The organism is Streptomyces sp. NPDC001204, from assembly GCF_053598035.1.
In genome coordinates this window covers 1-107,693 of sequence record NZ_JBSFJL010000034.1, presented here as the reverse complement: position 1 = coordinate 107,693, position 107,693 = coordinate 1, and the positions used below count along the sequence as shown (strand labels likewise).

Below are 107,693 nucleotides of genomic sequence, written 5' to 3'. Positions count from 1 at the left end.
ATCCGCCGCTACATCATCTGGCGAAACAAGCACGCTGCCGACGAACGCCTCCGCAAGGTCGTCAACAGGGCGAACGTTGCCTGATGCGGCACTAGTACACAGCGCTGACCAACACGACCCGACAGGCTGAACCCGAGCAGGATGCGGGCAAGGCTAGGGGGCCGGATGGCCTCGGGCGGTAGCGGACACTGCGTACGATGATCATCGGTTTGTCATTGTTTGCGAAGATCTGGCGGTGACGGGCTGTCTCTTCAAAGCACCTCGCTCATGCGCCCTCTCATCGCCTCGACCGGTGCGATGGCCCGTGGTCCCGCCACATACGGCCATCGCGGCCGCTCGCTACGCCCTGTCTCGATGGCTGGTGTCGCACCACGGGTAGCGGTGGCTGCGGCGGCAGGTGCACAGGGCTACGCGGAAGCGGTCCGAGAAGACGGTGCTTCCGTCCTCGAGCTCCACCTCGACCGGGCCGTCGACCAGGATCGGACCGCGGCGCTGCATCGTGACCCGGCGGGGCGGGTCGGGGCGCAGACCGCCCGCGGAGGTGCTCGGACTGCCGCCCGGGTCGTCAGAGGGGACGTTCGGCACGGATGACCACCAGCTCTTCCATCTCGTCGGCCGCTTCGTCCGCGGACAGCAGACCGCGCTCGCGCAGCCAGCCGCGCCGCGAACGCAATACGGGACCGAAGGCGATCCAGCGGCGGCGCACCACCACGGCCTTCAGTCCGGTCGCGCGCAGCCGGTGCAGGGTGCGGTCGGGGCCGCTCAGCGTGGAGTGCACGATGAGCAGCACGCCCCCGGGCCGCAGCAGCCGGGGTGCGTCCCGGCAGATCCGGTCCAGGACGAGCCGTCCGTCGTGCCCCGCGTCCCAGGCACGGTGCCTGCCGCGCGGCCCGCGTCGGCCGTCGGGGGCCGGAACGTACGGCGGGTTGGCCAGGACCACGTCGAACGACCGTCCGCGCACCGGGCCGAAGAGGTTCCCGTGGTGGATGCTGACCGGAAGCCGGCTGAGCCGGGAGTTGAGCCGGGCGGTCCACACCGCGCGCCAGGAAACGTCCACCGCGGTCACCTCGGCGCCCCGCCGGGCGGCCACCAGCGCCAGCGCGCCGCTCCCGGTGCCCACGTCGAGGACCCGCGCGCCCGGTTCCCACGGTTCGTCGGACAGGGCTTCGACCAGCAGCGCGGTGTCGTCCTGCGGGGCGTAGACGCCCGGAAGCAGCAGTGCGTTCACATGCGGCGGGTACCCCGGCAATCAGGAAATACCAGCCATTTGCACCGTGAGGGGTGTCCGTAGCGACGACCGGCCGACCCGCCAATCGGTGAGCAGCCGTCCGCCGAAGCGGTCCTCCACATGTCCGGTCGCGTCGATGCCGAAAGCCACGTCGGACGCCAGATGCGGTTCCTCGGCCAGCAGCCCGCCGATGACGTCGTGGCGTACAACCTGCTCGTGCACCGCGTCCGCCTCCACGTGCTCGTCGTAGAAGAACCGCGCGGCCGGCCCGGCGCCCGTGCGGCGCATGGCCTCGGCCAGTCGGCGGGAGCCGGGGGAGGAGGTGATCTCGACTGCGGCGAAATGGCCCACCAGGGCGCCCCGCAGCTCGCGGTGCAGGCCGAACAGGGACATCAGGTTCACCGTCGCCAAGGCCTCCGCCGAGGCCGCGTCCAGATAGCGGCCGTACGTCGTGTCCAGGCCCAGGTCCCGCATCAGGTCGGCGAACAGCCGGGCATGCACGCGCTCGGCACGGCCGCCGCCCCACTCGTCGAACTCCACAGCCGCCATCGCCGCCTTGGCCCGGCCCCACAGGCGCGGCAACACCCAGGCGTGCGGGTCGGCTTCCTTGAGGTGATACAGGGAGCGCTGTGCCGCGTACTCGCGCAACTGCCACAGACTGCCCTCGTCCCGCAGGTAGTGGCTGACACCCGTGCCCTCGACCGGCTCGACGAGGAGGTCGGCGAGCGCGTCGTCGAGGCTTTCGTGCCCGGGGGTGTCGGCGCGCAGGGCGGCCAGGAAGCGGTGCTCCAGAGCCGAGCGGACCCCCAGCAGGCCGGGGTCCCACTCGTGCCGGGCGGCGACCTCCGCGAAACCGCGGTAGTGCAGCTCGTAGCAGACGTACAGAGCCAGCTGGAGATCGTCGCCGTACGGCGCCGCGCCGCAGGCATCCTCGGCGCGGGGAAGCGGACCCGTGCCCCGCAGGTACGCCGTCACAGCCGCGGAGACCGGCCCCCGGTCGGGAGGCAGCTCGGGTCCTCCGTGATAGTTGGCCATGGCGCCCGGGTACCCGCGACCTCCGGCGGAGCACCCCCGTCCTTTCCCGCGGACCGCCCCTGTGAGTCCCGACAGCCCCGCTATGGCGGCGCCGTGTCGGGGCACTCTTCGGCTATGGAGGACAGCCGGCTCACCCGCCCCCCGACCCGTGCCTTCGTGCTGGGCGGCGGCGGAGCGCTCGGCGCCTACGAGGTTGGCATGCTCAAGGCGCTCTTCGCCGCCGCCGTGCACCCGGACCTCGTCGTCGGCACCTCGGTTGGCGCGATCAACGGCGCCGCCGTCGCGGCCGAGCCGTCGCGGGCGTCGGTGGCCCAGCTCGCTGACCTGTGGACCGGCCTTGGGCGTGCCGGCGTGTTCTCCGGGTCGCTGCTCGGGCGGCTGGGCACCGCTGTGCGCAGTGGCACTCACCTGTACCACCCGACGCCGCTGCGGGAATTGCTCTCCTCCCACCTTCCGGTGACTCATATCGAGGGTTTGGCCCTGCCGTTCCAGTGCGTCGCGGCGAACATCGAACGGGCTGCCGAGCACTGGTTCGCCGCCGGGCCGCTGGTGGACGCGGTGCTCGCCTCGTGCGCAGTGCCCGGGCTCCTGCCGCCCGTCCGGCTCGATGGCGAGCACTTCGTCGACGGCGGCTTGGTCAACAGCATCCCCGTCGGCCGCGCAGTGGCCCTCGGCGCGACCGAGGTCTACGTCCTGCAAGTCGGCCGTGTCGAGCGAGCCCTTTCCCCGCCGCGGGCTCCCTGGCAGGTGGCGCTGGTGGCGTTCGAGATCGCTCGCAGACACCGGTTCGCCCGCGACATGGCGGACCTGCCGCCCGGCGTTACGGTCCGCGTGCTGCCTTCGGGCTCGGGCCCCGAGGAGGGCACAGCCACTCTGCGGCAGCTGCGGTACCGCAGCTTCGGCCGGACTGCCGAGCGCATCGAGCGTGCCTACGCGGCCACCGCCCGGTACCTCGAGACGGCTCTCAGTGCACCCGACGGCGCGCCATGACCGATGCCGGTGTGCCCCGAATACGCCCGGCGCGGCTGACCGGTGCTGTGGTCACCGGGCTGCGCCGCACGACCACCACCGCGCTGCTGGTCGTCCTCGTCCCCATGGTGGCCGCGCTCCTCGTCGCCGCGGGCGTGTTCTGCGCGCCGGTCTCGCTCGCCACGCGCGGCCCCTGGAGGCCGGTTCGGATCACCGGCTTCGCCCTGGTGTACCTCCTGATGGATTTGGCCGGGCTGGTGGCCGCCGCCGTTCTGTGGGCGCGGCGGCTGCCCGACAGGCGGGACCGCCAGGAGCGGCGCGCCGCGGATGCATTCGCCGTGCTGGAGAGGCTGCTGCGGCTGCTACGACGTGCGGGCGAGCGGGTCTTCTGGCTACGGCTAGAGGTGACGCCCCCGCCGCCAAGCGGGACCGGAAACGCGGCGGCGCCGGTCCTGGTCTTCGTACGGCACGCCGGGGTCGGCGACTCCTTCCTGTTGCTTCAGACATTGCTCAGCCAGGTCGGACTGCGCCCCCATACGGTCCTGAAGCGGGCGCTACGCGCCGATCCCGCTCTCGACGTCCTCATCGGTCGGGTCCCCCACTGCTTCCTTCCGCCGTTCGGCGGCCGGGCCGAGGACGCGATCGGGGGCCTGGCGGCCGGGCTGGGCCCGGGTGACGCACTCGTGATTTTTCCGGAGGGCGGCAACTTCACACCGCGCCGCCGCCGCCACGCGATCGCCTCGCTGCGGCGCCGGGGGTTGCCGCGCCGGGCGTCCCGCGCAGAACAAATGCACCATGTCCTGCCGCCGCAGGACGCCGGTGCCCTCGCCGCGATCGCCGCCGCGCCCACGGCCGACGTGGTCTTCGTCGCCCACACCGGCCTCGACGTCGTCCACTCGGCACGCACCGCTTGGAGCCGCCTGCCGCTACGCGACAGCGTGCGGGTGTACTGGTGGCGCATACCCGCAAGGCGCGTCCCGCCGGGCGACGAGGCCCGCAGCGAGTGGCTGCTCGCCCAGTGGGCCCGCGTCGACCGCTGGATCGCCGATCACGCCACCCCGGACGCGACGCACGCGTGAGGTCCAGACCCGCACTCCCCCGGCCCCGGAATCCACCGACTCCGGCCCCCGCAGGCGTCCTCCACCCCACCCAGTGAAACGGCAACGATCTCGTGGTGTTTGCCCTGGTCCTGCTTCTGGTGGTGGCGCTGTCGATCTTCATGGCCGTGGGTGTGAGGACACGTCCCTGCGGAGATCGTACTGCCCGTGAGTGACTGTGGGGAGCAGCTGACGCCGCGCTGTGGCCGGGCCCGTCGTGGGCGCTCCGCTCGCCCGGCGCCCTCGGATATCCCGTCTCGCAAACCGGCCGTGGGGCAGTGGCGGAACTGTCGCCAACTAACGACGGGTACGCGGCCGCCGCTTCCTGTTCTCGGCCCTCAGAGGGATCCTGCTGACTTATCCGGGATCACGCAGCGGTCGAGGTCAAGTCGGGCGGGCTGGTTCGGGTGCGGTCGAGGGGGTGGCTTTTCCGTGTTCGAGGTGGGTCTCGTGTAGGCCGTGGTAGCGGGCACCTCTGATGCCGATGACCGCGACGGCTTGGTTGATGGGTCCCTCGATGTCGGCTCGGGTGGCGTACTTGGCTCGCCACTGCTCGTCGGCCTGCTGGGCCCGGGCGTAGTCGAGGGCTTCTTGCAGCTCGCAGGGTTGCAGGGACAGGGTCCGGCCCCCGGTTTTGAAGCGCGAGCTGAGGCGGCTATGACGGATGTCAGATCGGTGGGCATGGCGATCGGTCCCTGTAGAGCGTGCTCGCTCTGCCCGGCTGAACGGTCCGGTGAGCTGGTTTTGCGGACTCGCGCTGCCCCGCTCGTGGCGGACCAGCGTAAGCGGCTGCGGCGGGCCGCGTGCATGACCCACGTCATGGCCGCCCCCTGCGCACTGGGGGCCGCACCGAACCTGCGGTCCAGCCCCCAGTGCCCCATCCCACCGCTGCCCGGCGGCGGGTGCGGGAGGGCCGTCAGGACTTGCCGCGGCCAGTGACGAAATCGCGGGCCCGGTCGACCAGGCCGGCGCCCGGTGCGAGGAGCTTATTCGCGGGCGGAGTGTCCGGGGCTGCCGGATGCGGGCGGGTCGGGGCCATGGCTTTGGCTCGCCGGACCTTCTCCCCGAGATCATCGAGCATCTCGGAGGAACACGCCTGACGCAGCAGTGGGAAGAGGTTGTTCTCCTCATCCTCGACGTGGGCGGCGACCTCCTCCATGAGCTGCTGCAGCAGCGCGCTCATCTGGGGGTCATCGGCGTTGATCCTCTCCAACTGCTTGAGGAGTTGTTCGACACGGCCATGATCCGCGATCTCCTTGTCCGCGATCCTGTCGCCGTCCTCGACACGCTCGCGAACTGTCGGGTACAGGTACTGCTCCTCGGCGACGGAGTGCCGCACCAGTTCGATGGTGACCTCGTCCACGAGACTACGTAGTTCCTGCCCTTGGCCGGTCGTGGATTGGATCCTGCCAAAGATCTCTTCGACTTCCCGGTGGTCGGCCATCAGTTCCTCGATCACATTGCCGCCATGGCCCATCGTCCATCCGCCTCTCGCTTGTGCTGTCAGGGTCAGGTCTGTCCCAGCCTGCAGACACTGATCCCCCGTCGGGACACCATGTGGGACCCGGTCCGACACCGCTCACCCGATCGGATCCATCCTGAACATCGCGCATGCCTTCAGTACGTCCTCCGAGGCTGCTGTACGTCGGACAGGCCCTCGGGTTTCCGCGCAGCGGTTCCTCAAAGTCGCTGCGCCGTGAGCCCCAGGGGCCAGGGGCACGCGCCAGCGCGCCGCGGGGGCGGCGGAGCCGAGGTGCGTGGGGCCCGGCCGGGGTCGATGGAGTCCGAGGATGCCGACGAAATCAAAGAGCTTTCTGACGGAGCATCGCCTCCACCGTGTCCCGGGGGCTGCCCAGCTTGCCCGCGACTGTCGGACACAGCGCAGCAGGACGTCGAGTCCGCGCTGCGGGACGTGCTCGCGGACCCGGACGCAGCCAGCCAGCCAGTGGGCCGCTGGCCGCCTGGAGGCCGTCCTCACCACGCCGTGCGGCTTCCCGTCCCGCACTGCACCGGCGGCCGGTGCACCGTCGAAGATGCGCGGCCGGGGCGTCTGCCACGGTTGCTCCGTCATCGGCGCGGGCGGGGGTATGGAATGAGCTCGCCGCGCAGCGCCGCGAGCGGAAGGAGCACCTCGCTCACGCCAGATAGGCAGCCGAGGCGGCCACACACCATCTGCGCGAGAAGCAGCCTGAACAAGCGGACGACGCGTTGCCGCGGGAGGCAGGCAATGCCCGGCAGCAAGCGGCCGCTGCCGAGCAGCAACTGCGGCAGGCCCGCGAGGTCCGCCGAGCCGACCAAGAACAGCAGGAAGCCGAGAAACGGCGCCGGGCGGCCGCTACGGCGCACTTGCTCGGGCCGAGGAAGAAGCACGTGCATCCGCGCAGGAAGTTGACCGTTTGACAGCGGGCCCCAGGTAGTACCAGCGCGCAGCGCGCTGTGCGTAAGGAAGCGCCAGCGTGGTCAGAGGAGCATGTGCCGCCACCAGACCACACGCGTGGGCGGTCCGCGGGTTCCGCGCGAAATATGCCTATACCGCAACCAACCGGGCATATGGACGGTACTCCTCGTCCTGGAAGATCGGAGACCCTGGTGATTGCCCTCGGAGTCATCCTCCTCATCCTCGGTTTCGTTTTCGGCATCTCCATCCTGTGGACCATCGGGATCGTGCTGCTGGTGATCGGTGCCGTCCTGTGGCTCCTCGGAGCACTCGGACACGCCGTCGGCGGACGACGCCACTACTGGTGATCGCCCGTGGTCCTCACCGCAGGTGAGGACCACGGCACTCATCGCGATTGGCTGCCGCCCCGGCGGCGGCACCGTGCGGACCGGCCTGGATCTGTAGAGGGTGAAAGCATGCGACTGCAGACCCGGTTTCGCCGCCATGGCGGGTCCTGGCAGGCCAGCGACGCAGTTCTGGCAATCCCGCTCGGGCTGATCGTCGCCATCCTGATCGCCGATATCCTGACCCCGCCCAACCTCCCACCAGGACCGCTGCTGATTGTGGCACCCACGATGACCGCCTGGCGGGCCTCTCCTTACTGGGGCGGTAGGCGCCATCGCCGTGGCGGCCCAGGTCGGTGCCGGCGTGGCACTCGGCATCCTGGACATGGCGTTCCTTGCGCAGGTTCTTGCCTTGGTAGCGGTCACGGTGCTCGTTACCGGGCTCTGCTACCTGCGAGCCCGGCACATCCAAGAGCTGGCGCAGGGACGGACGGTGTCCGAGGTCGCACAGCGCGCGGTCCTGCGGCCTCTGCCGCACCGTATCGGCCCGCTGCAGGTAGCTTCCGCCTGTCTGGCTGCCGAGGAGAATGCGCTAATCGGCGGGGACCTGTATGCGGCCGTCCGGACGCCTTCCGGTACCCGGCTGATCATCGGCGATGTCATGGGCAAAGGGCTGACCGCTATCGGCGATGCCGCCCTTCTGCTCGGTGCCTTTCGGGAGGCCGCTCACCGGCGCGCAGAGCTGCCCGAACTCATGGCCCACCTGGAGCAGAGCGTGTGCGTGAATCTGGCCCAGCCCGCGGAGGGGGGAGAGGCCGGGGAGGGCTTCATCACTGCGGCAGTGCTTGACGTTCCCGACAAGAACCCCAAGGTTTAGATGGTCACCTGCGGGCATCCGCCCCCTCTGATACGGCACGAGCGGCAGGTCACCGGGCTCCGCGCCGCCCGGCCCGCGCCTCCGCTCGGCCTGTGCGAAATGTTTCAGCCCCGAGTACCTTCGTGGACACCTTCGCCCTCCAGGCGGACGATCTCCTCCTGCTCCACACCGATGGCGTCATCGAGGCCCGCAACTCCCACGGCGCCTGCTACCCACTCACTGAACGGATCGCCAGGTGGCCCCAGAAAAGCCCGCCGGAACTGGTCGACAACTCTGCAGGTGCCGGGCCGGACCGTGATGGTCATGTGCTCAACGGTGACCGTTGCCGCCGCTGTGGTGCTGGCCGTTGCGGGCCGGCTCGCCTGAGACCTGGAGACGCCGAGCAACGGTGGACGCGGGCGACTTCGGCGGGAGCCGCGCACGGCGTCTGTCTGCCACGCGAACAACTCGTGGAGGTGATGGCTTCCATTCGCTCGCAGTCACCGACGATGCGCGGTCCGACCCAGGACGGAATCGGAGCCCGTCCGATCAAGAGTCCCAGAACGACACCCCGGTGATCTTCTGTCCATCGATCTCGGGGCGTCGGACCGGCGCCACCGCGCGAACGACTCGCTCGCCCGGGACCACGTGAAGATCAATCGCTCGGGCCTGATCATCGTCGACGACATCGGGCTCCTGCCCGTCTCCCCGGACGTCGCAGAGGGCTTCCACCTCCCGGTCGGCGCTGCCCGGACGATGGTGATCTCAGGTGAATCAGGCGGAGGCGGAAGAAGAACTCCTTCGCTACTGCGGGCGATCCTGCGCAAGGTGCGGGTGGCCGTGGCCCGGCTGCGAGCAGGGCTCCAAAGGGTCACCAGACGCGTGAGGGGCACGGCTGGGGGAACCCAGCGGGAGATACCTGCCTCCACCCGTGTGGCCGAGAAGGTGCAGGGTGCGATGACCCGCCAGGAGGACCTGCCCGTCCCCGGCTTCAACCGGCTCGATGTCACAGAAATCCGGCAGCGCCTGCGTGACCTGTCCCGGGCGAACTGACGGTGATCGAGGGCTACGAAGTTGTCGTTGGCGTGGGCGATGCCCCTTTTGCAGGAGGGCGCCGCCAGTGTGCCCCACTGTGTGGTGGCGCGTGATCAACCGGCTTAGCGGGCGATCTTGCGGGGCCTTCCGCAGGATGGGTTCAGGTTGCCGGCCTATGCGATGGACGACTGGCGGCACCTCGTGCGTGACAGCCACGCCGCACCCCGAACCAAACGATCACATTGGGAAGGCGGTGGATTCTGGGGGCGTGTGATACCGGGGTCACTCGAACGACGGTTGCCAAGCCATCGACTGGTTGAGTCAGTGGCCGCATCCAAGAGTTGCGCCGTCTGCCGTCGATGGGAAGGATTTCGACCGGACTCGGTGACGGAAGTACATATACCTCCACGTGGGGACGCGCCTTCGCAATGGAGGCGGCCATGCGTTGTGTCTCCAGCAGGTCGTGCGCGTGGATCGCCATGGCCAAAACGGTGGAGGGTGGAGCGGGAAGGTGACAGGAAAGGCCCGGCGCCAGGACGTAGAGCTCATCCGCGCAGATCTCGATCGCATGCTCAAGGGTCGTTCCGTTGGCCACGGCCCCGTCGATGAGATGGAAGCCATCGATCTCCACCGAAGGATAGAAGCCGGGGACGGCAACGCCGGCCAACAGCGCAGGTACTGCAGCGCCACGGGCGAGGAGCACCCCGCGCCGGTCACAGGCGTCCGTGGTCATGATCCTGAGGTCGGCCTCCGAGTCCTCGATACGGCGCAGCGGCAGGACATGCGCCGCCAAGGGCTGGGTCGTAGTACCCCGGTACCACCCGCCCGGCACTCTTCAGTCCTCGGTACCACCGGATCCGGGGCATCGCGGTCCTAACGTTGCGGAGGAGGCGTCAGGCGTGCCGGACGCCGCAGTCGGAAAGAGGGAACGCGAATGATCGACGCACAGCAGCTCACCAAGAGGTACGGGGAGAAAACAGCCGTCGACGGTCTGGACTTCACCGTGAAGCCCGGTACGGTGACCGGCTTCCTCGGGCCCAACGGGGCCGGCAAGTCCACGACGATGCGCATGATCGTCGGGCTGGACGCGCCGACCAGCGGCTCCGTCACGGTGAACGGCAGGCACTACGCCCGCCACCAGGCGCCGCTCCAGGAGGTCGGGGCGCTGCTGGAGGCGAAGTCGATCCACCCGGGTCGCTCGGCCTACAACCACCTCCGGGCGCTCGCGCTGACCCACGGCATTCCGCGCCGCCGGGTCGACGAGGTCATCGAACTCGCCGGTCTCGGCAGCGTCGCCAAGAAGCGGGCCGGCGCCTTCTCACTCGGCATGGGGCAGCGGCTCGGCATCGCCGCCGCGCTGCTGGGCGATCCGCAGACGGTGATGCTGGACGAGCCCGTCAACGGCCTCGACCCCGAGGGCGTCCTGTGGATCCGCAATCTGCTGACGGCGCTCGCAGCCGAGGGCCGCACCGTGTTCGTCTCCTCGCACCTGATGAGCGAGGTCGCGCTGGTCGCGGATCACCTGATCATCGTCGGCCGGGGCCGGCTGCTCGCCGACACGACCGTACGGAACCTGGTCCGCGAGGCCGGCGGCGACACTGTAAAGGTGGCGACACAGGATCCGTCGAAGCTGCGGGACGTGCTGGCCGGGCCCGGCGTGGAGATCACCGGCCGCGTCGGCTCCGAGGAACTCCAGGTCACCGGGATGACCGCCCGCGAGATCGGGCTGAAGGCGGCCGAGCACGGGATCCCCCTGTTCGAGCTGGCAACGAAAGCGGTGTCGCTCGAGGAGGCCTTCATGGAACTGACCAGGGAAGCCGTCGAGTACCACGGCGCCACGACCGGTACCGGCACCACGATCGCCACCGGCACCTCCGGGAGCGCGGCATGAGCACCCTGATGGCACCCTCCGAAACCCCCGAGACCGCCCGGTCCACGCCCGCCCGGCCCACCTATCGGGTGACCGGACCGCGCGTGCTGGCCTCGGAGTGGGCGAAACTCTGGTCCCTGCGCTCCACCTGGATCACCCTCGGCCTGGGCCTGCTCTTCCTCGTTGCCTTCGGCGTCATCGCCGCGAGCCGCTACAAGTCCGGAATCGATTCTGGCCGGCCCATGGACCGCTTCGGCTCCGCGACGGCCGTGAGCCTGTCCCTCTTCGGCACGAACTTCGCACAGTTGGCTCTCGGCGTGCTCGGCGTGCTGGTCGCGGCGGGCGAGTACTCCACCGGCATGATCCGCTCGACCCTGGCCGCGGTGCCACGCAGGCTGCCCGTGCTGTGGTCCAAGGCCGCTGTGTACGGGGTGGTCGCGCTGGTGATCGCCACCGCCGGCTCCTTCGTCGCCTTCCTCGTCGGCAACCAGATCGTGTCCGGCACGCCCGCCGCCATGAGCCTGGGTCAGGCCGGCGTCGTACGCAGCCTGCTGGGTGCCGGGCTCTACCTGGGCCTGGTCGGGGTGCTCGGCACCGCCCTGGGCGCGCTGCTGCGGTCCGTGGCCGGTGGCATCTCGGTCCTGGTGGCGGCCCTCATGCTCGTACCCGGGCTGATCTCCCTGCTGCCCTCCGCGTGGCAGGGCGACATCGACCCCTACCTCCCGAGTCACGCCGGTGAGTCGATCTTCGCCCTGACCCACGACTCGACCACCCTGTCGCCCGTCGCCGGGCTCGTGGTCTTCCTCGGCTGGACGGCACTGGCGCTGGCCGGGGCGGCGTACCGGCTGGTGCGCAGCGACGTCTGAGAACTGGCACCGCATCACCTGGTCTCCTGCGAGGCAACTCCTTCGTTCAAAACGGGGTGAGAGTACCGCCCGCTCGCGGGGAGGAATCGGACCCCTGCGGAGCAGGGCAAGACGAATCGCCCCATCGGGGCGATTCGCCGTCGACCACCCACGGCCCACCGGTCTGGTGATAGGTTTCGGGCGCCCGGTCCGCGAAAACCAAGCTGATCGGGCCTATTGCCGGGCTGGCGGAATGTCAGGTCTGTGGAGCTGGTGCAAGACCGATGACAGGTGCACCAGTCCTCGCCGTTGGTTCGGATCGGCTGCTGTCGATGAAACAGAAAGATCAACCCGTGAGGGTTGAATCCCCCCGCCTCAGTTGGGGTGAAATGTCAAGGTCCGGTGAACTCCATGACCATGATCACCGACGACCTCGGCGCAATGGGGCCGCTGGTCGCCCGGCTCGGCCGGGCTGGCCAGCGGCTGCGGCGCGCCGACCGGGCACGTCCGTGGGTGCTGGATGCCGCGGTGGTGGTCCTGGTGTTCCTGCTGTTCTGTCTGCCGGACCTGCTGCACACGCTGGGCGGCGAGGACGGTGACGCCCCGCGCCGCTTCCGAATGACCTTCACCCGGCTGCCCGTGGTCGGCATGCTGGCTCTGCAGGCGGGCCTGGTGCTGCCACTCCTGTGGCGGCGGTGGGCGCCCGCCGTGGCCTTCGGCGCCATCACGGCCGTGTTCGTCCTCCAGTGGTCCCTGGGTACCGCACTCCGTGCGGACATCGCCCTCTTCGTCGCCCTGTACAGCCTGGCCCTGCATGGGCGGCTGCGGCAACTGCCGTGGGCCTGTGCGGTCATGACGGGGGCGCTGGGTCTGGTCGCGGCGCGGGTGTCGGCGGCAGTGTCGGTCTGGGACGCGCTCTTCTTCCTCCTCAGCACGGCGACCGCGGCCCTCGCGCTCGGTCTGATGATTCGCATCCGGCGGGCTCAGCTGGCCGGGCTGCGGGACCGTGCGGCCCAGCTGGAGATCGAACGCGACCAGCGTGGCAGGCTCGCCGTCGCGGCCGAACGGACACGCGTGGCCCGCGAGATGCACGATATCGTCGGACATAACCTGTCCGTCATCATCACGCTCGCCGACGCCGGCGCCTATGCCACCGACGCCGCTCCGGAGCGGGGCAAAGAAGCCCTGCACCTCATCGGCGACACCGGTCGCCAGGCACTGAGCGAAGTGCGACGCGTGCTCGGCGTCCTGCGCGAGGCGGACGGCCCGCGGGGCGAGCCCGAACTGAGCCCGCAGCCCGGCCTCACCGACATCGACACACTGTGCGAGGGGGTGCGCGCCGCCGGCCTGGAGGTCGTCTATCGCACCGCAGGCGACGTCGACGTCCTCGACAGCGGGGTGCAGCTCACGGTCTACCGCATCGTGCAGGAGGCCCTGACGAACACCCTGAAGCATGCCGGCGCCGGCGCCCGTGCGAACCTGGCGATCGTGGTGGAAGACACCCGGCTGACGATCACCGTCCAGGACTCCGGCCCGCCCGCTCCGGCCAAGCGCGCCGGCACGGCGGAAAAGGAAGGACACGGCCTGATGGGCATGCGAGAACGAGCGGCTCTCTACGGCGGGCACGTCAGCGCGGGTCCCGTCGGCCCGGGATGGAGGGTGCGGGCCGCGCTCGACCTGACTTCCGAGGACGGTGTCACCCGGTGACCTCCGTGCTCGTCGTGGACGACCAGCCGCTGCAGCGGTACGGCTTCCGCATGCTCCTCGACTCGCTGCCCGAGACGGAGGTGGTCGGCGAGGCCGCGCACGGAGCCGAGGCCGTGCGCAAGGCCGCCGAGCTGCGCCCCGACGTCGTCCTCATGGACGTACGGATGCCGGGCATGGACGGTATCGAGGCCACGCGTCGTATCGTCGCCGCCGGCGGCCGTTCCCGGGTGCTTGTCCTGACCACTTTCGACCTCGACGAGTACGTTCATGCGGCCCTGCGCGCCGGAGCCAGCGGCTTCCTGCTCAAGGACGCACGTCCCGAGGAACTCCTCGCGGGCATCCGCGCCGTCGCCGCGGGGGACGCCGTGATCGCGCCCGCTCTCACCCGCCGCCTGCTGCACGAATTCGCCCAACTCGTGCCACCCCGTGCCGACGGCTCCGCCGAGGACCCGAGACTGGCGTCCCTCACCGACCGCGAACGCGAGATCCTCGTGGCCATCGGCAAGGGCTGGACCAACGGCGAGATCGCCGCCCACTTCGTAGTGTCCGAATCAACGGTGAAAACCCATGTCGGCCGCGTCCTGTCCAAGATCGGCGCTCGCGACCGCATCCAGGCGGTGATCTTCACCTACGACCACGGCCTGGCCCGGCCTCACTCGAGTTGAGCCGGCGGTCGGCCCAGGGACAGGCAGCACAGAGCAGCGCTCTGCGAAGAGGTTGACGTCCTCCCCGGTTTGAAGTCCAGGGATTCCGGCCTGGGCCGTCCGACCCTTCCGAGGGCTCCCTGCTTCAACGCGCTGTGCCGGGACTTTCGTCCTGGTCTTACCGGTGCTCCACGAGGCGTTTGGCGTTTCCGCCCGTCCGGCGGCGACGATACGGCGTGCTTCGAAGAGGACGTTGCGGGCTGCGCTGTGGTCACGGTTGTGCACAGCCGCACGCGCCGCACGTGGTGACGGTCAGGGACGTGGGCGCGAGCGGCAGCCGGTGGGACCACTTGACATTGAGACTGCCGACCTTGGCCACGGACACGGTGCCGTTGTCCCAGAGGGAGAAGACATTGATGTTGAGGCGGATCGACTGCCGGATGTCCTTGTTCGACTTGCACAGGGGCGGCCCCGCGGACAGGGCCTCGCTGGGCTGGTTCCTCTGCCTGGAAGAGGCGCCGAATGCCTGGCCGCCGCAGCAACGAGGGCAGGGAGAGCAACTTCCGGCCACCTTGTACGACTGGGACATGCTGTAAGCCAATGAACCGTAACCGATGCCACCTGTGACGACGACTTTTCGAGCGGTACAGCCGCCGCGCAGCCAACCCGACGCTGACCCCATGGCAGAGAGGCAGCGCCCGCACAAGGCCGTCGCCCTCGTCGCGTTTGGCGCGATCGGAGCCCCCCGGGGTGCAGTAACGCACCGTCCCGGAGACCCGGCCTTGCCCACGAGTAATATCCCGAACTAGGGTGAATGCGCTTTCATTCGCTTCAGGGCACTGCCGTGCCTCAACAGACTCGGGGTCCCACGCAGTGAGCACAGCCCCCACGGTGTACGACGTCGCCGAGCGCTCCGGCGTCTCCATCGCCACCGTGTCCCGGGTCTACCGCAACCCCGGCTCGGTCCGCGCGCAGACCCGTGAACGCGTCCTCGCGGTGGCCCGTGAGCTCGGCTACGTACCCAGCGGGAACGCGCGCGGCCTCGCCAGCCGCTCCACCGGCGTCCTCGGTCTGTGCTTCCCCGACTACTCCGACCCGGACGCCGAGTCCGAGGCGGAGGCCAGCGCTGGTGACGAGGCGGACGACAACGCCGCGATGCTCTACTCCGATCAGATCATCCGCGGCATGGAGCGCGCCGCGCGCCGCCACGGGTACGCGCTGCTCATCGCGGCGTCCCTGAAGGGCGGGCCGGAGAGCCTGGTGGCGAAGGTGGCGGGCCGGGTAGACGGTTTCGCCGTGCTCGCCCGCACCGTGCCGACCGAGGAGCTGGAAGTCATATCGCGCCGGCAGCCGGTGGTGATGCTCGCCGGGCCGCGCGAGTCCGAGCTGCTCGACCACCTGGACCACGTCGAGGTCGCCAACGCCCACGGCCAGCGCGAACTGACCCGCCACCTCATCGAAGACCACGGCCTTCGCCGGCTTGCCTACGTCGGCTCCGCCGAGGAGTCGCCGGACGTCGAGGCACGCTTTCGCGGGTACGTCGAGGCGTGCCGGGCCGCGGGGGTGGAGGTGGGCGACGAGCCGGATCTGCGGGCCCGGATGATGACGCAGGCGGAAGGCGCGCGGGCCGCCGACGCACTGCTGGACCGGCGCGGCGAACGTCCCGATGCGCTGCTCTTCGCCAATGACCAGATGGCGGTGGGCGCCCTGCACACGCTGGAACGGCGCGGTGTCCGGGTCCCCGAGGACGTGGCTGTCACCGGCTTCGACGGCATCGCGCTGAGCCGCCTCGTGCGGCCGGCACTGACGACGGTGCGACAGCCTATGCGACGGATGGGCGAGGAGGCGGTGGAACTGCTCGTACGTCGGCTCAACGGCTCGCAAGGCGGGGAGCCGGTGTCGATGATGCTCCCGGTGTCTGTGGTGCGGCGGGCGAGTTGCGGGTGCGAGCGATGCCCCTGACCGGGTTCGAGCGCGGGCGATGACGCCGACCGGGACCAGCCCTGCCGGAGCCCGGAGTCGGCGGGGTCCAGCCCGGGTCCGACAATGACCTGACCCGGCTTCGGCCCTTGTCACGCGGCCACGCGGTGGCGATCGACGTGTCGAGGCTGCCCGAGAAGCCGATGCCGACGCGTTCGCCGGCCGGGAGGGAGGTGAGGTCTGCGGACATAGGAAGGTTATGCAGAATTGCGCCCGGTCACACAAAGGTGATGTGCTCGCATCGGGAAGCGGGGTGGCTACGGGGGCGCAGGGTCGGACTGTTTGCGCGTGAGGCGATCAGCAGGTCCCGTACGCGGAGCGAGGCTCGCGAACTGTCCGGCCACGCCGGTTCACGAGCCGGCGGGGCCTATGCCAACACCCGACCGAAAAACTCCCCCTTGGCCGCCGCCAGTCGATCCGTCGATTCCGCCTTCCCGGGCCATTCGAAATGGCCCGCGTCCAGGACGTGCAGCTCCCGCCCCGCGCTCTGCGACAGCCCGTTGAACACCGCGAACTGCCCTGGCGGCGGCACCGACGGGTCGAACAGCGCCGGGGCCACGAGCACCGGGGCCCGCACCCGGGTCGCTGCCGATGCCGCGTCGAAGTACCGCAGCACCTCCACGATCGCCGGGTGCTCGGCGTGATGGCGCCGCACCGAGGCCCCGCTTCCGACGCAGTCCAGTGTCAGCCGCAGCGGGTGGTTCCCGAACGTCGGCACCGTCAGCTGGCCGGCCGCGAACCGCTCGTCCCACGGCAGCGCCAGCGCTCCGAGGCCGCCTCCGAAGCTCTCTCCCAGGTATCCGAGTCCGGCCCCCGACTCCCGCAGTTCCGGGACCAGTTCCAGCAACGCCGTCGCCGCGCACCACAGATCCGCGACGCAATCCCCGATCACGTACGTCTCGCGCGACGCGATCCCGTGCAGCACGTGCTGGTCCGGCAGTGTTGGGATGCCGGGCACCAGGCCCCGCTCCCCCATCCCTCGCACGCACGGCAGGATCGCCGCCGACCTCGGCAACGGCAGGGGCACGTCGGGCCCGACCCCGCTACGCCCGCCATAGCCGTGGCCGATGACGAAACCGTGCTCCACCGGCCCCGGGGCGGGGAGCACCAGCCAGCCGCCGAGCCGCACGTCGCCCACCGACGTGTACAAGACCTCATGGATCCGCACTCCGTCGCGCTCCTCGACGAGCTGCCCGGCCTCCGGTTCCGGCGCGACCCGTAGGGCCTCGCCGTAGCGAGACCGCCAGAAGGCGTCGAAGTCCGTGGGGGCATTGGGGACCGGGACGCGCAGCAGGCCGTCAAGGGTCCGGCCGTAGGCAGGGTCGAACGGGAAGTCGTGCGGGAAGGAGCGCTGAACCGCGTTGGCAGCCGTCATGGTCGCGACCCTAAGGGGGGACCCGGCCGGCCCCGCCAGGATTCCCGCCCGGGGCCCCACTCGGACGCTCCGTTCCGCTTCCGGCACAGCGGACCGCGCTCCGACGCCGGATCTCGGTTGGTTTCTGTCGCGACCGTCGGCACGGATACGCGGGCGGCCGCGAGCTCTGCCGGTGTATCCGTGCTGTGGCACCACGTTCCCGGATGTCACTCCCGTTACGGGAGTGTGACCACGGCGCCTCTTGTCACATCCGCCGGGGCTGCCACAGAGTGATGTATGCGCTTACAGACAGCGCGTACATCCCGGGAACATCGAGGAGGAGCCGCCCATGAACCGCGTCGCCACCACCGCCGCGACCGCCGTCACCCTGGCGTCCGCGCTGACCCTGACCGCCTGCGGCGGTTCCGGCGGCGGCGACATCGCGGCGAACAAGAAGCAGACGCTGACCGTCTGGGCGATGGGCACCGAGGGCGAGAAGCTCGCCGACGTCGCCAAGGTCTACGAGAAGGCCAACCCGAACATAACGCTCAAGATCACCCCGATCGGCTGGGACGTCGCGCACCAGAAGCTGGTCGCCGCCGCTGCCGCCGGCCGGCTGCCCGACGTGATGCAGATGGGCAGCACCTACATGGCAGAGTTCGCGGACATGGGCGCCCTGGAGCCCGTCGACACCAAGGCCTTCGAGGAGAAGGACTTCTTCCCGGCCGGCTGGCAGCAGGGCACGATCGACGGTGAGACCTACGGCGTGCCGTGGTACGTCGACACCCGCGTGCTCTTCTATCGCACCGACCTCGCCAAGAAGGCCGGCGTCGAGAAGGCCCCGGCCACCATGGCCGAGCTGCAGCAGGCCGCCGAGGCCTACCAGAAGAAGGCCGGAACCAAGTGGGGCCTGTCCATTCAGCCGGGCGGCCTGGACACCGTGCAGAGCTTCTACCAGTTCCTGTACTCGGCCGACGGCGAGATCGTCACCCAGGACGGCAAGCCCGTCATCAACAGCCCAGCCGCCGTCAACGCTCTTGAGAACTACGACAGTTACTTCAAGAAGGGCCTCAGCGAGAAGTCCGTCCGTCCCGGCTACGACGTGACGAAGGACTTCAACAAAGGCTCCGTCCCGATGTTCTTCGGCGGCCCATGGTTCATGGGCCTGCTCGACGACAACTACCCGGACCTCAAGGGTAAGTGGGCCGTCGCGAACGTGCCCACCGACAAGTCCTCCACTTCCATGGCGGGCGGCTCGGCCCTGACGATCTCGGCGGACAGCAAGCACAAGGCCGCTGCCGAGGAGTTCATCCAGTACCTGACCGACGCCAAGGGCCAGACCGACTGGTTCAAGCGCACCAAGGACCTCCCTGCCAACGTCAACGCCTGGAGGTCGGGCGACCTGGCGACCGACCCGAACATGAAGGTGTGGAAGGCCCAGATGGAGTCGGCGAAGGTCTCCCCGGTCCAGCCGAAGTGGACGGAGATCACCTCGAAGGTCGACACGGCCATCGAATCGGTTACCCAGGACAAGTCCTCCGCGAAGGAAGCGCTCGACAAGGCCCAGGGCGAGATCGAGAGCCTCGTGAAGTGACCCTCGCGGGTTCCCTCCTGAAGCAACCCCCCACAAGCCCGCGCACGCGGAGCGAATCGCGCAAGCAATGGTCCGAAGGGCAGAACATGTCCACCACGACACCCACCCCCGCCAGGCCCGGGGCAGCCAACGCCCTGGGGCCCGGCGCCAGTTCCGGCAAGGGGCGCGGCAAGAAGCGCCCCATGGGGAAGCAGAACCTGGCCGGCTGGCTGTTCTCCACCCCCTTCCTCGTGCTGTTCGGCGTCTTCATGCTCTTCCCGATCGTCGCGACGCTCCTGATGAGCTTCACCGACTTCGGCCGGCGCAACGTCACCAGGCCGCTGGAGGCGAAGTTCATCGGCTTCGACAACTACGTCCAGCTCTTCGGCGATGACAAGTTCCTCACGGCCCTCTTCAACACGGCCTACTTCGTCGTCGTCGGGGTCCCCCTGACGATCGGGCTCGGATTGCTCGTGGCGATCCTGCTCAACAACGGCATCGACCGGGCGCGCACCTTCTTCCGCGTCGGCTTCTACGCCCCCGTGGTCACCACGATCGTGGCCGTGGCGATCGTGTGGCGGTTCGTGCTCGACCCTTCGGACGGTCTGATCGCGGGCCTCGGGGCCGAACTCGGCTTCTCCACACCGGACTTCCTCGGCTCCGAGACCTGGGCCATGCCGTCCCTGATCGCGATGGCGGTCTGGCGCAACCTCGGCACGGTGATGGTCCTGATGATCGCCGGTCTGCAGGCCATCCCGACCGAGGTCCGCGAGGCCTCCCGCCTCGACGGGACGAACGCCTGGCAGGAACTGCGCCGCATCACAGTGCCGCTGCTGCGCCCGACCCTGCTGTACGCCACGGTCATCACCACGATCGGCTACCTCAACGTCTTCGAGGAGCCCTTCGTGATGACCCAGGGCGGCCCGTCCGACGCCACGCTGACCGTGTCGCTCGACATGTACCGCGAAGGCTTCAACTTCTTCAACATGGGCTACGCGAGTGCCATGGCGTACGTCCTCTTCGTGGTGATCATGGGCATCACGGTGCTGCAGTTGCGACTGATGAGGGACGCCACGAAATGAGCGCCCAGCACGCCACCGCGCCTGTCCCGGGCCCGTCCTTGAACCGTCGGCGCCGCCAGGGCCGCGGCCCCCGACCGCTGCTCTACGTCGTCGCCTCGCTGGGCCTGCTGGTGATGGCCGCCCCCTTCCTGTGGATGGCGCTCAGCGCCTTCAAGACCAAGAAGGACCTCACGGCCAGCCCGCCGGTGTGGATCCCCTCCGCCTGGACGCTGCAGAACTTCCGGGATCTGCTCGACCAGCTGAACATGCCGCAGTACTTCCTGAACTCGCTGATCGTCGCGGTGCTCGTGACCAGCTGCAACCTGCTGTTCTGCTCGATGCTCGGCTATGCGCTCGCGAAGCTGAACTTCACCGCACGCTCCAAGGTCTTCGGAGTGGTGCTCGCCGCCCTGATGGTGTCGGGCAACCTCATGATCCTTCCGCTGTACGTCCTGATGAACGAGCTGAACCTGCTCGACAGCTACATGGGCCTCGTCCTGCCGTTCGCAGCAGGCGCCTTCGGGGTGTTCCTGATGCGGCAGTTCATGACGACCATCCCGGACGAGCTGCTCGAGGCGGCCCGGATGGACGGCGCCGGCGAGTGGTACATCTTCTGGCGCATCGTGCTTCCGCTGGTCAGGCCGGCGCTGGCGACGCTGACGATCTTCACGTTCCTCGGGTCGTGGAACAACTTCATCTGGCCGCTCATCGCGACCAACGACCCCGACAAGTACACGCTGCCGGTGGCGCTCGCGACCTTCGCCAACGACCCCAACCGCACGGTCGGCGGCGGCAACGGAATGCTGATGGCGGGCTCCCTGCTCGTCGTCCTGCCCGTGCTGCTCGTCTTCGCGCTCCTGCAGCGCCACTTCACCCAGGGCATCGCCACCGCCGGCATGAAGTGAGCCGGCCCCCAGCTCTCGGCCCGCGCACGCTCCTCCCACGGACGTAGAAAGACGGACATCACCATGACGCGCAGCACCACCCCATTCCCCGACGGCTTCCTGTGGGGTGCTTCGACCGCGGCCCACCAGATCGAGGGCAACAACATCAACAGCGACTGGTGGCGCAAGGAGCACGACCCGACGGCGGGGATCCAGGAGCCGAGCCTCGACGCCTGCGACAGCTACCACCGCTGGGAGCAGGACATGGACCTGCTGGCCGAACTCGGCTTCACCGACTACCGCTTCAGCGTCGAGTGGGCACGCATCGAGCCGGCCCGAGGCCACTTCTCCAAGGCCGAGATAGCGCACTACCGGCGGATGGTCGAGGGCGCGATCGCGCGTGGCCTACGGCCGATGGTGACACTGCACCACTTCACCGTCCCCCGCTGGTTCGAGGACTTCGGCGGCTGGACCGCCGACGGCGCCGTACAGCTCTTCGCCCGGTACGTCGAGGAGTGCGCGCCGATCATCGGTGAGGGCGTGCGCCACGTATGCACCATCAACGAGCCGAACATGATCGCCGTGATGGCGGGGCTCGCCAAGCGCGGCGACCAGGGCTTCCCGCCCGCCGGTCTGCCACTCCCCGACAAGGAGACCACCCACGCCGTCATCGCCGCGCACCACGCCGCCGTGAAGGCCGTGCGCGCCATCAACTCCGAAATCCAGGTGGGCTGGACGATCGCCAACCAGGTGTACCAGGCGCTGCCCGACGCCGAGGGCGTCACCGCCGCCTACCGCCACCCGCGAGAGGACGTCTTCATCGAGGCGGCCAGCGGCGACGACTGGATCGGCGTGCAGTCCTACACCCGGACGAAGATCGGGCCCGAGGGTCCCGTCCCGGCGCCGCCCGACGCCGAGCGGACGCTGACGCAGTGGGAGTACTACCCCACCGCCGTCGGACACGCAATCCGGCACACCGCCAAACTCATCGGCCCCGACACGCCCTTGGTCGTCACCGAGAACGGCATCGCCACCAGTGACGAGCAGCGCCGCATCGACTACTACACAGGGGCGCTCGACGCCGTCGCCGCCTGCATCGAAGACGGCATCGACGTCCGCGGCTACCTCGCCTGGAGCGCGCTCGACAACTACGAGTGGGGCACCTACAAGGCGACCTTCGGCCTGATCTCCTTCGACCCCGACACCTTCGAGCGCACACCCAAGCCGGCGGCCCGGTGGCTCGGCGATCTGGGCCGCCAGAAGGTCCTGCCGCGCGTCTGATCCCCCAGCCGGTGGGTGCCGGCGCAGTAGCCGCCGCACTCACCCCACGACCGTCCGGAGCGGCACACGCCCCGCCGCCGCCCCGTGACGTACGGGTCCGCGGGACCTGACCCCCGCGAACCCGGCCCCCGCGGGCCCGCGGCCCCTGATTCCACGGGCCCGCCCAGGTGGGGTCGGCGCATCCCTGATATGCGCCGACCCCGCCCGCACTCCCACGAGCACCACGAAATCCCCTTCCACACCTGCCCTCTCGGGAGAAGGACCTTCATGGATCGCCGTACCTTCCTCACCGCCGTAAGCACCGGCGGCGCCGCCATCGCGCTCGGCGCCGCACCGTCGGCCGATGCCGCTCCAGTCTCCGGCCCGGCCCCGACCGCCGATGCCGTCTCCTCGCGTCGTCGTCTCGCTCCTACCTCTGATACACCGCCGCTGCGGAAGTGGTTCCACTCGACGTACCGCTCGATCGAGGCAATGACGACCGACATCGGCCTGGTCGCCGACAAGATCGACGTCAGCGGATCCGGCAGCCCCGTCCCGTCCGTGCAGACCTCGCCGACGAACATCGGCTGTGGGCTGTGGGCGACGGCCGCCGCGGGCGGGCTCGGCGTAATCTCCCGCAACGCGATGGAGCGCAGCCTGACCCGTACTGTGTCCGCGGTTGAGCGGCTGGAGCGGGCGCACGGGTTCTGGTTCAACTGGTACGACGCGCACGACGGTTCCGTCCTGACGACCTGGCCCGAGAGCGGCGCTCCGGTCCGCCCGTTCCTCTCGTCCGTCGACAACGCCTGGCTCGTCACGGGCCTGCGCATCGCCGCCGACGCCGTCCCGGCCCTGCGTCCGCGTGTCGCGAAGCTGCTCGCCGGCGCCGACTGGTCGTACTACTACACGCCGTACGACGCGGCCGACCCGGTCGCGGGCCCGGGCCAGTTGCGCGGTGGCTTCTGGCCCGACAAGCCGGGCAAGGGTGAGCCCACCGGGCACCACTACGGTGCCCTCAACACCGAACCCCGGATGGCCAGTTACCTCGGCATCGCCGACGGCAGCCTGCCCGCCGACCACTACTGGCACATGTTCCGCACGCTGCTGCCCGGCAGCGGCCAGGAGCAGGAGCCCGAGGGCTCGTACGTCGCCATGGACGGCATCCGAGTCTGGCAGGGCCACTACACGTACCGCGGCCGCAAGCTCGTCCCCACGTGGGGCGGGTCGATGTTCGAGGCGCTGATGGTACCGCTGTTCGTGCCGGAGCCGGAGTGGTCCCCGCGTGCGTGGGGCCTCACGCACGACCGGTATGTGCGCAGCCAGATCGAGCACGGCCTGGACGAGGAGAAGTACGGCTACTGGGGCTTCTCCCCCGCGAGCATCCCGGAGGGCGGCTATCGCGAGTACGGCGTCGATGCCATCGGCATGCAGGAGGACGGCTACAACTCCCTCGGCGTCGTCACCCCGCACGCCTCTTTCCTCGCTCTGCCGCACGCGCGCGAGGAGGCGATCGACAACCTGAAGGCGCTCGACGTGGACTTCGGCGCGTACGACGACACGTACGGCTTCCGTGACTCCGTGAACGTGCGGACCGGGCGGGTCAGCGACTTCGTGCTCGCGCTCGACCAGGGCATGATCGCCGCCGCGCTCGCGCAGCAACTGCGTCCCGGCCTGCTGCAGCGCCCCTTCCGCTCGGGAGGCTTCGCCTCGCGGGTGCGGCCGCTGCTGGCGAAGGAGCGTTTCTCCATCTAGTAGGACTCCGTTAGGTCTGTCTCGATCTTGGTGTCGTGTGGGTCCTGCTGGGGAGGGGATGGTGGCAGGTGGTGCAGATGCCGGTCCAGCACCCGAAGATGTTGGCGGCTACGGCACCGAGTCTCTCGACCCGGCAGCTCCCATTAGGCGGGGACGGCCTCCCGCCCACCGAGGCTCCAGACAGGCCAGGCCGATCTCGTTGAACCGGTGGATCGCATCGCGCACGGTGTCCTCGTCGGCCGCCACCAGTTGGGCGATCACCGGCAGCCGATTCCCGCCGGCCGAGGCCAGCAGCATCATCGCGCGCCGATAGCGCACCGAGTTGGTGCTGCCCCGGCGCACGATCTGCTGCAGCCGCTGCCCCTCCTGGTCGGTCAGTCTGCGCACACGGACAGGCTCGGCCACCGCGCCTCCAGCGGTCGGATCGGACGTCACCGCACATCCAACCGCCACGACGACCAACCCGGCGAACCTAATCCGTAGTCAAGGGCGTCCTGATGGAGCGGCAGCTTCTGGGGATGTTCGAGTAGAGGGCTGCGACGCTTTCGGCGAACCTGGTCTGCTGTGCGGCTTCGCGGGGTGGGCCGCCGGCCCTGTCTATGCTCAGGCCCATGGCACTGGAGTGGGAACAGATCATCGTCGACTCCGCCGACCCCGTCGCTCTCGGGCGCTGGTGGGCCAAGGCTCTCGGCTGGGTTGTGGTCGACGAATCCGAGGAGATCATCGAGATCCGGCCTGAGCCGGACCGGATGCCGGGCCTGCTCTTCGTGCCTGTCCCCGAGGGCAAGACGTCGAAGAACCGGCTCCACCCCGACTTCCGCCCCGACGACCAGGAAGCCGAGGTCGCCCGGCTGCTCTCCCTCGGTGCCCGGCGTGTCGACACCGTGCAGGACGAGCAGCACTGGGTGACCCTCCGCGACCCGGAGGGCAACGAGTTCTGCGTCCTGAGTGAGCGGAAGAGCTGAGCGGAGGCCGGGCAGTTGTCCGGGGCCCCGAAAGTCCTGCTCCGGAGGTGACCTGGGGCTGCTTGCCAGCCGCTCGCGTGTTTTTGGCCGACGCGGTCGAACCTGACGCGGTCTACTTCGGTCCCTGGGTATCGGTGAGGAGGTGCAGGAGCCGGGCGAAGTTGCGGCAGTCGCCGCCGTCGCAGAACCGGATGTCGGGCTTGCTCTCGCCGAACCAAGCACGACAGGCACAGGCCGCTTCTGCGGACGTGGCGGCTGGTCCAGAGGCCGAGTTCGACGCCGGACCGGTAGCGGCCCGCGGTCCTCCCTGGGCAGGCGCCACCACCGCGGCGAGGCCAGCACGGTGACCCAGGCGCGGGCCTTGGGCACCAAGCATGTCCAGGACGCTGCGGTCAGCCGGGGTCGCGCTGCCTGGCCGTAGCCGTCGCTGGTGGGCGGCTCGTCACCGCGGAGCTGGCTGAAGTCGACGTCCAGGTGCGGGTCGTATGCCTCGGGCTGGAGGCCGAGTTCATGGGTGGAGTACTCGCCGAAGCGGCGGATGTGCTCGGTCACGTACGGCGAGACGTGGGCCAGGTCCTCGGGGTCGATCTCCCATCCCTCCTCCTGGAGCTGGCGGACGACCTCGGCGATGTCCAGGGCGTTGTGGAAGGTAACCGCGTTGGTGAGCAGCGCGTTGAACTTCGCGGCCTTCTCCTGCTCGACGGGGTCGTTGTCGGTGATGACGCCGCCGTTGCCGAAGCCAATCCACTGGGAAAGGCCGTTGAACGCCTCGACCTTGTTCGTCGCGGCGGTCACCCGTCGGCGCCGCGGGGCGTCGGAGAGGTAGCGGAGCAGCTGGACGGTGCGGATGACGGGGCCGACCTCACGGAAGGCGGTGTGCGTGGCGTTCTTGCGCGAGCCGGTACCTGCCCGGCGACGAACTCCACCGCCTCGCCCGGCAACTCGAACCGGCCCCGGGGAAACCGGCCGTACTGCGTGTAGAACTTCAGCAACACGGCGAAGCCAAGTCGCGTCGCACCGTGCTTGCCGGACACGAGCCCCTGCTCGTCCTTCAGCAGCGTCCAGTGCTCGACCAGCTCGTCCAGGTCCAACGGGGTACGGGCCACGATCATCGATCGTCCTCGCAGGGCTTCACCCACCGCAGATGTACGGCCCCGGACTCACACACACGGGTGACGTCCCCCGTAAGATCACCGCCGTTTGCGGCTGATGACAGGGTTTTTACCGGCACCCCGTGTTGGTGAGCACACGCTGGGCCTCGGCCGCGGCAGCCCGATTGAGAAGGGCATGCAGCAGCACCGGGATCGCGGCGGGACAGCCGGGAGACTCGGACCACGGTTCTTGACGGGAACCTGCCAAGGTCCGGACAATCGAACCCCACTTTGCGCCCCAACTGGAGGACCGTTGACCCACGGCCCATCTCGCCGCGCCGCGCTGCTGGCGGCAGCCGGCAGCGCGCTCGCGCTGCCCGTCATATGTTCCGGACCCGCGCAAGCCGCCACCCCCCTCCCCGCGGGGAGCCGCGAGCTCGCCATCGTCACGCACCCCCGCCACGCCGGCGCAGTCTATGGCCCCGACGCAGTGCGCAACGCCCACGCCGAGCCGTTGAACGCCACCGTCAGTTGTGCCCTGGGCCGAGGAGGGCGGAGTTGATGGCCACGTTCGTCACCCGCTCCCAGTGGGGCGCCCGGTCACCCAAGAGCATCAGCAGCAACATCACCCCGGCACAGGGCGGCGTGGCCGTCCATCATGTCGACGCCGTGAAGGTGGCCAAGGCCAACCACGCCGACTGCGCCGCCCAGGTGCGGGGCATCCAGAACTTCCACATGGACTCCAACGGCTGGTCGGACGTCGCCTACAGCCACCTCGCTTGTGTCCACGGCTACCTTTTCCAGGGTCGCGGCGAGAACGTCCGTACCGCCGCCCAGGGCACCACGCAGGGCAACGACGACTGGTACGCGGTCTGTGCGCTGACTGGCGGTACCAGCAGCAACTACGACACCATCACGGCCGGGCTGATCGACGCCATCCGCTACGGGATCGACCGCCTGCGGGTGCAGGGCGGCACCGCGCAGGCGATCACCGGCCACCGCGACCACCACGCGACTGACTGTCCGGGCAACCTGTACTCCCGCGTACTCAGCGGCGAGGTCAACCCCGTTGGCGGCCCCTTGCCTTATCCCGGAGTAAGCTTCCGCCAGCCGCCGACCTTCGTGCACGCCAGCGTGGCGACCTGGCAGTATCGGATGAACAGCGCGCACGGCTACTCCCTCACCGTGGACGGCCAGTACGGGCCGGGCTCCGACTCCGCCTGCCGCAGCTTCCAGTCGAGCAGGGGCCTGAGCGTGGACGGCATCGTCGGGCCGGTCACCTGGGGCGCCACGTTTTCCTAGCCGGAACCAGGCGGGTTCGCCGCTTCTGACGACGTACGCCACGCTGGCTGCCGCCGCCCGCCGTACCCACGTCGTCATCACGCATCCGTGCGGGTTCGCGCCGCCCCTGCTGCAGGAGGTCGGGGTGACCGTCTCCAGAAGATCGCGGTGTGGGTGGCTGCCCGGCTGGGCCACGTCCGATCGCCGAGCATCTCCCGCTTCAACGTGGCGAAGAAGGACTGGGCGAGTGCGTTGTCCCAGCGCTGGCCCGTGCGGCCGACCAACAGACGGGCACCGAACCCCTGGACGACGTCGGCGAATTCACAGCTGGTGTATTGGGTAGTACACGAGCCGGGCGTTCGCCGACGCCTGCTGCAGGGCCGGAGTCCTGCAGGCGATGAGTACGGTCGGCGGCAGCGCGGACAACTCGCTCGCCGAATCTTTCAACCCCGCCTGCAAACGAGAGACGCTCCAGGGCCCCAGGGCCTGGGCCGACGAGCGCGAGGCCCGGCTCGACCTGTTCCACCGGCTGCATGGCTACAACACAAGGCGCCGCCACTCCGACCTCGGACACCGCAGTCCAGTTGACCACGAAAGAGCCCTCGACAGACCATCAACTACCCTGGCCTCAGCCGCATACGCCGTGCCCAAGATCCGGGTCAAGTCCCATGTCCACCCCGAGGCTGGCTGGCCGCGACCGGCTGCCGAAGCGTGCTCCGGCTGCCGTTGACGAACGGGTCACGTCCCCTGGTGTCCTACGTTGTTGGTAGGTCGGACAGGCCAGTCGTATGGTCCTGAGATCCCGAGACTCCGGGTATGGCTAGGGAGTGGTTGTCCTCGATGGCTCGATACACCTGGCCGCCCGGAGTCTCACGACGACTCGGCTGCTGATGAAGAGCTGCGAGCCCCTCGGGTGCGTCGCTGAGTAGGACCATGACGGGACCCTCCGGGCTCACCCCGATCTCCCGGGCACCTGGAACTGCTTCCTCCGGGGCCGACCGTCCCAGTATCAGGCTGTCCAGCCACACGGGGGAACTTCACCTGCTCAGGCGCACGGACGCACGCCGATCGCCACGGAGTCGGCTCGTGACGCACTACACCTGACTCACATATATGAATATTTGAGCTGAATGAGAAATCCATCCGCATTTCGTAACAGACGGTGTTTTTCAGTATGTGCGGGTGTCGCAAGGTGGAGGATCAGTGCGTCTCCGGACGAACCGGTCCGGAAAATGGCGGGGCGTCAGCCCCACTCGCACAGACAGGCCTGATCATGATCAACGGGTTGAAAAGGGCTGCGGCCCTGGGCGCAGCGACGGTGGCTCTGGCCGCGGGCGCTGCCGTCGGCACGGTCGGCACCGCATCGGCCGCACCGCAGCACCCACAGCCGCCGGTAGGACAACACCACCAGCAGCCGGCACCGCAGCACCACCAGCCGGCACCGCAGCACCACCAGCCGGCACCTCAGCACCACCAGCCGGCACCTCAGCACCACCAGCCGGCACCTCAGCACCACCAGCCGCCGGTAGTGTCGCACCACCAGCCGCCGGCGTCGCGCCACTGCGTGCAAGCGGCGGGCTACTGGTCACGGCTGTGGCACCCGGGATACCGGGACCGGAACCACCGTGCACACGCCGGCTACTGGACCCGCGTCTGGCACCCCGCCCACCGGGACTGCCGCCGCTAATCCAACATCCGCCGCCACCCTCCGATACGACGGCAAACCGACCGGTCTCCGGCGCGTCCCCTCGAAGACGCGCCGGAGACCGCCGTGTCCCGTACCGGGAGACCAGCCTGTGATCAGCGGGTGGTCAGGGTGAGGTCTTGGATCCAGATCATCGAGGCACGCAAGCAGAGGCCAGGGAGGTAGCTCCCTGGCCGACGGATCTTGTGGGACGTATAGCGCAGGCGTGCACCATGGTCGTATGACCGATCTTTCGGAATCTCAGCTCAGCCAGTCTTTGACTGCCGTCGATTCGGGGGCGTTGCTGGCGCTGGCCAATGACTATCAGGCCCGCATGGTGCACCCACTGGGCAGCCGCGCGGTCGCCGGGCACCTGGTGAAGCCCTATGCGATCGAAGCGCCCGGACGGAGTGTGACGGACGAGGACGTGCAGACCGCGCTGCGGGTCGCCGCCGATTACCTCTCGTCGGCGCATCTGCGGGGTTCTCTTGGGCTCTCCGTGCTGCTCATCCATGCCGGTGGCGACGGCGACTACATCCTGGTGCACACCTGGATCGAGGGCTACATGTCCGACCTCGCCATCTTCACCGGTCCGGTCGGCGATGCCACTCAACTCCGGCCCGGCCGAACGGGCCTCGCCCCGTGCGTGTGGGAGGCGGCGGTCCTTGCGCACGAACGAGATGCCGTCACCCGTCACGTGCTCGACAGCCACGGTTCGGTCGAGGAGCGGCTCGTGGCCTGGAGCGGCGATGTGCTGGAGGGCGAGGTACGGTGACCGGCGCCGGAGTGGCCCGGGTGCGACGCGCACGCGTTGCTGATCTTCCTGGTGTGGCCCAACTGGCAGCCGAGCATGGCGCCCACGAGAGAGCGGCGCCTCCGCCCACGGACTTGGCTCGGCGGCTGGAGATCCTGCTGTTCGGACAAGTCCAGTGGCAGACCCCGCCCTGGAACACGGACGCGATCAGGTTCTACGACCGGTTGGGAGCCCAGAACAAGTCGTGGTCAGTGGGGGTCCGTGTGAGGTCTTTGATCCAGATCATCGAGGCACGCAGGTGGAGGGCGGCGAGGTAGCTGCCTGGGGTCCTGTCGTATCGGGTGGCGACGCCTCGCCGGGCCTTGAGCCTGCTGATCAGGCGCGGACGGTGTTCCTCTCCTTGTAGAGGTCGGCGTCGTGGCTGACGGGCCGACCGCCCCCGGAGCCCTTCTTCTTCCGGTTGGCAGCCCGAGCCCGGTCCCTCTTCTCCGGCATCACCGCCCTGGTGCCACGTCTGCGCAGGTAGGCCCGGTTGCCGCGGGAAAAATGGCCTTGTCCCCCGGCGACCGCGTCCGGTCCGGTGCTGGGCGAGCAACGGTGCTACGGACGCGTATCTTCCCCAGCACGGGGACGAACTGCGGACTGTCCGCGCGCTGACCGACGGCCAGGGGCGCCAGCGGCCGGCAATTACGCTCTGCCGCGAGACGAACCTTGCTGGTCTGCCCGCCCCTGGCGCGTCCCAGGAGGGCGACCTTCAGCCGGAGTTTTCGCCGACGCCGGATGCGTCGCCGCTCCTCCCGCTCGGGATCGATATCGGCGCCCTGCGCGTCTGGTTCTGCAAGGCTGTCCCTTTTGACCTGGCCTTCTCCATCTCGGCTGCAGCCCTCTCCAGTAACCCGAGGACGTCCTCGCCCAGGTGCATCCCGGCAGCGTCGTGATGAGCGGGCGCGATGGTGGGGTCGATGCCGACCAGGGACAGGTCCACCTCACCCCGCATCGCGGCTTCTGCGATCAGGCCGCCCTCCAGCAGGGCCTCGAAGACGGTGGCGTCACACCACTGCCGCAAGCCGTTGTGGACGGTCGACCAGGCACCGAACTCCTGCGGCATCTCCCGCCACTGCCCACCGGTCCTGAACCCCCGACACGACGGACCCGGGTATGAGCTTGATCTTCGTGGCGGCCCGCCCCAAACGGCATTCCGCGGGTGTCACGGAAGCGTGGGAGCGGACTGTCTATGGCGCTGTTCTGCAGGGACAGGCAACCCACGGTGTGCCCGGATGGGGGCTCACCTTGCTGCGGCATAGACGGAAACCGATGACCCGCCGGCGTCGGCTTGGTCAGTCGGCATGGCCGGGAACCCAACAGGGCTTCGGCGTGCGCGGAGAGCCTGCGAGCCAGGATTCGCTCGATTCTGTCGTCAGAACACTTGATTCGAGCGAGGACATCCGTCATTGTGCTTGAAACGACTACATGACTTGCTATTCACGCGAGTGAGGGGGCCCTTCTTGGACGACATCGACCGCGCCATCCTGCGGGAGCTGCAGGTCGACGGTCGCATCCCCTACACCGAGCTGGGGCCGAAGGTGGGACTGTCGCCCTCGGCGGCAAGGCACCGGCTGCAGCGATTGATCGACACCAAGACGGTCCAGATCGTCGGGGTGACCGACCCGATGACCATGGGCCAGCAGACGGTGGCGCTCCTCGGCCTGCGCGTCGAAAGCGATTCCCGCGCGGTGGCCGATGAATTGTCCCGGCATGACGAAGTCGTGTACACGGTCCTGACCTCTGGCCGCTATGACCTGTTCGCCGAGGTCGTACGCAGTCGCCCTGGTGATCTTCTGGACTTCATCAACGACGTCGTACGGGCCATCAAGGGCGTCACATCGGTGGAGACCTTCCCCTACTTCGCGATTCACACCCACCGCTTCTTGTGGGAAGTCGACTAGAGACGTCCGAGCATCCGCGCCGGGCCTGCCCACACCACGCTCCACCCACCAGCCGAGGAATCCCGCATGCCGCACGACGAGTACCGCACCATCGACTTCTTCGCCCAAGGCGCTCTCCCCGCACCCCAGGTGACACTGGCTCAGGCCGAGCGGATCGGCACCCGACACCTTGGCGTCGGCGTGCGTGCGGAGGCGCTGGGAAGCCAGCAGGACGCCAACTTCCTGCTGCACGGCGACGATGGCACGGCCTTGGCCATTCTGAAGATCGCCAACCCTGCCTTCGGCCCTACGGAGATCGAGGCCCAGGACACCGCCGCCGACCTGATCGCTGCGGCTCACCCAGAACTGCGCATCGCCACCGTCCTGCGCCGCCCCGACGGTTCACCGCAGTGCACGACGGTGGACACCGCGAGCGGGCCGGCCATCGCGCGGCTGATGCGATACCTGCCCGGCGGTCCGCTCTCGGGACCACGGCACCTGTCCCCGAACGCGGTGGCGGCCATGGGCACGATCGGCGGAAAGGTCAGCACCGCCCTGCGGGACTTCCACCACCCTGGCCTCAAACGCGTTCTCCAGTGGGACCTGCGGCACGCCGACCGCGTCGTCGCCAAGCTCGCGGAGCACATCGACGAGCCCGACCGGCGCACCGCCGTTCAGGCCGCGACCGCCGACGCCTGGGCGCGGGTCCAGACGCTTGCCGCCGCGCTTCCGTCTCAGGCGGTCCACCTGGACCTCACCGACGACAACCTCATCCGTTCTCCCGACGGCCGCCTGCCCATGCCCGACGGGGTCATCGACTTCGGTGACGTGACCACGAGCTGGGCAGTCGGCGAACTCGCCGTGTCGCTCTCCTCGATGCTCCACCACGACGGGGTCGAGCCCCATCACGTGCTGCCCGCCGTCCGGGCCTTCCACGCCATTCGGCCGCTCTCCCAGGAGGAGGCGGAAGCGTTGTGGCCGCTCGTGGTCCTGCGCGCGGCCGGCCTGGTCGCCAGCGGGCGGCACCAGGCCGCCGTCGACGAGGACAACGCCTACGCCAAGGCCGCGCTCGACCGCGAGTGGCACATATTCGAGCAGGCCACCCGCCTGCCCCTTCCAGTGATGATCCACCTCATCAAGGACGCGCTCGGCCTGGCCGACGTGCCTGCCCGCGCCGATTCACCGGCGCACTTGCTGCTGCGCGGCCTCGCCGCCGACGACATCACTCTCCTCGACCTGTCCACCGGCGCCGACTCCATGGACCACGGAGCCTGGCTCGAAGCCGGCACCGAGGACTGGCTCTCGGCCTCCGCACTCGCGGACGGAGCAGCCGCGGTGGCCACCCCGTACGCGCATCCACGGCTCACTCAGGCCCCGGCACTGTCAGCCGTTTCCGCTCCCACGGTTCCCACCGGCATCGACCTGTGGCTCGGCCGGCCTGCCGTGGCGCAGGCCCCCGCCGCGGGGAAGGTCCTCGCCACGGCACCGGGTCGTGTGGAGATCACCTACGGCCCGCAGGCGCTGACGTTGTCCTTCCCCCGCACGGTTCACCCAGTGGTTTCCACCGGCTCGGCGGTCCAGGCGGGCGAGGACCTCGCCCATCTCCCCACCGGAACCCCACTCCACCTTTCGCTGCGCAACGCCGACAGCCCTTCCGTCCCTCCGTCGGTACGCCCCGAATACGCCGCCGGCTGGCTCGCGCTCACCGCAGACCCCGCCCCGCTCATCGGTCTCCGGGCCGCCGGCCGTGCGCAGGACAGGGACCTGCTCGACCGACGTGACGCCGTGCTCGCGACCGTGCAGGAGCACTACTACGCCGAACCTCCCCGCATCGAGCGTGGCTGGCGCCACCATCTGCTCTCCACCGACGGCCGCTCCTACCTCGACATCGTCAACAACGTCACCCCGCTGGGCCACGCGCACCCCCGCGTCGAGCAGGCGGTCTCCCGGCAGTTGCGACGACTCAACACCAACTCGCGATTCCACTACGCCTCGGTGGTGGAGTTCACCGAACGCCTCGCCGCCCTGCTGCCCGAGCCCCTGGACACGGTGTTCCTGGTCAACTCCGGTTCCGAGGCGGTGGATCTGGGCCTGCGGCTGGCCATCGGCGCCTCCGGACAGCACGACGTCGTCGCACTGCGAGAGGCGTACCACGGCTGGACCTACGCCTCCGACGCGGTCTCCACCTCACTCCAGGACAATCCGAACGCCCTGGCAACCCGGCCGAGTTGGGTCCACACGGTGGACTCGCCCAATTCCTATCGTGGCCTGCACCGCGGGGCAGATGCGGTGTGCTACGGGCCCGAGGCCGCCGCGGTGATCGACGAGCTGGCCGCCTCCGGTCGCCCGGCAGGAGCCTTCCTCAGCGAGACCTTCTACGGCAACGCCGGTGGAGTGGCCCTGCCCGACGGCTACCTCGCCGAGGTGTACGCGGCGGTCCGCCGCCACGGCGGTCTGGCCGTCGCCGATGAGGTCCAGGTCGGCTACGGCCGCCTGGGACACTGGTTCTGGGGCTTCGAGCAGCAGCAGGTCGTCCCTGACGTCGTCTGTGTCGCCAAGGCCATGGGCAACGGGCACCCCCTCGGCGCCGTCATCACGTCCAAGTCGGTTGCGGACCGGTACCGCGACCAGGGTTACTTCTTCTCCTCCACCGGTGGCAGTCCGGTCTCCAGCATCGTGGGCCTCACCGTCCTGGACACCCTGCGCGATGAGGATCTCCAGGGCAATGCGGTGCGCGTCGGCGGCCGTCTGAAGAGCCGGCTTGAGGCACTGGCCGACCGCTACGGCATCATCGGCGCCGTCCACGGCTCGGGCCTCTACCTCGGCCTCGAACTCGTCCGGGACCGCGTCACCTTGGAACCCGCCACGGAAGAGACCGCCGAACTCTGCGACCGCATGCTCGACCTCGGCGTAATCGTCCAGCCCACCGGCGACCACCTCAACATCCTGAAGATCAAGCCGCCGTTGTGCATCGACGCCACCGCGGTGGACTTCTTCGTCGACATGCTGGACCAGGCCCTCGCCCAACTCGGCCACTCCCGCTGACGTCGTACGTCCGGAGGCCGGATCTGACGCTGCCTCCGAGAAGGGTGCCGGTCCGTCGGCGTAGTCGTCGTCTTCGGCAGGCTCGCACCCGCGGCGGCGGGTACGACACCCACCTCGGAAGGCGGCTGACTCCTGCCATTCCCGATCGGCCACGGCCGGCTCGGCCTGGATACCGTCGGGCTCCTCCCGCAGCTCATCCACCCGACGGCGAGCACTCAGCTCGCGCTGTTCCAGCAGCCCGACCACCGACGGCATCCACGACCCCGCAGGCAGCGACGACATGACAAGCCGTCACTCCCACCAGATCGCCAGCCCTATGCCCCGCCAGCGAAAACGCAGTACGTCCGGAAGGACAACTGCTTCCAACACGCACATTGTGATCCGGACGCAGAGCAGGCCCCAACTGCTGCCTTGCCTGATCCGCGTACCCGAGCGAGACGGGGCAGTCGTCCCGGCGGACCCACGGGGTGCTGTGGGCCGGTCACCCGTGCTGGCGCAGGTCGTGGAAGAAGTCCTCGATCACATTGAGCTCTCCGGAGCGGGCCGTCTCGTCGTAGACGTATTTGCCGACAGCGAGGTCGAGTACTCCGAGGCCGAACGGCGAGAAGACCACAGGCCGGCCCGAGGGGGGCGTTACTCGTCCGCTCATGACGTCGGCGAGAGTGCCGTGCAGGAAGCCGCGGTTGCCGATGAGCTGCTCGGCCAGGTGCGGGGAGGTGTCGGCTTTGAGGCAGTGTTCGACGTCGTCGACGATGTTGGTCGAGGCGAGGATGATCTCCGGCGCCAGGTCGCGCAGGGACAGATGCAGAACCAGTGGGTTGTGGTGGAACCAGGCCGGGTCCCTGACATGTGGCTCGGCCGCAACGGTGGCGAACACGACGAGGTCGCTGGAACGGACGAGGTCCTCGGGGCTGCCCTGCGCGGTGATCCGTGCGGCGCTGCCGGTCTGCTGGAGGTAGTCTCGGAACCCCGCTGCGCTGCGGTGGGACAGGTCATGGACACCGATCTCGTCGAAGGACCAGCCCACGGCAGTCAGGAAGGTGTGGATGTAGCGGGCGATCAGGCCCGTACCGAAGAACCCGATGCGGGTGGGGCGTTGCCGGTTGCGGGTGAGGCGGTCGGCGGCCAGCGCTGCGGATGCGGCGGTTCTGGTGGCGCTGATGATGGAGCTTTCCAGACAGGCGAAGGGGTAGCCGGTGTCGTGATCGTTGAGGATCAGGACGGCGGACGCCCTGGGGATGCCGGCCTGGACGTTGTCGGGGAAACTGGAGATCCATTTGAGCCCGTCCACCTGCGCCTGTCCGCCGATCGAGGCGGGCAGCGCGATGATCCGGGAGGTGGGTCGGTCGGGGAAACGCAGGAAGTAGGAGGGAGGATTGACCGACTCCCCTGCGGCGTGCAGCCGGTAGGTGGCCTCGATGAGGTCCACGATCTGCGCTTCCCTGCCCTGCAGGGCGTGCTCGACCTGGGCGCCGGAGATCACTGCGAACGGGGGCACGGTGTGCGGCTGGGACATGACGGGCTCCATAGCCGTGGAACGGACGGTGGTCATCCGGCGCTCATCTCGCCGGTCGGCGGGCATGGGACCGGGCTCAGCGGCTCGGCCATGGCGACAAGCACCTCACGTGGTCCTTGGAATGCCTCCCTGCTGTGAGCGGTGCGCACATTGTCGACGAGCATGAGGTCGCCGGCCCGCCACGGTTCGCGGGCGGTGTGGGCGGCGTAGGTGTCGTTGAGGAGCTGAATGATGTCCGGGCCGATGGTGTCGCCGCCCCCGAAGCGGGTGTTGAACGGCAGCGACTCGGCGCCGTGGACGTCGATGAGGTAATCGCGGATCTCGGGATCGATCGTCCATTCGTTGAGGAAGGCGATCTGGTTGAACCAGCAGCGGCGGCCGGTGACCGGGTGGGCCGTCACGGCGGGGCGGAGCTGGCGGGTGCGCAGGCTGCCGTCGGGTTGCCAGTCGAATTCGATACCGGCTGTGCGGCAGTAGTCCTCGATGGCCCTGCGGTCATCGGTGCCGAAGGCCTCGCCGTAGGAGGCGCCGATCTCGTCGTTGTAGGTGCGGGAGAGCAGCCAGCCTTCTTGTTCGAAGCGGTGGACCAGATCGGTGGGCAGTGCTTCCAGGACGGCGGCGGCGTCGGCGACGGCGGTGGCTCCGCCGGTCGTGGGTGCGGTCAGGCACGCGAACAGCATGAGGCCGGGGGGCTGGAGTGTGTAGCTGAGTTCGTGGTGCATACACATCGGCTGGTTCGGCGGCCATGCGGAGGAGGAGTACACACCCGGTGTGTAGGTACGGCGGGGGGCGAAGGATTCCTTGTCGGTCATCAGGGCCGGGGCCAGGCGGTAGAGGGCGTCGCCGGCCCGCTCCGCGTCGCGCAGATGCAGGCCACGGATGAGGACCGCGCCGTGTTCGGTGACCAGGGTGCGCAGTGCGCGGTGGTGTTCCGCTGCCCAGGCTGGTGCAGCATCGGCGGTGTCCACGTGCAGGATCGGCGGTTTGCCGGGATTCAGCTCCACGTTGGGGAGGGACACCGGTGTCGCGTATGACATGGTGCTGTTCCTTTCGATGCGGTTCAAAGAGAGGTCATTGGTCCGGTTGCGTGGCGTTCGCGTCGGTTGTCGACCAGGGCAGCGAGGTCGTTGAGGACCGGGTGTGCGATGACGTCCTTGGGGGCCACGGCGCGGTCCAGGGCCACGGCGAGTTTCACCGCCGAGAGGGAGGTGCCGCCGCGGTCGAAGAAGTGGTCGCGGCGTCCGATGTGGTCCTGGGGCACGCCGAGGACGTGCCCCCAGGCGGCCGCCAACCGCTGCTCGGTCGGTGTGGCCGGCGCCTCGTGGTCGTGCTCGCTGGTCGCGAGTTGTGCGGCGAGCGCCGTCAGTGCTTTCTTGTCGATCTTGCTGTTGGCGGTCAGCGGCAGGCTCGCGCGCCAGTGGAAGGCCGCCGGGACCATGTAGGTGGGCAGAGACGCGCCCAGCAGGTCGTTGAGGGTCCCGGGGTCGACGGGCTTCACGGCGGAGTAGAAGGCGACCAGATGCTTGCTCTGATCGGCGCGTTCGGCCACCACCACCGCGCCGTCGCGGATACCGGGGAGGCGGAGCAGCGCGTTCTCGATCTCGCCGATCTCGATCCGGAACCCGCGGATCTTGACCTGGGCGTCGCGACGGCCGAGGAACTCCAGTTTCCCCGAAGGATGCCAGCGCCCGTAGTCACCACCGAGATAGAGCCGTGTGCCGGCGCGTTGCGGATCGGCCAGGTAGGCCGCTCGCGTGCGTTCGGGATCGTTGATGTATCCACGGCCGACACAGACCCCGGAGAACGCGATCACGCCCGGGGCGCCCAGCGGCACTGGTGCGAGGTGTTCGTCAACGACGTAGATGCGCACGTTGTTGACCGGGCGGCCGAGCAGGATGCGTTCCGGCGCTCGGTGCATGACGTCGTGGTTGGTGTCGTCCGAGGTCTCGGTGAGCCCGTAGGCGTTGACCAGCGCGATTCGGGGCTGAGCGGTGAACCAGCGCTCGGCGATCTCCTTCTTCAGTGCCTCCCCGGTGACCGACAGGTATCGCAGGTCGGGCAGTGCCCGGGGGCGCTGTTCGAGCTCGGTCAGGACGGCTTCGAGGTAGGAGGGCACGAGCTGCAGGACGGTGGCCCTGCCCTCGGTGACGGTGTCGAGGAATCGGGGGACGTCGAGGATGGCCTCCTGTTCGACCAGCAGGGTTCGCCCACCGGTCAGCAGGGCGCACAGCAACTGCCACAGGGAGATGTCGAAGCACTGTGGCGCGGTCTGGGCGACCACCTGCCCCTCGCCGATCCGGAGGTCGTCGATCTTGGCGTAGAGGTGGTTGAGCAGGCCGGCGTGTTCGCACATCGCGCCTTTCGGCTCACCGGTCGAGCCGGAGGTGAAGTAGATGTATGCCAGTTGGTCGGGCGTGACGTGGATGCCGAGATCGTCGTCCGCGTGGGTTTCTTCGTAGGCCGCCTCGACGAAGAGCCTCTCGATGCCGGGCCGGGACTCGAGTGCCTGGTCGAGGGTGGTGGTGCTGCCCGGTTCGGTCAGCACCAGGGTGCAATCGGCGCGGGAGAGGATGGCAGCGATGCGTTCGGCCGGGAAGTGCGGCTCGATGGGGAGGTAGGCGCCTCCGGATTTGAAGACCGCCAGGACGGCGGCGAGCCAGTCCAAGTTGCGTCCGGTCACCACCGCGACGACATCCTCGCGGGCGAGTCCGCGGCCTGCGAGGGCGCGGGCCAGCAGGTTTGCCCGGGCGTTGAGCTCCGCATAGGTCCACTGCCGGTCGGCGTGAACGGCCGCGATGGCATCCGGGTGCATCCGCACCCGGTCCTCGAACAGTTCATGTACCCTCGCGCTCGGCAACTCCCTTGTCGGTCCGGCCAGTCGGTCGAGCTGGAAGCGCACTTCCTCATCGGACAGCAGGCTCTGGCACGCGTGTTCGGCATCGGGGTCGGCGGTGATCAGCGCAAGCGCGGTCACGTGATAACCGGCGATGCGGGCGGCGCTGTCGGCGTCGAGCCTGTCGGTGCGGTAACGCAGTCGCAGCATGAGTCGGCCGTTGTGGGGCCGGATGCCCACCCGCAGCGTGGTGTCCCCGGCGAGGTCCCCGTCGATTGTGGTGGGATCGAGAACGGTCTCGAACAACGGCCCGATCAGGCCCAGTTCGCGCCTGAGATGGTCGATGTCCGAGGCCGGAACATCCTGGTGCGTCAGCAGTTCAGTGGTCGCCTGGTGGGTGGTGCGCAGCAGTTCCCTCCATGAGGCGGGTGCGGTGGTGAGCCGGCAGGGCAGGAGGTTGCCGCCGTGGGTGACGTAGCCGGTGGTGATCTGCTCCTCAGCTGACAGCGCCGCGAGCACCTTGGCGTGCGTCGCCAGCAGAAGCGAGTCAAGCGGTATCGCCAGTTCGTCGGCCAGCCGGCACAGCCCGGTGACGATGCCTTCGGGGACTTGTGTCTCGTACTGGCTCACGCCGGGCACCGGGTGGAGGGTCCAGCGTGGCACGGGGGTGAATCCGCCGGTTGTCAGTACGTCCCGCCAATACTCCAGACCGTTTCGGGTGGGGTTCGGGTGCGTTGCCATCGGTTCGTCTCCTGTGCTTGTGGCTGGTGTCGCGGTGTCAGTTGCCATGGGCTCGGGCGGCGTGGGCGGCGTCGGCTTCCGGGCGGTCCTCGAGGGGGATTTCGTTGCCCGGCGTGTCCTGGGCCGGGTTGCCCGCCCACTTGGCGTGCGGGGGGATTTCCTCGCCCTTCATGAGGAAGGAGTCAGGGGCAAGCACGGCGCCGTCGCCGATCGTCACGCCGTAGTGGACGAAGGCGCCGACCCCGAGGGTGCAACCGCTGCCGAGGGCGCTGCGGTCGGACTTGAAGGCGCCGTCCTCCTGTGAGTGGCACTGGATCACGGTCCCGGCGTTGAGCGTGCTGTCGTCGCCGATGGTGACGAGGGTGCGCTCCGGGAGGAAGCAGCCGTCGTCGAAGACCCGTTTGCCGATCCGGGCCCCCAGGAGCCGCCAGATGACGTTCTTGAAGGGGGTGCCGTTGAAGACCTGGATGTAGTCGACCGACGCCATCTTCCAAAAGCGTTCGTGGTGCCAGAAGGGGGGCTCATAGATCGAGCAGTACAGCGGCTGCTGCGCTTTGAAGCCGGTGGAGGCCCGTTCGATCAGCGCGAAGTGGACGATGGTGAACGTGAAGGTGAGGACGGTGGCCAGGGCGATCGCCGGTGCACCGAGCGCGGGATAGAGGTTGGCCGCGCCCATGGTGACAAGGGTGATCACGAAGAGGTGGCTCCACCTCGCCAGCAGGTACAGGCCGGCGGTTGCGGCATTGTGCCTGTTCTTGGCGGCCAGGCGGCGGCGCAGCTCATCGCCGGTCCGCAGATGGTTGAACCTGTTGTCCCGCAGCACTGTGCGCGGTATCTCGAAGCTGGGTGAGCCCAGCAGGCCCACGCCTTCACGCACCGGACCATCGGTGGGGACCATGACTTTCGTGGCGAGCAGGCAGTTGTCTCCGGTCTTGCCCTGTGAGGGGTAGGCGACGCGGTTCCCGAGGAAGTTCCGGGGCCCGATCGACGCGCGGGACACGCGGAAGGAAGTGCTGGAGAAGTCGGCGTTCATGAGGGACAGACCGTCGGCGATCATGGTGCCGGTGCCGACAGAGCTCAGGTACGGGTTGTCGTGCTGTACCTCGGTGCCGAAGTTCGACCCGGTCTGCTCGATGCGGGACAGGTCGTATCCGAGGTAGCGCAGGTAGTGGACGATGCCGGAGCTGTCGCCGAAGAGCGTGGCGAAGAACTTCCTGTTGGTCATCAGCGTGATCACCCGCTGGATGCCGTATTGGAGGCCGTACAGCGGATAGACCTTGCCAGGCTTGATGGCCCTGTTGAGGACACGCGGCACGGTGCCCAGGACCAGGAGGCCGCCGAGCGTCGAGCCGCAGAGCACCGCCGAGGAGACGATCAGGGCATCGACGAAGAACGCCGGGCTGGCCATCGGCCGGGGGTTCAGAAGCGGGTGAAGCAGCGGGACGCCGGCCAGCAGGGCGCTCACGGCGCCCGTCGTCAGCGGCAGCCACAGCACCAGCAGACTCAGCAGTTGCAGAACACCGTACGCGGCCCTCTTGCGGGTGGGGCAGTCGGCTGGGCCGACCCTCCCGTAGTCCACGTCGCTCGGCTGCGCCGGCGAGCCGTGCCAGCGTTCGCCGGCCGGCACCACCTGGCCGCGGTGCAGGGAGGAGGCGTGGCCCAGTTGGGCGCCGTCGCCCATCTCGGTTCCGATGTCGAGGACCGTGTGCTCGCTGATGAGCACATTGCTGCCGAGCGTGACGCGGCCGGTCTGGATCAGCCCGCCGTGGGCGCGGTAGCAGGACAGCAGCACGTCCTTGCGGATGACCGTACCGTCACCGATGGTGAGCAGGTCGGCGCAGACCGGGATCGTACGGGTGAGGATCGTGACGCCCCTGCCGATCCGCGCGCCGAGCGCCCTGAGATAGAGCACGTAAAGCGGTGAGCCGATGAACAGCCGCAGGGGACTTGTGCGGATCAGGGTCTTGACGACCCAGAAGCGCAGATACTCCATGCCCCACAGGGGGAACTCGCCTGCTCGCCAGCGGCCGATGAGTGTCCATTTCGCCACGATCGGGAAGGCGCACAGCCCCAGGAAACCCGCGCCGGCGCACAGAACCGATCGCAGGTAGAGGTCGAACAGACCCGAGCCAGCGGAGATCCATGCGTAGCTTGCGGCGGCGGCGAAGGCGGTGAGCAGGGAATAGCCCAGGAAGAACAGGGACTGCAGCATTCCGCAGAAGATGTATCGCACGGTGGCGGCCGGAGCCCTTGCACCGGCAGGCGTCCGCGCGACCGAAGTCTGCGCCGGCGCCGACGCGTCCACGAGCGAATACGGGGACGGGACGGGAGCGGGCGCGGCGTCGGAGAGCGCGACGGCGAGGCTCCGGATGGTGGGATACCGGTAGATGTCCTTCATCGACACCGCCGGCAGGTCCTCCCGCTTCCTCACCCGCGCACAAAACTGCGCCATCACCAGGGAATCTGCGCCCAGGTCATTGAAGAAGTGACTGTGGGGCGGTACCTGCTCCACACCTACGACGCCGGCCAGCACCTCAGCCAGAAGCCTCTCGGTGCCGGTCGCCGAACCGGCCGCCCTGTCGTCCTGGAAGGTCGAGATGTCAGCCGGATCAGCCGCAATTGCGTCCGTCATTTTGTCTAGCACAAGAACTCCTCGAGGACGTTTCCTCAGCGTGTACGGATTCGTGACGCCCGGCCTCTTCAGTAGGCCCGTCCGGAGAGTTCCTGTCCTGTCCCTGAATTTCGGGGCTTGACATCGAAGTCTGGCATTGATAATGAGCCACTTCGCGCTCGCCGCACTGTGGCCCCTTGATCTCTGCACACGTCGCGCTGCTCGCGCCCGCGTTGCACGGCACGCGATCAATCCACGGGTGAATCGCCCGGCAATTGCATCGCACGCCACCGTCCCGTACGGCGCTTTACGGGTGGGGACTGCGGGGCAGGAGACAGGGCGCCAACCGATGGTGATCGGGCTTGGAAAGCGGTCATTGATCCCGGTGGCGCGACAACCGGATCCCGTCGCGCCGTATACGGGCGCACAGGGCGCGTGTCAAGTCCCGAATTTCGGCGGCATGACACGACTGCTCAGATTTGGGCGTACTGGAGGCATTCCGGCGAGTCGCCGCTCGCCGCCGAATTTCTCCCTGTACGACACAGAGACGGATCGGCTACAGGGAGACCTCCTGTAGTCGCGAGGAGACGACATGCCTGTCATATCCGCCCCCCAGGCCTTCAACGAGGACGATCTCTACGTCGACCTCGAGGGAATCTTCGAGTACCCGTTGTTCCTCAAATGCGAGGGATTCAATTTCGCCGGCTCGATCAAGGTCAAGGCCGCCGTCGAAATGGTCGAGAGTGCCGAACGCGACGGACTGCTGACGCCGGACTCGGTTCTGGTCGAGTCGTCCTCGGGCAACCTGGGCGTGGCCCTGAGCGTGGTCGCGGCCAACAAGGGATATCGGTTTCTGTGCGTGACCGACTCCCGCTGCAACCTTGCGACGAGGATGATGATGGAGGCCTTGGGCAGCCAGGTCCACGTCATCACCGAGCCCGACCCCGTCGGCGGGCTCCTCGGCGCGCGCATCGATCACGTCCAGGCGCTGTGCGCCTGCGACGAGCGCTATGTGTGGCTCAACCAGTACGCCAACCCCAGCAACAGCATGGCCCACTACCAACGGACCGCCCCGGCCATCGCCCGGCAGTTCCCGGACCTGGACGTGCTGTTCGTCGGGGCCGGCACCACCGGGACCCTGATGGGCTGCGCGCGCTACTTCCGCACGTGGCACCGGCCGGTACGCGTCGTGGCCGTCGACACCATCGGCTCGGTGACCTTCGGAGGCGTCCCTGGTCGCCGGATGATTCCCGGGTTGGGCACCAGCATCCGCCCCCCGCTGCTGGACGAGTCCTATGTCGACGATGTGGTGCGCGTCGAAGAGGCCGACACCATCCGGGCCTGTCACCGGCTGGCCAGGCGTGGGTTTCTGTTCGGGGGTTCCACCGGGACGGTGGTCAGCGGCGCGATGGCCTGGCTGGCTCGACGGGAGGGACGGGAGTTGACCGCTGTGGCCATCGCCCCGGATCTGGGTGAGCGGTACCTGGAGACCGTCTACCGGACCACCTGGGTGCAGGACCTGTGCGGCGATGACGTCCTCGGCTCCCGGTCCCCGACCACGGCACCTCAGGCAGCCTGACCTCGGCCGAGGACGGCCGCGTGTTCGACGGCTTGCGCTAGCCGCTCTCCTGGGCGTGTCCCGCACTTCACGATCCGGGAGACCGCGGACATCTCCTCGGCCGGAGTCTGCCCGTCCTCGTAGCCGAGCGAGGCGGCGACACCCGCGTTGGGCACCGCCAACGCCGGAAACCCCGACCAGGTCGAGCCTGAACCCGTCCTCGGCGAAGGCTCGGCCAAAGGGCGCTGGCAGCAAGGAGAACACCTGGCCGATGCGGCCCGGACGTGTCAGCCGGTTTTGCAGGTCCTCTCCATCGCGCCGCGCATGATGGTCAGCGGCCCGCGACCGGGAAGAGCATGCAGCTGCTGGTGGCGTGGGCCAGGAGCCGGTCGTCGGAGTCGCGGAGCTCTGCCTGGGCGAGGGCCGTACGGCGGCCGCTGTTGAGGACGGTGCCGATGGCGCGGATCTTTCCGGTGTCGACGGTGATCGGGCGCAGGAATTTCAAGGTCAGGTCGATCGAGGTGTATCCCGTTCCCTGGGGCAGCACGGACTGCACCGCGCAGCCGGCCGCCGAGTCGAGGAGCGTGGCGCAGACGCCGCCGTGGACGCTGCCGATCGGGTTGTAGTGCTCCTCGCCCGGCACCAGGACGAAGACCGCCCGGCCGTGCTCGGCCTCCTCCAGAGTGAAGCCCAGGGTGGCGGCGATCGGCGGGGCGGGCAGGCGCCCGGCCAGGATCTCGCGGAGGAAGTCGAGGCCGCTGTGGTGAGGAACGGCGTCGGCGGAAATGGCAGGGTCTTCCCAGCCGAACGTACGTGACCTGAGCATTCCCGCTCCTGTTGTGTCGGTCGCGCCGGTGATCAGGCACTTCTCCGATGTGTCGGACATGTCGGCAGCTCCTCGGGGGCGTCTGGGTCGGTGTGGCGTGCCGGCCGGCGATCGCTTGGCGGAATCGTCCTGCCTGTTTTTCGGCGGCCGCTGGGTTCAGGAGCTGTCCGGGCTGACGCGGATGAGACCCGGGCCGGCGTCGACGAACGAGCCCCCGATCGGCACGTCGTGGCCGTCGTCGCAGCGGAGCACCGCGTGCACCGGGGCGCCGCAATTCTCGTGGCGTACGACCACGGGGGGCCCTTGTTCGTCGGCGGCCCAGGTGTCGCCCCACTGCCGCAGCGCCGCGAGGACGGGCAGGAAGTCCCGCCCTTTCTCGGTCAGTTGATAGGCGTACCGGGTCCGCTGGCCGGGTTCCTGGTAGGGGGCGCGTTCCAGGAGGCCGGCGGCGGTCAGTTCCTTCAGGCGCGCCGACGCGGCGGGTTCGCCGATGCCCACACGCTTGGCGAAGTCGTCGAACCGGCGTGTGCCGAAGAACGCCTCACGCATGATCAGCAGCGCTGTCCTGTTGCCGGCGATCTCCAGAGTCCTGGCGATTGAGCAGTTGGCCATGGACCAGGCGTCCCGTTCCTCCAGCAGATCCTTCATCTCTCCACCCTCCACCTGACTTGCCTCGCACAAAGTTAGCCTATAGCGTCACGGCTGGCTTCTGCAGCCGTAAGTCAGCTAGGGGTGTGCGCATCCCGAGGGAGGAATCATGGACATCAGCACAACCACCGTCCTGGTCACCGGGGCCAACCGCGGGCTCGGCAGGGCACTTGCCCAGGAACTGGTCGCGCGTGGCGCCACGGTGTACGGGGCGGCCCGCCGACCGGACCAGATCGATCTGCCCGGCGTGAAAGCGATACGGCTCGACGTCACCGACCCCGCCTCCGTCGCCGCGGCTGTCGAGGAGGCCCGTGACATCACGGTGCTGATCAACAACGCGGGCAGTTCCACGGGCGCCGATCTGCTGACCGGCAGCTGGGACGCCGTTCGTCTGGAGATGGAGACCCACTACCTGGGCACCCTCGGCATGATCCGGGCCTTCGCCCCCGTGATCGAGTCCCAGGGCGGAGGAGCCATCCTCAACATCCTGTCCGCGCTGTCGTGGATCAGCTTTCCCACCGTCGGCGCCTACGCCGCCGCCAAGTCTGCGGAGTGGAGCCTGACCAACGCGGTTCGCCAGCAGCTCGCGCCCCGGGGCATCACCGTGTCCGGACTCCACGTCGGCTACATGGACACCGACATGGCCCGCCATGTCGAGGGACCCAAGACCGCCCCGGAGGACGTCGCCCGCGCGGCCGTCGACGGCATTGCCTCCGGGGCGGCTGAGGTCGTCGTCGACGACCTCAGCCGCCAGGTGCAGGCCGATCTCGCCGGTGGCGTCGCCGCCCTGTACCCGCAGCGCGGCTGAGACGAGGACACCGTGACTTCCACTCCTTATCCCGCCCCAGGCCGGCTCAGGCCGGCCGACCGGCACACCGGTGACCGGCCCTCCCCGAACCAGCCCTCCCGGCTCGCCGCCGCCGTCACGCTCATCGCGATGTGCCTGGGCGCCATGACGACCTTTCTGCTGATCACCGCAACGGTGTCGGCGCTGTCGGCCATCCAGGACGACCTGCACGTCTCCCCGACCGGCCTGGTCTGGATACCCTCCGCGTACACCCTGGCCGTGGCCAGCCTGGTGATGTCCGCGGGCACCATCGGCAACCTCTTCGGCCGCAAGCGCACTTTCCTCATCGGCGCCGCGATCATGATCATCGGGTCGCTCACCGTCTACGCCGCGGGTTCAACCGGAGGCGTCATCGCCGGCCAGCTCATCTCCGGCCTCGGCGGCGCTCTCATCCTGCCCAACAGTCTGGCCCTCCTGGGAGCCACCTTCCCCGAACCCCACCGGCGCACCGAAGTCGTCACCATATGGGCGGCCTCCTCCGGCATCGGACTCGCCGTCGGCCCTCTGATCGCGGGCACACTCCTGGACCACTTCCACTGGAACACGGTCTTCCTGTCGACCGCCGTCCTCGCCGTGGTCACCATGGCCGCCGCCGTCTTCGTCGCCGAATCGCGCGGCCCCGAGGGCAAGCTCGACATCCCCGGCCAGGTCCTGGCCGTCCTGGGCATCGCCGCCCTCGTCTACGCCCTCATCGAAGGCGGACACGACGGCTACACCAGCCCGCGGATCCTCGTCGCCTGGGTCATCTCGGCCGCGGCCCTGACCGGTTTCGTCCTCGTCGAGCGCGCGGCCCGCACACCCATGCTGGACATCACCCTGTTCCGGTCGGTGTCCTTCAGCGCCGTCATGTTCGTCGCGGCCGTCTCCCTGTTCGGCTTCACCGGCCTGGCCATCCTGTCGGTGCTCTTCTACGAGCGCGTCCAGCACCTGGCCGCACTGGACGTGGGATGGCGGCTGCTGCCCTTCTTCGGCGTCTACGTCATCGTCAGCTACGCGACCGGACGCGTGATCCGCCGCACCGGCTTCAAGCTCCCACTGACCCTGGGCTTCCTCATCGGAGCCGCCGCCACGGCCGGACTCACCACACTGGACCCGACCACCCCTTACGCCCGGGTGTGGTGGCTCTTCGCGCTCTTCGGGGTCGCAAGCGGGATGGTGGCCGCGCCGAGCACCGCCGCAGCCCTGGTCAGCGTCTCCCATGAACACGCCGGCATGGCCTCCGGAGCCGTCAACGCCTTCCGCCAGATCGGATCCGTCACCGGTACCTCCCTTCTCGGCGCACTCCTCGCCAGCCGCCTTCAGGCCCAACTGCCGGCCCGGCTGGACGCCCACCACGTCCCCCGAGCAGCCTGGCCCGCCGTCGAGCACGCCGTCTCCACCGGCAGCAGCGGCCACCGTGCGGCATCCCCGAACGTGACCGCCGCGGTCGGCGATGCCTTCGCCTCCGGCGTCCACGCCGGCATGACCGTCATCACCGCCGTGTTCCTGTGCGCGGCCCTCGCCTCAGCCCTTCTGATACACAACCGACCGCACCACACCACCGCCACAACGAACTGAACGCAACCCACAAGCCGATCAACTGACCGAACCAAAGGAAGCCGCCATGCCATACCCCGCCGACCAGGTGGAAACCCAAGAAGTCGAGCCACGACTTGCGAAGTACGCATAGCGCGACTTCGGCAAGAGCTCCGTAGAACCCCCGCTCGTCCTGCTCAACCGCTACCGATGAACCAGTGATCACTGGGACCCGGCGACCGCAGCGACGGACCGTACCACCCGGGATACAGGGCAGCCCGGAGTGCGGCTGCGCTGCTACCCGGACGTGCGGCAGACGCTCGGCCCATAGCACCGTGCTGGCCCTTCCTCGTGCTGGGCTGCTGCGGGGCTCCTGTGCTGGTGCTGCTCGCGGCTGGAGGCGTGTCATACCCCCGAGTGTGTGGACCGGTGCCATCGCGTTCGGGCTGGTCAGCGTCCCGATCGCCGTCCTGGGCACAACCGAGGATCACAGCGTTCACTTCCGGCGGACCCCGCCCCCGCCGGCGTCACGCCTCGCGGTACGTCACGGCGTATCGCATATCTCGTAGTCACGCACAGCAGACGGCCCCGGCAACTTGGCCGGCCCACCGCTCGTAGGCCCAGACGGCGAAGACCGCGCGCCGTCCGGTGGCCCGTCCTGTCGCCGGAGGCGGCGGCCTCCGCAAGGCCACCCTGCCGCGTCCCCGCGCTCGTGCGCGAGAGCGCAGCACGGCGCCAGCCCGGAAAGTCAACGGCTTCTGAGGTGCCCCGCCTCGCCCACGCGCTGCGCCGGAGACCCAGCTTGATCATCGGGGCGAGCCGAACGGTGGATCCGGGGCTAAGATCACGCAATCGCCATTGCGGTCGCCGCACGTCGAGCGGCTGGCGAGGGCTTCATCGCCTCCCCGAACCCAGTACTGAAGGTTCGGTCTCCGGGAGGCTCCGAAAAGGGAAGAGGCAGGGGGACTCACCATGGAGGAACCGCGTCGCCACGGCGGGCGGTACGAACTGGGCACGGTACTCGGCCGTGGTGGCATGGCCGAGGTCCATTTCGCCCATGACATCCGCCTTGACCGCTCCGTCGCGGTGAAGACGCTGCGGGCGGACCTCGCCCGCGATCCGTCGTTCCAGGCCCGGTTCCGCAGGGAGGCCCAGTCAGCCGCCTCGCTCAATCATCCCGCGATCTGCGGGGTCCACGACACCGGCGAGGACTTCGTCGACGGCGTCTTGATCCCGTACATCGTCATGGAATACGTGGACGGCTCAACCCTGCGCGATCTGCTGCACAGCGGTCGCCAGTTGCTGCCCGAGCGCGCCATGGAGATGACCGTCGGCATCCTCCAGGCGCTGGAGTACTCGCACCGCAACGGCATCGTCCACCGGGACATCAAGCCCGCCAACGTAATGCTCACCCGCACCGGCCAGGTGAAGGTGATGGACTTCGGCATCGCGCGCGCGATGGGGGACTCCGGCATGACGATGACGCAGACGGCCGCGGTGATCGGCACCGCACAGTACCTCTCGCCGGAGCAGGCGAAGGGCGAGACCGTTGACGCCCGCTCCGACCTGTACTCCACCGGCTGCCTGCTCTACGAACTGTTCACCGTTCGGCCGCCCTTCATCGGCGACTCCCCGGTCGCCGTCGCCTACCAGCACGTACGCGAGGCTCCGCAACCGCCGAGCGCCTTCCGCCCTGAGATCCCTCCCGAGGTGGACGCGATCGTCCTGAAGGCGCTGGCCAAGGACCCTGGCCACCGCTACCAGTCCGCCGACGAGATGCGCGCGGACATCGAGGCGTACCTCGACGGCCGGCCGGTTGCCGCAACGGCCGCGCTCGGCGTCGTCGGATACAGGTACGGCGGCTACACGGACAGCGCACCGACCACCGCCCTGCCGACGCCGCAGCAGCCCCCGCAAGTGTCCAGCTACAGCGACGACGGCGGCCGCCCGGGCAGCGCCGGCTTCGACGCCGGGTACGCCGATCCGGCCCCCGCCGAAGGCCGACGTCTGTCGCTGGGCGCGCTCATCGGCATCGGCGTGGCCGGCCTCGCTCTGATCGGCATTGTCGTGACCACCGCGCTCAGCGTCGGCGGCGACGACCAGCAGCCGGCCGCCGACGACTCCGCCACCTCGGGCAGCGGCCAGTCCGGGACGGACACCGCGCAGGCCCAAGCGAAGTCGCTCGACGCGCTGCTGCAGTCGAGCAACAGCAGCCGCACTGCGGTGATCGACGCGGTCGCCTCCATCAAGCAGTGCAGCAATCTGGCTGGTTCGGCGACCGCCCTGCGCACCGCGGCGAGCCAGCGCGACGACCTGGTCACCAAGCTCTCCCAGCTCACCTTCGACAAACTCCCCAACCACGGCGACCTGGTGGCCCAGCTCACCACGGCCTGGAAGGCGTCCGCCGCCGCCGACAACCACTACGCCGCCTGGGCCGACCAGACGGCCGGCACCAACGGCTGCAATAACGGCCACCCGACGAACACCCCCGACCAGGGCAACGCGGCCAGCGAGCAGGCAACCCTCGCCAAGAAGAAGGCTGCCGCCCTGTGGAACCCCATAGCGCAGCAGTACGGTCTCCCACAGCGTCAGTTCACCGAGCTCTGAGCCGCCAGCCGCGGCATTGAGCCAGGGCTGCAGGTCGTCGGGCAGGGCTCGCCCCACACGAGAGCCCGCGGCGCCAAGGCTCGCTTGTCCGACAACCGATCGGGTGTCGGACGCTGGACCCCAGCAGCGAGTCTGAAAGGTCCGGACGTCCAACAACACCGTTCAGGAACGCGGGCTACCGGCGGATGCGCACAGTGATCTGCACACCTCCACCTACGACGGCGGCTCCGGCCAGTGCAACGGCCAACGGCGTCGGGCCGCCAACGGCTGCAACGGTGAGGGCCGCCGAAAGTGCAACGGCGGCGATGACGTACGGCGCCCATGCCAGTGCGGCACTCGTGGGCTGGAGTTTCCCTCTGCGGTCTGCTGTGTCAATCACGAAGCCTTTTAGTACTCCAGCCGTAGATCGTGATCTCGATCGTGAGGGCGCCGAGGAGACAGGTGGCCAGCGTCGATCATCTGGACGAGATCGACCACGTCATCAGGGGCGTCCGTTCCTTCTCCGCCTACCCGAGTCCACCGAGACGGAGGGCGTCCCTGATTTCGTTGAGCTTCGCGGTCGTCGCTGGGGTCCGCTCCTTCGCCTGCTCACCGAGACGGAGGGCATCCTCAATCTCGCTGAGCTTCGCGGAGGACAGGATGCCCGCTTGTTCGATCAGGTCGTCCCGAGACACTGTGGTCAGCCACGTGCAAGGGGTAAAGCCTGGACGAGGGAACGCGATCCGCAGCACGCCTTCAAAAGGCAGTCCTTCCACGGCTCCTACTGCCACTTCGATGCCCAGACCACTGATGTCGACGCCCGCCGGAGCGACGACCTGCATCACCCGGATCCCGGACGCGTCGTCTCCCGACAGCAGTACGACCGGCCGCCGCTCGTCGAACGCGGCCCACCAGACCTCGCCACGTTGCACATGTCCTCCTGACACAGGACGGCAGGCGGACGCTGCGCGACCCTGACGCGTTGGGGAGACGGATGCGGCCACCGTTGATCATCGGCGTGTGAAGACTGAAGATCATGCGGTGCCCGCAGGTCACAGCGTAGACCCTGCCAGTTGGCAGGAGGCGTTCGAGGGCCTGATGAGCCGGATCGCGGGACGGTTCGCACGGGTCGAGCCCCGGCGCAGGGTGAGGCAGTTGGTGCTCGGACTGCTGTCGGATCTGCCGCGCAAGAACTGCCGGACCATCGCCGAGTGGGCTGGGGACAAGACCCCGGACGGCATGCAGCAGCTGCTCGGCCGGGCCAGACGAGGATTCCGACGTCGACAGGAAGGCGGCGGTATTCGCGCTGGCTGATCGCCTCACAGGTGTACGGGTGCGCGAGGAACTACTGGTGGAGGCCGAGTACCGGATGGGCGAGGTGCCGGAAGAGCCCGCCGAAGAGTGAAAGAGCGTCACCATCGACATCACGGATGCAGACGGCAAGCGGACATACGTACAGCTGCGGCCCGATCAGCTCTGACACACGATGTGTCGCCAACCTGGCTGTGCACGCGGGAACGGGTTCTGGTCCACTTCTTGTGGTCGCCTACACAGCGTGGCTGGATTCACGGGCCCGCCTCGACGCCGCACGAACCAGCCTGGCCCGCTGTACGAGGGACGTAGCGGCCCTCTCCCACTCGGAATACGCGAAGGGGAACCCGGCCCCACGCAGCCGACCGGGCACCACTCGACGGCTCTTGAGCAGCAGTTCCGTGTCCGAGCGCAGCGCGAAAGCCCCCAGCTCGGCCATCCAGCGCGTCGCCGGCAGCCCCACCGGGATGCCCCAGGCCCTGCGCAGCACCCGCATGAAGTCGCGGTGCGGGAGGGGGCCGGGCGAGGCGAGGTTCACCGGCCCCTCGAGGTCGTCCCGGGAGATCAGGAACTCCACCGCTCGCACGAAGTCCTCGTCATGGATCCAGGAGACGTACTGCGCGCCGCCGGCCACCGGCCCGCCCAGGCCGAGTCGCGTCAGCCGCGACAGTACGTCGAACACACCGCCCCGATCCGGGCTCATGATCATCGCCGAGCGCAGCGCCACCTTGCGGGTCGCGGGAGTCGGGGCCTCGGCCTGCGCCCGCTCCCAGTTCTCCGCGATCTCGACGCTGTACGCCCAGTAGTCCGGCACTCCGGCCTCCGAGCCTCCGATCACCCCGGTCGTCTCGTCGTGTGCCGCGTCGAAGCGGTGGGCGTAGACCGTCGCCGTACTCATCTGCAGCCAGACGCGCGGTGGCCGGGCGGCGGCGGCGATCGCCTCGCCGACCACGCGCGCCGAATTCACCCGGGAGTCCATCATGGCTTGCAGGTTCTCGGCGGTGTAACGGCAGGAGACGCTGCGCCCAGCCAGGTTGATCACGGCATCGCAGCCGTCGATCGCCGCGGCCCAGCGGCCGAGCGTAGCCCCGTCCCATCCGATGTCGTGCGCCCGCACGGGACGCCGGGTAACTACCGTGACCTCGTGGCCGGCCGCCGTCAGTGCACGGTCGAGAATCGTGCCCACCTGTCCGGTTCCCCCGGGCAGCACTACCTTCATCGAACCCCCTCGGCTCCGCTCGGCATCAGCGTAGCCCTTATTTTTGAACGCGTTCAACACGGGAGTCCGGTGTACGTCAGGGCGAGGCGGCAGACACGGGCGGGCGCCGTCGATCGCCCAGCCGCCAGTTCGGCACGCAGGACATCGAGGGCTTCCTCGAGCCGCGGACCTTCGTGCGGGCATGTCTGGCCAATGCCAAGACCGGCGAGCAGCAGACGGCCGGGGTGTGACCCCTGGCCGCGGTGGAAAAGGTGGTGTCCGAGTACGGGCACCGTTTCCAAGCGTTGGTGCAGCCCTCACTCCAGCGGTCGTCCAGGTAGGGCTTGAAGTCATCGAGGACCGAGGGCAGGTTCCGCCACTGCCCCGTGAACAACTCCTCCGGCGTCACAGCGTCGGCGAACTGCTTGACCGTGCGCCAGGACATCCCGAGCTGCCGCTGAACCGAACGTTCGATGCCCCATGAGAGGCTCGATCGTCACTCAGAGGGGCCGCTGCACGGAAGTTGTGCCAGAACCATCACTCGTGGACGGAGCCATTTCTGCGCATGCGAAGTCCTGAGTACGAACGATTTGTGCGAGATCTCGGCGAAGACGCGGGACTCATCACCGCGCAAGAGATCGCCACCTCCTTGAGGGCGGCTGGCGGGAGCGGAGGACCGCCGCATGGCTCGTGGCCGTCTCCGAGTTCCGTGAGCGCCTCGGGAGAACTCGAGTAATCGTCAAGACTTGTGGATCGTGTGTTCTAGGATCTGGGGATGAGTGACGAGCTTCTTCGCCTCACGGTCCTGGGCTGCGCCACGCCCTACCCGAGCGAGGACAATCCGTGCTCCGGCTATCTGGCGTCGAGCGGGGACACCCGCATCTGGGTGGACGCGGGCACCGGGACGCTCGGCCCACTCCAGCGGCATGTGCGGCTGGATGAGCTCGATGCGATCTGGATCTCGCATCTGCACGCCGATCACAGCGCGGACCTGCTCACCGCGTACTACGGCGCCCTGTACGCGGATATCCACCTCGCAGCGCCGATCCCTCTCTACGGTCCGCCTGGAATTGCCGACCGACTGGCCGGCTTTCTCACCAACACTCCAGCCCGCAGCCCGATCGAATCCGCCTTCGCCGTTACCGAGTTGCACGACGGGCACCAGACGGCCGTTGGCTCGCTCCGGCTGACCAGCCGGGCGGTGTCCCACGGCATTCCGGCCTTCGCCGTGCGCATCGAGGCGGCAGGCAGGTCACTGGTGTACTCCGGGGACACAGCACCGTGCCCGAGCCTCACGGAGCTGGCCGAGGAATGCGACGTGCTGTTGTGCGAAGCCGAGAGTGCACAGGCACCGGTCGAGGGCGAGCAGGTGCACCACACTCCCGAGGACACGGGCGACACAGCCAGCACGGCTGGGGCGGGCCGACTGATCGTCACGCACGTCGGCCGCTTCCTCACACCGCAGCAAGCGGTGGCGCGTGCCTCGGCGCGGTTCGGCGGTTCCGTCGACTACGCCGCCCCCGGCGCCACCTTCTCGATCGGCTAGGCCGCGGCTGCCTCGCAGCGTTCGACGAGGCAGCCGCGTTCGAAGCGGGCTCCGGCGCGGACGAGTGCAACGAGGTGGGGTGTATTCACGGCCTGTCAGCGGGCCTGAGCGGACTCGACGAGCTTGAATACCATCGCGAGGGCGGCGGTGCGGGAGCCGGCCCCGCGGGTGACCTTGGTCCGAAGCCGGACGGTGGAGAAGGCCGACTCAATGGGGTTCGTGGTGCGCAGGTGGATCCAGTGCTCGGCCGGGAAGTCGTGGAACGCCGGCAACTGCTCCTGATCATCGGTGATCTTCTTGACCGCCTTGGGGAACTTCGCGCCGTAAAGCTGGGCGAACGTGCTGATCGCCGCCTCGGCACGGTCGCGGTCCTCGGCGTTGTGGATGTCCTGGATGGCCTTCTTCGCGCCCGGCTGCGCAGACTTCGGCAGGGAGTCGAGGAGATTAGCGGGTTTGTGAACCCAGCACCTGCGCTCGCGGGTTTCGGGGAACACCTCGGCCAGCGCCCTCCAAAAGCCCAGGGCGCCGTCCCCGACCGCGAGCACCGGGGCGCGCAGCCCCGGCGGGCGCAGTCCCGCAGCAGGTCAGCCCGTGTTTCACCCGACTCGCAATAGCCGTCCCCGAGGGCGACCAGTTCCATGGAGCCGTCGGCGCGGACCCCGATGAGCACCAGAACGCAGGCTTTGGCCTCCTCCAGTGGGACGTTGAGGTGGATGTCGTCGGCGGCGGCAGCACACCTCGTGGCGGGACCGTGTGACGCGGTCATGGAGGGTGCCCAAGCACCCGGACGGCCCCAGCCGGAGCCCGAGCACACGCGCCCGAGCGGTCTGCCCACTGAAGAAATCAATCACCCCGGGTGACAGCCGGCCTGCTCATATGACAACTGTCCTGCCTCGGCTCAGTCGGCAAGGAAGACTCGGCTGCGGTCTTGTCGCGGTCCTCGTACTCCGGAACACCCCGCGTCGGCGCGGAGGACGACCGCGCGAGCAACGGCAGTGCAAGGTGCGTCCGGCCTGCGGCGGTGCGGATGCCGAGAGTTGGCCGCTGCGATCTGCCCTTCGTCCATCCCTGCTTTAGGACAGAATCTGACCGCTATGGCTCATAGCGTGGTCCTTGACCGACGGAACAAGAGTACCGAAAGGCGAAGACCATGACCGTCAACGACCTGACCACCCGCGACCTGGCCGGGGCCCCGGCCGTCACCGGTGAGCGCGCCGAATTGCTGGAGGTGCTGGCCAAGCACCGCCATTTCCTGCGCTTCACCACCCGTGACCTCACCGACGAGCAGGCCGGGCAGCGGACCACCGCCAGCGAGCTTTGCCTGGGCGGCCTGATCAAGCACGTCACCGCGGTCGAGCGGAACTGGGTCGACTTCATCCTGAACGGCCCCTCGGCGATGGGGGACTTCACAGCCATGACCGAGGCCGACTGGGCCCGGCGGGCCGACGAGTTCCGGCTGCTGCCCGGTGAGACGCTGACTGGTGCATTGGCCGACTACGCTGAGGTGGCCCGCCGGACCGACGACCTGGTCGCCACTCTGCCCGACCTGGAGGTTACGCGGCCGCTGCCGAAAGCCCCGTGGTTCGAGCCCGGCGCGCAGTGGTCGGCCCGCCGGGTGCTGATGCACATCATCGCCGAGACCGCTCAGCACGCCGGCCACGCCGACATCATCCGCGAATCCCTGGACGGCGCCAAAAGCATGGGCTGACCGGCGGCGCGGTCAAGGGGTGCGCGGCGGTTGTCAGCGGAGCCACAGTCGGATCGCGGCGACGGTGACCGGCCCGTGGAAGACATACGCTCTCTTGGCGCACCACGTCGCTACGGCCCGGAAGTCCTTGAGTGCGTTGACGGTCCGCTCGACTTCGTTCCTGCGGGCATAGCGTGCCCGGTCGAAACCAGCGGGCCACCCGCCTCGGCCACCGAGCCGTCGGTGGTTGGCCCGCTGGTCCCGGCGCTCGGGAATCGTGTGCCGGATTTGCCGTCGCCGCAGGTACTGCCGGTTCCGGCGTGAGCTGGTCCCCTTGTCGGCGCACAGGTGATCCGGACGCGTCCGCGGATGCCCGCCCGGCCGGGCCGCGGGACACGGATGCACTCCAGGACCGGGATCAACTGCCGGTCATCACCCCACTGACCAGGCGCGACCATGATGGCCTGCGCGCGGCAACTGCCATCAAGGGGGCGGCAGACGAGCCCGATCCGTGCGCGGCGCTGCGGATCGGGTCCATGGAGCCCAGGCGGCCGTGCCAAAGCCGGCAGCGGCCAGATCCAGTTCGCGTAGCGGGGTGAAGTCGACGCCGGGCTTCGAGGCGTAGGCCTCGAACCGGATGCCGAACTCGTGCCTGCTGTACTCGCCGAACCGGTTGATGTGCTCGGTCAGGTAGGGCGAGATGCGGCCCAGGTCCTCCGCGGCGATCTCCCAACCCGCCTCACAGCAGCATCCGAACGATCAGACCAGTCCTCCAGATGGACCCCCGTCAGCGGCGGCGCCTCATCGGAACATCCAGAATGAGGTACGCCACAAGGACGCCCTGGTGCGCACCGACCAGCCACCGGTCTGCCCCACACAGCCGGGCCGCGGCCCAGCAATGCCCCGCCTCGCAACGGCCGCCCGTGTTCCTGGCACAGAGCGCACCGCTGTACGGGGTCGTCAGCACCCCCTGCCCATGGGGCGACCGCGGACTCCAGCCCTACCCGCCACCGACACCCCACTCCCCTACGGGCATCCGGGCCTGCGGCCGGCGAACCTGGACCTCGGCTGCGTCCAGGCGGAGTTCGATTCCCTCGGTATGGGCGTAGGCGAAGCCCAGGTCGAGCTTACTGCCGTCGACGACGCACGGCAGTGCACAGGCGCCAGCGCCAAGGCGCAGGAGTGTTCCCTTGCGTGGCGGGAACAACCGATCCGGCCAGCGCTGTTGCACCAGCCGAGGGACCGGCGCCGCGCGGGCAGGGAACAGAGAGGCCAAAAGATCGTCCGGCCGACGTGATCCGGGGGGCTCCCGGGTCCGCGGTACGCCTGGTCACCCGATATCGGGGCGACCTCTCATATGTCTGCCGCAGACTCGGACCGCGGCCTTTTCACACAGGAGGACTTCATGAATGACCGGCCCTTGACGCTCATGGCGGTGCACGCCCACCCCGACGATGAGGCCACTGGCACGGGAGGTGTCCTCGCACGGTACGCGGCGGAGGGCATCCGCACGGTCCTCGTGACATGCACCGACGGCAGTTGCGGTGACGGACCGGGGGGTGCCAAGCCGGACGACCCCGGGCACGATCCGGCAGCCGTCGCCTTGATGCGGCGCCAAGAGCTCGAGGCGAGCTGCAACATCCTGAAGGTCAGTCATCTGGAAACCCTGGGCTACGCCGACTCCGGGATGATGGGCTGGTCGACCAACGACGCCCCCGGATCCTTCTGGCAGACGCCAGTGGAGGAGGGCGCTGCCCGACTCGCCGAGCTCTTGCGCCGCTACCAACCCGATGTGGTCGTCACCTACGACGAGAACGGCTTCTACGGCCACCCCGACCACATTCAGGCAAACCGCATCACGATGACGGCGCTGGCGATGACCATGGCGACACCGAAGGTGTACTGGACGACGGCGCCCCGCTCGATGATGCAGCGGTTCGGGGAGGCCATGCGCGAGTTCGGTGCGGACTGGCAGGAGCCGGATCCCGCCGAGGCCGCCGCGATGGCCGAGATCGGACTCCCCGACGAGGAGATCACCACCTGGGTGGACACCACCGCGTTCGGCGGTCAGAAGTTCGATGCGCTGGCCGCGCACGCCAGCCAGGGCGAGAACATCTTCTTCCTCAAAATGGGCCAGAAAAGGTTCACCGAATTGATGGGCGTCGAGACCTTCGTGCGTGTCCGGGACACCACCGGCGCGGCCGTGCCCGAGAACGACCTCTTCGCCGGCCTGCGCTGATCCGCCCGCCTTCCCGCGGCCTGAGAAAGCTCATGGCCCGTACGGCTCGATCGAGCGTGCTCGCACACCCGGAGGCTTGTTCACGTGGGTTCCGCTCCGGCGGCGCCTGATCATCAGGGTGGCCCTGCTCAATAGCGTGGCGGTTATGAGGACGCCAGTCCCCACCTGAGCAGGGCCGTTGAGCGAGGAACGTTCGACAGGGCTGGGCAGGGATCAACCTGAGGCAGTCGCCGGCTTCGGCGTCACACCAGCGAGAGCCAGGGCGTGGGCCAGGCGTGCTCAAGGTGCCTGAGCCTCACACTCGCTCTCGCTGGGAAGTTTCAAAGATCCGGCCTCAGACGGGGGCCCGACACTAGAGCGGGTCGGCCCCTGTGCCCAGACGTCGGCGGCCTGGCGACCGCGTCACCACCTGGCCCTCATTCCCGGAGGCAGGAGACTCGGTGGCAGCCCGTTCCGCAGCCGTACGGCCTCGCTCGCGGCTGTCGCCAATGGGCGACAGCTCCGGCTCGGCGGCGGGTCGGGGACCGGTGCCCAAGGGGCGGCGGGGGGTGATCACCGCCCGAGTCTCCCAGTTCACCGGACGGTCCAGCACGACGGACTCAGCCGCACCGCGGCAGCATGGACGCCTGGCCGTCCGTGTTCACGGTCACGGGGGCGGTCTCGCTCGCCTCCTGAGCTGTGGCCGATCGGCGGAGCCTCCGGGGTCAGCCACCAGCAAGCTCTACGCCTCCCTCCTCACCGCGGTGAGGACGAGCCAGCCCGCTGCCGCGCCGACCGCGTACCAGAGCAGGTCGGGCGCGTTGAAGGTGGAACCGAGTACGAGGCGGGCGACGGCACTGCGCTGGGAGAGCTCCGCCGGCACCTCGCTGAGCTGCAGGAACTCGATCCCCCAACTGACGGCCAACGCGCTTGCGGCGGCCGTCAGGGGCGTCACCCGGGGCGCCACCAGAACGACGAGGGTGACAAGCAGGACGGTGTACAGCGCGTCTCCGCCGTACTTGCCCGTGCTCCCCGCCGTCACGGCCCTGAGTCCCAGCCCCGCGGCGACGGTCAGCACCGCGGCCGCGGCCGCCGCCAGGCGGATCCGTACCGCGGCGGCGGCGCCTGCGGCGCGGTCCTGGGTTCCGGGCAGTGAGGGCACAGGGCCATACTGCCGGATGCCCCGTGCTCGAAGCAGCTGCTCTCCCTCGGCCACGGCTGGCGGTGCGCGGTCTCGTCGCGCGCCCGCGGTGGCGATCGCATGGAGACGAGGCTGGAAGACATGCCTCAAGAGTCAGCCGCGCAGTGCAGTTGCTTCGACTTCTACGAGCACATCCGGCTCGAAGAAGTACTCGACACCGATCAGGGAGGCCGGCGGCATGGGAGTTGGAGCCCGATCTCGTCAGCGACGGCCTTCACACCGGCCATGAAGTCGCCGATTTTCTCCGGGCTCCATTGGGTCACGTAGAACGTCAGGCGCAGCACGTCCGTGAACGACGCGCCCGCGCCTGCCAGCCCGACGGAGGTGTTGCGCAGTGCCTGGGCAACCTGCCCGGCCAGGTCGCCGGGTGCGACCGGAGTCCCATCGGCCCGGCGTGCGACCTGCCCGCTGACGTGGATGAGTGCGCGCCGGCGCCGACGGCCACGCGGTGCTACGGAGCCGGTTGCAGCATGCCTTCCGGCATGAAAACTGCCCGCGCAATCTCATCGGGAGCGGAGCTCGCCTCCGCAACCAGTTCCCCGTCTGCGGACCAGATGCCCGAGCGGCCGGACGTGCGGTCGAAACCGCCACCGGTCGGACCCGCGAAGGCGGCCGTGGCGACCCACGCCCCGTGGTCGGCTGCGACCCTGCGGGCGCGCTCGCCGTGGACCTCAGCCTCATGATCGGCGTGGACAACCCCAGCCACATACCCATCGATGCCCAGGGCTGCCGTCCTCGCGGCATGTTCGGGGATACCCGTGTCGCGGCAGACGGCCAGCCCCAGCCGACTTGCTCTGCTCTTCCGCAATGGCGAGCCCCCACCCGGGGCAGCCGCCGCGGTCGCCCGAGCGACCGCGGCCGGCAGCCACGCCGAGGAACTGGAGCGGTGGACCGAACTCACTCTCGCGAGACCAACCACCCGTCAGCAGTGATCCTGCCGAGACCGAACAGGCGGCTTGTCCGCTCGTTGGTCTGGTCGTGGGGAAAAGACGGTCGCGGTCGTGGATCGTGTCGGATGAACTGCGTGCGCTGATCGAACCGTTGCTGCCCAAGCCAGGGCCGAAAACGGTCGAGGGGCGGCCGCGGGTGCCGGACCGGCAGCCCCTGTGCGGGATTCTGTTCGTGCTGCATACCGGGATCCGGCGGGAGTACCTGCCGCAGGAACTGGTCTTCGGCTCGGGTGTGACCTGCTGGCGCGCCGCCTGGCCGCTTGGAATGAGACCGGCCAGCTGGACTGAGTGAGGGGGATCGTCTCCTCCCCCGTGCGGGCGGCCCGGCGGTGCCCAAAAACGGTCGCAGCGCGGTCGACAGCGCACGTCCGGGCAGCAAGCCTGACGTCCTTGTCGACGGGCAGGGTATCCCGCTCGCGGTGTTGCTGACCGGCGGCAACCGTAACGACGTCACCCCGGCCGCTGCCCATGCTCGACAAGCTCCTGTCCGTCGCCCGGTGCCGTCGGCCCGCCACGTCGGCTGCCGGACGCCCTGCTCGCCGACCGCGGCTACGACCACGGCAAGTTCCGGCGCCTGCTCCGGCAGCGCGACATTCGCCCGGTGATCGCCGAACGGGGTCAGCCCCACGGTTGCGGCCTGGGCATCTTCCGCTGGGTCGTCGAACGCGCCATCTCCTGGCTCCACGGCTTGCGCCGCTTACGCATCCGCTGGGAAAGACGCGACGACATCCACGAGGTCTTCCTCGGCCCCGCCACCTGCCTGACCACCCACCGACACGTCCAACGCCCTTGTTAGGACCTCCTACTCGACGACGAGGTCCACCGGGATGTTGCCGCGGGTGGCGTTGGAGTACGGGCAGACCTGGTGGGCCTGCTCGACCAGCTTGCGGCCGGTGGCCTTGTCGATGCTGTCGGGCAGTTCGATGCGGAGGGTGACAGCGAGCGCGAAACCCTCGCCCTGCTTGCCGATGCCGACCTCACCGGTGACCGCGGCGTCACTGACATCCACCTTCGCCTGACGGCCGACCACGCCGAGGGCGCTGGCAAAGCAGGCGGCGTACCCCGCGGCGAACAGTTGCTCGGGGTTGGTGCCCTGCCCGCTGCCGCCCATCTCCACGGGGACGGCCAGTTGCAGGTCGAGCTTGCCGTCGGAGCTGACGGCGCGGCCGTCCCGGCCGTGAGTGGCGGTGGCGACGGCGGTGTAGAGCGTATCCATGGCGGATCAAGACCTCTCGAAGCGAGACGAGTATCGGTTGCGCACACAAGTAGAGCACACAATTGAGTTGTGCACAATCAAATGGCGCGGTGTCCGGCTATCCTGGCCGTATGACTACCGAGGTTCCGCCCAGCGCCCCGCCGGACGAGGAGTGGCTGCGTCTGGACCGCCAGATCTGCTTCTCGCTGCATGCCGCCTCGCGTGCCTTCAACGGCGTCTACCGCGTGGTCCTCAAGGAGCTCGGGCTCACCTACCCGCAATATCTGGTGATGCTGGTGCTCTGGGAGCATGGCGACACGCCCGTGAAGCGGCTCGGGGAGCATCTGCGGCTGGACTCCGGCACCCTGTCCCCACTGCTCAAGCGGCTGGAGGCGGCCGGTCTGGTGCATCGGGAGCGCAGCGCGCGTGACGAGCGGTCGGTCGAGGTGCGGCTCACCGAGGAGGGCGCGGCGCTGCGCGAGCGCGCACTCCAGGTGCCGCACCGGATCGGCGCGGCGACCGGCTTCACCCTCGACGAGATCCGCGAGCTGCGCGCCCGCCTCGACCGGCTGACCATGGCGCTTGACGCGGCGGCCCTGGAGGAGGCTCCCGACTGCGGGTGACAGCTGCCGGACATGGGAGGGGCGCGGTGTGAGGCCGGCGCCTGAGCCGTACGGACGTTGCGCGCGACGAGTCCCCCCGTTACAGGTTTTCGTGGCTACGCACTGGGCCTCCGGCCTTCGGGGCCGGCATGAGTTCCCCCTCCTGTTGTCGATGATCCGGGGAGGCACCGGATCCGGCCCTGCCCTCGATGCCAGGAGTCGGCGTCAGGACCGGAGCACGCATCCAGATCGAGGTCGGCGACGGCAGAACCTTCCCGACCTCCGGCCACCTCGCCGCCCACGACGGCCTTGCCCCAGCGACCCGGAGCTCGGGCTCATCGATCCGCGGCGAACAGCCTCCCGGAGAGGAAAGAAGACGCGGGCCGCAGCGGTAGGGCGATGCGGCCTGGCGTGGTGACATGTCGGGCTGCTCGGTTGCCGGGGCAGCGAGTTCGGTGGCCAACGGCTCGTCCGGTTGTCGAGCCACCCGTATCAGCCGCCGGCGAAGCCGGCCCGGCACGTGCCGGGATCGACTGCCCGAACGGGTGCGTCTGCATCCAGCCCGCCGTCAACTTCGGCGGCCAGCCGTGGGTACGGCGTGCCGTGGACGGTGGTGTGAAGGACCTTGCCCTTGCCGAATACCTCATCCATGCAGGTGGGAGCGGGATTGGGTGTAGGCCATGGTTGCCCGAGTCGGCGCTGTCCGCGGTCGGTGGTGGTCGCGCCATGACGCCGCCACCCTGCCCGCGAAGGCCCGGCGGGCGTGGCGCAGAGCAGGCCGCTGCCGACCGGGACCTGGCAGCGCCTGCGCTTCGCGATCGACACGACGGCGCCCAAGCTCGACACCTGGCTCGGCGACGAACAGATCCCGGTCCTGCACGCGGACGGCGTCCCCACCCAGGACATCGACCAGCAGTGGCTTGCCCGCACCACCTCGACCCCGCCCACGATCCAGGTGGCGGACTACGAGTTGGCACTGGAGATAGCGGTCGAGAACGTCGTCCACTGCGAGGAACGCGACGACGTGCTGCCTCCGATAGGACGTGGACTCAGGCTCGCTCGGCCTCGTCACGGCACAGTTGTCCACTGAGTGCTCCAGCCCGACTCCGTCGGCGAGGAGGTCCGCTACGGGCCGTGCCGGCTGCCTCTGACCTGGCCTGGGGGTAGGTCACTTGCCGGCGGTCGAAGTCGATGCGGAGGCCGTCCCGGCAGAAGCCCTCGTTCGGCCGTCGAGCATGGTCACCAAGGTCTGCGCTGCGGTCAGCCGGCGGATTTCCTGAGGATGAGTGTTCCGGGCAGGTACCAGCGTTCCGCTGGGATGTGTTCACCCTGGATCTGGCGAAGCAGCAGATCCACTGCTGTCTCACCCATGGCGTCGTACGGCTGGCGCACTGTGGTCAGTGGGGGATCGAGCAGCGGGGCCGAGGTGTCGTCGTCGAAGCTCACGACTGCCACGTCGTCCGGGACGCGGCGTCCGGCGGACCGGAGTGTGCGCAGGGCCGGAGCCGCCATGAAGTCGCCCACGGTGAACAGCGCGTCACACTCCGGCCCCTCGGCGAGGAATTCCTCCAGCTCCGGGATCCGCGCAGGTGGTGTCATCGCTTCATGGGTGATCACGAGCCGGCTGTCGGCACGGATGCCCGCCTCCGCGAGGGCGTCGAGATAGCCCTGATGCCGGTCCCGCGCGAAGCCCACGTCCGGAGAGATGGTCAGGTGGGCGATGCGGCGCCGGCCGAGCGCGAGAAGATGGCCGACGGCGGCGCGCGCGCCGTCCCGGTTGTCGCAGGACACCGTGGGCACCGGATTGTCGGGAGCGACATCGTCCACGGCGACGACCGGCAGGCCCAGACGTGCCGCCTGCTCCTGCACGGAGGAGTGCAGGGCGGGGCCGAACAGGATGAGTCCTTCGGACGGGAGATCGGCCAGGTCCGCGATCGCGGTCGCAGTCGGCGAGTTGCCGTTGCCTTGCGCGGTGGACGCCAGGTCCAGCGGGACGACGTGCAGCAGCACGCGGTAGCCGCGCTCACCGGCGGCGCGGGACACGCTGCGCACGCCTGCCTCGTACCAACTCCATGAGGAGTCCGGGAGGATCACGCTGAGAGCGCGGCTCCGGCCGGTGCGCAAGGCGCGCGCCGTGGCAGACGCCCGGTATCCCAGGCGGGCCGCGACCTCGCGTACGTGTTCGCGGGTCTCGGAGCTCACGTCGCGATGGTCGTCCGAGGAGAGGGCGCGCGACGCGGTGGCCCGGCCGACCCCTGCCTCGCGGGCCACGTCGGCCAGTGTCACCCGTCGCACCATCGCGTCCTGCCTGCCCGATTCATAGCCCTTGACCTCGACCGGTCTGAAGCCTAGCATTCCGGAATCGATTCCGGAATCGATTCCGGAAGGTATGCGCGATCCTGGATATCGGCGCCCAGCTCAACGAGGAGCCCCTGCATGACCCCCACGGCCCCTGCCGGCCCCGCAGCGCCGGGTGCTGCCGAGACCGCAAGACGATCCGACGACGACCGCACCCCCGCCGGCCCGCTTTTCGTCGTGCTCTACACACTGGCGATCTTCGGCGTGTGGATGGCGATCAACCTGCCCGCTACAGTGACCGTGGCCCTGCGCGTCTCCGTCCTCGACCCGGAGAACCAGACCACGTCCTACTCGATCATCGCGGGCGTCGGCGCGCTGGTCGCGGTCGTCGCCAACCCGGTCTTCGGCCGCCTCAGCGACCGCACCCGCAGCCGCTGGGGGCGGCGACGCCCCTGGATCGTCGTGGGCCTACTCGGTACCACCGCCGGAGCAGCACTCATCGCCTTCACCAGCTCCCTCACCTTGCTGGTGGCCGGCTGGATGATCATGCAGTGCTTCGTCAACGCCGCAGTGGCGGGCATGCTGGCGATCGTCGCGGACCGCTTCCCGGAGCGACAGCACGGCCTGCTCGGCTCGATCTCCGGCGCCACCGTGACGGCCTCGGTCATGGTCGGCACCTACTTCATCGACCTGTTCCCCACCCAGATCCTGCCGCAGATCGGGCTGCCCGTGGCGCTGGCACTGGTGACCTGTGCCCTGCTGCTGCCCGTGATGAAAGAGGACGACACCCGAGCAGAACAGCCCCAGCCCTTCGGCCTGAAAGACCTGCTCGGCAGCTTCGCCATCAACCCGCGCAAGTCCCCCGACTTCGCGTGGTTCCTGGTGGCGCTCTTCCTGATGAGCATCAGCACCGTGGGCCTGAGCACCTACCACGTCTACTACATGCAGAACCAGCTCGGGATCCCGGCGGGCAGACTGCCGCACATCCTGGTGATCTGGTCCCTGCTCAACGGCCTCGCATCCCTGGTCGGAGCGCCCCTGGGCGGCTGGCTCACAGACCGCCTCAACCGCCGCAAGCCCGTCTTCGCCGCCTCGGCTGTGATCGGCGCGGTGTCGGTGGTCATCATCGTCATCTCCCACTCCATCAACGTCTTCCTGATCGGCTCCACCGTCGAGGGACTGAGCTACGGCATCTTGATGGGGATGTACTTCGCCTTCGCCACCGCGACCATGAACGACAAGAGCACCATCGCCCGCGACCTCGGCGTCACCAACATCGCGGTCACCCTGCCGTTCTCACTCGTTCCCTTCCTCGCCCCGTTCGTGCTGCGGATCGGCGGCCACGGCGACAATTACCCGCTGCTGTTCATCCTCGGCGGCGCAGTCGGCCTGCTGTCGCTGCCCTTCCTGCTGAAGATCCGCGCTACCCGCTGACCCCGGCGCCCCCTCGCGCTCCCGGCCGGGCAACACCTGACAGTTGCCCGGCCGGGATCCAACTCGCCAAAGGACCCCGTACATGAGCACCACCGTGCGCCCGCGCTACTTCGACCCCGCGCTCAGTGCCGAGGAACGCACCGAAGACCTGCTGGGCAGGATGACGCTGGAGGAGAAGGCCGGACAACTGTTCCACCCGGCCACGGTCATGAACGACGACGGGACGCTGCTGGCCGAGCCGAACGAGGACTACGCCGCGCCGACCCAGCAGGACGTGGTCGCAGACCGCCACATCACGCACCTCCACCTGATGAACGGCGAGGACCCGTACGCCATCGCCGGGTTCCACAACCTGGTCCAGGAGCTCGCGGAGTCGACCCGGCTGGGCATCCCCATCACCCTCTCCACCGACCCCCGCCACGGCTTCTTCTCCAGCCCGACCACCGGACAGACGATCGACGCCCTCTCGCGTTGGCCCGAGCACCCAGGCATGGCCGCGCTGCCCGACGCCGAGCGCCGAGTCGCCGAGTACGCCGACATCGTCCGTCGTGAATACCTCGCCATGGGCTTCAGAGTGGCACTCGGCCCCATGGCGGACATCTTCAGCGAGCCGCGCTGGTCCCGCGGCTTCGGCACGTTCGGAGAGGACCCCGCAACGGTCGCCCGGCTCACCGCCGCATTCCTCACCGGATTGCGCGGCGGCCCCGAACTGGGACCCGACAGCGTCTCGGCGGTGGTCAAGCACTTCCCCGGCGGCGGCCCCCAGCTGAAGGGCAACGACGCACACGATCTGCGCTACCCCGAACAGGTCTATCCCGGCGACGGCCGCGCCCTGCACATCAAGCCCTTCGAGCAGGCCATCGCCGCCGGCGCCACCCAGATCATGACCTACTACGGCAAGCCGGTCGGCACCGACTGGCCCGAACTGGCCTTCGCCTTCAACAAGCCGGTGGTCCAGGGCATCCTGCGCGACAAGCTCGGCTTCGACGGCATCGTCATCACGGACTGGTACGTCATCCAGGGCACGACCCTGCACGGGATCCCCTTCGGCCCGAACAGCTACGGCCTGGAACACCTCCCGCCCCTGGAGCGGATCGCCACGGCCCTCGGCGCGGGGGTCGACCAGTTCGGCGGCGACCAGTGCCCGGAGCTCGTCGTGGAACTCGTGGAGTCCGGCCGGGTCCCGGTCGCGCGCCTCGACTCCTCCGTGCGCCGCCTCCTGCAGGAGAAGTTCCGCCTCGGCCTGTTCGAACACCGCTACGTCGACCCGGAGCGCACCCGCACGGTCGCGGGCAGCGCACCCTTCCGCTCCACGGGCCGAAAGGCACAAGCGGACTCAACGGTGCTGCTGAAGAACACCGGCAACCTGCTGCCGCTCGCCGAAGGCACCAAGGTCTACACCGAGGGGATCGCCCCGGAGGCCTTGCACGGGCGTGCCGAGGTCGTCCCCAGTCCTGCGCAGGCGGACGTCGCGGTACTGCGGCTGCACGCGCCCTGGCGCGAGGACCCCAACGGCATGACCGCCTTCTTCCACGGCGGCGACCTCGACTTCACCCCCGACCAGATCGCCCACGTGCAGGCGATCGCCGCCGAGGTGCCCACCGTGCTCCTCGTCTACCTGGAGCGCCCCGCGATCCTTCGTGAGGTCGAACTCCCGGCAACCGCCGTCGTCGCCGACTTCGGCGCCGAGGACGATGTCCTGGCCGAGATCGTCTTCGGGGACTCCACCCCCCAAGGACGCCTCCCGTTCGATCTTCCGATCTCGATGGCCGCTGTGAACGCCCATCCCGAGGACGTCCCCTTCAGTACCAAGGCCCCTCTGCACCGGCACGGCGACGGACTGGCCTACGAGACCACGCTTGCCGCGGAAGGCCGGGCCCGGCCGTAATCGCGTATGCGTGTGGGGCGGGTGCCGGCGGTCTGCCGGCACCCGCCCCCATGCGTCACGGCGGCCGACGGCTCGCAGGCAGCAATGCTGCATCCGCAGGACAAGGAGGCCTGCTGCCCCTGACCACCTGCAAGGCGCTCACCTCGGCGACGACCGGCGCGCGGACTTGAGCGCCTCTACGAGGTCTTCCGCGGACAGGCCCGCGACAGTGCCTCTCAAGCGCGGCCCCACGAGGGGGAGAACGTCTTCGCTGTCCTCATGGACGCAGCAAGGGTCTGTTCCCTCCAGCAGATCACCGAAGTGCGGGTTCGCCTCCACTTCCGCGCGATGACCGAGCTTGAGCACTGGGTATCCGACACGTCGTCAGGGCCGTTCGATCGTCAGCGGTCCGGGGCAGTCGGCCTGAGGGCTCGTGTTCGTCGGCCCGGACGACGGCGAGGAAGGCTTGGGCCGGCATCGCGAGGGTGACCCAGCGGGCCCAGCAGGGGTAGCGGCGGACCTGGTGCTCATCCAGTCCGGCCAGTCCCGCGGCGCGGAAGCCCTCTGCCAGGGCCAGTAACCGTGGTGCTCCCCGGTACAGACAAGGCTACGTCCGCCATCGGGACGGAGCGAGGTCCGCGCCTGGGCACCACCACGCGCAGGTCCCGCACGCTCATGGCGAGGCCGCGGTCACCGATCCGCCGCAGCTGCCCCCACCCACGGACCTGGGCCTGCCGGTCGCCCACCGGCAGGTCGCCGCGGGCCAGCACCGTGTTCTTCCCCGGGCCGGGGCTCAAGTGGACCCGCGATGCGCCGACTTCGCGGTTCAGGTCCTTGAAGTCCAGCAGGATGTCGCCGCGCACCCTGCCCAGCACCGCGCCTTTGACCGAGGACGGCAGGCTGCCGACGATCCGGATGTCGTCGACGTTCGCCCGCACCTGTGCGACAGAGACCGGCCCGGCGTCGACGTGCGGCACGCTGACCTCTACAAGGTCGACGCCGCCCGCGAGTACCTGCCCGAGGAACGGAAGGCCGGCACCCGGCGGTGCTGAGGACGACCTGCCCGCCTGCCTCACCGCCGTGGTCGGCGTCTTCCCCGGCCGCACGGCCGTGATCCGCCTTCGACAGCACCCGCTGCCAGGTCGTCGTCCGCCAGGTGCCGGCGGTGCCCGCGCAAGCGGGTGGCCGTCGTCCTGCGCCATCTGCTCGAGCGCCCGTCCCAGAACCAGCGCCATCCGCAAAGCAAGTCCGTCTTCTGTGCGTACAGGTGTATGTGGTGGTGCAGTCCTCCACTGGCCTGGCCTGAGCTGCGCAGATGGATCCAGCGCTCGGCAGGGAAGTCGATGAACGCCGGCGGCTCGGCCTCGTCGTCCGTGACGGCTGGCGGGGTTCGTGGTCACTTCTTCGACAGCCAGGCGCTGAGGGCATCGATGAGCCGGTCGAGCGCGGGCTCGTCGCCGGAGCGGTCCGTCGTGACTGTACGGCCGTTGAACTGCAGCGTGTACTGGAGCATGTCGGCCGCCCCCATGTTCATGGTGAAGTCGGGAACGTCGGCCAGAGCCGGATCTCCGAGCAGCGTACGCAACTCCGTGAACTGGGCCACGCTGGTGCGGCGGACGGCCGGCTGGCCCTTCTCGCTGGCGTAGACGGTGCCATCGCCCCGGAGGATGACCAACTGGTGGACGCCCGCGAAGCCGCCGGTGACGGTCATGGACACCAGCTTCTGATCGGGCCCGGTGACGGGGACCGGGCTCGGGCTGCCGGGAGCCGAGGGGGACGCGAAGCCAGTGGTTGAGTTGGGTAACGGCGAGGCGGCGGAAGTAGTCACGCCACCGGTCGATGCGGCTGTCGGCGGCTCCGCAGCCCGGCCGCCCTCGAACGAACAGCCGAGCAGACCCAGCAGACCGGCCGTGAACACCACCACCGCCACCGCATCCCTACCCACCACAGCGCCCCCCGCCCGCCAATTCCCTCAACTGCACCGACCTGGGCTTTGCTGAGCATCCGGCCAGTTGCTCCACCACTGATCCCGACACCGCAAGCCCACCTGGCCTGGTCACCTACCGACCTGGGAGCGTTCTCGTGGGGAACGCTCCCAGGGCTCGTCGGCGGTGGCCGGGCTCATGGGCCCCTGCTGTCCGTGGACTGTCACGAACCGCGCCGGCGGCCGGACGTCGGCCATGCGCCGCTCCGGGCCGCGCCGCCGCAGCACGAGGTACCCGCAGAACGCGGCCGGGCCGAAGAAGATCTGCGCGGGCACGATCTGCGGAAGGTGTCCGGTGAGCGCCTCGACCGTGACGGGTGTCAGTGTCGGGACGAGCGCGCCGAACACGGCGACCAGCCCAAGAGCCCAGGTCAGTCCCGCTCGTCCGTACGCCTTGTAGGCCACGGTGGTGAAGAGGGCGTACACCAGGAGGTCGCCCATGCCCACGACGGCGCCGAACTCGCCGACGCGCAGCCCCGCCGACGGTGCGAAGGCGTAGCCCTGCACCGCGTCGAACAGCTTCTGGGTGAGGGGGACGACGGTGGCGAAGAACAGGTCGTACACGGCGAGCGCCAGCGCGAACCGGGAGACGTGCCGCAGCTTCAGGCCGCCCTGCGCGTTGAGGTTGGCGGCGCCAACCGCCATCAGCATGATGACCGCGCTGTTGACCAACCAGTACGGGGTGGCGTGGGTGGGATCGTCTTCGGCGCCGCGCGCGGTGAGCCAGTCGGCGACCAGCAGACCGGCGATGAGTGACCAGCGCACGGGTCCCCGCCGGACGGCCGGCCCGTAGCCGACCGCGAGACCGCCGGCCAGGGTCAGTCCCAGCAGGGGAGGCAGCAGCCAGCCCGGGAGGGAGAGATACAGGAAGGGCAGTACGACGACGAAGCCCATCATGATGACAATGTCGTTGCCGTTGAACACACCGACGGCCGGCCGGGGCAGGGTGACCCGCCGGAAGTAGGCGACCGAGGCGAGCGAGACACCCAGGGCGACGGCGAGGGTCACGAGGACGAAGAACGCGCTCTGTGCGGCGGTCATGCTCCCCGCCCGGCGGAGGCGAAGCTGTTCTCGACCAGATCGCAGCGGTAGCGCCGCAACTCACGTCCTTCTCCCGGGACGACCTCGACGGTGGCGTCGAGGCCGGCCTTGGCGAAATGAGGCGCGATGTCGCTCGTCTCCGGAACGGATGAGGCGGCCACCTCCACATGCAGCCGCCCGTCCACCACGTCGGCGCGGTGGCGCACGGGCCAGCATGCGCCGGGCAGTGCGTCGAGGACCTCGATGATCTCGCGCGGGGTCACCGGACCGTCCTGGGTGCGCAGCACATGGTCCGCCTTTCCGAGGATGTACGAGGTCGCCGGCACGTTCGCCATCTCGCAGGTGCGCGGCGCGTCCGGCAACTGCCGCACCAGGTCTCGGGTGTCGTAGCGGAAGAGCGGCATGCACTCCCGGTACGGGAAGAAGGGAGTGGCGACGATCGTGCCGAGCGCGCCGGGCGCGGCCGGTGCACCGGTGTCGAGGTCGCACACCTCCACGAGGCCGATGCCGGCGTCGATGTGAAGGTGCCGCTGTCGGCAGATGGCGCCGGCCACCGGTGTCACCTCGGTCATGCCGTAGCCGTCACTGACGGGGGCGCCGAAGGTCTTTTCGGCGGCCTCCGCGAGGGCGGACGAGAGCACCTCGCTGCCGACATTGATGCGGCGCAGCCTGAAGTCCGCGGGGCCGAGTCCCCGTTCGCGGGCCAGGCGGGTCAGCTGTCCCAGATAGCTCGGGTAGGTGACCATCAGGGTCGGCGCCGATGTTCCGGTTCCCGCCATGAGGTCCAGCGTCTCGGCCGGTGGGACCAGGCCCACCATGCGGATCGCCGCCCCTGCCAGGCGGGCGACCTGCATCTCCGCGTACGCCGTGCCGGTCGCCCGGGAGCTGATGTTGAACTGGACCACGTCGGTGGTGCGGACGGTGCCGCGCAGCACCTGGGAGAGGGCGACGAGCGCGGGCCACAGGCGTTCCTCGTAGCGGGAGTACCAGACCTCGGTGGGCCGGCCTGTCGTCCCGGTGGTCCGGGAAGCGAGGAAGGGCTCGCTGCACAGGAAGTCGCGGGCCCGCTCGACCAGGTCGGCCTTGGTGGTGACGGGCACGGCGGTGATGTTCTCGACGGTCAGCGCGGCCGGGTCGACTCTTGCTGCCGCGAAGTGGTCCGCGTAGAAAGGCGACTTGGCCTCGAGGCGTTTCGCGGTACGGCGCAGGGCCTTGTTCGTGAGGTCGGTACGCATCTGCGGGTCCGCGGCGGCGCCGCGCAGCAACTGTTCGACGTCCTCGCCGGGGGAGCCGAATTCGACAAGTGTCGCCAGCGCGTCATCGACGAGCCTTTCGGCCGAGCGAACATTGATCGGACGGCCGAGCACCATGGCCAGCGCCATCCGGAACTGCCGTATCCCCGCGTCGAACATGGTCCTCCCCCGCCCGTCCCGGCCCTCACCATGCCGGGGTGGGCGGCCGTGGCCGCCCACCCCGTTCCCGCGTCAGCTGGGGCAGTTCGTGAACAGCACCGCAGCCAGGGAACCCATGACGTACTTCGTGTGCTTGAGCGTGGAAACGATCGCGGACATACGAAACCCCCTTGTGTCGCTGAAATCCTGAGCCCTCACCGGTCAGCGAAGGCACACCGATACTCAAGTGGTGCAATATCTGCTGTCAAGGATTCGTCACACGATCAGACTTCCGCCGCCAAACATTCAATCGGCCTGTTTTTGCGGCAAGTTCGCGCCACGGCGTGATCCGGAGACACCGACCGCGGATGCCACCCCCGGCCCGCACCCAAGGCCGCCTCTGGCCGCCGGCCTCCTACTCAACCTCGCCCACCGACTCACCACGCTCACACGCCACCAGGAAGCAAGTCCTCATGACGCTCGCGGTCGACTCAGAAGAAGTTGTCCACCGGGACTCCCGAGGCCGGCACGACAGCACTATCCACTACCCACCCATGCCCGGCGCCCTCGGCGCCCGCCTCCAACTCGTGGATCTCGACCGACAGATGATGTGTCCACCAACGCCTTGATGCGCTCCGGAAGGAGGAATAGCATCCGGCGCGATCGATCTTGGAAGGGGTCGGAGTGCCGAACACAAAACGCGTGAAGCCGGCGCTGATCGCAGCGCTGATACCCATAGTGGTGCTTGGCGTCGCCGCGCAGCCGGCGATGGGGCAGGTGCCCGTGCCACCGCCGATCAAGACCTACGAGGGAGATCCCGGCCGGCTCAGCGACGCGGCGAGCTGGCGTACCCCTGAGTTCAACCGGGACGCCGGCCTGGTGTCGATGGGAGCCGAATTCGCCTACGCCGCCGGCTACTCCGGCACCGGGATGAACATCGGCGTCGTCGACTCGGGCGTCTTCGCCGGGCACGTCCGAGAGCACGGAAGCCTGGACACGAACTACGCGGTCGGGGACCGCTACTTCTCAGTTGAGGCCCAGGGCGGCCAGACGGGCCCCACGCCGGGGTTCTACAACCCGGCGTTCAACGACAGCCACGGCACCCACGTCAGCGGGACCATCGGTGCGAGCCGCGACGGCGTCGGCGAGACGCAGCCGGCCGGGCCGGATGCCAACATGCACGGCGTCGCGTTCAACAGCAACGTCTACATGGGCAACACCGGCAAGACGGACGGCGTGCTCTACGGTCTCCTGCCGGCGAACGCGACCGCCGCGCAGACGCCGGACGACACCTACATCGGCAATGTCTACCGGGCCGTGAACTCCGCCAAGACGGCGAACAGCGAGCCCGTCAGGATCATCACCAGCAGTTGGGGCAGCCAGCCCAACACGGAAAACTACAACACGTATGACACGCCGCCCGGCAGCCCGGCAGGCTTCGGTCTGAACACGGCATGGCGCCTCTGGTCCACTCCGGACGGCGTCGTCGACGCGAACGGCAGCGCCGCCCACTGGCTGAACGGTGCCATCGAGGCCGCGCGTACCGGCACGGTCATCCAGTTCACCGCCGGCAACAGCGGCTACGTGAACCCGTCGCCGCGAGGCGCCGCGCCGTACTTCATGCCCGAGCTGGAGGGCAGCTGGTACACGACGTCGGGGATCAACCCCACCCAGGGGCGCACGTTCAACCCTGACGGCTCCGTCCTGGTCCCCGGCCAGCAGACGTTCAACCAGTGCGGCGTCGCGAAGTGGTCCTGCGTCACGGCGCCGGCCAACAGCATCAACAGCACGACCGTGTCGGTCGTCAACGGCGTGCCCGAGCCCCGTTACGGCAGTGCGTCGGGGACGTCGATGGCCGGCCCGCACTCGGCGGCCGCACTGTCGTTGATCATGCAGCGCTTCCCGTACATGACCAACGAGCAGGCGCTCTACACGATGTTCACCACCGGCCGGCAGAACAACACGATCAGTGACACGGCGGGCAACGCCGTGCTGAACCCCACCGGGGGCCAGATCGTGCAGGTGCCGGACAGCCGCAACGGCTGGGGCACGGTCAGCCTGCGGGAGGCCATGAACGGCCCGGGCCAGTTCCTGGGGCCGTTCGTCGTCGACACGCAGGGGCGCGACGACGTGTGGTCGAACGACATCTCGGACGTTGCGATCCGGGCCCGCCAGCAGGAGGACGCCGCCGAGGCGACCGCCTGGGCGGCGACCAAGGCCGCCAAGGGCTGGACCCAGGGCCTGCCGGCCGGCGCGAGCGACGCCGACAAGTCGGACTACGCCATCGGGGTCCGCCGTGAGCAGGCCCGCAAGACCCGCGCCTACGAGGGCAGCCTCACAAAGCATGGCGCCGGCACCCTGTTCCTCACCGGCAGCGAGACCTGGCACGGGACGAGCACCGTCCTCGACGGCAAACTCTCGGTCGTCGGCTCGCACGCGAGCGCTGTCGACGTGCGCGGCGGGACGCTCGGCGGCAGCGGCACCGTGGGTGGCAGCATCGACGTCGGCCGCGGCGTGCTGCGGCCCGGTCTCACGGCCGACGAGGCCTCGCAGATCACCGGCGTTTCCGGAGCCGCAGGCAATGTCCTGAACGTCGGCGGGAACACGACCATCGGCAAGCAGGGTCGCGTCGCCGTCACGATCTCCGGCGACCGGGACTACACGAGCGTCCGGGCGGCGGGGAACCTGGTGCTGGACGGTGAGCTGGACCTGGACGTGCGGGGCAAGCTGACCCGCGGCACCGTGTTCACGATCATGAGCGGTAGCTCGCTCAAGGGCGCCTTCCACGCGCTGCCGGAGAACCGGGCCCTGAACGTGGGCGGTTACCTGTTCCGGGTGTCCTACAAGAACAACAGCATGACGCTGACCGTCATGGACGCGGTGCCGAACAACGGGCAGTAAGCCGTGACCCGTTGACTCAACTCGGCGCAGGCCCCGGAGGGAGTCCGCTTCGCTCGTTTTGATCACGGCGGACTGGGAAGGGAAACTGGAACGAGCACGGCACATGTGGATCATGGAGGTGTCCAAGCTTCAAGATTCCGCAAGCGTGCCGCGCTCGTCTCTTCCTCATGCCCCACGCCGTTCACTTTGGTGGCACCGCGCCGGCTCATGCCCACCTCCGCCCCGGCTCCCTCGCAGGGACCGCTGGACGCGCTCGTGCGAGTGCCGGGCCCGCGTGACCGACGCGGACGGCGGTTCAAGCACCCGATGCGGTTATCGGGTCAAGCCGCCGCGGCGACTGGGGTCGAGCCGGTGGGTCGAAGGCGATGGCCTCGTCGAAGGTCTGGTGGCTGATGAGGCAGACGGTACCGCCCCAGACCGCGACCACCCCCAGCTCGGCCCGCTGATCGCAACTCGGTGCCGGGTGCTACCCCAGGTCGAAGGTGTTGGGCAGCCCCAGCCGATAGCGCACCTCGTCGACCCGCTTCAGGGGCTCCAACTCCGGCGGCCGGAACAACTCCCAGACATGACACCGCTCGGCGTGCGAATTGTCCGCGTCCAGGAGTGCGTTGACGGCGCGTCGCGCGGACTCGTTGGCGCCCTCCATGGTCGCCAGGTCCACATCCGTACGAACGTAGTCGCCCGCGAGGAAGAAGTTCGGCACCGCTGTCCTCGCCGATGGGCGGTGATAGAGCGTGCCGGTGGGGTGGATGAGGAGTTGTTCGCGGTTCTGCGGATCGGGGCCGCCGAGGCCCGTCACCGCCGGATCCATGAACCAGCCGAGCCGGTCCTCGTCCCTGAGCGTCGTCTTGCCTGAGTCGTTCAGCCCGTCCTTCATCTGGGCCCACAGTTCGGCGACGATCTCGTCCTTGGTGCACTCACGGGCCGTCTTGCCGTACAGGATGCCGGGCTTGTCCCACTCGGAGATGATCACGGACAGGCACTCGTGGGCCTGACCGTCTCCGTAGTCGCGCGAAAACTCCCGTACATCCCAGAACTGCGTCTGGCCGATTCCGGTGACCGCCCACGGTGAGTCGAGGCAGTTGATGTGGCCGCGCACGACAGGGGTGGGTGTGCGCAGGTAGAACATCACGCCGGTCATCCAGTCCGTCCTCAGCGCGTCGCACCGCCCGAGTTGCGGGTCGGCGGCGCGCAGGGCCGGGCCCCAGGTCACACGTGCGTGCTCGACCGGGAGGGCGGAGACGTAGTGGTCGGCGGTGATGATCCGCTGCCGGCTGCCGTCGCGCGACGCCACCCGTACGCCGGTCACCCGACCGCCGTCGTACACCACCTCCTTGACCTCGGTGTCGAGCGCGAATTCGACGCCCAGGGAGCGCAGATGCGCCTCCCAGGGGTCGATCCACGCCTCGCTGGTCGGGGCGTTCAGCACCCGGTCGACGTCCGCGTCGCCGTCCATGCCGCGGCCGAGCAGGCCCCACAGGAGGAGGGCCTCGATGATGACGCGGCCGACGGTGCGGGTGGAGGCGATCTCGGCGCGGGTGGCGACGAGATTGCGGGTCTGGCCGATGCCGAGGAGCACCTGGTACTCGCGGCTCATCCCGCCGGCCCGGATGAAGTCCCACCATGCGACCTTCTCCCACTGGTTCTCGCGGCGGGCGTCGCAACTGGTGAGGTGGACCAGCAGGCGGTCGGCGAAGTAGGCGGCCTCGTTGGCGGGCAGGCGAGTGGCGAGGTCCAGCACCGACAGGATCTGGTCGCGGATCCAGGACGGGGTGAGGTCGCCGGGAGCGGGCGGGGTGGTGACCCGGCGGAGTGGGAAGTGCAGGTCCGGGCGGCCCGAGCCGCGCGCGAACAACGCCTCCGTACCACTGCGGAGGTTGCCGTGGACGCCGTTCGCGTTGCCGGGGAAGGGAATGCGGCGCATGGTGTCCGGCAGATTCCGGTAAAAGCCGGGAAAGAAGCGGAAGCCGTGCTCGCCGGGAAGCGGCTTGCGGCCGCCCGTTCCGGTCCCGGGGACGTCCATTGAACGGGCCTTGCCGCCGAGGGCGTCGTAGTACTCGCAGACCGTGACCTCGTAGCCGCGTTCGGCGAGTTCCTGAGCGGCGCTGAGGCCGGAGACCCCGCCGCCGAGGACGGCGACGCGCTTGCCGGAGGAGGCCGCGGCCGCGCTGCCGGCCACCCCCGAGGCGCCGACCGCTTCCCCGCCGACGACTCCGGCCACCGCTCCCCCGGCCGCCGTCAGGAAGCGTCTGCGGCTGGGTCCGTTGTGCCTCTGAGACTGCTGCGCGTGTTCTGCTGTCATGAGCACCGGAGGGTAGGGAGGGGCTCCGGAAGCCGGAAGCCCTATCTCCTGTCACCCACAGCATCCTCACAAACACAAGGAGACAGCGGTGCCGTGCGTGTTCGCGTCAGGGCGCGAAGTACCAGCAGTACAGGTCAGGCCTCTCTCCGCATGACTGCTGGCCAGCGCTGACAGACGCTCAAGGAGGCTCGGCGCGCCATGGGGCGGAATCGCTTCGTCCGGCGTTGAGGCGCTCTCAGCCCACGCAACAGCTGCGCCTTGGAGTCGATCCCTCCCCGCGTCGGCCAGAGCCGTGCGCAGCGGCTCCGGAACAGCGAAGACAGTGAAGCCGTCATTGGCCATGGGCACCACGTCTCGGAGCGGGCTCTCCGCGCCCGTCAACAGGGTCTCCCACCTCAGTACCGCGTCATCTGGATAGATGCCATCACACGGCACGGCAGGAAAATTGTGACTCTTGCGCGGGTCCACCCGCACCGCGGACTCGTCGTCTCCGGCAAGGAAGAACTCACCTGGAAGCGCCATCTGCCGATCCTTGCACGCCCCGTACACGCCAGGGAACTCGGCTGACCGAGCGCGCGTCGAACTCCTCTTCGGGGCCTTGCAGAGCGAGCGAGGACTCGGTCCGTTCGGCCGCTGTCACCGCGCGCCGCGTCCTCATCGCCGACGAGTGATGAGGACGCGGCGCCTGGGTCATCACTCCTTCGTCAGCTTGCCGGCCGTCCGCGTACCTGGACCTCGGCGAGCGACAACGGGGCGGTCGAGGGGGCGAGTTGGATGCGCGCGTACCTGGCGGTGGCGCCCTCCAAAAGCTGCACGGACGTAGGGCGTCCGGCCTGCCCGGTGACGTGGACCGCCATCACGCCGGGCGTGGACCGGGCCACGTCCAGGCCGTCCGCGGTGATGGGCCGGTCGGTCTCGCCGGCGAGCCGGACGCGCACGTAACGGTCCCCGGCATTGGTCTCGGTGGTAGTGGGGCTGACGGCCTGGTGGTCTCGTGGTGGCTCCAGACTCCCGCCCTGCCGAGCTGATCCGCGAGCGTTCCGGAGAAGGACTGGTCGGGAACCAGGACGTAGTAGTCCTTCGTCCTGTCCGCGCGGCAGTCCGTCCGGTTGCAGATTTTGATCTTCTCCAGGTCGGCGCTCGATCCAGTTACGGCAACAGCGCGACGGGTCAACGGCGCGGACTACGGGCAGATCACCAACGGAATTGGCCCAGGACCGAGGAGGATCACATGGCAGCACTCCAGGCCTCTGCAGGTGGCCTCAAGTGGTACCGCGAAGCACGGTTCGGCATGTTCGTCCACTGGGGACTGTACGCACTGCACGGACTGGGCGAGTGGAACATGTTCGAGGCCCGCACCTCCCGGGAGGAGTACTCCCGCCTCGCTGATGACTTCACAGCGCCAGGCTTCGATGCGAAGTCCTGGATAGACCTGGCCGAGGAGGCGGGGCAGCGCTACATCACGGTCACGACGCGGCACCATGACGGCTTCTCCCTCTACGACACGGCTCTGTCCGACTACAAGGTCACCAGGACACCGTTCGGCCGTGATGCGCTGGCCGAACTGGCTCAGGCCTGTGCAGAGCGAGGACTGAAGCTGGGCGTCTACGTGTCACTGATCGACTGGCACCATCCAGCGTTCCGCTTCCGCACTGAGTCGAGGATGGCGTGGGAGGACTATCTGGTGTTCCTCCACGGCCAGGTCGAGGAGGTGTGCACTCAGTACGGCGAACTCGCCCAGGTCTGGTTCGACGGTGACTGGCCCGGATCGTCTTGGCACACGGACCACCGGGACTGGTTTGCTCCCGGGGGCCAGTACGGCTATCCCGAACTGTATGACATGGTCCACCGGCTCCAGCCCGATGCCGTGGTCCTCAACAACCGCAAGGCTGTCCCACTGCCGCCTGGGGAGGATGTCCAAGGCTTCGAGAACGATCTGCCTGGCGAGAACACCGCTGGGTTCAACACTGCAACCGTGCTCGACGGGCCCAAGGAAACGTGCCTGACCATGAATGGAACCTGGGGCTACGTCCCCGACGACGACGCGTACAAGACGGTGGATGAGCTGGAGTCGACCGTACGACGGGCCTGGGCTGCCGGCAGCAATCTGCTGCTCAACGTGGGCCCCCGGGCGGACGGCGTCATACCCCTGCGTGAGCAGGATCTCCTCCGGGCGGTCGGAGCGCGTCTGCGCACCGAGCAAGTCGCCTCATCTGCCTGACCGGCGAGCGATTGAGCCAACAGTCACCTGATCAATCGTTGGTGCTCCCCATGGTGGCGCGCGCAGAGCACGACGTCACAGACCGTAGGGCGCTGACAGTCTCGGGCACGCAGGCCTGGTTGGCGACCTCGCCAAGCACAGCGTCACCACTCCTCGCTCGTGTCCTCGCCGGTATCGAACGCGTAGACGTCCTTGTGCGCGCACACCACCAGTCGTCCGTCGGGGGCGTAGTCCAACGCGTTGATCTCCACCGGGCCGGGCAAGGTGAACGTGTCGACGGGGCGATCGGCGACACCGGGCGGCCAACGGTCACAGTCCGTCTCCGAGACGGTCACCCGGCCCGTGTCGTCGCCCGTTGCCACAAACAGGCGCCCGCCCAGCATGCGCGCCGCGAGGGTGGTCACCGCAGTCGGATGTTCCGCGACGACGGTGCCGTGACCAACTGCGCCGTCCCAGATCCGTACAGTACCGTCGTCGCCCGCGATGACGGCCAGGGGGCGGCCGTGGGAGCGGACGCAGGCCAGCGCCCTCACCGCCGACGGGCTGCGAAGTTCCCGGCCGTCGTCGGCAGCGCTGAACGGGCGCCACAGCCGTACGGTTCCGTCCGACTGGGCGGAGACGACGGCGAGCGGGCCGTCCTGCGGCGCGCAAGCCAGTGCTGTCACCCGGGCGGTGTGCCCGGGCAGGTCGCGCAGTACGGTGCCGGTGACCATGTCCCACACCCATAGGCAGTGGGTGTGATCCGCCGTGACCGCGACGGGACGGGTCTCGTGGTGGCCCACGGCGGCAGCCGTAGCCCAGCGGGGCACACGCCGCTCCATCGTGTTACCGCTTGCCAGGTCCCACACCTCCGCCGGCCGGTTGACGGCCCGCGTCAGCACGAACGCGCGCTCGTTGACGGTGGCGGACGCGATGCCCGTGAACGTGGAGAGGCCGTCGCTGATGTGGCGCAGGGCGGGAGCCCCGGTGTCCGCCCGCCAGCTACGTATCGTGGTGTCACGGCCCGTCGTTACCACCACCGGCCGCTCACCATGCCTCAGGGAGGTGACGGCGGTGATGGCCTGGGTGTGGCCCTCGTTGGAGGCGCCGGGCGGCGGGGTCAGGTCACAGAGGTGGAGAGAGCCGTCGGCCGCGCCCACGAGGGCGGTGGTGGCGCCCCGGCCGGGGGCGTCGGTGTGCAAAGCGGTGAACGGTCCCGTCGCCGCTGGGCTGCTCGGTGCCCCGCCGCCGATCGGTCGCCGAGGCACTGAGGAGGCGACCAGTCGGCGGGTTTCCAGGTCGAGCACGTGCAGCGAGGCATCTTTGCAGGCCAGGATGGCGGTGGGGCGGCCACCCAACTGCGTGCAGGAAACGGCGGTCGCGGGCGAGGGCAGCACCAGGGCGCCCACGTCCCGTGGCGGGGCCAGGCGGCGCAGTGACCAGATGCGCACCGCCTGCCGGTCGGCGGTGACGGCAACGGGCAGGCCGTGTACGAGGATGCAGCCGACCGCGTCCAGCGGCGGACGGCCCGGGTCGGCGGCAGAGGCCACGCTCATTTCCTGTGCCGGATCCCAGACATGCAGGATGCCCTTGTGGTCACCGGCGACGATCACCTTTCGGCCCAGTCGGGAGGCAGCGGTGGCTGCCGTGGGGTTCGCGTCGACGGTTACCGTCGCCAGATTCCCGGGGCAGCCGTCCGGCAGAAGCAGCCGATGCGCGAGTGGTGTCGCGGTGGCGAGGTCCCAGGCTTGCAGGACGCCGTCTTCGGAAGCGCTCACCACGACCCGGCGGCCCCGAAGATCGAGGGTGACGAGGCTGGTTATCGCCGCCCTTTCGCCGTCGCCCGACGAACGGCCTGCACCGTTCGTGCCGCCGGTCGTAAGGTCGTTGACGTACACAGCACCCGCCGCGGTGCCGGTCACCAGCAGGGCACGGCTGTCGAGTGTCGCGGCGGTCAGTGCTGTGAGGGGCTCCGGGGGGCCAAGGACGGGCAGGTCGAGCGGTCGGCCCGTCGCCAGGTACCAGGCGCGGAGCTCCTCGCCGTCGGTGGCGACGGCGACATCCCGTCCGGCGAGCGCCATACGGCCGACCGCGGTGATGGGCCTGCCGGATCCGTCAGCCAAGGGCTGTACGGACAGAGCTGCCTGGGAACTGCCCGCTGCCGCCCAGACCGGCCTCAAGCGGCCGGGCCGGCACCGCGCGTTCAGCCGGTCCAGCAGAACGGTGTGCCGGTGCCGGGCGGCATCACAGGCGAGGATGTGGCGGCGCTCCTCCGGACCCAGTGATCTGTGCAGGTCGAGATGGTCACGGTAGACGGCCGCGGCCAAGCGTGCCTTGTCGGAACGCAGCCCGTGCAGCAGCGGGGCCAATCCCGAGGGGTGGGCGTGGACCAGGAATCCGGCATCATTGACCAGCTCTTCGAGGCGTCCGGCTGCGGCCGCCTTGGCGGGCAGACGGCGCAGGATGTACGGGTCCGCCTCGGGCCACAGCCGCGTGCCGTCACCGTCGCGCGGGACGGCGCCCAGCAGCCGCCGGTACCAGCGGTCCTCAGCATCCTGGGGCGCGTCTCGGCGGAGGTCGTCGGCGAGCGCCTGGTGATAGAGCCGGTAGACGCAGCGCCCGTCCTCGTCGAGGCTTTCGACCAGGTACGGGCCGACGGCGTCGCTGCGTAGCAGCTCGAGCAGCCGCTCGGTGGTTTGGCCGATCCGGTGCTGAAAGGGTGTCGCGAGTACGGCCCAGTGAGGCAGCGGCATGCCCTGGCCCTCGGCGTACGCCAGCGGCAGCAGCAAGTCCCTCACACGGGCCACCTCGCGGGGCGGGAATTGCTGGGCGAGAGCCCAGCGGAAGGCCCGGCCGATTGCAGCCGCAGGACCGCCTGCGGTGTCGGGTGGAGGCAACGCCACGGGCTGGGCGGCGCGAGGGGGCGCGGCGGTGGCCGTTGCGCGGGCGATGAGTCGCGCCACCAGATAGAGGGGATGGGCGGCGTGTGCGATCTCGGCGGCGGCGTGGACGATGAAGACGTCGGGGAGGTTCGTGTCGCTGCCGGGGCCGTGAGGGGCACGCAGCAGCCGCTCGGAGTAGGCGACGAGGTCATCGACGTCCGTCCATGCCGGGTCGGCGAGGTTCATGACGTGGACGGGAAGTTCGGCACCGGTGATGGCGCCGACGATGTGGGGCCGAGTGCCGACGATCAGGCGGAGTTTGGGCGACTTGGCGGCCAGATGGGCAAGGAAGCGGGCGATGCGCCGCTCCTCGTCGTGCGCGACACCCGACTCGTCGAGCGCGTCGACGACGACGGTGGCGACGGAGTCCAGGCGGGTAAGGCGGTCCCGCAGTCCGGACTCGGTCGGCTCGGTCGCTTCCACAGCGGCGGCGAGGGCGGCGATGACCTGGGACAGTGACAGAGCGCGGGCGTGCACGGCGACGGTGATGACCCCTGGCCGCGGTTCGGTACCGGGCACCACGGTGTCGGCCGGGATGCTGTCGCGTACACCAGGGTCGGACAAGGCGACCAGCCGGCCGAGGACTGCGGACTTGCCGACGCCGGGCGGGCCGGTCACGACGAAGACGCGGACCTCACGGTCACTCTCGCCACTCAGCCAGCCGGCGAGCCGTCGCAGGGCGCGGATGCGGCCGGTGAAGTAGTGGCCGATGTCCCTGACCGTCTGTCGTCCGGTGCCCCGCGGAGCGAAGTGCTCGGCGAGATCCGCCTGCCGACGGCGTTGTTCGGCGAGTTCGAAAGGGGCGGCGCGGCCAAGGCGGCGGACGAAGTGGCGCTGTTCCGCGACGTCGAAATCGCGTCCGTCCGTGCGCAGTTCCGGTACGTAGTGCGGGTTCGGGAAGAACCCGGAGGTCGGATCGCCGTCCACAGTGTCGTCGCACAGTTGGGCCCAGTCGGCCCTCTGGTCGACGCCGCGCCGCCGGAACTCCGCGTTCAGCATGCCGGCGAGTTCGGGCAGGCTGATGTGACTGGCGCGGTGGCCCAAGCGCGCCTCATCAGTGAGGACGTGGGCGAGCGCGGCGCTGAAGGCGCCGTCCTCTGCCTCGTCGGTGATTCGAGCAGCGCTGAGTACTCCGAAGGACTTCAGGAATCGATGATCGGCGCCCGGCGCATGGGCGAGGGCGAGCTTGGCCTGTACGGCATGTTTGACGGCATCCACCGCGCCTTGGCCGGCATAGCAGGCGTCCAAAACGAGCAGGAGCCGGCGGACACCCTTCAGGGTGGGCAGTTCCACGAGGTGGTGGGCGGGGAGCGCACTGAGCCGGACCTCGGCGGAGCCCGGGTCGGAGTCAGCGCACATGAGGTAGTGGGCGCCGCCCTCTTCTCGACCGTGACCGCTGTAGTAGACGAGGAGGGTGTCGTGGTCCTCGAAGCCGTCGGTGAGCCAGCGCAGCAGGGGCCGCAGTACATCGTCAGGAGTCCGTGGATCCAGGCTGCCGTTGGGGAAGGCGGGCACCGGTTCGTATCCGAGTGCGGCGAGGGTGTCGAGGACGGCCGGCAGATCCTTGCCGACGCCGGGCAGTGCGGGCAGCTCGTCATGCGTATAGCGCGCAACGCCGAAGGCCAGCACATGGCGTCGGGGCGTCGCCTCGCTCATCAGGACGCCACAAGCCCCTCGCCGATCGCCGCGCCGGTCTCGCGGGCGGTCAGGTGGCGCAGCACATCGTGCACCTTCCAGCCGTTGTCCACGGCGATGTCGCGGAGTGCGGCGCCGGGTTTCACGCCGGTCGGCACAGGATTGGGCCGATGGGGCCCGAACAATCCGCTCAGCTCCTTCACCGACGCGACCACATCGTGCCGGTCCGCGAGGTTGGACCAGCGCTCCAGACCGACCGGCCATTGCCCGCGCCCGGCGACGGGGGCCGGGCGCAGGCGGTCGAAAACGAGAGTGGGCATGCCAAGCGGGGAGCCGAGGGTCACCAATGTGCGCACGGGCCAGTCGGGATGAGCGCACAGGCTCTCGTATGCGACGACGGAGCCCAGCGAGTGGCCGACGAGCACAGTGGTGTCGGAGCCGATCCGGGCACCGACGGCCGCAGTTGCACGGGCCCGCACCGTGTCGTCGGTGAAATAGCGGCGGACCTGGCGCAGCAACCCCAGCAAGAACCGCTCGGCCACTGGCCCGGGCAGGAAGGGGGAACGCAGCAGGATGTTCATCGCGCGCTGGAGGCTGCGCGGGGTGGGAGCTTTGGTCACGGCGGAGGAGGAACGGCCCGCATCCCGCTCGGCGGCGCCCGCCATGACCTCGAGCAGCGCCTGCTCATAGGGATCGGTCAGGTCGGTGACGGAACGCGGCGCCGGTGGCTCCCCCTTGCTGCCGGGCGCGCGGAAGACATCTCCGTAGAACGCGACGTCGATGTCGTCCGGTGCAAGGGAGCGGCCGGTGACATTTCCCGCAGCAGCGGCAATCTCGACGCCATCAGCAAGCGCGGCGGCAATAGGGGCTCGCAGGGACCGCCGTCCGACGTACTCCTGCCCCACTCCGTGCACCACCACGACACGCGCCACGCCGCCGCCCCCGTCCTCCCACAACTGTGACTCCATCATCCCCCAAGTAGCACCGCATAGCACGGCAGTTGAGGGCACCCGCGCCGCCGGAGCGCGCCATGAACCGCCCCGCCGCCTTCACGCCGACAAGGCGCACCGGCCGCCCCTGGCGGCGCCATGAACCGGCAAGGGCCGGAGTCCCTGCCGCGGGGAGCCTTCGATCGCGGTCTGTCACGGATCACTGACCGGCGCCGCGAACGCGCCGCGCGTCCGCCGTAACGCGGGCGCCGTCGAACCGCTCCAATGCACGACCGCCACGCACCGTCGCCAGACAGCGTCACGATCGGCTCAGCGGCCGCGGTCCGGCCGTCCTCCGCCCCGAACTTCCCCTCACTCCCCCTTTGACCTAGGCATTCGTCCGCCCACGACACTTGGCCGGACTGCTCGCCGCTCCCCCGACGCCCTCCCCCGGCGAGACGAATCCCCACCGATTCACGCCCACCCCATTGACGCGCCCACCACCTCCCCCTACCTTCCTCCGTCGAAGCGCTTCGACGGCACGTATCGAAACGATTCGACAAGCGCTGCGTGACGACCCCTGATCCCCATCCGACTCCCTTGGAGGCACTGGATGTTGACGGCACGAAGGCGTGTGGTGGCGACGGCCGCGGTCCTCACCGGATCCCTGCTCCTGGCCTCCTGCGGCAGCTCGGACGGCGGTACCTCGGACGGCAAGACGCTCCGGCTGTGGCACTACGAGGGCCCGGACAGCGCGATGGGCGCCGCCTGGAACGAGGCCATCAAGGAGTTCGAGGCGAAACACCCGGGCGTGAAGGTGAAGTTCGAGGAGAAGGGCTTCGAACAGATCCAGAAGACCGCGCCCATGGTCCTCAACTCCTCAGACGCGCCCGACATCATGGAATACAACAAGGGCAACGCGACCGCGGGTCTGCTCTCCAAGCAGGGTCTCCTCACCGATCTGACCCCCGAGGTCACCAAGCGCGGCTGGGACAAGGAGCTCAGCGCGGGAGTGAAGACCACCAGCCAGTACGACACCAACGGTGTCATGGGTTCCGGCAAGTGGTACGGGGTACCCAACTACGCCGAATACACCATGGTCTTCTACAACAAGGACCTCTTCAAGAAGTACAAGGTCGCCGAGCCGAAGACGTTCGACGATCTCACCGCCGCCATGGACACGTTCGTCACCAAGGGCGTCACCCCGCTCGCCAACGCCGGCGCCGAGTACATGGCCCAGCAGTACCTGTACCAGCTGGCGCTGTCGAAGGCCGACCGCGCCTGGGTCGACTCCTACGAGCTCTACCGGGGCAAGACCGACTTCCACGACGCCGCCTGGACATACGGCGCGACCACCTTCGCCGACTGGGTGAAGAAGGGGTACATCAGCAAGACGTCCAGCGGCACCAAGGCCGAGGACGCGGGCGTCGCCTTCATCCAGGGCAAGAACCCGATCCTGTTCAGCGGCAGTTGGTGGTACGGCCGCTTCACGACGGAGAACAGGTTCGACTGGGGCAGCGTCCTGTGGCCCGGTTCCGACCTCACCCTGGGCTCCGGCGGCAACCTCTGGGTCGTCCCCCAGGGCGCCAAGAACAAGGACCTCGCATACGACTTCATCGACGTCACCATGTCGAAGAAGATCCAGAACCTGCTGGGCAACAAGGGCGGCGTGCCCGTGGCGGCAGACCCGTCCGCCATCACCGACCCGCGGGCCAAGACCCTCATCGCCGACTTCAACACCCTCTCCGGCCGCGACGGCCTGGCCTTCTACCCCGACTGGCCCGTCCCCGGCTTCTACGACGTCCTCGTCTCCGAGACACAGAAGCTGATCACGGGCAGCGCGACACCGGACGCCTATCTCGGTGCGCTGCAGAAGGCGTACGACAAGGGTGTGCCGAAACAATGACGGTCACCGTCGAACGGGGGTCGCGGGCCGCCGGCACGCACCAGCACCGCAGCCCGCGCCGCCCCCGCCCGCACCAGTCCTACGCCCTCTTCCTCGTCCCCGGTGTCCTCGCCTTCCTCGCCGTCATCGTCGTCCCTTTCCTGATGAACACCGGCGTGAGCTTCACGGAGTGGCAGGGGGTCGGCAGCCCCCGGTGGTCCGGTCTCGCCAACTACCGCGAGCTGATGGACGACTCGGAGTTCTGGGCGTCGTTCCGGCACAGCCTGTTCATGGTCGTGGCCATGGCCGTCCTGCCGACGATGGTCGGGCTGGTCCTCGCCGCGGCGCTGTTCGACTACATCGGCAAGCACTTCGGCAGCAGGACGGCCACCGTCCTGCGCGCCTGCTTCTACCTCCCCCAGGTACTTCCCATCGCGGTCGCCGGCATCGTCTGGAGCTGGATCCTCGCGCCCGACAACGGCACCCTGAACGCGTTGTTGAAGGGGGTCGGCCTCGGCTCCTGGCAGCAGGACTGGCTCGGTGACCCGGACATCGCCCTGTACAGCGTCATGGGGGTGATGGTGTGGGTGCAGATCGGCTTCCCGCTCGTCGTCTTCATGGCGGGGCTCCAGCGCGTCGACCCACAGTTGTACGAGGCGGCCGAACTGGACGGCGCCGGCTGGTGGCGCCGCTTCTGGCACATCACGCTGCCGCAGATCAGACCCGAGATCTCCGTCGTGCTCACCTGGTGCAGCATTGCCGCGCTCAAGGTCTTCGGCGCGGTGTACGTGCTCACCAAGGGCGGCCCGGGCGGCGCGACCGACGTCCCGTCGTACTTCTCCTTCACCACGTTCTTCGAGAAGACCCAGGTCGGTTACGGCGCCGCGATCTCCACCGTGCTCACCGTGATCATCATGCTGCTCTCGCTGATCGGACTGAAACTCCAGACCCGCGCCGAGGACGCCGAGGAAGGGGTCCGCACATGACCACGAGTGCCCTGCGTCGCCACCCCGTTCTCGTGGCCCTCTGCATCGCGGCCCTGTTCATGGTGCTGCCGTTCGTCATCGTCGCGGTCAACGCGGTCAAGTCGCCGGCCGAGTACTCCCAGCACGGACCGCTGAGCTTGCCGAGGGGCCTGTACCTGGACGGGCTCAAGGACTTCTGGCAGCGCGTCGACTACGGCCAGAAGCTCGCCAACTCGGTCCTGATCAGCGGCTGTGTGGCGGTCCTGGCCGCGGCCCTGTCAATCCTCAACGCGTACGCGATCGGCATCGGCCGCATCAAGGGGCGCACCTGGGTGCTGGCCTTCTTCGTCCTCGCCAACATGCTGCCGCAGGAGGCGCTGGTCTACCCGCTGTACTACCTGAGCAAGCAGGCCGGCCTCTACGACACCCGGCTGAGCGTGATCATCGTCTTCACGGTGATCCAGGCCGCCTTCGGCACCTATCTGCTCTCCTCCGTCCTCGGGCGGTTCCCGCGCGAGATCATCGAGGCCGCCCGGATCGACGGGGCGAACAAGTGGCAGGTGCTGTGGCGGATCGTGGTCCCCGTCAGCCGCCCCACCATCGGCGTGCTGCTCGTCTTCTTCTTCATCTGGACGTGGAACGAGTTCCTACTCCCCCTGGTCATGCTGATCTCCAACGACAACCAGACCGTGTCGGTGGCGCTCGGCGTCCTCCAGGGCCAGCGCCTGATGGACGCCACGATGACCAACGCGGCAGCCCTGCTGGGCGTCCTGCCCGCCCTCGTCTTCTTCCTCGTCTTCCAGCGGACTCTCACCCGCGGCATCGCCGTGGGTGCCGTCAAGTAGGGAGTACACGCTTGAAGTTCACCGACGGCTACTGGCTGCTGCGCGAAGGCGTCACCGCGGCCCACCCGGTCGAGGTCCTGGACGTGACCGCCTCCCCGGGAGCCCTGGAGATCCACGCGCCGACCCAGCCGATCCGCCACCGCGGCGACCTGCTGAAGGGACCGGTCGTGACGATCAGTGCGCACGCGCCGATGCCGAACGTCATCGGCCTCACCATCACCCACTTCCAGGGCGAACAGCCCCAGGGGCCGCAGTTCGAGGTCCGGCGGGACGACCTCACGGGGCCCGAGGGACGTCCGCCGGAAAGCGGCACGGCGCAGGTGGAGTACGACGACGAGTCCGCCACCCTCACCTCCGGGGCCCTGTCGGTGCGCGTCGCCCGCACCGGCCCCTGGCATGTCGACTTCCTCGCCCACGGCCGTGTCCTCACCAGCAGCGGCCCCAAGGGCATGGGCATCATGCGAGACGCCGACGGCGCCCACTACCTGCGCGAGCAGTTGGGTCTGGGGATCGGCACCTCGGTGTACGGGCTCGGCGAACGCTTCGGGCCGCTCGTCAAGAACGGCCAGGTCGTCGACATGTGGAACGCCGACGGCGGCACGGCGACCGAACAGGCCTACAAGAACGCCCCGTTCTATCTGACGAACGCGGGCTACGGCGTCTTCGTCGACCATCCGGGCAAGGTGTCCTTCGAAGTCGGCTCGGAGGCGGTGTCCCGGGTCCAGTTCAGCGTGGAGAGCCAGCAGTTGACGTACTACGTCATCCACGGGCCCACCCCGAAGGACATCCTGCGCACGTACACGGCCCTCACCGGCCGCCCGGCGCTCCCGCCCGCCTGGTCCTTCGGCCTGTGGCTGTCCACCTCCTTCACCACCTCGTACGACGAGGCCACCGTCACCTCCTTCATCGACGGCATGAGGGATCGTGAACTGCCGCTGTCCGTCTTCCACTTCGACTGTTTCTGGATGCGCGAGTTCAACTGGTGCGACTTCCGGTGGGATCCGCGGGTGTTCCCCGACCCGGAGGGCATGCTGGCCCGGCTGAAGGCCAAGGGCCTCCACATCTGCGTCTGGATCAACCCGTACATCGCGCAGCGCTCGCCCCTCTTCGCCGAGGGAAAGGCCCTGGGCCATCTGCTCAGGAAGCGCGACGGCAGCGTGTGGCAGTGGGACCTGTGGCAGCCGGGCATGGCGCTCGTCGACTTCACCAGCCCGGCCGCCCGCGACTGGTACGCCTCCAAGCTGGAGGCGCTGCTCGCACAGGGCGTCGACTGCTTCAAGACCGACTTCGGCGAACGGATCCCGGTCGACGTGGCCTACGCGGACGGCTCGGACCCGGAACGGATGCACAACTACTACACGTACCTGTACAACCGCACCGTCTTCGAGGTGCTGCGCAAGCACCGGGGCGAGGACGAGGCCGTCGTCTTCGCGCGCTCGGCGACCGCCGGAAGCCAGCGTTTCCCCGTGCACTGGGGCGGCGACTGCGAGGCCACCTACGAGTCGATGGCCGAGTCGCTGCGCGGCGGGCTCAGCCTCGGCCTGTCAGGGTTCGGGTTCTGGAGCCACGACATCGGCGGCTTCGAGGGCACCCCGACCCCGGCCCTGTTCAAACGGTGGATCGCCTTCGGGCTGCTGTCCTCGCACAGCCGGCTGCACGGCTCCTCCTCGTACCGCGTGCCCTGGCTGTTCGACGAGGAGGCCGTGGACGTCCTCAGGCTGTTCACCCGGCTGAAGATGCGCCTCATGCCGTACCTGTACGAGGCCGCCCGCACCGCCCGCGCGGAGGGGGTGCCGATGATGCGGGCGATGGTGCTGGAGTTCCCGGACGACCCCGGATGTGCCCATCTGGAGAGGCAGTACATGCTCGGGCCCGATCTCCTCGTCGCTCCGGTCTTCAACGACGAGGGGGACGTCTCGTACTACGTGCCCGAGGGCACCTGGACCCACTTCCTCGGCGGGCACACCGTGACCGGCCCGCGATGGGTGCGCGAGCGGCACGGATTCTCCAGCGTTCCGCTGCTGGTCAGGCCGGGTACGGTGATCCCGGTCGGCGCGGTGGACTCACGCCCCGACTATCCGTACGCCGACGGGGTCACCCTGCGCGCCTACGGGCTGGAGCGCGGGGCGCGGGTGAGCGTGCCCGTGGGGGACGTGACCTTCACCGTCGTCCGGGAGGGCGACACGCTGCGGGCCTCCAGCAGCGACCCGTCCGCGCCCTGGGCGCTGGCCTGCGGGGAGCGGATCGCGCGGGCGCCCGCGGGCACCGGATTCCTCTCGCTGGAGCTGAAGTCGGCCTGATGGTTCCTCCCCCACTGGAGCTGGACTGACCATGGTGAAGATCACGGACGTGGCACGGCACGCGGGGGTCTCCCCGAGCACCGTCTCGTACGCCCTCAGCGGCAAGCGCCCCATCTCCCAGGAGACCCGGCAGCGCATCGAGGCGTCCATCCGCGAGTTGGGCTACCGCCCGCACGCCGGCGCCCGCGCTCTGGCCAGCAGCAGGTCGAACGTCCTGGCGCTGGTGGTCCCGCTGCGCTCGGGTATCGACGTCCCGGTGGTCATGCAGTTCGCGGTGTCGGTGGTGACCACCGCGCGCAGGTACGACCACGACGTGCTGCTGCTCACCCAGGAGGAGGGCGACGAGGGACTGCGCAGGGTCGCGGACACGGCTCTCGTGGACGCGCTGATCGTCATGGACCTGCAACTCCGCGACTCGCGGCTGCCGTTGCTGCGGTCGCTCGACCGGCCCTCCGTGATGATCGGGTTCCCCCTCGAGCCCGGGGGACTCACCTGCGTCGACCTCGACTTCAGGGCGGCGGGCGAGCTGTGCGTGGAGCGGCTGGCGGGGCTGGGGCACCGGGTCGTCGCACTGGTCGGATCGCCGCCCGAGGTGTACGTGCGGGAGACGGCGTTCGCCCAGCGGGTGGTACAGGGGTTCACGGCCGCCGCCGACCGCAACGGGCTCTCCTCCTCCGTCCACCCGTGCGAGGCCACGCCCGCCGCCGCCCGCCACATCGCCGAGCAGCTGCTGCGCGAGCAGCCCGCGCTGACCGGGGTGGTCGTGCACAACGAGGCGGTCCTGGAGCCACTGATCGACGCCTTCGAGCAGCTCGGGCTACGCGTCCCCGGCGACCTTTCCATCACGGCGATCTGCCCCGAAGAACTCGCCGAATCCCTCCGCGTCCCCGTCACCTCGGTCGCCCTGCCGTCCGCCGAGCTGGGTGCGCGGGCCGTGGAGTTGCTCATGAAGAAGCTGGACGGCACGGCCGTACCCGAGGCGACGCTCCTGCCGCCCCGGCTGACGGAACGCGCGAGCACGGTACCGCGCGACGTCCCCTGAAGTTCCTCACCCGCAAGGCACTGGCCGAAGGAGCCGTGACATGAAAGGCACGAGAGGAAGACGCAGAACCACCCTCGCCGTGGCGCTCGCCCTGATCGCGGGCCTCTGCGCCACCGTTCCCGCACACGCCGACGATCCCGTGTACCCCTTCCGGGACCCGCGCCTGCCCGTCGACCGGCGCGTCGACGACCTGCTCTCCCGACTGACGCCCGACGAGAAGATCTCCCTCCTCCACCAGTACGAGCCCGCGATCCCCCGCCTCGGCATCCAGGAGTTCCGCACCGGTACCGAGGCCCTGCACGGCGTGGCCTGGCTCGGCGAGACGACCGTGTTCCCGCAGGCGATCGGGCTCGCCTCCACCTGGGACCCGGAGCTGGTCCGGCAGGTCGGCTCGGCGGTCGGCGACGAGGCGCGCGGCTTCCAGCAGGAACGCCCGGCCGGCTGGGGCCTCAATCTGTGGGCGCCCGTGGTGAACCTGCTGCGCGACCCGCGCTGGGGCCGCAACGAGGAGGGCTACTCCGAGGACCCCCACCTCACCGGCTCGATCTCCACCGCGTACGGCAGCGGTCTGACCGGCGGCGACCCGGACCACCTCAAGACGGCTCCCACGCTCAAGCACTTCCTCGCCAACAACAACGAGTACCAGCGCGACACCACGTCCTCCGAACTGCGCCCGCGCGTGCTGAAGGAGTACGACGAGCAGGCCTTCAAGCCCGCGATCGAGGCGGACGCGGCAACCGGGGTGATGTCCTCCTACAACCTCGTCAACGGCCGCCCCGACACGGTGGACCCGGCCCTGAACGACACCGTGCGCACCTGGACCTCCCGGGATCTGCTGAACGCGACGGACGCCTTCGCGCCCGGAAACCTGACGGGCAGCCAGAAGTACTACGGCACGCAGGCGGAGGCGGACGCGGCGGCGCTGAAGGCCGGCATCGACAGCTTCACCGACAACGACACCGATCCCGGCCCGACCACGGCGGCGATCAAGTCGGCGCTGTCCAGCGGGCTGTTGAAGTCCTCGGACATCGACACCGCCGTCCGTCACATCCTGGGCATCCGCGTCCGGCTCGGCGAGTTCGACCCGGGCGGCGGCAGGTACGGATCGATCGACGCGTCCGTCATCGACAGCCCCGCGCACCGGAAGCTGGCGCGCACGGCGGCGACCGAGGCGGCGGTTCTCCTGAAGAACGACAGCGCGCTGCCGCTGAAGAAGTCCTCCAGTGCCGCCGTGGTCGGCCCGCTCGCCGACACCCTCTACACCGACTGGTACTCCGGCACCCTCCCCTACGCGGTCACCCCGAAGGACGGCATCGCGGCCAAGCTCGGCACTCCGGTGGCGAGCAGCGAGGGCGTGGACAGGATCACGCTGAAGGACACGGCGACCGGGAAGTACGTGACGGCGGGGACGGGCGAGGCGGGCGCGGCCCTGAAGGAGACCACGGACGCCGGTGCGCGGACGCAGTTCGACGTGTTCGACTGGGGTTCGGGCATCGTCACCCTGCGCTCGGCGGCCAACGGCAGGTACGTCGGCTACAACTGGTCGGATTTCGTCAACGACCAGATACAGCCCAACGGCTGGTTCGTGCAGCAGCAGTTCGAGCTGGAGCGGCAGGCCGACGGGACGTACCTGCTGCGGTACGCGGGATACGAGACCGGCGAGTCCTGGTGGTCGAACCCGGTCTACCTCGGCCCGACCGGCGCGGACGGCACGCTCGGCCTCGTAGCGGAGGACCGGGCCGCGCACTACACGAAGGACGTGGTCCGCAGCGGCGTCGACGAGGCGGTCGCCGCGGTCAAGGGCAAGGACACGGCCGTGGTGGTGGTCGGATCGATGCCCGCGATCAACGGCCGCGAGGCACACGACCGCACGGACATGGGCCTGGCTCCCTCCCAGGAAGCCCTGGTCAAGGCAGTCCACCGGGCCAACCCCCGGGCCGTGGTGGTCGTCGAGAACAGCTACCCCACCACCCTCGGGGCCCTGCAGAAGGAGGTCCCGGCCCTGCTGTGGACCACGCACGCGGGCCAGGAGACGGGCAACGCCCTCGCCGACCTCCTGTACGGCGACGCGAATCCGGCGGGCCGCCTCACCCAGACCTGGTACCGGTCCGCGTCCGACCTCCCCTCCATCCTCGACTACGACATCATCAAGTCCGACCGCACCTACCAGTACTTCAAGGGCCGGCCGCTGTACCCCTTCGGCTACGGCCTGTCGTACACGACGTTCCGCTACGGCGGTCTGAAGAGGGTCTCGGACGGCTACGAGGTGGCGGTGACGAACACGGGCCCGCGGGCCGGCGACGAGGTGGTCCAGCTGTACGTCCACCAACGGACGTCCCGCGACAAGCAGCCGCTGAAGCAGCTGAAAGCGTATACGCGCGTGTCCCTGAAGCCGGGCGAGACGATGACGGTACGGCTGAAGCTGGGGACGTCGGAACTCGCGCACTGGGACGTCACGCGTTCGAAGTGGGTGGTGGAGACGGGGACGTACGACGTGATGGCCGGCGCGTCGTCGGCGGACATCCGGGCGCGTATGTCACTGAAGGTCCAGGGTGAGACGATCCCGCCCCGGGACCTCGGGAAGGCGACACGGGCCGAGAACTTCGACGACTACCGTGCGATCAGCCTGGTGGACGAGTCGAAAGTGAGGGGAACGGCGGTGGCCGCGACGGCCGACGGGGCGTGGCTGAAGTTCGCGGACACGGAACTGGGCTCTGGAGCCGCGCGGTTGACCGCCCAGCTGGCTGGGGCGTCGGGCACGCTTGAGGTGCGCCTCGGCTCCCCCAACGGCAGGCTCGTCGGTACGGCGCGCTTCGACGGCACGTCGTCCCCGTACACGTACGGGACGGTGACGGCCCCGCTGACGGCGGGCTCGAAGGGCCGTACGGACGTCTACCTGGTGCTGAGCAAGGGACTGCGTCTGTCGGCGTTCAGCCTGCGCTGAGTCCGCACCTGGCGGGCACTTCGGGAGGGGTCGTCCACGGCGTCCGCCGCCGGCCGAGCGGTCGAGCGGCGGTGGATCGTGGACGGCACCCCGATTCGCACTCCTCGTGGTTCGCGAGCCCCGGCAGGGGCCTGTTCGCCTGGTGGTCGGAGCCGCCGCTGCCGTCTTGACGTCGTCCGCCGGAAAATCTCGCACGAGTCCGATTTGACTTCCTCCCGGGCTGAAGCTCGGGGATTGCCCTATGAGGGGGTTCGGCCGGTCGCCCGGCTTACGGGTTCCTGCTTCACGGACCGGCTGGTGCCAAGGTCTCCACAGGCTGAGACCGCATGTCCTGCGGCCTTGATGTTCTTCGCGGCGTTCACGTCGGCATGGTCGCGGTGTCCACAGCCTGGGGCTTTGCACCGGAAGACCGCTTGTCTCGCGGTTTCCTTCCGTGACGAAACCGCAGGCGGAGCACCGCTGCGACGTGTACGCGGGGTTGACCTTCACCACGCGCGTGCCCGTGTACCGGGCGGCGCTGGTAAGGGCGAGTTCGAGGCGGTGCCACCCCTTGTCCAGGATGGCCCGATTGAGCCCGGCCTTCTGGCGGACGTTCCGGCCGGGCTCGGCCACAGTGCCAAACGCGCCGGCGGACATGTTCTTGAACCGCAGGTCTTCGAGAACCACCAGGGCGTTCTTCGCGACGATCCGGGCAGCGGTCAGCGCGCAGAAGTCCCCACGCCGGTCCGACACCCGGGACATGATGCGCCCCATGGCCGTGATCGTCTTGTGCCGGTTCGCGCTGCCGCGCTTGGACCGGGCGAGGCGCTGTTGCAGACGCCGGTACCGGACGATCTCGCCGGCCGTGCTGAACGGCCGGCCGTGGAAGTCGCCGTCCGAGGTGACGACGGCGGTCTTAACCCCCCGGTCGATGCCCACGGCGGTACCGGGCATGGCGTGCCGCTCGGGAGCGGCGGCCTGGTCGTCCACGAGGAACGACACAAACCACCGGCCTCCCTTGCGGAACACGGTCGCGGAACGGATCTCGCCACCGAGGGGACGGGACCAGCGGAAGCGGACCCAGCCCAGCTTCGGCAGCTTGACCCGGCCCCACTTGCGCCCCAGCCGCTCCACCCTGATCTGCCTGGCGTCGGGGAACCGGAACGACGGCGACCAACGTGCCTTCGACCGCCACCGCACCTTGAACGTGCCATGATCCCGGCAGGCCCGGTCCAGATCCTTGAGCGTCTGCTGCAACGCGTGCGACGGTGCCGCCTTCAACCACGGGTGCTCACGCTTGGCCTCGGCCAACTCTGCGCACTGCGGCACGTAGTTCATCCACGCCCCGCGCCGCCGGTATTCCCGACGCTGCTCCAGGGCTGTGTTCCACACCGACCGGCAGATAGCACCGAACTCCCCCCTTCAACTGGTGCGATCAACATAGCGCCCGCCACTGACAACACAGAGAATCTCCGCCACCGCGCGGCTCCGCGCCAAGCATGAGCTAACCCCGACCTGAAGAACGGCGCTTGCACTCAAGAGATCCGGTCACCAACCAGGTCCGCGCCTACGACCTGCTGAGGATGTTCGGACGCGAAGGCCACCCGACACCGCTGGGGCAGGTGGTCGCCGAGTACGGGCGCATCGCCAAGACCCTGCACCTGCTCGCCGTCGTCGACCCGGTCGACGACGCCTACCGGCGGCAGATGCACAAGCAGCGTACCGTCCAGGAGTCCCGCCACAAGCTCGCCCGCGACATCTGCCATGGCAAGAAGGGCACCATCCATCAGGCATACCGGGACGGGATGGAAGACCAGTTGGACTCGCTGGGGCTCGTCTTGAATGCGGTCGTTCTCTGGACCACCCGGTACATCGACGCCGCCGTTTCCCAGCTCCGCGCCGAGGGCCACGAGATCAGGGACGAGGACATCGCCCGACTGTCCCCGCTCAAGCACAAAAATCTCAACGTCCTGGGCCGCTACAGCTTCACCCCGTCCACCCTGGCGGGCGGGCTTCGGCCCCTGCGCGACCCGGAGGCGGTCGAACTCGACGAGGACGACGACGGTGGCGGCTAGGACTTGGGTGCGGACAGGTCAGGGGCTCGGGAGGGTGATCCGGTACAAACTCAGCCGTCTCAGCGTCGGGGTGCCGTTTCCCTCCAGATGGTCTGCAGCGCCGCGCCGGCCTGGTCGGCCAGGGTGACGGCGACCAGGCGTGCCTGGAGGGGCGGGGTGTGGCCGGGCGTCGGCTCAAGGAGGAAGCGGCCGTGGAAGTGGCCGCCTGCGAAGACGCGCAGCTCGATGTCCTGGTCGGGCAGGCCGAGGCGGTCGACGTCCCACGTCTTGCGGCCGACGGTGATGGAGCCGTCGCTTTCGAGGCGAGGGGCGTGGCCGAGCAGGGTGCCGTACTGGAAGCGGCAGCCGCGCAGGTGGAGCAGACCGACAAGTTGGGCGCGTACGCACTCCACCACCGCGTCGGGCGAGGTCGCCGTTTGGGCCAGGCGGGCCGCGTGGTGGAGCTGGGCGAGGTAGTCGGCGTCGGTGATGGTGACGACCTTCAGGCGTCGAGCGCGGGCCGCCAGCTGAGAGACGGCCAATCCGATGGTGAGCAGCACGACCGCGGTGGTGAGGTCGGCGGGGCTGCTTATGGTGAGCCGCTGGTAGGGGACGGTGAAGAAGAAGTCGAACCAGACGGCCGCGGACAGGGCGGCGAGGGCGCCGGCCAGGCGGTGGCCGAGGGCCGCTGCTGCGACGACGACCACGACCAGGATCAGCGCGACGACGGTGTTGGCCAGTACGGCGCGGAAGGGCAGCAGTACCGCGCAGACCGCGAGCGGCGCCACGAGGGCGGCGATGATTGCGACGGGTCCCCTGACGAGGTAGTCGGGCATGGCGGGCACCTCCTGCTTGCGTCTTCCGGTGTAGCAGGACGCACGTGACCCGAAACAATCCTTAACGCCCTCTTTGCGCTGAAATCAGCTATTTTCACGGAATCCTGGCCCTTGAGACGGCGAGGTCGACATGAGGGCGGGTGGAGCGGTGGGTGGGCGTGCCGAGGGCACCGGCAGTCGTCGCCGTATCGGGCGGCTCATCGGGAGACGACAGGAGCGGGACCGGCTGACCGTGCCGCAGGGGCTGGCCGCCCTGTCCCTGGACGCGCTGGCCTCCGTCGCCTACGGGCCGGAGGCGATCGTGGTGGTGCTGGCGGTGGCCGGCAGCCAGGGCCTGGGTTTCACGCTGCCGGTCACGCTGGCGATCGTGGTGCTGCTGGCGGCGCTGACGTTCTCCTACCGGCAGGTGATCGCCGCGTTCCCGAACGGGGGCGGCGCGTACGCGGTCGCGGGGCGCCATCTGGGCCGGCGGCTCAGCCTGGTCGCCGCGGCCTCGCTGATCATCGACTACGTGCTGAACGTGGCAGTGTCGGTCTCCGCCGGCGTGGCCGCGCTCACCTCCGCCTTCCCCGGCCTTTACGGCGACCGGGTGCTGCTGTGCGTGATCGTGCTGGGGCTGATCACGGCGGTCAACCTCTACGGGGTCGCCGAGTCCGCCAAGGTGCTGATCGCTCCCACGGCCGTGTTCATCGTGGCGATCGCGGCCGTCGTCGTGGTCGGCTTGGTGCGTCCGACACCGGCCGTGCCGCCAACCCATCCGACGGCCTCCGCCGCCTCCGCGGTCGGAGTGTTGCTGCTGTTGCGGGCGTTCGCCTCGGGCTGCTCGGCCCTGACCGGTGTGGAGGCCATCGCGAACGCCGTCCCCACCTTCCGCACCCCGAGGGTCCGGCGGGCGCAGCGCACCGAGGTCGCGCTCGGCGTGCTGCTGGGGACCATGCTGATCGGGCTGTCGCTGCTCATCGGCAAGTTCCACGTCGGGCCGAACAGCACCAAGACCGTCCTGGCGCAGCTGACCGAGGCGTCCCTGGGTCACAACGCAGGCTTCTACGTGGTGCAGTTCGCCACCATGGTGCTGCTCGCGCTCGCGGCCAACACCTCCTTCGGCGGCATGCCGGTCCTGACCTCCTTGCTGGCGCGCGACAACCATCTGCCGCATGTCTTCGGGCTGCGCGCCGACCGGCAGGTCTACCGCTACGGTGTCATCGTGCTCGCCGTCGCCGCCCTGGTCATTCTGCTCGTGGCCGAGGGCGACACGCAGAAGCTGGTACCGGTCTTCGCCATCGGCGTGTTCATCGGCTTCACCCTCTCCCAGGCCGGCATGGTCCGGCACTGGCACCTCGACCGGAGTCCGGGCTGGTACCGGCGCGCGACCATCAACGGACTGGGCGCGCTCCTGACCGCCACGGCGCTGGTCATCGAACTGGTCGCGAAGTTCCACGAGGGCGGCTGGCTGGTCTTCCTCGCCGTCGCCGTCCTGGTCGCCGTGTTCGAAGCCGTGCACCGTGCCTATCGGCGAATCGGCGCTGCCCTGCGCCTCGGCGAGATCCCCGCCCGCCCCGAGCCGCGCCGCTCGGTCGTCGTCGTTCCCGTCGGCGCGGTCAACGCCCTCACCCGCGAGGCCATCAGCTCCGCCCTGTCCCTGGGCGGCGAAGTCCGCGCCGTCACGGTCGTCCACCCCGAGGACCGCGACGCCCCCTCCACCGATGAGGTCCACGCCGCCTGGAACGCCTGGCAACCCGGCGTCCCGCTCACCGTGCTGCACAGCCGTACCCGGTCCCTGACCCGGCCCATCGTCGACCACCTGCGCGCGCTCGCAGCCCAGGACCGCCACGACCGCGTCGTGGTCCTCATTCCCGAAATGCACCTGCCCAGGCCCTGGCAGCGACTGCTGCAGAACCAGCGCGGCGCCGTCCTCGACCGCGCCATCCGCCGCCACACCGACGCCGTCATCTGCCGCCTGCGCTTTCCCATCCACCTCAGCCACTGACCCCCCAAGGCTTCCGTCATGCGGGCGGATGCCGCCCAAGGACCAGACGGGCAGCAGTACCGCCGCCAGCACCAGCCCCCACCAGAACCGGCCCCGGCCGAGACCACCCGTCAGCGGAGGCAGGACCGGCGCCTTGGCGCGCTCCCTGCGCTCGTGCGTCAGGATGTGCACGTCGAGTCCACCCGCCTGTCGGGTCACCTGGGCCACCACGCGGTCACCCAGCAATTCGTGCAGCGGACGGTACGCCCCGCCCAACACGATCTGCGTGGCGTTCTCCGCACGCGCGAACTGCAACAGCGCCTCGGCGACGTCCGCATCCACCACCTGGTGGTAACTGCCGCCCAGCGACTCCGCCAAGGCCCGGTGCCCGGCCAGCACCGCCGTGGCGCGAGTGCCACGAAGGCCGACCGGGCGCTCGCCGATGCCGAGGACGCCGCGGCGGACGACGGTCTCCGCTGCGGCCCAAGCCCGTGCACATCCGCCGGCCCGAGGACCCGCTCACCCCCGAGGAGATCGACCTCCGCGAACGCCTCCAGGCGCAACCCCACCCGAACACGGAGATCCACGGTTAGACCTCGTGATCAATCTCGGCGCAGGCGGCTGCGCCGATACTCCCTGGGCCGTGCACCGTGATCCGCGGATGCAAGATTTTGTGAATTCAGGCTTCCGTGATGGTTGTGCTCACTCGCACTGCCGACATCGAGGCGCTGGCGCGGTTCGGCCGCGCCCTCGCCGACCCGATCCGCTGCCGGACCCTCCTCGACCTGGCGAGACCCCGGCCCACCCTGCCGACCTCGCCGACACCCTGGAGATCTCCCTCGGCTGGTCCTGGGCCGACCCGATCGCCGCCCTGGTCATCGCCGCCATCGCCGTGAAGGAAGGCCGCGACGCCTGGCAGGGGAAGGGCTGCTGCGCGACACCCGCCGCCGCGGCGGTCCCCTCCGCCGGCACCGAGACAGACCCGTACGGCTGCCGCCCCGGCTGCGACTGCTGCGGCTGAACCGACACCGGCACACGCACATGACCCCGGCCATCACATGACCAAGATCGTTCCTAAGCGTTACTGGCTGTTCCGTTGGTGTACCGCGCGATCGCCACCCGTTTCGACAGACTCGCCGACCGCTCCAGGGCCGGAGTCCACCTCGCCTCACTCATCCTCTGGCTCCGCGGACCCACCCCAAGATCCATAGTCAGACAAGGCGTAGGCCGAACACTTCCTCGCCTTCATCGATATGACCGACACCCTCGTCCGCTGTCACAGAGGCACCGACTGGGACACCGCCGTGAGCCAGGAGGTCAGCAGCCCGTTGATCTCCTCGGGGCGCTCCTGCTGGAGCCAGTGGCCGCAGCCGTCCAGGAGGTGGGAGGAGACCAGGCCGGGAAGCGTGGCCGGGTAGGCGTCGATCGCATCCGCCATCCAGGTCGTGGAGGCGTCCAGGGTGCCGCCGATGAACAGGGACGGCTGGGTGAGGGGGGAGCCGTTGAATTCGGTGAGGTCTTCCCAGTCGCGGTCCATGTTCCGGTAGCGGTTGAGTGCTCCGGTCATGCCGGTGCGCTCGAACTCCCCGGCGTAGTGGTCGAGATCGGCTTCGGTGAGCCAGGAGGGCAGCCGGTCCTTGGGGAATCGGTCACGCAGGGTTCCGCCGCTGCCGACGAAGTGCGGATCGGGCTCCCCCTGCGCCGGCATGGTGTCGGCGGACAGGGCCGCGTAGAAGCCCGCGAGCCAGCCCCGGACGTCGGGCTCGATCTCGGCTTCGGCCCGGCCCGGCTCCTGGAAGTAGGAGACGTAGAACTCCTGGTCCCCGCCCATCTGCGCGAAGATGTCGCTGGGGCGGGGGCCGCCGGGCGGGGCGTAGGGAACGCTCAGCAGACCCACCGCGCGGAAGACCTCGGGGTGGAGCAGGGCGGAGGTGGCCGCGATGTTCGAGCCCCAGTCGTGCCCGATGATCACCGCTGTCTCCTCGCCCAGGGCGTGCACGAGAGCGAGGTTGTCCTCCACGAGGGCGCGCATCCGATACTCGTGCGTCGCGGCCGGCTTGGAGGAGCGACCGTAGCCGCGCACGTCGAGTGCGGCCACCCGGTATCCCGCCGCCGCGAGAGCCGGGAGCTGGTGGCGCCAGGAGTACCAGGACTCGGGGAAGCCGTGGACGAGCAGGACCAGCGGCCCGGTGCCCTGCTCGACCAGGTGCAGCCTTCCGGCGGGTGCGTCGATGAGGCGGTGGCACAGGTCTGCGGACGGCGCGGGCTGGTGCATGGCTTCTCCTCGGATTCAGGTGGCCGCGGCTACGCATCGATCATGCGGTGCGGTGGCCCGGGGGCGCGACCTTCCTTGACACTTTGGCAAACTTGCAGGACAGGGGCGGTGCACGGACCGGCTGGAGAAAGAATGGGCGAGATGACGGACGACGACGTCGCCGAGGTCCTGGCCGCCATGGGGCCGCGGCTGCGAGCCGTGCGCGAGCGGCACGGAGACACGCTCACCGACGTGAGCCGCACGACAGGCATCGCCCTCAGCACGCTGTCGCGGATCGAGAACGGCCGGCGCAAGCCGACCCTGGAACTCCTGCTGCGCCTGGCGAAGGCGTACGGCGTCTCCCTGGACGAGCTGGCCGGCACCGCGCCCGTCACGGTCGAGAAACCGCACACCCCTCCGCCGCAGCGTCCGGTGGACGACAAGGCGGTACTGCCGCTGACCCGGTACGTCGGGGGCCTGCACGCCCACAAGCACGTCCTGCCCGCCAACCTCGACCAGCCGCCACGGCCGCGCCAGACGTCGCACGAAGGGTACGAATGGCTGTGCGTGCTGTCCGGACGGCTGTGGCTGGCGCTCGGAGATCACGACCTCGTCCTCACCTCCGGGGAAGTCGCCGAGTTCGACACCCGCACCCCTCACGGAGTCGCCAACGCCGGACTCGGCGGACCAGTCGAATACCTGATCATGTTCGGGCCACAGGGCGAACGCCTACGACCCCGCGTCCAGCCGGCATCCAGCTGAGACATCCTCAAGTCCGAAGTCCCCGTTACCGTCTTCGCTGCCCCGCGATGGGCTTCCGGTATCCGGGCCCGATATGGCTTGATCACGTGATCGAGGTCTACGCCTTGCAGGCGAGGAGCTGGACCTCTTGGAACTGCCGCTGGTCGGTGGGCTTCGGCTCGATCACCGTGCGGGCTGTCTGAGTCAGTCCGTGGTCGCGCAGGAGCGCGGCGAGACGGTCGGGGAACCAGCGGTAGGCCGTTGCCACCGCATGGTCGTAGGCCTGCGACTCGTGGTGGGGGCCGTCGGTGGCGGGGAAGTCGATCAACAGGTGCCCGCCGGGTGCCAGGACCCGGGCGATCTCGGCCAAGACGGCGGGCACGTCCTGCGGCGGGGTGTGGATGACGGACCACCGCGAGAGCACCCCGTCCAGCGCGCCGTCCTCGATGTCCAGTGCGGCCATCGAGCCGACCTCGAACCGAAGTCCGGGGTTCGCCTCGCGAGCGAGTTCGACCATCACGGGGGAGGCGTCAACACCAAAGGCATCCAGGCCCAACCCGTGCAGGTGAGCTGTGACGTACCCCGGTCCACAGCCGAGGTCTGCGACCTCACCGTCGCCGTTTGCCCGTACCAGCTCGGCGAAAGCGCTCAGGAGGGCGCGCTCCAGGGGACGGTCGCGCAGGGAGTCGTGGAACAGCTGCGCGTAGGTGGGTGCGATGGCGTCGTAGGCCTCACGGGTGGCCTGCAAGGTCGGGAGTTCGGTCACCCAGAGACCGTAGCGGGTGGCGGATGCCTGCGCTTCAAGAACGTCTGGAGGGTTCTTCGTTGCGGGCGGGAAATGCGGACGGCAGTCCGGCACGGCCGGGGCCGGGCAGGTGCACGTTCCTGCCCGGCCTGGCGGCCTCACAGGTGGATGGGCAGGTGGCGGGGTCCGCGGAGCATGGCGTTCTGCCGGTAGGGGGGCGGGTCCTGGACCAGGCGTGCCGCGCCGAGGTGAGGGAGCAGTGCGCCGAGGGCGGCCTGGGCCTCGATGCGGGCCAGTGGTGCGCCGTAGCACAGGTGGATGCCGCTGCCGAAGCCGAGGTGCTGGTTGTCCGGACGGGTGGGGTCGAACCGGTCGGGGTCGTGGAACCGCATGGGGTCACGATTTCCCGAGGCCAGCACCAGAATGACGGATGCGCCTTGGGGAATCCTGGTGCCGGTGACGTCGATGTCGTCGCGCGGAACACGCTCGCGCATGTGGACCGGGGGTTCGTAGCGCAGTAGTTCCTCGACCGCTCGCGGCAGCAGGTCGGGTTCGCGGCGCAGGTGGTCCAGATGCTCCGGGTGGCGCAGCAGAGTGAGTACCCCGTTGGTGATCAGGTTGACCGTGGTCTCGTGTCCCGCGATGAGCAGCAGGACGGCGGTTTCCGCGAGTTCCTCCCGCGTGAGCCGCAGGGTCGGGTCCGGCTCGTTGGCGAAGGCGGTGAGCAAGTCGTCGCCCGGGCGGCCGAGGCGCTGTTCGGCGAGGTTCACCAGGTAGTGGCCCATCTCGGTCCGCGCCTGGTCGCCGGCCTTGTCCGTCTCGGCGGAGTCCCCCTCGGGCCTGACGTCGGCCGATGCGACGATCGTGTCGGACCAGGCCCGGAACAGTGGCTCGTCCTCGCGTGGCACGCCGAGCAGGCGGCAGATCACCGTGACGGGCAGCGGATAGGCGAAATCGTCGACGACGTCGATCTGCCGGCCCGCCTCGAAGGACCCCAGCAGTTCCTTGGTGATCCGGTCGATCTCGCCGCGCATGGCGTCGACCCGACCCGGGCTGTGCGGCGGTCCGAACGGCCGCATGGCCAGGGTGCGCAGCCTGTGGTGCTCCGGGTCGTCGAGCCTCAGGAACGGCGGCTTGTGGGTCACCGCGCCACGGGTACGGGGATCGGCACTCATCCGCGGGTCGTGGAGCAGAGCGGCGATCTCGTGGTAGGTGCCGACCAGGTAGCTGCCGTCTGCCTGCCGCACCACGGGTCCGGCCTCGCGGAGTTCCGCGTACAGGGGGTAGGGGTTGGGGCGGTTGGCATAGTCGGTGATCCGTGTCAGCAAGGTCTCGGAGTCCATGGCGGCTCCTCGCGGTGGGCGTGATGTGGGTCAGCCGGTGGGCGGCACCACGGTCAGCCGGCGGTCGGGGAGGTATCCGGTGAGTGCCACGGTGGGGCCGTGGGAGAGCCCCTTCGGATCCGGCACGTCGGACGGAATCGGGACGTCGGCCGCGATCGCACGGTCCTGTGCGCCGGGTGGGGGCGGGAACGGAGCTGCCGTCTCGATCAGGTGCCGGTAGTAGTCGAGCGACTTGGCCATGTCGACGGTGACCGCGGCGGTCACCCGGCCCCGGTAGCCGTAGACCATCGCCAAGCGGCGCGCCTCCAGAGAGCCCTGGGCGATGACCACGTAGTCGGAGAAGGTGGGCACGCCCACGGACTTGATGTTGAGGCCGAACTGGGTCGACCAGAACGTGGGGATGGCCAGGTGCGGGCGTCGCAGGGGTCCCGGATTGATCATGTTGTGGGCCGCTACCTCGGCCTGCTCGACCGCGTTTCCCCAGTGCTCCAGGGAGAGCATCTGGTAGCCGAACAGCGGGTGGGGGAAGCGGGAGACGTCGCCGGCCACGAAGATGTCGTCGGTGACGATTCCGTACATGTTGAAAGCGCGGCATCCGGCGTCGCAGGCGATTCCGCGCGGGCCCGCTGCCAGTCCGGTGTCCGCGAGCCATTCGACGTTGCGGATCGCCCCCAGTGCCGCGACGCACACGTCGGCGTCGACGCGGCTGCCGTCGGACAGCTCGGCGCCGGTGAAACTGCCGTTCCCGCGCAGGGCGGTGACCGTCACCCCGGTGCGCAGGTCCACGCCGTGGTTGCGCTGCATGACGGCCGCGAGCTTCGACAGGGTGCCGCCGAGGGCGCCCACGAGAGGTGCGGGCCCGCGTTCGGTGACCGTGACGTCCAGCCCCAGTTCCCGGCAGGCCGAGGCGATCTCCGAGCCGGTGAAGCCGCCGCCGATCACCAGCACCCGTCGCGGCCCGGCGGCCAGCCGCTCGGCCAGCCCCGCGGCGTCCTCACGCGTGCGCAGGGTGAACACCCCGTCCAGGGCGGCCTCCTTCGGGTTGGGCCAGGGCCGCGCGCGTGTCCCGGTGGCGATCAGCAGCCGGTCGTACGGCAGCGAGTCGCCGTCCTCGAGCACCACTCGTTTCGCGAGAGGGTCCAGGCCGGTGGCGCGTACTCCCAGCCGCCAGTCGGCATCCGGGTCCCGGCGCATCGGCAGCTCGGTGGTGTCCGCTGTCGCCTGGCCGAGCAGTACCTGCTTGGACAGCGGCGGCCGGTCGTACGGAGCGTGGGGCTCGTCCCCGACCACGGTCAGTGAGCCGGTGAAGCCTCCCTCACGCAGCGCCTCCGCGGCCCGCAGCCCGGCCAGCGACGCGCCCACGATGACGATACGGCCGTCCGTGAGATCACCGGGCACCGCCGCCCACCTCCTCACCGACGAGGATGGCCTGGACCGGGCACGCCGCCGCGGCCTGACGCACGCGCTCCACCTGATCGTCGGGCACGGCCGTGGCGTACAGCAGTCCCTCCTCCCCGTGCAGCTCGAACATCTTCGGTGCGAGGAACACGCACTGTGCGTAGCCCTGGCAGCGTGTGAGGTCGACAACGGTTCGCATCCTCACCACTTCCTCCGTTGTTTCACCCCCTCCTGTCCAGGATGGAGTGAGAGCGGGAGGCTCGCACGGCCACGCCGGGGACGGCGGGCCGGCGCCGTGGGAGGGTGGCGCATCAGCCCAGGGCTCGGTCGAGGTCAAAGGCCGCGCTGATGAAGATCACGCCTGATTCCGTTGGGCTGATTGGGTAGTCCACCGCCCGCCGGGCTGTCGGCGCCTGGGCGCTGCGCCCGTCGACACCGGTCCGTGCGGCGCCTCCGGCGTCGCGTTGTTGTTCCGAGGGCTCGGTCACCGGCAGCCGGGCCCGCCGCCGCACCGGGCGGTCGGTCCCTCGGGGAGGCCGGCGCCGGTGTGCGGTCAGCCCGCCGATTCGGCCGCGTGCGGGCTGAGGACACCGGCCATGACCAGCCCGATGATGACGATGCCGAGGCCGATCCGGTACCAGACGAACGGCATGAAGCTCTTGGTGGAGATGTACTTCATGAACCAGGCGATGACGGCGTACCCGGAGACGAAGGCGACCCCCGTGGCGAACAGCGTCGGCCCCCACGCCACGTGGTCGCTCTCCATCGCGTCCTTCAACTCGAAGACACCGGAGGCCAGTACGGCGGGAATGGCCAGCAGGAAGGAGTAACGGGCCGCCGCCTCACGCCGGTAGCCCATGAACAGCCCGCCGCTGATGGTGGCGCCCGAGCGGGAGACACCCGGGATCAGGGCCATGGCCTGGCAACAGCCGTAGATGAGGCCGTCCTTGACGCCCAGGTCCTGCAGCACCTTGCCCTGCTTGGGCGCCCGGTGCCGGCCACCCTGCTCGTCGCGCGCCGCCAGCCGGTCGGCGACACCGATGACCACACCCACGACGACCAGCATGGTCGCGGTCACCCGCAGATCACGGAACGGCCCCTCGATCTGGTCCTTGAGGGTCAGCCCGAGCACCCCGATCGGTATGGATCCGACGATCACCAGCCAGCCCATCCGGGCGTCCGGATCACGGCGCATCGCCCTGCTCCCCAGCGAACGGGTCCAGGCCGACAGGATCCGGCCGATGTCCTTGCGGAAGTAGATCAGCAC

Annotated in this window: 80 protein-coding genes and 20 pseudogenes; 53 read left to right on the top strand and 47 right to left on the bottom strand. The window is 69.2% G+C overall.

Translation table 11 applies throughout. The features are described 5' to 3' along the window. Positions 1 to 84, top strand: a pseudogene (locus tag ACWC91_RS34045) (transposase); the annotation flags it as partial. A 255-nt stretch (positions 85 to 339) separates the two neighbouring features. On the opposite strand, the gene ACWC91_RS34040 reads toward ACWC91_RS34045, so the two are convergent. The 3 genes from ACWC91_RS34040 to ACWC91_RS34030 are packed head-to-tail and all read right to left on the bottom strand — an operon-like array spanning position 340 to position 2,263. Next, on the bottom strand, positions 340 to 585 hold the full coding sequence (locus ACWC91_RS34040) for a CDGSH iron-sulfur domain-containing protein (RefSeq protein ID WP_450645035.1): 246 nt from the start codon (positions 583 to 585) through the stop codon (positions 340 to 342). Beyond that, a complete protein-coding gene (locus tag ACWC91_RS34035) occupies positions 566 to 1,228 on the bottom strand; it encodes a HemK2/MTQ2 family protein methyltransferase (protein WP_225080727.1) in 663 nt (220 codons plus the stop codon). Before ACWC91_RS34035 ends, ACWC91_RS34040 begins: the two co-directional genes overlap by 20 nt. Positions 1,229 to 1,249: 21 nt before the next feature. Further along, complete coding sequence (locus ACWC91_RS34030) at positions 1,250 to 2,263, bottom strand: iron-containing redox enzyme family protein (protein ID WP_450645032.1); 1,014 nt, start codon at positions 2,261 to 2,263, stop codon at positions 1,250 to 1,252. Between the two features lie 114 nt (positions 2,264 to 2,377). Between ACWC91_RS34030 and ACWC91_RS34025 the strand changes: the two genes are divergently transcribed. Together ACWC91_RS34025 and ACWC91_RS34020 are read left to right on the top strand one after the other, a co-directional pair. Then, positions 2,378 to 3,253, top strand: coding sequence for a patatin-like phospholipase family protein (locus tag ACWC91_RS34025; protein ID WP_450726166.1), 876 nt, complete (start codon positions 2,378 to 2,380; stop codon positions 3,251 to 3,253). After that, on the top strand, positions 3,250 to 4,311 hold the full coding sequence (locus ACWC91_RS34020; RefSeq protein ID WP_263638835.1) for a lysophospholipid acyltransferase family protein: 1,062 nt from the start codon (positions 3,250 to 3,252) through the stop codon (positions 4,309 to 4,311). Before ACWC91_RS34025 ends, ACWC91_RS34020 begins: the two co-directional genes overlap by 4 nt. Before the next feature lie 402 nt (positions 4,312 to 4,713). Here ACWC91_RS34020 and ACWC91_RS34015 read toward each other — a convergent pair whose 3' ends face one another. The 3 genes from ACWC91_RS34015 to ACWC91_RS34005 all read right to left on the bottom strand — a co-directional run bounded on the left by ACWC91_RS34015 (position 4,714) and on the right by ACWC91_RS34005 (position 6,705). After that, entirely contained in the window at positions 4,714 to 5,145 is a 432-nt protein-coding gene (locus ACWC91_RS34015) for a transposase (protein WP_450641106.1), read from the bottom strand. Between the two features lie 100 nt (positions 5,146 to 5,245). Beyond that, positions 5,246 to 5,806, bottom strand: a complete 561-nt coding sequence (locus tag ACWC91_RS34010; RefSeq protein WP_225080731.1) for a hemerythrin domain-containing protein — start codon at positions 5,804 to 5,806, stop codon at positions 5,246 to 5,248. A 590-nt stretch (positions 5,807 to 6,396) separates the two neighbouring features. Then, positions 6,397 to 6,705 (bottom strand): hypothetical protein, encoded by a 309-nt coding sequence (locus ACWC91_RS34005; RefSeq protein WP_450641108.1) that lies wholly within the window; start codon positions 6,703 to 6,705, stop codon positions 6,397 to 6,399. Between the two features lie 213 nt (positions 6,706 to 6,918). Between ACWC91_RS34005 and ACWC91_RS34000 the strand changes: the two genes are divergently transcribed. The 4 genes and pseudogenes from ACWC91_RS34000 to ACWC91_RS33985 all read left to right on the top strand — a co-directional run. After that, positions 6,919 to 7,074 carry a DUF6131 family protein gene (locus ACWC91_RS34000; RefSeq protein WP_225080732.1) on the top strand — a complete coding sequence of 52 codons (156 nt, stop codon included), beginning with the start codon at positions 6,919 to 6,921 and terminating at the stop codon, positions 7,072 to 7,074. 316 nt (positions 7,075 to 7,390) lie between these two features. Continuing rightward, positions 7,391 to 7,927: a PP2C family protein-serine/threonine phosphatase gene (locus ACWC91_RS33995; RefSeq protein ID WP_376505472.1), complete on the top strand. Its 537-nt coding sequence runs from the start codon at positions 7,391 to 7,393 to the stop codon at positions 7,925 to 7,927. Between the two features lie 92 nt (positions 7,928 to 8,019). Continuing rightward, on the top strand, positions 8,020 to 8,484 hold the full coding sequence (locus ACWC91_RS33990; protein ID WP_450726164.1) for a SpoIIE family protein phosphatase: 465 nt from the start codon (positions 8,020 to 8,022) through the stop codon (positions 8,482 to 8,484). Between the two features lie 13 nt (positions 8,485 to 8,497). Next, positions 8,498 to 8,656 (top strand): annotated as a pseudogene (locus tag ACWC91_RS33985) (ATP-binding protein); the annotation flags it as partial. Between the two features lie 445 nt (positions 8,657 to 9,101). Here ACWC91_RS33985 and ACWC91_RS33980 read toward each other — a convergent pair. Next, positions 9,102 to 9,734, bottom strand: coding sequence for a patatin-like phospholipase family protein (locus tag ACWC91_RS33980; RefSeq protein WP_450641112.1), 633 nt, complete (start codon positions 9,732 to 9,734; stop codon positions 9,102 to 9,104). Positions 9,735 to 9,875: 141 nt separating this feature from the next. Between ACWC91_RS33980 and ACWC91_RS33975 the strand changes: the two genes are divergently transcribed. From ACWC91_RS33975 to ACWC91_RS33960, 4 genes are all read left to right on the top strand, one after another. Further along, entirely contained in the window at positions 9,876 to 10,832 is a 957-nt protein-coding gene (locus tag ACWC91_RS33975) for an ABC transporter ATP-binding protein (protein ID WP_225080733.1), read from the top strand. Further along, a complete protein-coding gene (locus ACWC91_RS33970) occupies positions 10,829 to 11,677 on the top strand; it encodes an ABC transporter permease (protein ID WP_450641114.1) in 849 nt (282 codons plus the stop codon). Before ACWC91_RS33975 ends, ACWC91_RS33970 begins: the two co-directional genes overlap by 4 nt. Positions 11,678 to 12,067: 390 nt before the next feature. Next, positions 12,068 to 13,363 (top strand): histidine kinase, encoded by a 1,296-nt coding sequence (locus ACWC91_RS33965; protein ID WP_450641116.1) that lies wholly within the window; start codon positions 12,068 to 12,070, stop codon positions 13,361 to 13,363. Then, positions 13,360 to 14,028 carry a response regulator gene (locus ACWC91_RS33960; protein ID WP_450641118.1) on the top strand — a complete coding sequence of 223 codons (669 nt, stop codon included), beginning with the start codon at positions 13,360 to 13,362 and terminating at the stop codon, positions 14,026 to 14,028. Before ACWC91_RS33965 ends, ACWC91_RS33960 begins: the two co-directional genes overlap by 4 nt. A gap of 250 nt (positions 14,029 to 14,278) precedes the next feature. On the opposite strand, the gene ACWC91_RS33955 is transcribed toward ACWC91_RS33960, so the two are convergent. Next, positions 14,279 to 14,596 (bottom strand): hypothetical protein, encoded by a 318-nt coding sequence (locus ACWC91_RS33955; RefSeq protein WP_450641120.1) that lies wholly within the window; start codon positions 14,594 to 14,596, stop codon positions 14,279 to 14,281. Positions 14,597 to 14,880: 284 nt separating this feature from the next. On the opposite strand from ACWC91_RS33955, the gene ACWC91_RS33950 reads away from it, so the two are divergent. Then, complete coding sequence (locus ACWC91_RS33950) at positions 14,881 to 15,969, top strand: LacI family DNA-binding transcriptional regulator (protein WP_376505483.1); 1,089 nt, start codon at positions 14,881 to 14,883, stop codon at positions 15,967 to 15,969. 385 nt (positions 15,970 to 16,354) lie between these two features. Here ACWC91_RS33950 and ACWC91_RS33945 read toward each other — a convergent pair whose 3' ends face one another. Further along, a complete protein-coding gene (locus ACWC91_RS33945; RefSeq protein WP_376505485.1) occupies positions 16,355 to 17,362 on the bottom strand; it encodes an acetylxylan esterase in 1,008 nt (335 codons plus the stop codon). 328 nt (positions 17,363 to 17,690) lie between these two features. Here ACWC91_RS33945 and ACWC91_RS33940 point away from each other — a divergent pair, with 328 nt between their 5' ends. From ACWC91_RS33940 to ACWC91_RS33920, 5 genes are all read left to right on the top strand, one after another. Continuing rightward, positions 17,691 to 18,935 (top strand): sugar ABC transporter substrate-binding protein, encoded by a 1,245-nt coding sequence (locus ACWC91_RS33940; RefSeq protein WP_450641122.1) that lies wholly within the window; start codon positions 17,691 to 17,693, stop codon positions 18,933 to 18,935. Positions 18,936 to 19,021: 86 nt separating this feature from the next. Beyond that, complete coding sequence (locus ACWC91_RS33935; protein ID WP_450641123.1) at positions 19,022 to 19,996, top strand: carbohydrate ABC transporter permease; 975 nt, start codon at positions 19,022 to 19,024, stop codon at positions 19,994 to 19,996. Beyond that, on the top strand, positions 19,993 to 20,880 hold the full coding sequence (locus tag ACWC91_RS33930; RefSeq protein ID WP_450641125.1) for a carbohydrate ABC transporter permease: 888 nt from the start codon (positions 19,993 to 19,995) through the stop codon (positions 20,878 to 20,880). Before ACWC91_RS33935 ends, ACWC91_RS33930 begins: the two co-directional genes overlap by 4 nt. A gap of 63 nt (positions 20,881 to 20,943) precedes the next feature. Further along, positions 20,944 to 22,140 (top strand): glycoside hydrolase family 1 protein, encoded by a 1,197-nt coding sequence (locus ACWC91_RS33925; RefSeq protein ID WP_225080743.1) that lies wholly within the window; start codon positions 20,944 to 20,946, stop codon positions 22,138 to 22,140. 267 nt (positions 22,141 to 22,407) lie between these two features. Further along, entirely contained in the window at positions 22,408 to 23,871 is a 1,464-nt protein-coding gene (locus ACWC91_RS33920; protein WP_450641127.1) for a glucoamylase family protein, read from the top strand. 147 nt (positions 23,872 to 24,018) lie between these two features. On the opposite strand, the pseudogene ACWC91_RS33915 reads toward ACWC91_RS33920, so the two are convergent. Continuing rightward, positions 24,019 to 24,276: pseudogene (locus ACWC91_RS33915) on the bottom strand (helix-turn-helix domain-containing protein); the annotation flags it as partial. A gap of 206 nt (positions 24,277 to 24,482) precedes the next feature. Between ACWC91_RS33915 and ACWC91_RS33910 the strand changes: the two are divergent. Beyond that, positions 24,483 to 24,836: a VOC family protein gene (locus ACWC91_RS33910; RefSeq protein ID WP_450641129.1), complete on the top strand. Its 354-nt coding sequence runs from the start codon at positions 24,483 to 24,485 to the stop codon at positions 24,834 to 24,836. A 579-nt stretch (positions 24,837 to 25,415) separates the two neighbouring features. Here the strand turns inward: ACWC91_RS33910 and ACWC91_RS33905 are convergent. After that, positions 25,416 to 25,691 (bottom strand): annotated as a pseudogene (locus ACWC91_RS33905) (Tn3 family transposase); the annotation flags it as partial. After that, on the bottom strand, positions 25,628 to 25,948 hold the full coding sequence (locus ACWC91_RS33900) for a DUF4158 domain-containing protein (RefSeq protein WP_450641130.1): 321 nt from the start codon (positions 25,946 to 25,948) through the stop codon (positions 25,628 to 25,630). The pseudogene ACWC91_RS33905 and the gene ACWC91_RS33900, both read right to left, overlap by 64 nt. 540 nt (positions 25,949 to 26,488) lie before the next feature. On the opposite strand from ACWC91_RS33900, the gene ACWC91_RS33895 reads away from it, so the two are divergent. Together ACWC91_RS33895 and ACWC91_RS33890 are read left to right on the top strand one after the other, a co-directional pair. Continuing rightward, a complete protein-coding gene (locus tag ACWC91_RS33895) occupies positions 26,489 to 27,229 on the top strand; it encodes a peptidoglycan recognition protein family protein (protein WP_450641132.1) in 741 nt (246 codons plus the stop codon). Between the two features lie 367 nt (positions 27,230 to 27,596). Beyond that, complete coding sequence (locus ACWC91_RS33890) at positions 27,597 to 27,938, top strand: integrase core domain-containing protein (RefSeq protein WP_450641146.1); 342 nt, start codon at positions 27,597 to 27,599, stop codon at positions 27,936 to 27,938. A gap of 513 nt (positions 27,939 to 28,451) precedes the next feature. On the opposite strand, the gene ACWC91_RS33885 is transcribed toward ACWC91_RS33890, so the two are convergent. Beyond that, positions 28,452 to 28,748 carry a hypothetical protein gene (locus tag ACWC91_RS33885; RefSeq protein ID WP_450641134.1) on the bottom strand — a complete coding sequence of 99 codons (297 nt, stop codon included), beginning with the start codon at positions 28,746 to 28,748 and terminating at the stop codon, positions 28,452 to 28,454. 385 nt (positions 28,749 to 29,133) lie between these two features. Between ACWC91_RS33885 and ACWC91_RS33880 the strand changes: the two genes are divergently transcribed. Then, positions 29,134 to 29,667 carry a hypothetical protein gene (locus ACWC91_RS33880; protein ID WP_225080944.1) on the top strand — a complete coding sequence of 178 codons (534 nt, stop codon included), beginning with the start codon at positions 29,134 to 29,136 and terminating at the stop codon, positions 29,665 to 29,667. 193 nt (positions 29,668 to 29,860) lie between these two features. Here the strand turns inward: ACWC91_RS33880 and ACWC91_RS33875 are convergent. Next, positions 29,861 to 30,826: pseudogene (locus ACWC91_RS33875) on the bottom strand (transposase); the annotation flags it as partial. A 325-nt stretch (positions 30,827 to 31,151) separates the two neighbouring features. On the opposite strand from ACWC91_RS33875, the gene ACWC91_RS33870 reads away from it, so the two are divergent. Together ACWC91_RS33870 and ACWC91_RS33865 are read left to right on the top strand one after the other, a co-directional pair. Then, positions 31,152 to 31,592: an Lrp/AsnC family transcriptional regulator gene (locus tag ACWC91_RS33870; RefSeq protein WP_225080942.1), complete on the top strand. Its 441-nt coding sequence runs from the start codon at positions 31,152 to 31,154 to the stop codon at positions 31,590 to 31,592. Positions 31,593 to 31,658: 66 nt separating this feature from the next. Next, positions 31,659 to 34,616, top strand: a complete 2,958-nt coding sequence (locus ACWC91_RS33865) for an aminotransferase (protein WP_450641136.1) — start codon at positions 31,659 to 31,661, stop codon at positions 34,614 to 34,616. Positions 34,617 to 35,097: 481 nt separating this feature from the next. Here ACWC91_RS33865 and sbnB read toward each other — a convergent pair whose 3' ends face one another. The 4 genes from sbnB to ACWC91_RS33845 are packed head-to-tail and all read right to left on the bottom strand — an operon-like array spanning position 35,098 to position 42,338. Then, positions 35,098 to 36,168, bottom strand: coding sequence for a 2,3-diaminopropionate biosynthesis protein SbnB (gene sbnB / locus ACWC91_RS33860; protein WP_450641137.1), 1,071 nt, complete (start codon positions 36,166 to 36,168; stop codon positions 35,098 to 35,100). Then, positions 36,165 to 37,169: a TauD/TfdA family dioxygenase gene (locus ACWC91_RS33855; RefSeq protein ID WP_225080939.1), complete on the bottom strand. Its 1,005-nt coding sequence runs from the start codon at positions 37,167 to 37,169 to the stop codon at positions 36,165 to 36,167. The genes sbnB and ACWC91_RS33855 overlap by 4 nt, the downstream gene beginning before the upstream one ends. 23 nt (positions 37,170 to 37,192) lie before the next feature. Next, positions 37,193 to 39,706: a non-ribosomal peptide synthetase gene (locus ACWC91_RS33850; RefSeq protein ID WP_450641139.1), complete on the bottom strand. Its 2,514-nt coding sequence runs from the start codon at positions 39,704 to 39,706 to the stop codon at positions 37,193 to 37,195. 37 nt (positions 39,707 to 39,743) lie between these two features. Beyond that, a complete protein-coding gene (locus ACWC91_RS33845; RefSeq protein ID WP_225080937.1) occupies positions 39,744 to 42,338 on the bottom strand; it encodes a Pls/PosA family non-ribosomal peptide synthetase in 2,595 nt (864 codons plus the stop codon). Positions 42,339 to 42,909: 571 nt separating this feature from the next. Between ACWC91_RS33845 and sbnA the strand changes: the two genes are divergently transcribed. Then, positions 42,910 to 43,896 carry a 2,3-diaminopropionate biosynthesis protein SbnA gene (sbnA, locus tag ACWC91_RS33840; protein WP_225080936.1) on the top strand — a complete coding sequence of 329 codons (987 nt, stop codon included), beginning with the start codon at positions 42,910 to 42,912 and terminating at the stop codon, positions 43,894 to 43,896. Between the two features lie 310 nt (positions 43,897 to 44,206). Here sbnA and ACWC91_RS33835 read toward each other — a convergent pair whose 3' ends face one another. Beyond that, positions 44,207 to 44,701 carry a PaaI family thioesterase gene (locus ACWC91_RS33835; RefSeq protein ID WP_225080945.1) on the bottom strand — a complete coding sequence of 165 codons (495 nt, stop codon included), beginning with the start codon at positions 44,699 to 44,701 and terminating at the stop codon, positions 44,207 to 44,209. Between the two features lie 156 nt (positions 44,702 to 44,857). Beyond that, the gene (locus ACWC91_RS33830; protein ID WP_225080935.1) at positions 44,858 to 45,349 is read right to left on the bottom strand and encodes a winged helix-turn-helix transcriptional regulator; all 492 of its coding nucleotides are present in this window, start codon (positions 45,347 to 45,349) and stop codon (positions 44,858 to 44,860) included. A gap of 109 nt (positions 45,350 to 45,458) precedes the next feature. On the opposite strand from ACWC91_RS33830, the gene ACWC91_RS33825 reads away from it, so the two are divergent. The 4 genes and pseudogenes from ACWC91_RS33825 to pknB all read left to right on the top strand — a co-directional run. Continuing rightward, the gene (locus ACWC91_RS33825; RefSeq protein ID WP_376505206.1) at positions 45,459 to 46,157 is read left to right on the top strand and encodes an SDR family oxidoreductase; all 699 of its coding nucleotides are present in this window, start codon (positions 45,459 to 45,461) and stop codon (positions 46,155 to 46,157) included. Between the two features lie 12 nt (positions 46,158 to 46,169). Next, positions 46,170 to 47,753: an MFS transporter gene (locus ACWC91_RS33820; protein WP_225080933.1), complete on the top strand. Its 1,584-nt coding sequence runs from the start codon at positions 46,170 to 46,172 to the stop codon at positions 47,751 to 47,753. Positions 47,754 to 47,958: 205 nt separating this feature from the next. After that, positions 47,959 to 48,042 (top strand): annotated as a pseudogene (locus tag ACWC91_RS33815) (DUF6207 family protein); the annotation flags it as partial. A 641-nt stretch (positions 48,043 to 48,683) separates the two neighbouring features. After that, a pseudogene (gene pknB / locus ACWC91_RS33810) lies at positions 48,684 to 49,889 on the top strand (Stk1 family PASTA domain-containing Ser/Thr kinase); the annotation flags it as partial. Positions 49,890 to 50,824: 935 nt separating this feature from the next. On the opposite strand, the gene ACWC91_RS33805 reads toward pknB, so the two are convergent. Next, positions 50,825 to 51,229: a type II toxin-antitoxin system PemK/MazF family toxin gene (locus tag ACWC91_RS33805; RefSeq protein ID WP_225080154.1), complete on the bottom strand. Its 405-nt coding sequence runs from the start codon at positions 51,227 to 51,229 to the stop codon at positions 50,825 to 50,827. Between the two features lie 166 nt (positions 51,230 to 51,395). On the opposite strand from ACWC91_RS33805, the pseudogene ACWC91_RS33800 reads away from it, so the two are divergent. Further along, positions 51,396 to 51,563: pseudogene (locus ACWC91_RS33800) on the top strand (IS701 family transposase); the annotation flags it as partial. Further along, positions 51,514 to 51,702 (top strand): DUF6461 domain-containing protein, encoded by a 189-nt coding sequence (locus ACWC91_RS33795; protein WP_450726168.1) that lies wholly within the window; start codon positions 51,514 to 51,516, stop codon positions 51,700 to 51,702. The pseudogene ACWC91_RS33800 and the gene ACWC91_RS33795, both read left to right, overlap by 50 nt. A 141-nt stretch (positions 51,703 to 51,843) precedes the next feature. On the opposite strand, the gene ACWC91_RS33790 is transcribed toward ACWC91_RS33795, so the two are convergent. Beyond that, positions 51,844 to 52,827: a TIGR01777 family oxidoreductase gene (locus tag ACWC91_RS33790; RefSeq protein ID WP_225080155.1), complete on the bottom strand. Its 984-nt coding sequence runs from the start codon at positions 52,825 to 52,827 to the stop codon at positions 51,844 to 51,846. A gap of 567 nt (positions 52,828 to 53,394) precedes the next feature. On the opposite strand from ACWC91_RS33790, the gene ACWC91_RS33785 reads away from it, so the two are divergent. Together ACWC91_RS33785 and ACWC91_RS33780 are read left to right on the top strand one after the other, a co-directional pair. After that, entirely contained in the window at positions 53,395 to 53,589 is a 195-nt protein-coding gene (locus ACWC91_RS33785; protein ID WP_374114087.1) for a DUF6000 family protein, read from the top strand. Continuing rightward, positions 53,582 to 54,352: an MBL fold metallo-hydrolase gene (locus tag ACWC91_RS33780; protein WP_225080156.1), complete on the top strand. Its 771-nt coding sequence runs from the start codon at positions 53,582 to 53,584 to the stop codon at positions 54,350 to 54,352. The genes ACWC91_RS33785 and ACWC91_RS33780 overlap by 8 nt, the downstream gene beginning before the upstream one ends. On the opposite strand, the pseudogene ACWC91_RS33775 reads toward ACWC91_RS33780, so the two are convergent. After that, positions 54,349 to 55,073 (bottom strand): annotated as a pseudogene (locus tag ACWC91_RS33775) (IS256 family transposase); the annotation flags it as partial. The gene ACWC91_RS33780 and the pseudogene ACWC91_RS33775 sit on opposite strands and share 4 nt — an antisense overlap. 429 nt (positions 55,074 to 55,502) lie before the next feature. Here ACWC91_RS33775 and ACWC91_RS33770 point away from each other — a divergent pair. Next, entirely contained in the window at positions 55,503 to 56,060 is a 558-nt protein-coding gene (locus ACWC91_RS33770; protein ID WP_225080157.1) for a DinB family protein, read from the top strand. A gap of 33 nt (positions 56,061 to 56,093) precedes the next feature. Here the strand turns inward: ACWC91_RS33770 and ACWC91_RS33765 are convergent. Further along, a pseudogene (locus tag ACWC91_RS33765) lies at positions 56,094 to 56,491 on the bottom strand (IS5/IS1182 family transposase); the annotation flags it as partial. Positions 56,492 to 57,444: 953 nt separating this feature from the next. On the opposite strand from ACWC91_RS33765, the gene ACWC91_RS33760 reads away from it, so the two are divergent. Further along, on the top strand, positions 57,445 to 58,278 hold the full coding sequence (locus tag ACWC91_RS33760; RefSeq protein WP_225080158.1) for a PIG-L family deacetylase: 834 nt from the start codon (positions 57,445 to 57,447) through the stop codon (positions 58,276 to 58,278). A 721-nt stretch (positions 58,279 to 58,999) separates the two neighbouring features. Here the strand turns inward: ACWC91_RS33760 and ACWC91_RS33755 are convergent. The 3 genes and pseudogenes from ACWC91_RS33755 to ACWC91_RS33745 all read right to left on the bottom strand — a co-directional run bounded on the left by ACWC91_RS33755 (position 59,000) and on the right by ACWC91_RS33745 (position 60,359). Further along, the gene (locus tag ACWC91_RS33755) at positions 59,000 to 59,419 is read right to left on the bottom strand and encodes a ribosomal maturation YjgA family protein (RefSeq protein WP_374114083.1); all 420 of its coding nucleotides are present in this window, start codon (positions 59,417 to 59,419) and stop codon (positions 59,000 to 59,002) included. A 132-nt stretch (positions 59,420 to 59,551) separates the two neighbouring features. Then, positions 59,552 to 59,903: pseudogene (locus ACWC91_RS33750) on the bottom strand (Rid family hydrolase). A gap of 6 nt (positions 59,904 to 59,909) precedes the next feature. Next, the gene (locus ACWC91_RS33745) at positions 59,910 to 60,359 is read right to left on the bottom strand and encodes a nitrilase-related carbon-nitrogen hydrolase (RefSeq protein ID WP_450726162.1); all 450 of its coding nucleotides are present in this window, start codon (positions 60,357 to 60,359) and stop codon (positions 59,910 to 59,912) included. Between the two features lie 77 nt (positions 60,360 to 60,436). On the opposite strand from ACWC91_RS33745, the pseudogene ACWC91_RS33740 reads away from it, so the two are divergent. Next, positions 60,437 to 61,204, top strand: a pseudogene (locus tag ACWC91_RS33740) (transposase). 6 nt (positions 61,205 to 61,210) lie between these two features. On the opposite strand, the gene ACWC91_RS33735 reads toward ACWC91_RS33740, so the two are convergent. Next, positions 61,211 to 61,624 carry an organic hydroperoxide resistance protein gene (locus ACWC91_RS33735; protein ID WP_225080159.1) on the bottom strand — a complete coding sequence of 138 codons (414 nt, stop codon included), beginning with the start codon at positions 61,622 to 61,624 and terminating at the stop codon, positions 61,211 to 61,213. 110 nt (positions 61,625 to 61,734) lie between these two features. On the opposite strand from ACWC91_RS33735, the gene ACWC91_RS33730 reads away from it, so the two are divergent. The 3 genes and pseudogenes from ACWC91_RS33730 to ACWC91_RS33720 all read left to right on the top strand — a co-directional run. Next, positions 61,735 to 62,226 (top strand): MarR family winged helix-turn-helix transcriptional regulator, encoded by a 492-nt coding sequence (locus ACWC91_RS33730; protein ID WP_225080160.1) that lies wholly within the window; start codon positions 61,735 to 61,737, stop codon positions 62,224 to 62,226. Between the two features lie 179 nt (positions 62,227 to 62,405). Further along, a pseudogene (locus ACWC91_RS33725) lies at positions 62,406 to 62,564 on the top strand (transposase); the annotation flags it as partial. Between the two features lie 330 nt (positions 62,565 to 62,894). Next, positions 62,895 to 63,154: pseudogene (locus ACWC91_RS33720) on the top strand (cellulose-binding protein); the annotation flags it as partial. A gap of 311 nt (positions 63,155 to 63,465) precedes the next feature. Here ACWC91_RS33720 and ACWC91_RS33715 read toward each other — a convergent pair. Then, positions 63,466 to 64,560: a LacI family DNA-binding transcriptional regulator gene (locus ACWC91_RS33715; RefSeq protein WP_225080161.1), complete on the bottom strand. Its 1,095-nt coding sequence runs from the start codon at positions 64,558 to 64,560 to the stop codon at positions 63,466 to 63,468. Positions 64,561 to 64,641: 81 nt separating this feature from the next. Between ACWC91_RS33715 and ACWC91_RS33710 the strand changes: the two genes are divergently transcribed. Continuing rightward, the gene (locus ACWC91_RS33710; RefSeq protein WP_225080162.1) at positions 64,642 to 65,937 is read left to right on the top strand and encodes an MFS transporter; all 1,296 of its coding nucleotides are present in this window, start codon (positions 64,642 to 64,644) and stop codon (positions 65,935 to 65,937) included. A gap of 82 nt (positions 65,938 to 66,019) precedes the next feature. Next, positions 66,020 to 67,825 carry a glycoside hydrolase family 3 protein gene (locus tag ACWC91_RS33705; RefSeq protein WP_450641144.1) on the top strand — a complete coding sequence of 602 codons (1,806 nt, stop codon included), beginning with the start codon at positions 66,020 to 66,022 and terminating at the stop codon, positions 67,823 to 67,825. A gap of 376 nt (positions 67,826 to 68,201) precedes the next feature. Here ACWC91_RS33705 and ACWC91_RS33700 read toward each other — a convergent pair. From ACWC91_RS33700 to ACWC91_RS33680, 5 genes and pseudogenes are all read right to left on the bottom strand, one after another. Further along, positions 68,202 to 68,351, bottom strand: a pseudogene (locus ACWC91_RS33700) (IS701 family transposase); the annotation flags it as partial. Beyond that, the gene (locus ACWC91_RS33695) at positions 68,332 to 69,006 is read right to left on the bottom strand and encodes an LmeA family phospholipid-binding protein (RefSeq protein WP_450642371.1); all 675 of its coding nucleotides are present in this window, start codon (positions 69,004 to 69,006) and stop codon (positions 68,332 to 68,334) included. The pseudogene ACWC91_RS33700 and the gene ACWC91_RS33695, both read right to left, overlap by 20 nt. A gap of 194 nt (positions 69,007 to 69,200) precedes the next feature. Further along, positions 69,201 to 69,515 carry a hypothetical protein gene (locus tag ACWC91_RS33690; RefSeq protein ID WP_225080164.1) on the bottom strand — a complete coding sequence of 105 codons (315 nt, stop codon included), beginning with the start codon at positions 69,513 to 69,515 and terminating at the stop codon, positions 69,201 to 69,203. A 345-nt stretch (positions 69,516 to 69,860) separates the two neighbouring features. Beyond that, positions 69,861 to 70,829, bottom strand: a complete 969-nt coding sequence (locus tag ACWC91_RS33685) for a hypothetical protein (protein ID WP_450642369.1) — start codon at positions 70,827 to 70,829, stop codon at positions 69,861 to 69,863. Beyond that, a complete protein-coding gene (locus tag ACWC91_RS33680; protein ID WP_450642367.1) occupies positions 70,826 to 72,241 on the bottom strand; it encodes a phenylacetate--CoA ligase family protein in 1,416 nt (471 codons plus the stop codon). The genes ACWC91_RS33685 and ACWC91_RS33680 overlap by 4 nt, the downstream gene beginning before the upstream one ends. A 663-nt stretch (positions 72,242 to 72,904) precedes the next feature. Between ACWC91_RS33680 and ACWC91_RS33675 the strand changes: the two genes are divergently transcribed. Then, a complete protein-coding gene (locus ACWC91_RS33675) occupies positions 72,905 to 75,121 on the top strand; it encodes a S8 family serine peptidase (protein ID WP_450726160.1) in 2,217 nt (738 codons plus the stop codon). 466 nt (positions 75,122 to 75,587) lie between these two features. Here the strand turns inward: ACWC91_RS33675 and ACWC91_RS33670 are convergent, their stop codons facing one another. After that, a complete protein-coding gene (locus tag ACWC91_RS33670; protein WP_450642364.1) occupies positions 75,588 to 77,423 on the bottom strand; it encodes a hydroxysqualene dehydroxylase in 1,836 nt (611 codons plus the stop codon). Positions 77,424 to 78,127: 704 nt separating this feature from the next. Beyond that, the gene (locus tag ACWC91_RS33665; RefSeq protein ID WP_450642362.1) at positions 78,128 to 78,361 is read right to left on the bottom strand and encodes a hypothetical protein; all 234 of its coding nucleotides are present in this window, start codon (positions 78,359 to 78,361) and stop codon (positions 78,128 to 78,130) included. 293 nt (positions 78,362 to 78,654) lie between these two features. Here ACWC91_RS33665 and ACWC91_RS33660 point away from each other — a divergent pair, with 293 nt between their 5' ends. Beyond that, positions 78,655 to 79,644, top strand: a complete 990-nt coding sequence (locus ACWC91_RS33660) for an alpha-L-fucosidase (RefSeq protein WP_450642360.1) — start codon at positions 78,655 to 78,657, stop codon at positions 79,642 to 79,644. Positions 79,645 to 79,787: 143 nt separating this feature from the next. On the opposite strand, the gene ACWC91_RS33655 is transcribed toward ACWC91_RS33660, so the two are convergent. Together ACWC91_RS33655 and ACWC91_RS33650 are read right to left on the bottom strand one after the other, a co-directional pair. Then, positions 79,788 to 84,221, bottom strand: a complete 4,434-nt coding sequence (locus ACWC91_RS33655; protein WP_450642359.1) for a caspase family protein — start codon at positions 84,219 to 84,221, stop codon at positions 79,788 to 79,790. Further along, positions 84,221 to 85,132 (bottom strand): alpha/beta hydrolase, encoded by a 912-nt coding sequence (locus ACWC91_RS33650; RefSeq protein WP_225080172.1) that lies wholly within the window; start codon positions 85,130 to 85,132, stop codon positions 84,221 to 84,223. Before ACWC91_RS33650 ends, ACWC91_RS33655 begins: the two co-directional genes overlap by 1 nt. A 610-nt stretch (positions 85,133 to 85,742) precedes the next feature. Between ACWC91_RS33650 and ACWC91_RS33645 the strand changes: the two genes are divergently transcribed. Genes ACWC91_RS33645 through ACWC91_RS33620 form a run of 6 tightly spaced genes read left to right on the top strand, consistent with a single transcriptional unit; the run spans position 85,743 to position 95,110 of the window. After that, the gene (locus ACWC91_RS33645) at positions 85,743 to 87,035 is read left to right on the top strand and encodes an ABC transporter substrate-binding protein (protein WP_450642358.1); all 1,293 of its coding nucleotides are present in this window, start codon (positions 85,743 to 85,745) and stop codon (positions 87,033 to 87,035) included. Next, entirely contained in the window at positions 87,032 to 88,000 is a 969-nt protein-coding gene (locus ACWC91_RS33640) for a carbohydrate ABC transporter permease (RefSeq protein ID WP_225080174.1), read from the top strand. Before ACWC91_RS33645 ends, ACWC91_RS33640 begins: the two co-directional genes overlap by 4 nt. Beyond that, positions 87,997 to 88,824 carry a carbohydrate ABC transporter permease gene (locus ACWC91_RS33635; RefSeq protein ID WP_450642357.1) on the top strand — a complete coding sequence of 276 codons (828 nt, stop codon included), beginning with the start codon at positions 87,997 to 87,999 and terminating at the stop codon, positions 88,822 to 88,824. The genes ACWC91_RS33640 and ACWC91_RS33635 overlap by 4 nt, the downstream gene beginning before the upstream one ends. Positions 88,825 to 88,835: 11 nt before the next feature. Continuing rightward, positions 88,836 to 91,124 carry an alpha-xylosidase gene (gene yicI, locus ACWC91_RS33630; RefSeq protein WP_450642356.1) on the top strand — a complete coding sequence of 763 codons (2,289 nt, stop codon included), beginning with the start codon at positions 88,836 to 88,838 and terminating at the stop codon, positions 91,122 to 91,124. Positions 91,125 to 91,155: 31 nt separating this feature from the next. Next, positions 91,156 to 92,166 (top strand): LacI family DNA-binding transcriptional regulator, encoded by a 1,011-nt coding sequence (locus ACWC91_RS33625; protein ID WP_376503223.1) that lies wholly within the window; start codon positions 91,156 to 91,158, stop codon positions 92,164 to 92,166. A 40-nt stretch (positions 92,167 to 92,206) separates the two neighbouring features. Beyond that, on the top strand, positions 92,207 to 95,110 hold the full coding sequence (locus tag ACWC91_RS33620; RefSeq protein WP_450642355.1) for a glycoside hydrolase family 3 C-terminal domain-containing protein: 2,904 nt from the start codon (positions 92,207 to 92,209) through the stop codon (positions 95,108 to 95,110). A gap of 239 nt (positions 95,111 to 95,349) precedes the next feature. Here ACWC91_RS33620 and ACWC91_RS33615 read toward each other — a convergent pair. Further along, positions 95,350 to 95,496, bottom strand: a pseudogene (locus ACWC91_RS33615) (RNA-guided endonuclease InsQ/TnpB family protein); the annotation flags it as partial. An 88-nt stretch (positions 95,497 to 95,584) separates the two neighbouring features. Further along, positions 95,585 to 96,481, bottom strand: a pseudogene (locus ACWC91_RS33610) (RNA-guided endonuclease InsQ/TnpB family protein); the annotation flags it as partial. A gap of 155 nt (positions 96,482 to 96,636) precedes the next feature. Here ACWC91_RS33610 and ACWC91_RS33605 point away from each other — a divergent pair. Then, positions 96,637 to 97,164, top strand: a pseudogene (locus ACWC91_RS33605) (Tn3 family transposase); the annotation flags it as partial. Between the two features lie 59 nt (positions 97,165 to 97,223). On the opposite strand, the gene ACWC91_RS33600 reads toward ACWC91_RS33605, so the two are convergent. Next, a complete protein-coding gene (locus ACWC91_RS33600) occupies positions 97,224 to 97,979 on the bottom strand; it encodes a DUF4118 domain-containing protein (RefSeq protein WP_225080180.1) in 756 nt (251 codons plus the stop codon). Between the two features lie 148 nt (positions 97,980 to 98,127). On the opposite strand from ACWC91_RS33600, the gene ACWC91_RS33595 reads away from it, so the two are divergent. From ACWC91_RS33595 to ACWC91_RS33585, 3 genes and pseudogenes are all read left to right on the top strand, one after another. Continuing rightward, positions 98,128 to 99,966 carry an APC family permease gene (locus ACWC91_RS33595; RefSeq protein WP_376503219.1) on the top strand — a complete coding sequence of 613 codons (1,839 nt, stop codon included), beginning with the start codon at positions 98,128 to 98,130 and terminating at the stop codon, positions 99,964 to 99,966. Between the two features lie 677 nt (positions 99,967 to 100,643). Continuing rightward, a pseudogene (locus ACWC91_RS33590) lies at positions 100,644 to 100,783 on the top strand (transcriptional regulator); the annotation flags it as partial. Next, positions 100,772 to 100,966 (top strand): annotated as a pseudogene (locus ACWC91_RS33585) (cation transporter); the annotation flags it as partial. The pseudogenes ACWC91_RS33590 and ACWC91_RS33585, both read left to right, overlap by 12 nt. Positions 100,967 to 101,221: 255 nt before the next feature. Here the strand turns inward: ACWC91_RS33585 and ACWC91_RS33580 are convergent. Next, positions 101,222 to 102,220, bottom strand: a complete 999-nt coding sequence (locus ACWC91_RS33580; protein ID WP_450642353.1) for an alpha/beta fold hydrolase — start codon at positions 102,218 to 102,220, stop codon at positions 101,222 to 101,224. A 141-nt stretch (positions 102,221 to 102,361) separates the two neighbouring features. On the opposite strand from ACWC91_RS33580, the gene ACWC91_RS33575 reads away from it, so the two are divergent. Next, the gene (locus ACWC91_RS33575; protein WP_225080190.1) at positions 102,362 to 102,961 is read left to right on the top strand and encodes a helix-turn-helix transcriptional regulator; all 600 of its coding nucleotides are present in this window, start codon (positions 102,362 to 102,364) and stop codon (positions 102,959 to 102,961) included. 97 nt (positions 102,962 to 103,058) lie between these two features. Here the strand turns inward: ACWC91_RS33575 and ACWC91_RS33570 are convergent, their stop codons facing one another. The 5 genes from ACWC91_RS33570 to ACWC91_RS33550 all read right to left on the bottom strand — a co-directional run. Further along, on the bottom strand, positions 103,059 to 103,706 hold the full coding sequence (locus ACWC91_RS33570; RefSeq protein WP_450642351.1) for a class I SAM-dependent DNA methyltransferase: 648 nt from the start codon (positions 103,704 to 103,706) through the stop codon (positions 103,059 to 103,061). 137 nt (positions 103,707 to 103,843) lie between these two features. Beyond that, positions 103,844 to 105,028 (bottom strand): cytochrome P450, encoded by a 1,185-nt coding sequence (locus ACWC91_RS33565; protein ID WP_225080192.1) that lies wholly within the window; start codon positions 105,026 to 105,028, stop codon positions 103,844 to 103,846. Between the two features lie 30 nt (positions 105,029 to 105,058). After that, positions 105,059 to 106,426: an NAD(P)/FAD-dependent oxidoreductase gene (locus ACWC91_RS33560; protein WP_225080193.1), complete on the bottom strand. Its 1,368-nt coding sequence runs from the start codon at positions 106,424 to 106,426 to the stop codon at positions 105,059 to 105,061. Next, on the bottom strand, positions 106,416 to 106,625 hold the full coding sequence (locus ACWC91_RS33555; protein ID WP_225080194.1) for a ferredoxin: 210 nt from the start codon (positions 106,623 to 106,625) through the stop codon (positions 106,416 to 106,418). Before ACWC91_RS33555 ends, ACWC91_RS33560 begins: the two co-directional genes overlap by 11 nt. Positions 106,626 to 106,979: 354 nt before the next feature. Further along, positions 106,980 to 107,693 (bottom strand): undecaprenyl-diphosphate phosphatase (locus tag ACWC91_RS33550; RefSeq protein WP_450642350.1); only part of this gene is annotated, 714 nt, incomplete at its 5' end.

What these genes read in the sequence shown, in the direction of transcription:
- ACWC91_RS34030 (WP_450645032.1), bottom strand. Translation starts at nt 2,263, where the DNA reads ATGGCCAACTATCACGGAGGACCCGAGCTGCCTCCCGACCGGGGGCCG.
- ACWC91_RS34025 (WP_450726166.1), top strand. Translation starts at nt 2,378, where the DNA reads ATGGAGGACAGCCGGCTCACCCGCCCCCCGACCCGTGCCTTCGTGCTG.
- ACWC91_RS34020 (WP_263638835.1), top strand. Translation starts at nt 3,250, where the DNA reads ATGACCGATGCCGGTGTGCCCCGAATACGCCCGGCGCGGCTGACCGGT.
- ACWC91_RS34010 (WP_225080731.1), bottom strand. Translation starts at nt 5,806, where the DNA reads ATGGGCCATGGCGGCAATGTGATCGAGGAACTGATGGCCGACCACCGG.
- ACWC91_RS34005 (WP_450641108.1), bottom strand. Translation starts at nt 6,705, where the DNA reads ATGCACGTGCTTCTTCCTCGGCCCGAGCAAGTGCGCCGTAGCGGCCGC.
- ACWC91_RS33975 (WP_225080733.1), top strand. Translation starts at nt 9,876, where the DNA reads ATGATCGACGCACAGCAGCTCACCAAGAGGTACGGGGAGAAAACAGCC.
- ACWC91_RS33970 (WP_450641114.1), top strand. Translation starts at nt 10,829, where the DNA reads ATGAGCACCCTGATGGCACCCTCCGAAACCCCCGAGACCGCCCGGTCC.
- ACWC91_RS33965 (WP_450641116.1), top strand. Translation starts at nt 12,068, where the DNA reads ATGACCATGATCACCGACGACCTCGGCGCAATGGGGCCGCTGGTCGCC.
- ACWC91_RS33955 (WP_450641120.1), bottom strand. Translation starts at nt 14,596, where the DNA reads ATGTCCCAGTCGTACAAGGTGGCCGGAAGTTGCTCTCCCTGCCCTCGT.
- ACWC91_RS33945 (WP_376505485.1), bottom strand. Translation starts at nt 17,362, where the DNA reads ATGACGGCTGCCAACGCGGTTCAGCGCTCCTTCCCGCACGACTTCCCG.
- ACWC91_RS33940 (WP_450641122.1), top strand. Translation starts at nt 17,691, where the DNA reads ATGAACCGCGTCGCCACCACCGCCGCGACCGCCGTCACCCTGGCGTCC.
- ACWC91_RS33935 (WP_450641123.1), top strand. Translation starts at nt 19,022, where the DNA reads ATGTCCACCACGACACCCACCCCCGCCAGGCCCGGGGCAGCCAACGCC.
- ACWC91_RS33930 (WP_450641125.1), top strand. Translation starts at nt 19,993, where the DNA reads ATGAGCGCCCAGCACGCCACCGCGCCTGTCCCGGGCCCGTCCTTGAAC.
- ACWC91_RS33925 (WP_225080743.1), top strand. Translation starts at nt 20,944, where the DNA reads ATGACGCGCAGCACCACCCCATTCCCCGACGGCTTCCTGTGGGGTGCT.
- ACWC91_RS33920 (WP_450641127.1), top strand. Translation starts at nt 22,408, where the DNA reads ATGGATCGCCGTACCTTCCTCACCGCCGTAAGCACCGGCGGCGCCGCC.
- ACWC91_RS33910 (WP_450641129.1), top strand. Translation starts at nt 24,483, where the DNA reads ATGGCACTGGAGTGGGAACAGATCATCGTCGACTCCGCCGACCCCGTC.
- ACWC91_RS33900 (WP_450641130.1), bottom strand. Translation starts at nt 25,948, where the DNA reads ATGATCGTGGCCCGTACCCCGTTGGACCTGGACGAGCTGGTCGAGCAC.
- ACWC91_RS33895 (WP_450641132.1), top strand. Translation starts at nt 26,489, where the DNA reads ATGGCCACGTTCGTCACCCGCTCCCAGTGGGGCGCCCGGTCACCCAAG.
- ACWC91_RS33880 (WP_225080944.1), top strand. Translation starts at nt 29,134, where the DNA reads ATGACCGATCTTTCGGAATCTCAGCTCAGCCAGTCTTTGACTGCCGTC.
- ACWC91_RS33865 (WP_450641136.1), top strand. Translation starts at nt 31,659, where the DNA reads ATGCCGCACGACGAGTACCGCACCATCGACTTCTTCGCCCAAGGCGCT.
- sbnB (WP_450641137.1), bottom strand. Translation starts at nt 36,168, where the DNA reads ATGACCACCGTCCGTTCCACGGCTATGGAGCCCGTCATGTCCCAGCCG.
- ACWC91_RS33855 (WP_225080939.1), bottom strand. Translation starts at nt 37,169, where the DNA reads ATGTCATACGCGACACCGGTGTCCCTCCCCAACGTGGAGCTGAATCCC.
- ACWC91_RS33850 (WP_450641139.1), bottom strand. Translation starts at nt 39,706, where the DNA reads ATGGCAACGCACCCGAACCCCACCCGAAACGGTCTGGAGTATTGGCGG.
- ACWC91_RS33845 (WP_225080937.1), bottom strand. Translation starts at nt 42,338, where the DNA reads ATGACGGACGCAATTGCGGCTGATCCGGCTGACATCTCGACCTTCCAG.
- sbnA (WP_225080936.1), top strand. Translation starts at nt 42,910, where the DNA reads ATGCCTGTCATATCCGCCCCCCAGGCCTTCAACGAGGACGATCTCTAC.
- ACWC91_RS33835 (WP_225080945.1), bottom strand. Translation starts at nt 44,701, where the DNA reads ATGCTCAGGTCACGTACGTTCGGCTGGGAAGACCCTGCCATTTCCGCC.
- ACWC91_RS33830 (WP_225080935.1), bottom strand. Translation starts at nt 45,349, where the DNA reads ATGAAGGATCTGCTGGAGGAACGGGACGCCTGGTCCATGGCCAACTGC.
- ACWC91_RS33825 (WP_376505206.1), top strand. Translation starts at nt 45,459, where the DNA reads ATGGACATCAGCACAACCACCGTCCTGGTCACCGGGGCCAACCGCGGG.
- ACWC91_RS33790 (WP_225080155.1), bottom strand. Translation starts at nt 52,827, where the DNA reads ATGAAGGTAGTGCTGCCCGGGGGAACCGGACAGGTGGGCACGATTCTC.
- ACWC91_RS33780 (WP_225080156.1), top strand. Translation starts at nt 53,582, where the DNA reads ATGAGTGACGAGCTTCTTCGCCTCACGGTCCTGGGCTGCGCCACGCCC.
- ACWC91_RS33770 (WP_225080157.1), top strand. Translation starts at nt 55,503, where the DNA reads ATGACCGTCAACGACCTGACCACCCGCGACCTGGCCGGGGCCCCGGCC.
- ACWC91_RS33760 (WP_225080158.1), top strand. Translation starts at nt 57,445, where the DNA reads ATGAATGACCGGCCCTTGACGCTCATGGCGGTGCACGCCCACCCCGAC.
- ACWC91_RS33735 (WP_225080159.1), bottom strand. Translation starts at nt 61,624, where the DNA reads ATGGATACGCTCTACACCGCCGTCGCCACCGCCACTCACGGCCGGGAC.
- ACWC91_RS33730 (WP_225080160.1), top strand. Translation starts at nt 61,735, where the DNA reads ATGACTACCGAGGTTCCGCCCAGCGCCCCGCCGGACGAGGAGTGGCTG.
- ACWC91_RS33715 (WP_225080161.1), bottom strand. Translation starts at nt 64,560, where the DNA reads ATGCTAGGCTTCAGACCGGTCGAGGTCAAGGGCTATGAATCGGGCAGG.
- ACWC91_RS33710 (WP_225080162.1), top strand. Translation starts at nt 64,642, where the DNA reads ATGACCCCCACGGCCCCTGCCGGCCCCGCAGCGCCGGGTGCTGCCGAG.
- ACWC91_RS33705 (WP_450641144.1), top strand. Translation starts at nt 66,020, where the DNA reads ATGAGCACCACCGTGCGCCCGCGCTACTTCGACCCCGCGCTCAGTGCC.
- ACWC91_RS33695 (WP_450642371.1), bottom strand. Translation starts at nt 69,006, where the DNA reads ATGGCGCAGGACGACGGCCACCCGCTTGCGCGGGCACCGCCGGCACCT.
- ACWC91_RS33690 (WP_225080164.1), bottom strand. Translation starts at nt 69,515, where the DNA reads ATGACCGTCACCGGCGGCTTCGCGGGCGTCCACCAGTTGGTCATCCTC.
- ACWC91_RS33685 (WP_450642369.1), bottom strand. Translation starts at nt 70,829, where the DNA reads ATGACCGCCGCACAGAGCGCGTTCTTCGTCCTCGTGACCCTCGCCGTC.
- ACWC91_RS33680 (WP_450642367.1), bottom strand. Translation starts at nt 72,241, where the DNA reads ATGTTCGACGCGGGGATACGGCAGTTCCGGATGGCGCTGGCCATGGTG.
- ACWC91_RS33670 (WP_450642364.1), bottom strand. Translation starts at nt 77,423, where the DNA reads ATGACAGCAGAACACGCGCAGCAGTCTCAGAGGCACAACGGACCCAGC.
- ACWC91_RS33660 (WP_450642360.1), top strand. Translation starts at nt 78,655, where the DNA reads ATGGCAGCACTCCAGGCCTCTGCAGGTGGCCTCAAGTGGTACCGCGAA.
- ACWC91_RS33655 (WP_450642359.1), bottom strand. Translation starts at nt 84,221, where the DNA reads ATGAGCGAGGCGACGCCCCGACGCCATGTGCTGGCCTTCGGCGTTGCG.
- ACWC91_RS33645 (WP_450642358.1), top strand. Translation starts at nt 85,743, where the DNA reads ATGTTGACGGCACGAAGGCGTGTGGTGGCGACGGCCGCGGTCCTCACC.
- ACWC91_RS33640 (WP_225080174.1), top strand. Translation starts at nt 87,032, where the DNA reads ATGACGGTCACCGTCGAACGGGGGTCGCGGGCCGCCGGCACGCACCAG.
- ACWC91_RS33635 (WP_450642357.1), top strand. Translation starts at nt 87,997, where the DNA reads ATGACCACGAGTGCCCTGCGTCGCCACCCCGTTCTCGTGGCCCTCTGC.
- ACWC91_RS33625 (WP_376503223.1), top strand. Translation starts at nt 91,156, where the DNA reads ATGGTGAAGATCACGGACGTGGCACGGCACGCGGGGGTCTCCCCGAGC.
- ACWC91_RS33620 (WP_450642355.1), top strand. Translation starts at nt 92,207, where the DNA reads ATGAAAGGCACGAGAGGAAGACGCAGAACCACCCTCGCCGTGGCGCTC.
- ACWC91_RS33600 (WP_225080180.1), bottom strand. Translation starts at nt 97,979, where the DNA reads ATGCCCGACTACCTCGTCAGGGGACCCGTCGCAATCATCGCCGCCCTC.
- ACWC91_RS33580 (WP_450642353.1), bottom strand. Translation starts at nt 102,220, where the DNA reads ATGCACCAGCCCGCGCCGTCCGCAGACCTGTGCCACCGCCTCATCGAC.
- ACWC91_RS33575 (WP_225080190.1), top strand. Translation starts at nt 102,362, where the DNA reads ATGACGGACGACGACGTCGCCGAGGTCCTGGCCGCCATGGGGCCGCGG.
- ACWC91_RS33565 (WP_225080192.1), bottom strand. Translation starts at nt 105,028, where the DNA reads ATGGACTCCGAGACCTTGCTGACACGGATCACCGACTATGCCAACCGC.
- ACWC91_RS33555 (WP_225080194.1), bottom strand. Translation starts at nt 106,625, where the DNA reads ATGCGAACCGTTGTCGACCTCACACGCTGCCAGGGCTACGCACAGTGC.